114 protein-coding genes and 1 pseudogene (2 of these 115 running past the window's edge) are annotated in these 110,888 nt (G+C 61.0%); 39 read left to right on the top strand and 76 right to left on the bottom strand.

Features of this window, described 5'->3' with window-relative positions; all coding sequences use genetic code 11:
- Together ACP7E0_RS05275 and ACP7E0_RS05280 are read right to left on the bottom strand one after the other, a co-directional pair.
- Positions 1–283: the start of a L,D-transpeptidase gene (locus ACP7E0_RS05275; protein WP_426123409.1), read on the bottom strand. 335 nt of this gene lie to the left of the window's left edge; only the first 283 of its 618 coding nucleotides appear in the window; its start codon is at positions 281–283; its stop codon lies off the left edge, out of view.
- 373 nt (positions 284–656) lie between these two features.
- A complete protein-coding gene (locus ACP7E0_RS05280) occupies positions 657–2,321 on the bottom strand; it encodes an electron transfer flavoprotein-ubiquinone oxidoreductase (RefSeq protein WP_426123410.1) in 1,665 nt (554 codons plus the stop codon).
- 379 nt (positions 2,322–2,700) lie between these two features.
- Between ACP7E0_RS05280 and ACP7E0_RS05285 the strand changes: the two genes are divergently transcribed.
- From ACP7E0_RS05285 to ACP7E0_RS05305, 5 genes are all read left to right on the top strand, one after another.
- Positions 2,701–3,999: an Hsp70 family protein gene (locus ACP7E0_RS05285; protein WP_426123411.1), complete on the top strand. Its 1,299-nt coding sequence runs from the start codon at positions 2,701–2,703 to the stop codon at positions 3,997–3,999.
- A 46-nt stretch (positions 4,000–4,045) separates the two neighbouring features.
- Positions 4,046–4,933, top strand: coding sequence for a uracil-DNA glycosylase (locus ACP7E0_RS05290; protein WP_426123413.1), 888 nt, complete (start codon positions 4,046–4,048; stop codon positions 4,931–4,933).
- Positions 4,934–5,086: 153 nt separating this feature from the next.
- The gene (locus ACP7E0_RS05295) at positions 5,087–5,263 is read left to right on the top strand and encodes a hypothetical protein (RefSeq protein ID WP_113549007.1); all 177 of its coding nucleotides are present in this window, start codon (positions 5,087–5,089) and stop codon (positions 5,261–5,263) included.
- Between the two features lie 83 nt (positions 5,264–5,346).
- A complete protein-coding gene (locus ACP7E0_RS05300; protein ID WP_426123415.1) occupies positions 5,347–5,493 on the top strand; it encodes a hypothetical protein in 147 nt (48 codons plus the stop codon).
- Positions 5,494–5,718: 225 nt separating this feature from the next.
- Positions 5,719–6,999 (top strand): MFS transporter, encoded by a 1,281-nt coding sequence (locus tag ACP7E0_RS05305; protein ID WP_426123417.1) that lies wholly within the window; start codon positions 5,719–5,721, stop codon positions 6,997–6,999.
- 32 nt (positions 7,000–7,031) lie between these two features.
- Here the strand turns inward: ACP7E0_RS05305 and ACP7E0_RS05310 are convergent, their stop codons facing one another.
- Complete coding sequence (locus tag ACP7E0_RS05310) at positions 7,032–7,970, bottom strand: DMT family transporter (RefSeq protein WP_426123419.1); 939 nt, start codon at positions 7,968–7,970, stop codon at positions 7,032–7,034.
- Between the two features lie 519 nt (positions 7,971–8,489).
- Here ACP7E0_RS05310 and pepN point away from each other — a divergent pair.
- Positions 8,490–11,138, top strand: coding sequence for an aminopeptidase N (gene pepN / locus ACP7E0_RS05315; protein WP_426123421.1), 2,649 nt, complete (start codon positions 8,490–8,492; stop codon positions 11,136–11,138).
- A gap of 204 nt (positions 11,139–11,342) precedes the next feature.
- On the top strand, positions 11,343–13,682 hold the full coding sequence (locus ACP7E0_RS05320; RefSeq protein ID WP_426123422.1) for a PAS domain-containing sensor histidine kinase: 2,340 nt from the start codon (positions 11,343–11,345) through the stop codon (positions 13,680–13,682).
- A gap of 37 nt (positions 13,683–13,719) precedes the next feature.
- On the opposite strand, the gene ACP7E0_RS05325 is transcribed toward ACP7E0_RS05320, so the two are convergent.
- From ACP7E0_RS05325 to ACP7E0_RS05480, 32 genes and pseudogenes are all read right to left on the bottom strand, one after another.
- Positions 13,720–16,674 (bottom strand): bifunctional [glutamine synthetase] adenylyltransferase/[glutamine synthetase]-adenylyl-L-tyrosine phosphorylase, encoded by a 2,955-nt coding sequence (locus ACP7E0_RS05325; RefSeq protein WP_426123424.1) that lies wholly within the window; start codon positions 16,672–16,674, stop codon positions 13,720–13,722.
- Positions 16,675–16,719: 45 nt separating this feature from the next.
- On the bottom strand, positions 16,720–18,129 hold the full coding sequence (locus ACP7E0_RS05330; protein ID WP_426123425.1) for a sensor histidine kinase: 1,410 nt from the start codon (positions 18,127–18,129) through the stop codon (positions 16,720–16,722).
- Positions 18,126–18,827 (bottom strand): response regulator transcription factor, encoded by a 702-nt coding sequence (locus ACP7E0_RS05335; RefSeq protein WP_060503644.1) that lies wholly within the window; start codon positions 18,825–18,827, stop codon positions 18,126–18,128. The genes ACP7E0_RS05330 and ACP7E0_RS05335 overlap by 4 nt, the downstream gene beginning before the upstream one ends.
- Positions 18,828–18,982: 155 nt before the next feature.
- Positions 18,983–20,551 carry a Do family serine endopeptidase gene (locus ACP7E0_RS05340; RefSeq protein ID WP_426123427.1) on the bottom strand — a complete coding sequence of 523 codons (1,569 nt, stop codon included), beginning with the start codon at positions 20,549–20,551 and terminating at the stop codon, positions 18,983–18,985.
- 210 nt (positions 20,552–20,761) lie between these two features.
- Positions 20,762–21,217, bottom strand: a complete 456-nt coding sequence (locus ACP7E0_RS05345) for a cytochrome c-type biogenesis protein (RefSeq protein WP_426123429.1) — start codon at positions 21,215–21,217, stop codon at positions 20,762–20,764.
- Positions 21,214–23,202 carry a heme lyase CcmF/NrfE family subunit gene (locus ACP7E0_RS05350; RefSeq protein WP_426123430.1) on the bottom strand — a complete coding sequence of 663 codons (1,989 nt, stop codon included), beginning with the start codon at positions 23,200–23,202 and terminating at the stop codon, positions 21,214–21,216. The genes ACP7E0_RS05345 and ACP7E0_RS05350 overlap by 4 nt, the downstream gene beginning before the upstream one ends.
- Positions 23,199–23,651, bottom strand: a complete 453-nt coding sequence (gene ccmE, locus ACP7E0_RS05355) for a cytochrome c maturation protein CcmE (protein WP_426123432.1) — start codon at positions 23,649–23,651, stop codon at positions 23,199–23,201. Before ccmE ends, ACP7E0_RS05350 begins: the two co-directional genes overlap by 4 nt.
- The gene (gene ccmI, locus ACP7E0_RS05360) at positions 23,648–24,799 is read right to left on the bottom strand and encodes a c-type cytochrome biogenesis protein CcmI (RefSeq protein ID WP_426123433.1); all 1,152 of its coding nucleotides are present in this window, start codon (positions 24,797–24,799) and stop codon (positions 23,648–23,650) included. Before ccmI ends, ccmE begins: the two co-directional genes overlap by 4 nt.
- 96 nt (positions 24,800–24,895) lie before the next feature.
- Positions 24,896–25,345: a hypothetical protein gene (locus ACP7E0_RS05365; protein ID WP_426123435.1), complete on the bottom strand. Its 450-nt coding sequence runs from the start codon at positions 25,343–25,345 to the stop codon at positions 24,896–24,898.
- 192 nt (positions 25,346–25,537) lie between these two features.
- Positions 25,538–26,932 carry an ATP-binding protein gene (locus tag ACP7E0_RS05370; RefSeq protein WP_426123436.1) on the bottom strand — a complete coding sequence of 465 codons (1,395 nt, stop codon included), beginning with the start codon at positions 26,930–26,932 and terminating at the stop codon, positions 25,538–25,540.
- A gap of 94 nt (positions 26,933–27,026) precedes the next feature.
- Positions 27,027–27,713, bottom strand: a complete 687-nt coding sequence (locus ACP7E0_RS05375; RefSeq protein ID WP_426123438.1) for a response regulator transcription factor — start codon at positions 27,711–27,713, stop codon at positions 27,027–27,029.
- Between the two features lie 181 nt (positions 27,714–27,894).
- Positions 27,895–28,146 carry a hypothetical protein gene (locus ACP7E0_RS05380; RefSeq protein WP_426123440.1) on the bottom strand — a complete coding sequence of 84 codons (252 nt, stop codon included), beginning with the start codon at positions 28,144–28,146 and terminating at the stop codon, positions 27,895–27,897.
- Positions 28,147–28,266: 120 nt separating this feature from the next.
- Complete coding sequence (locus ACP7E0_RS05385) at positions 28,267–28,425, bottom strand: hypothetical protein (protein ID WP_426123441.1); 159 nt, start codon at positions 28,423–28,425, stop codon at positions 28,267–28,269.
- A gap of 159 nt (positions 28,426–28,584) precedes the next feature.
- The gene (locus ACP7E0_RS05390) at positions 28,585–32,409 is read right to left on the bottom strand and encodes a baseplate multidomain protein megatron (protein WP_426123442.1); all 3,825 of its coding nucleotides are present in this window, start codon (positions 32,407–32,409) and stop codon (positions 28,585–28,587) included.
- Positions 32,410–32,414: 5 nt separating this feature from the next.
- On the bottom strand, positions 32,415–32,927 hold the full coding sequence (locus ACP7E0_RS05395) for an NlpC/P60 family protein (protein WP_426123444.1): 513 nt from the start codon (positions 32,925–32,927) through the stop codon (positions 32,415–32,417).
- Positions 32,920–33,810: a DUF2163 domain-containing protein gene (locus ACP7E0_RS05400; RefSeq protein WP_426123445.1), complete on the bottom strand. Its 891-nt coding sequence runs from the start codon at positions 33,808–33,810 to the stop codon at positions 32,920–32,922. Before ACP7E0_RS05400 ends, ACP7E0_RS05395 begins: the two co-directional genes overlap by 8 nt.
- The gene (locus tag ACP7E0_RS05405) at positions 33,807–34,448 is read right to left on the bottom strand and encodes a phage distal tail protein, Rcc01695 family (RefSeq protein ID WP_426123446.1); all 642 of its coding nucleotides are present in this window, start codon (positions 34,446–34,448) and stop codon (positions 33,807–33,809) included. Before ACP7E0_RS05405 ends, ACP7E0_RS05400 begins: the two co-directional genes overlap by 4 nt.
- A gap of 605 nt (positions 34,449–35,053) precedes the next feature.
- Positions 35,054–35,635, bottom strand: coding sequence for a phage tail tape measure protein (locus ACP7E0_RS05410; protein ID WP_426123619.1), 582 nt, complete (start codon positions 35,633–35,635; stop codon positions 35,054–35,056).
- Positions 35,636–35,665: 30 nt separating this feature from the next.
- Entirely contained in the window at positions 35,666–35,854 is a 189-nt protein-coding gene (locus ACP7E0_RS05415; protein ID WP_426123448.1) for a rcc01693 family protein, read from the bottom strand.
- Between the two features lie 26 nt (positions 35,855–35,880).
- Positions 35,881–36,219 carry a gene transfer agent family protein gene (locus tag ACP7E0_RS05420; protein ID WP_426123449.1) on the bottom strand — a complete coding sequence of 113 codons (339 nt, stop codon included), beginning with the start codon at positions 36,217–36,219 and terminating at the stop codon, positions 35,881–35,883.
- 20 nt (positions 36,220–36,239) lie between these two features.
- Entirely contained in the window at positions 36,240–36,647 is a 408-nt protein-coding gene (locus ACP7E0_RS05425; protein ID WP_426123450.1) for a phage major tail protein, TP901-1 family, read from the bottom strand.
- Positions 36,648–36,720: 73 nt separating this feature from the next.
- Positions 36,721–37,119 carry a DUF3168 domain-containing protein gene (locus ACP7E0_RS05430; RefSeq protein ID WP_426123452.1) on the bottom strand — a complete coding sequence of 133 codons (399 nt, stop codon included), beginning with the start codon at positions 37,117–37,119 and terminating at the stop codon, positions 36,721–36,723.
- Positions 37,116–37,451: a phage head closure protein gene (locus ACP7E0_RS05435; protein WP_426123454.1), complete on the bottom strand. Its 336-nt coding sequence runs from the start codon at positions 37,449–37,451 to the stop codon at positions 37,116–37,118. Before ACP7E0_RS05435 ends, ACP7E0_RS05430 begins: the two co-directional genes overlap by 4 nt.
- 2 nt (positions 37,452–37,453) lie before the next feature.
- Positions 37,454–38,023 (bottom strand): head-tail connector protein, encoded by a 570-nt coding sequence (locus tag ACP7E0_RS05440; protein ID WP_426123455.1) that lies wholly within the window; start codon positions 38,021–38,023, stop codon positions 37,454–37,456.
- Between the two features lie 146 nt (positions 38,024–38,169).
- Positions 38,170–39,438: a phage major capsid protein gene (locus tag ACP7E0_RS05445; protein ID WP_426123457.1), complete on the bottom strand. Its 1,269-nt coding sequence runs from the start codon at positions 39,436–39,438 to the stop codon at positions 38,170–38,172.
- Positions 39,435–40,008 (bottom strand): annotated as a pseudogene (locus ACP7E0_RS05450) (HK97 family phage prohead protease). The gene ACP7E0_RS05445 and the pseudogene ACP7E0_RS05450 overlap by 4 nt, the downstream one beginning before the upstream one ends.
- Positions 40,009–40,256: 248 nt before the next feature.
- On the bottom strand, positions 40,257–40,574 hold the full coding sequence (locus ACP7E0_RS05455; protein ID WP_426123458.1) for a DUF6107 family protein: 318 nt from the start codon (positions 40,572–40,574) through the stop codon (positions 40,257–40,259).
- A 221-nt stretch (positions 40,575–40,795) separates the two neighbouring features.
- Positions 40,796–40,924 carry a hypothetical protein gene (locus ACP7E0_RS05460; protein ID WP_426123460.1) on the bottom strand — a complete coding sequence of 43 codons (129 nt, stop codon included), beginning with the start codon at positions 40,922–40,924 and terminating at the stop codon, positions 40,796–40,798.
- 41 nt (positions 40,925–40,965) lie between these two features.
- Positions 40,966–41,106: a hypothetical protein gene (locus ACP7E0_RS05465; RefSeq protein WP_426123462.1), complete on the bottom strand. Its 141-nt coding sequence runs from the start codon at positions 41,104–41,106 to the stop codon at positions 40,966–40,968.
- The gene (locus tag ACP7E0_RS05470; RefSeq protein WP_426123463.1) at positions 41,106–41,369 is read right to left on the bottom strand and encodes a CopG family ribbon-helix-helix protein; all 264 of its coding nucleotides are present in this window, start codon (positions 41,367–41,369) and stop codon (positions 41,106–41,108) included. The genes ACP7E0_RS05465 and ACP7E0_RS05470 overlap by 1 nt, the downstream gene beginning before the upstream one ends.
- 63 nt (positions 41,370–41,432) lie before the next feature.
- Complete coding sequence (locus ACP7E0_RS05475; RefSeq protein ID WP_426123465.1) at positions 41,433–42,584, bottom strand: phage portal protein; 1,152 nt, start codon at positions 42,582–42,584, stop codon at positions 41,433–41,435.
- Positions 42,585–42,646: 62 nt separating this feature from the next.
- Entirely contained in the window at positions 42,647–43,264 is a 618-nt protein-coding gene (locus ACP7E0_RS05480) for a hypothetical protein (protein ID WP_426123466.1), read from the bottom strand.
- Positions 43,265–43,429: 165 nt separating this feature from the next.
- Here ACP7E0_RS05480 and ACP7E0_RS05485 point away from each other — a divergent pair, with 165 nt between their 5' ends.
- Positions 43,430–43,579, top strand: a complete 150-nt coding sequence (locus ACP7E0_RS05485) for a hypothetical protein (protein WP_426123467.1) — start codon at positions 43,430–43,432, stop codon at positions 43,577–43,579.
- 339 nt (positions 43,580–43,918) lie between these two features.
- Here the strand turns inward: ACP7E0_RS05485 and ACP7E0_RS05490 are convergent, their stop codons facing one another.
- Positions 43,919–45,502, bottom strand: coding sequence for a DNA-packaging protein (locus ACP7E0_RS05490; protein ID WP_426123468.1), 1,584 nt, complete (start codon positions 45,500–45,502; stop codon positions 43,919–43,921).
- A gap of 19 nt (positions 45,503–45,521) precedes the next feature.
- Positions 45,522–46,112 (bottom strand): hypothetical protein, encoded by a 591-nt coding sequence (locus ACP7E0_RS05495; RefSeq protein ID WP_426123469.1) that lies wholly within the window; start codon positions 46,110–46,112, stop codon positions 45,522–45,524.
- Between the two features lie 374 nt (positions 46,113–46,486).
- Here ACP7E0_RS05495 and ACP7E0_RS05500 point away from each other — a divergent pair, with 374 nt between their 5' ends.
- Positions 46,487–46,828, top strand: coding sequence for an MmcQ/YjbR family DNA-binding protein (locus ACP7E0_RS05500; RefSeq protein WP_426123470.1), 342 nt, complete (start codon positions 46,487–46,489; stop codon positions 46,826–46,828).
- Positions 46,829–46,856: 28 nt separating this feature from the next.
- On the opposite strand, the gene ACP7E0_RS05505 is transcribed toward ACP7E0_RS05500, so the two are convergent.
- On the bottom strand, positions 46,857–47,480 hold the full coding sequence (locus tag ACP7E0_RS05505; protein WP_426123471.1) for a LysE family translocator: 624 nt from the start codon (positions 47,478–47,480) through the stop codon (positions 46,857–46,859).
- A gap of 79 nt (positions 47,481–47,559) precedes the next feature.
- Positions 47,560–48,027, bottom strand: coding sequence for a YcgN family cysteine cluster protein (locus tag ACP7E0_RS05510; protein ID WP_426123472.1), 468 nt, complete (start codon positions 48,025–48,027; stop codon positions 47,560–47,562).
- Positions 48,028–48,274: 247 nt separating this feature from the next.
- Here ACP7E0_RS05510 and ACP7E0_RS05515 point away from each other — a divergent pair, with 247 nt between their 5' ends.
- Positions 48,275–50,473 carry a transglycosylase domain-containing protein gene (locus tag ACP7E0_RS05515; protein ID WP_426123473.1) on the top strand — a complete coding sequence of 733 codons (2,199 nt, stop codon included), beginning with the start codon at positions 48,275–48,277 and terminating at the stop codon, positions 50,471–50,473.
- Positions 50,474–50,489: 16 nt separating this feature from the next.
- On the opposite strand, the gene ACP7E0_RS05520 is transcribed toward ACP7E0_RS05515, so the two are convergent.
- On the bottom strand, positions 50,490–50,960 hold the full coding sequence (locus ACP7E0_RS05520; RefSeq protein WP_426123475.1) for a hypothetical protein: 471 nt from the start codon (positions 50,958–50,960) through the stop codon (positions 50,490–50,492).
- A gap of 251 nt (positions 50,961–51,211) precedes the next feature.
- On the opposite strand from ACP7E0_RS05520, the gene ACP7E0_RS05525 reads away from it, so the two are divergent.
- From ACP7E0_RS05525 to ACP7E0_RS05540, 4 genes are all read left to right on the top strand, one after another.
- The gene (locus tag ACP7E0_RS05525) at positions 51,212–52,084 is read left to right on the top strand and encodes an N-acetylmuramoyl-L-alanine amidase (protein WP_426123476.1); all 873 of its coding nucleotides are present in this window, start codon (positions 51,212–51,214) and stop codon (positions 52,082–52,084) included.
- A 61-nt stretch (positions 52,085–52,145) separates the two neighbouring features.
- Positions 52,146–52,835, top strand: a complete 690-nt coding sequence (locus ACP7E0_RS05530; RefSeq protein ID WP_426123477.1) for a glycoside hydrolase family 19 protein — start codon at positions 52,146–52,148, stop codon at positions 52,833–52,835.
- Positions 52,836–52,949: 114 nt separating this feature from the next.
- Complete coding sequence (locus ACP7E0_RS05535) at positions 52,950–53,537, top strand: DUF1214 domain-containing protein (protein WP_426123478.1); 588 nt, start codon at positions 52,950–52,952, stop codon at positions 53,535–53,537.
- Positions 53,530–54,075 (top strand): DUF1254 domain-containing protein, encoded by a 546-nt coding sequence (locus tag ACP7E0_RS05540; RefSeq protein ID WP_426123479.1) that lies wholly within the window; start codon positions 53,530–53,532, stop codon positions 54,073–54,075. The genes ACP7E0_RS05535 and ACP7E0_RS05540 overlap by 8 nt, the downstream gene beginning before the upstream one ends.
- 88 nt (positions 54,076–54,163) lie before the next feature.
- Here the strand turns inward: ACP7E0_RS05540 and ACP7E0_RS05545 are convergent, their stop codons facing one another.
- A complete protein-coding gene (locus tag ACP7E0_RS05545; protein WP_426123481.1) occupies positions 54,164–54,346 on the bottom strand; it encodes a hypothetical protein in 183 nt (60 codons plus the stop codon).
- Positions 54,347–54,787: 441 nt separating this feature from the next.
- Positions 54,788–55,072, bottom strand: coding sequence for a hypothetical protein (locus tag ACP7E0_RS05550; protein WP_426123482.1), 285 nt, complete (start codon positions 55,070–55,072; stop codon positions 54,788–54,790).
- A gap of 265 nt (positions 55,073–55,337) precedes the next feature.
- Here ACP7E0_RS05550 and ACP7E0_RS05555 point away from each other — a divergent pair, with 265 nt between their 5' ends.
- The 3 genes from ACP7E0_RS05555 to ACP7E0_RS05565 all read left to right on the top strand — a co-directional run bounded on the left by ACP7E0_RS05555 (position 55,338) and on the right by ACP7E0_RS05565 (position 57,880).
- Complete coding sequence (locus ACP7E0_RS05555; protein WP_426123484.1) at positions 55,338–56,168, top strand: SH3 domain-containing protein; 831 nt, start codon at positions 55,338–55,340, stop codon at positions 56,166–56,168.
- 129 nt (positions 56,169–56,297) lie between these two features.
- A complete protein-coding gene (locus ACP7E0_RS05560; protein ID WP_426123485.1) occupies positions 56,298–56,558 on the top strand; it encodes a hypothetical protein in 261 nt (86 codons plus the stop codon).
- Between the two features lie 239 nt (positions 56,559–56,797).
- Complete coding sequence (locus tag ACP7E0_RS05565; protein ID WP_426123486.1) at positions 56,798–57,880, top strand: DUF2336 domain-containing protein; 1,083 nt, start codon at positions 56,798–56,800, stop codon at positions 57,878–57,880.
- Between the two features lie 12 nt (positions 57,881–57,892).
- Here the strand turns inward: ACP7E0_RS05565 and ACP7E0_RS05570 are convergent, their stop codons facing one another.
- The 4 genes from ACP7E0_RS05570 to ACP7E0_RS05585 all read right to left on the bottom strand — a co-directional run bounded on the left by ACP7E0_RS05570 (position 57,893) and on the right by ACP7E0_RS05585 (position 62,306).
- Positions 57,893–58,240 carry a DUF1491 family protein gene (locus ACP7E0_RS05570; RefSeq protein ID WP_426123488.1) on the bottom strand — a complete coding sequence of 116 codons (348 nt, stop codon included), beginning with the start codon at positions 58,238–58,240 and terminating at the stop codon, positions 57,893–57,895.
- 80 nt (positions 58,241–58,320) lie between these two features.
- Positions 58,321–59,703, bottom strand: a complete 1,383-nt coding sequence (locus ACP7E0_RS05575; RefSeq protein ID WP_426123489.1) for a methyl-accepting chemotaxis protein — start codon at positions 59,701–59,703, stop codon at positions 58,321–58,323.
- A gap of 94 nt (positions 59,704–59,797) precedes the next feature.
- On the bottom strand, positions 59,798–60,760 hold the full coding sequence (locus tag ACP7E0_RS05580; RefSeq protein ID WP_426123491.1) for a peptidoglycan-binding domain-containing protein: 963 nt from the start codon (positions 60,758–60,760) through the stop codon (positions 59,798–59,800).
- Complete coding sequence (locus ACP7E0_RS05585; protein WP_426123620.1) at positions 60,732–62,306, bottom strand: sensor histidine kinase; 1,575 nt, start codon at positions 62,304–62,306, stop codon at positions 60,732–60,734. The genes ACP7E0_RS05580 and ACP7E0_RS05585 overlap by 29 nt, the downstream gene beginning before the upstream one ends.
- A gap of 582 nt (positions 62,307–62,888) precedes the next feature.
- Between ACP7E0_RS05585 and ACP7E0_RS05590 the strand changes: the two genes are divergently transcribed.
- Both ACP7E0_RS05590 and ACP7E0_RS05595 read left to right on the top strand, forming a co-directional pair.
- Complete coding sequence (locus ACP7E0_RS05590) at positions 62,889–63,350, top strand: DUF5330 domain-containing protein (RefSeq protein ID WP_426123492.1); 462 nt, start codon at positions 62,889–62,891, stop codon at positions 63,348–63,350.
- A gap of 162 nt (positions 63,351–63,512) precedes the next feature.
- Entirely contained in the window at positions 63,513–63,935 is a 423-nt protein-coding gene (locus ACP7E0_RS05595) for a SufE family protein (protein WP_426123621.1), read from the top strand.
- Here ACP7E0_RS05595 and ACP7E0_RS05600 read toward each other — a convergent pair.
- The 10 genes from ACP7E0_RS05600 to ACP7E0_RS05645 all read right to left on the bottom strand — a co-directional run bounded on the left by ACP7E0_RS05600 (position 63,932) and on the right by ACP7E0_RS05645 (position 72,514).
- The gene (locus ACP7E0_RS05600) at positions 63,932–64,774 is read right to left on the bottom strand and encodes a DUF6456 domain-containing protein (RefSeq protein WP_426123494.1); all 843 of its coding nucleotides are present in this window, start codon (positions 64,772–64,774) and stop codon (positions 63,932–63,934) included. The two genes, ACP7E0_RS05595 and ACP7E0_RS05600, sit on opposite strands and share 4 nt — an antisense overlap.
- Positions 64,767–65,162, bottom strand: a complete 396-nt coding sequence (locus tag ACP7E0_RS05605; protein ID WP_426123496.1) for a helix-turn-helix domain-containing protein — start codon at positions 65,160–65,162, stop codon at positions 64,767–64,769. Before ACP7E0_RS05605 ends, ACP7E0_RS05600 begins: the two co-directional genes overlap by 8 nt.
- A gap of 305 nt (positions 65,163–65,467) precedes the next feature.
- Complete coding sequence (locus ACP7E0_RS05610) at positions 65,468–65,899, bottom strand: MucR family transcriptional regulator (protein WP_113242894.1); 432 nt, start codon at positions 65,897–65,899, stop codon at positions 65,468–65,470.
- Positions 65,900–66,589: 690 nt separating this feature from the next.
- Positions 66,590–66,934 carry a monovalent cation/H(+) antiporter subunit G gene (mnhG, locus tag ACP7E0_RS05615; protein ID WP_426123623.1) on the bottom strand — a complete coding sequence of 115 codons (345 nt, stop codon included), beginning with the start codon at positions 66,932–66,934 and terminating at the stop codon, positions 66,590–66,592.
- Positions 66,935–66,951: 17 nt separating this feature from the next.
- Positions 66,952–67,326 carry a cation:proton antiporter gene (locus tag ACP7E0_RS05620; protein WP_426123499.1) on the bottom strand — a complete coding sequence of 125 codons (375 nt, stop codon included), beginning with the start codon at positions 67,324–67,326 and terminating at the stop codon, positions 66,952–66,954.
- On the bottom strand, positions 67,323–67,799 hold the full coding sequence (locus ACP7E0_RS05625) for a Na+/H+ antiporter subunit E (protein ID WP_426123500.1): 477 nt from the start codon (positions 67,797–67,799) through the stop codon (positions 67,323–67,325). Before ACP7E0_RS05625 ends, ACP7E0_RS05620 begins: the two co-directional genes overlap by 4 nt.
- Entirely contained in the window at positions 67,796–69,355 is a 1,560-nt protein-coding gene (locus ACP7E0_RS05630) for a Na+/H+ antiporter subunit D (RefSeq protein ID WP_426123501.1), read from the bottom strand. Before ACP7E0_RS05630 ends, ACP7E0_RS05625 begins: the two co-directional genes overlap by 4 nt.
- A gap of 5 nt (positions 69,356–69,360) precedes the next feature.
- On the bottom strand, positions 69,361–69,738 hold the full coding sequence (locus ACP7E0_RS05635) for a Na+/H+ antiporter subunit C (RefSeq protein ID WP_426123502.1): 378 nt from the start codon (positions 69,736–69,738) through the stop codon (positions 69,361–69,363).
- Positions 69,738–70,157, bottom strand: coding sequence for a Na(+)/H(+) antiporter subunit B (locus ACP7E0_RS05640; protein ID WP_426123504.1), 420 nt, complete (start codon positions 70,155–70,157; stop codon positions 69,738–69,740). Before ACP7E0_RS05640 ends, ACP7E0_RS05635 begins: the two co-directional genes overlap by 1 nt.
- Positions 70,154–72,514 carry a putative monovalent cation/H+ antiporter subunit A gene (locus tag ACP7E0_RS05645; protein WP_426123505.1) on the bottom strand — a complete coding sequence of 787 codons (2,361 nt, stop codon included), beginning with the start codon at positions 72,512–72,514 and terminating at the stop codon, positions 70,154–70,156. Before ACP7E0_RS05645 ends, ACP7E0_RS05640 begins: the two co-directional genes overlap by 4 nt.
- Before the next feature lie 260 nt (positions 72,515–72,774).
- Here ACP7E0_RS05645 and msrB point away from each other — a divergent pair, with 260 nt between their 5' ends.
- The 4 genes from msrB (at position 72,775) to ACP7E0_RS05665 (ending at position 74,993) form a co-directional block, all read left to right on the top strand.
- Complete coding sequence (gene msrB / locus ACP7E0_RS05650; protein ID WP_426123506.1) at positions 72,775–73,182, top strand: peptide-methionine (R)-S-oxide reductase MsrB; 408 nt, start codon at positions 72,775–72,777, stop codon at positions 73,180–73,182.
- Positions 73,183–73,324: 142 nt separating this feature from the next.
- A complete protein-coding gene (locus tag ACP7E0_RS05655; RefSeq protein ID WP_426123507.1) occupies positions 73,325–73,840 on the top strand; it encodes a hypothetical protein in 516 nt (171 codons plus the stop codon).
- Positions 73,841–73,870: 30 nt separating this feature from the next.
- Positions 73,871–74,416, top strand: coding sequence for an AAA family ATPase (locus ACP7E0_RS05660; protein ID WP_426123509.1), 546 nt, complete (start codon positions 73,871–73,873; stop codon positions 74,414–74,416).
- 217 nt (positions 74,417–74,633) lie between these two features.
- A complete protein-coding gene (locus tag ACP7E0_RS05665) occupies positions 74,634–74,993 on the top strand; it encodes a DUF4118 domain-containing protein (RefSeq protein WP_426123510.1) in 360 nt (119 codons plus the stop codon).
- A 438-nt stretch (positions 74,994–75,431) separates the two neighbouring features.
- Here the strand turns inward: ACP7E0_RS05665 and trhA are convergent, their stop codons facing one another.
- Together trhA and ACP7E0_RS05675 are read right to left on the bottom strand one after the other, a co-directional pair.
- Positions 75,432–76,091 carry a PAQR family membrane homeostasis protein TrhA gene (gene trhA, locus ACP7E0_RS05670; RefSeq protein WP_426123511.1) on the bottom strand — a complete coding sequence of 220 codons (660 nt, stop codon included), beginning with the start codon at positions 76,089–76,091 and terminating at the stop codon, positions 75,432–75,434.
- A gap of 195 nt (positions 76,092–76,286) precedes the next feature.
- Entirely contained in the window at positions 76,287–77,180 is an 894-nt protein-coding gene (locus ACP7E0_RS05675) for a LysR family transcriptional regulator (RefSeq protein WP_426123513.1), read from the bottom strand.
- Between the two features lie 121 nt (positions 77,181–77,301).
- Between ACP7E0_RS05675 and ACP7E0_RS05680 the strand changes: the two genes are divergently transcribed.
- Both ACP7E0_RS05680 and ACP7E0_RS05685 read left to right on the top strand, forming a co-directional pair.
- Complete coding sequence (locus tag ACP7E0_RS05680; protein WP_426123515.1) at positions 77,302–77,697, top strand: (R)-mandelonitrile lyase; 396 nt, start codon at positions 77,302–77,304, stop codon at positions 77,695–77,697.
- A gap of 15 nt (positions 77,698–77,712) precedes the next feature.
- Complete coding sequence (locus ACP7E0_RS05685) at positions 77,713–78,702, top strand: aldo/keto reductase (protein WP_426123517.1); 990 nt, start codon at positions 77,713–77,715, stop codon at positions 78,700–78,702.
- A gap of 65 nt (positions 78,703–78,767) precedes the next feature.
- Here ACP7E0_RS05685 and ACP7E0_RS05690 read toward each other — a convergent pair whose 3' ends face one another.
- The gene (locus ACP7E0_RS05690) at positions 78,768–79,193 is read right to left on the bottom strand and encodes a universal stress protein (protein WP_426123518.1); all 426 of its coding nucleotides are present in this window, start codon (positions 79,191–79,193) and stop codon (positions 78,768–78,770) included.
- 337 nt (positions 79,194–79,530) lie between these two features.
- Between ACP7E0_RS05690 and ACP7E0_RS05695 the strand changes: the two genes are divergently transcribed.
- Positions 79,531–80,394, top strand: a complete 864-nt coding sequence (locus tag ACP7E0_RS05695; protein WP_426123519.1) for a VOC family protein — start codon at positions 79,531–79,533, stop codon at positions 80,392–80,394.
- 171 nt (positions 80,395–80,565) lie between these two features.
- On the top strand, positions 80,566–82,734 hold the full coding sequence (locus ACP7E0_RS05700) for a right-handed parallel beta-helix repeat-containing protein (protein ID WP_426123520.1): 2,169 nt from the start codon (positions 80,566–80,568) through the stop codon (positions 82,732–82,734).
- A gap of 101 nt (positions 82,735–82,835) precedes the next feature.
- Here the strand turns inward: ACP7E0_RS05700 and aztD are convergent, their stop codons facing one another.
- A complete protein-coding gene (gene aztD, locus ACP7E0_RS05705; protein ID WP_426123521.1) occupies positions 82,836–84,065 on the bottom strand; it encodes a zinc metallochaperone AztD in 1,230 nt (409 codons plus the stop codon).
- Positions 84,066–84,247: 182 nt separating this feature from the next.
- On the bottom strand, positions 84,248–84,607 hold the full coding sequence (locus ACP7E0_RS05710) for an ArsR/SmtB family transcription factor (RefSeq protein ID WP_426123523.1): 360 nt from the start codon (positions 84,605–84,607) through the stop codon (positions 84,248–84,250).
- A 367-nt stretch (positions 84,608–84,974) separates the two neighbouring features.
- On the opposite strand from ACP7E0_RS05710, the gene ACP7E0_RS05715 reads away from it, so the two are divergent.
- Both ACP7E0_RS05715 and ACP7E0_RS05720 read left to right on the top strand, forming a co-directional pair.
- A complete protein-coding gene (locus ACP7E0_RS05715) occupies positions 84,975–86,012 on the top strand; it encodes a glycosyltransferase family A protein (RefSeq protein ID WP_426123524.1) in 1,038 nt (345 codons plus the stop codon).
- 101 nt (positions 86,013–86,113) lie between these two features.
- On the top strand, positions 86,114–86,764 hold the full coding sequence (locus ACP7E0_RS05720) for a sugar transferase (protein WP_426123525.1): 651 nt from the start codon (positions 86,114–86,116) through the stop codon (positions 86,762–86,764).
- 58 nt (positions 86,765–86,822) lie between these two features.
- On the opposite strand, the gene ACP7E0_RS05725 is transcribed toward ACP7E0_RS05720, so the two are convergent.
- Together ACP7E0_RS05725 and ACP7E0_RS05730 are read right to left on the bottom strand one after the other, a co-directional pair.
- Positions 86,823–87,647, bottom strand: a complete 825-nt coding sequence (locus ACP7E0_RS05725; protein WP_426123527.1) for a nickel-binding protein — start codon at positions 87,645–87,647, stop codon at positions 86,823–86,825.
- 151 nt (positions 87,648–87,798) lie between these two features.
- The gene (locus ACP7E0_RS05730) at positions 87,799–89,712 is read right to left on the bottom strand and encodes a methyl-accepting chemotaxis protein (protein WP_426123528.1); all 1,914 of its coding nucleotides are present in this window, start codon (positions 89,710–89,712) and stop codon (positions 87,799–87,801) included.
- 358 nt (positions 89,713–90,070) lie between these two features.
- Between ACP7E0_RS05730 and ACP7E0_RS05735 the strand changes: the two genes are divergently transcribed.
- Complete coding sequence (locus ACP7E0_RS05735) at positions 90,071–92,167, top strand: S9 family peptidase (protein WP_426123529.1); 2,097 nt, start codon at positions 90,071–90,073, stop codon at positions 92,165–92,167.
- Here the strand turns inward: ACP7E0_RS05735 and ACP7E0_RS05740 are convergent.
- Together ACP7E0_RS05740 and ACP7E0_RS05745 are read right to left on the bottom strand one after the other, a co-directional pair.
- A complete protein-coding gene (locus ACP7E0_RS05740; RefSeq protein ID WP_426123531.1) occupies positions 92,142–92,471 on the bottom strand; it encodes a type II toxin-antitoxin system RelE/ParE family toxin in 330 nt (109 codons plus the stop codon). The genes ACP7E0_RS05735 and ACP7E0_RS05740 overlap by 26 nt on opposite strands.
- Positions 92,471–92,734, bottom strand: a complete 264-nt coding sequence (locus tag ACP7E0_RS05745; protein ID WP_426123532.1) for a ribbon-helix-helix domain-containing protein — start codon at positions 92,732–92,734, stop codon at positions 92,471–92,473. Before ACP7E0_RS05745 ends, ACP7E0_RS05740 begins: the two co-directional genes overlap by 1 nt.
- Before the next feature lie 162 nt (positions 92,735–92,896).
- Here ACP7E0_RS05745 and ACP7E0_RS05750 point away from each other — a divergent pair, with 162 nt between their 5' ends.
- Positions 92,897–93,364: a hypothetical protein gene (locus ACP7E0_RS05750; RefSeq protein ID WP_426123533.1), complete on the top strand. Its 468-nt coding sequence runs from the start codon at positions 92,897–92,899 to the stop codon at positions 93,362–93,364.
- A 96-nt stretch (positions 93,365–93,460) separates the two neighbouring features.
- Complete coding sequence (locus ACP7E0_RS05755) at positions 93,461–93,988, top strand: DUF1697 domain-containing protein (protein ID WP_426123534.1); 528 nt, start codon at positions 93,461–93,463, stop codon at positions 93,986–93,988.
- A gap of 5 nt (positions 93,989–93,993) precedes the next feature.
- On the opposite strand, the gene ACP7E0_RS05760 is transcribed toward ACP7E0_RS05755, so the two are convergent.
- Positions 93,994–94,614: a TetR/AcrR family transcriptional regulator gene (locus ACP7E0_RS05760; protein WP_426123536.1), complete on the bottom strand. Its 621-nt coding sequence runs from the start codon at positions 94,612–94,614 to the stop codon at positions 93,994–93,996.
- A 228-nt stretch (positions 94,615–94,842) separates the two neighbouring features.
- Here ACP7E0_RS05760 and ACP7E0_RS05765 point away from each other — a divergent pair, with 228 nt between their 5' ends.
- The 3 genes from ACP7E0_RS05765 (at position 94,843) to ACP7E0_RS05775 (ending at position 97,706) form a co-directional block, all read left to right on the top strand.
- Positions 94,843–95,799 (top strand): homocysteine S-methyltransferase family protein, encoded by a 957-nt coding sequence (locus tag ACP7E0_RS05765; protein WP_426123537.1) that lies wholly within the window; start codon positions 94,843–94,845, stop codon positions 95,797–95,799.
- A 27-nt stretch (positions 95,800–95,826) separates the two neighbouring features.
- Complete coding sequence (locus ACP7E0_RS05770) at positions 95,827–96,036, top strand: hypothetical protein (RefSeq protein ID WP_113316778.1); 210 nt, start codon at positions 95,827–95,829, stop codon at positions 96,034–96,036.
- 158 nt (positions 96,037–96,194) lie between these two features.
- The gene (locus tag ACP7E0_RS05775; RefSeq protein WP_426123539.1) at positions 96,195–97,706 is read left to right on the top strand and encodes a protein adenylyltransferase SelO; all 1,512 of its coding nucleotides are present in this window, start codon (positions 96,195–96,197) and stop codon (positions 97,704–97,706) included.
- Between the two features lie 292 nt (positions 97,707–97,998).
- Here the strand turns inward: ACP7E0_RS05775 and ACP7E0_RS05780 are convergent, their stop codons facing one another.
- The gene (locus ACP7E0_RS05780) at positions 97,999–98,238 is read right to left on the bottom strand and encodes a hypothetical protein (protein WP_426123540.1); all 240 of its coding nucleotides are present in this window, start codon (positions 98,236–98,238) and stop codon (positions 97,999–98,001) included.
- Positions 98,239–98,593: 355 nt separating this feature from the next.
- Here ACP7E0_RS05780 and ACP7E0_RS05785 point away from each other — a divergent pair, with 355 nt between their 5' ends.
- Both ACP7E0_RS05785 and ACP7E0_RS05790 read left to right on the top strand, forming a co-directional pair.
- Positions 98,594–100,936, top strand: a complete 2,343-nt coding sequence (locus ACP7E0_RS05785) for a glucose/quinate/shikimate family membrane-bound PQQ-dependent dehydrogenase (protein WP_426123542.1) — start codon at positions 98,594–98,596, stop codon at positions 100,934–100,936.
- A gap of 287 nt (positions 100,937–101,223) precedes the next feature.
- Positions 101,224–103,203 (top strand): GTP-binding protein, encoded by a 1,980-nt coding sequence (locus ACP7E0_RS05790; RefSeq protein ID WP_426123544.1) that lies wholly within the window; start codon positions 101,224–101,226, stop codon positions 103,201–103,203.
- Between the two features lie 113 nt (positions 103,204–103,316).
- Here the strand turns inward: ACP7E0_RS05790 and dmeF are convergent, their stop codons facing one another.
- The 3 genes from dmeF to bla form a co-directional block, all read right to left on the bottom strand.
- On the bottom strand, positions 103,317–104,366 hold the full coding sequence (gene dmeF / locus ACP7E0_RS05795) for a CDF family Co(II)/Ni(II) efflux transporter DmeF (protein ID WP_426123545.1): 1,050 nt from the start codon (positions 104,364–104,366) through the stop codon (positions 103,317–103,319).
- A gap of 35 nt (positions 104,367–104,401) precedes the next feature.
- Positions 104,402–104,674 carry a Ni(II)/Co(II)-sensing transcriptional repressor DmeR gene (dmeR, locus tag ACP7E0_RS05800; RefSeq protein WP_113242928.1) on the bottom strand — a complete coding sequence of 91 codons (273 nt, stop codon included), beginning with the start codon at positions 104,672–104,674 and terminating at the stop codon, positions 104,402–104,404.
- A 474-nt stretch (positions 104,675–105,148) separates the two neighbouring features.
- Positions 105,149–106,033 carry a class A beta-lactamase gene (bla, locus tag ACP7E0_RS05805; RefSeq protein WP_426123546.1) on the bottom strand — a complete coding sequence of 295 codons (885 nt, stop codon included), beginning with the start codon at positions 106,031–106,033 and terminating at the stop codon, positions 105,149–105,151.
- Between the two features lie 378 nt (positions 106,034–106,411).
- Here bla and ACP7E0_RS05810 point away from each other — a divergent pair, with 378 nt between their 5' ends.
- Positions 106,412–106,915: a GNAT family N-acetyltransferase gene (locus ACP7E0_RS05810; protein WP_426123547.1), complete on the top strand. Its 504-nt coding sequence runs from the start codon at positions 106,412–106,414 to the stop codon at positions 106,913–106,915.
- Positions 106,916–107,004: 89 nt separating this feature from the next.
- Here the strand turns inward: ACP7E0_RS05810 and ACP7E0_RS05815 are convergent, their stop codons facing one another.
- The 5 genes from ACP7E0_RS05815 to ACP7E0_RS05835 all read right to left on the bottom strand — a co-directional run bounded on the left by ACP7E0_RS05815 (position 107,005) and on the right by ACP7E0_RS05835 (position 109,908).
- Positions 107,005–107,346: a type II toxin-antitoxin system HicB family antitoxin gene (locus tag ACP7E0_RS05815; protein WP_426123548.1), complete on the bottom strand. Its 342-nt coding sequence runs from the start codon at positions 107,344–107,346 to the stop codon at positions 107,005–107,007.
- On the bottom strand, positions 107,343–107,597 hold the full coding sequence (locus ACP7E0_RS05820) for a type II toxin-antitoxin system HicA family toxin (protein WP_426123549.1): 255 nt from the start codon (positions 107,595–107,597) through the stop codon (positions 107,343–107,345). The genes ACP7E0_RS05815 and ACP7E0_RS05820 overlap by 4 nt, the downstream gene beginning before the upstream one ends.
- A gap of 40 nt (positions 107,598–107,637) precedes the next feature.
- A complete protein-coding gene (locus ACP7E0_RS05825; RefSeq protein ID WP_426123550.1) occupies positions 107,638–108,555 on the bottom strand; it encodes a c-type cytochrome in 918 nt (305 codons plus the stop codon).
- A 93-nt stretch (positions 108,556–108,648) separates the two neighbouring features.
- Entirely contained in the window at positions 108,649–109,086 is a 438-nt protein-coding gene (locus tag ACP7E0_RS05830; protein WP_426123551.1) for a c-type cytochrome, read from the bottom strand.
- A 183-nt stretch (positions 109,087–109,269) separates the two neighbouring features.
- Positions 109,270–109,908: a LysE family translocator gene (locus tag ACP7E0_RS05835; protein ID WP_426123553.1), complete on the bottom strand. Its 639-nt coding sequence runs from the start codon at positions 109,906–109,908 to the stop codon at positions 109,270–109,272.
- Positions 109,909–110,045: 137 nt separating this feature from the next.
- Here ACP7E0_RS05835 and ACP7E0_RS05840 point away from each other — a divergent pair, with 137 nt between their 5' ends.
- Positions 110,046–110,762 (top strand): helix-turn-helix transcriptional regulator, encoded by a 717-nt coding sequence (locus ACP7E0_RS05840; RefSeq protein ID WP_426123555.1) that lies wholly within the window; start codon positions 110,046–110,048, stop codon positions 110,760–110,762.
- Positions 110,763–110,780: 18 nt separating this feature from the next.
- Here ACP7E0_RS05840 and ACP7E0_RS05845 read toward each other — a convergent pair whose 3' ends face one another.
- Positions 110,781–110,888 carry the end of a hypothetical protein gene (locus ACP7E0_RS05845; RefSeq protein WP_426123556.1) on the bottom strand. 123 nt of this gene lie beyond the right edge of the window, so the window shows 108 of its 231 coding nt (coding positions 124–231); the start codon falls outside the window, past its right edge; the stop codon is at positions 110,781–110,783.

The raw sequence follows: 110,888 nt of genomic DNA on the forward strand, positions 1-110,888 counted from the left end.
GGCCGACACCGATGCCGTAGCGCAACGCCTGCCCGTCGCCGAGAATGTAATAGAGCCGCCTTGCCGGCGTATCGACGACAATCGTGCCCGCATCGTGCTTTGTCGAATAGGCCACCTGTTGGCGGCGCAACTCCGGCTTAATCTTTTCCAGCGGCATGGCCGGCATCGGAAATTTTTCGTCCGGTTTTGCAGCATAATTGGCTGCATGGTTCGGTCCGTTGGTGGCGCAACCGGCAAGAAGGGCAGACAAGCCGAGCAGCAGGCCACGGCGGGAGATCGACATCGTGAGTTTCCTTAAGATCCGGTTGATGCAACCGAAAATAGGGAAAACATGGTTAATGCCCGGTTAAGCCCGTTGAAATTGTGGGCAATGGAAAGGGGTGGCGAGCTTTTCTCCGCCTCCTGCCTAACACCGAAGTGGCCTTGATTGTGTTGGGGCGTCAAAACTCTCCTCCGTCATTCCTGTGCCTGTCACAGGAATCCAGCCACGGCGCGTCTGCGTCGTGAAAAGAGTCTATTGCGTTCAAGGACTTGAACGCGCTGGATCCCGGAACAAGTCAGGGATGACGGAGGAATGAGGTGCGTCAAAAACAACAGAAGCCGGCTGAAAGCGATGAGCAATCTCCAGCAGCCCTCTTCAACCCCGTCGGCACGCATCACATATTGGGATAGACTGGCCCTTCGCCGCCCTGCGGCGGGACCCAATTGATGTTCTGGTTGGGGTCCTTGATGTCGCAGGTTTTGCAGTGGACGCAGTTCTGGGCGTTGATGACGAAGACGTCCTCGCCATCCTTCTCCACCCATTCGTAGACGCCGGCCGGACAGTAGCGGGTCGACGGGCCGGCGTAGATATCGTGTTCGGACGATTTCTGCAGGGCCATATCCTTGACCTTCAGGTGCACCGGCTCGTTTTCCTCGTGATTGGTGTTCGACAGGAACACCGAGGAGAGACGGTCGAAGGTCAAGACGCCGTCCGGGCGCGGATAGGCGATCGGCTTGTGCATGGACGCGGGCTCGAGCGCCTGCGCGTCGGTCTTGCCGTGTTTCAGCGTGCCGAAGAAGGAGAAGCCGAACAGCGTATTGGTCCACATGTCGAGACCGCCGAGTGCGACGCCGGCTGCCGTGCCGAGCTTCGACCAGAGCGGCTTGACGTTGCGCACCCGCTTCAGGTCCTGGCCGATGGCGCTGTCACGCCAGCCGTTCTCGATCTCGATGACCTCGTCATTGGCCCGGCCCGAAGCGATCGCATCGGCAAGCTTTTCGGCGGCGAGAATGCCCGACAGCACCGCATTGTGGCTGCCCTTGATGCGCGGCACGTTGACGAAACCGGCCGAACAGCCGATCAGCGCGCCGCCCGGAAAGGTCAGCTTCGGCACCGACTGGTAGCCGCCCTCGGTGATGGCGCGGGCGCCATAGGTCAGCCGCTTGCCGCCTTCGAAGGTGCCACGGATCGAGGGATGCGTCTTGAAGCGCTGGAACTCCTCGAACGGGTAGAGATAGGGGTTCTTGTAGTTGAGATGAACGACGAAGCCGACGGCAACCAGATTGTCTTCCAGATGATAGAGGAACGAGCCGCCGCCGGTCTTCATGCCGAGCGGCCAGCCGAACGAGTGCTGCACCAGGCCCTGTTTGTAGTTCTCAGGCTTGACCTGCCAGAGCTCCTTGATGCCGAGGCCGAACTTTTGCGGCTCACGATCCTTCGACAGGTCGAATTTCGAAATCAGCTGCTTGGCGAGCGAGCCGCGCACGCCCTCGCCGATCAGCGTGTATTTGCCGATGAGTTCCATGCCGCGGGCAAAGTTGGGGCCGGGCTCGCCATTCTTCTCGACGCCCATATCGCCGGTGGCGACACCGATGACGGCGCCGTCGTCATTGTAAAGCACTTCGGTCGCGGCAAAGCCAGGATAGATCTCGACACCGAGCGCCTCGGCCTTTTCGGCCAGCCACCGACAGACGAGGCCGAGCGAGACGATGTAATTGCCATGATTGTTCATCAGCGGCGGCATCAAAAAATTCGGCAGACGGATCGAGCCGGCGGGACCGAGCAGCAGGAACTGGTCGTCCGTCACCTTGGTCTTGAAGGGATGCCCCTCCTCCTCGCGCCAGCCCGGCAAGAGCCGATCGATGCCGATCGGATCGACCACGGCGCCCGAAAGGATATGCGCACCGACCTCGGCACCCTTTTCCAGGACGACGACGGAAAGCTCCGGATTGACCTGCTTCAGGCGAATGGCGGCAGACAGACCGGCCGGCCCCGCCCCGACGATCACCACGTCGAATTCCATGCTTTCACGCTCGGGCAGTTCCTGTGGCTCGCTCATCTTATCGTCTCCAGTCGCACCCGGCTATTTTGCGCGGTTTTGTTCCCAATTCTTGACCTCCGTCATGGCAAATACGGCAGGACTTGTCGAGCCAGTCTGCGACGGCAGCCAAGCGCATTTGCGCATGAGGTCATGCGGCAGGATACAAATATATGACGTGCACGTAAACGTCAAAAATAGGAAATGCGCGGCAGGCAACTCATCTCCACGATCCTGCCTTGCTTTGGCCTTCGACCCATGCGAAGAGGCGCCCTCCAAATAAGCCAAGCCCTCCGCCATCAAACGCATTCCGGCTGCCGCAAGGCATTCCGAGGCTGCGCGTGCGCCGGCGAGACGACATCTGCCGCCCTGCCGGTGGACACCTAAGACGGAGACTTTCATGGCCAAGGCACTCGGCTTCGATTTCGGCACGACCAATTCGGTGCTCGCCGCCTCTAAGGGCGATACGACGCAGTCACTGAGCTTTTCAAGCACGGCCGGCACCACCGATTCGATGCGAACGGCGCTGTCCTTCATGAAGCATGCAAAGCTCGGTGCTGCCGCCGTGTCCATCGAGGCAGGCCAGGCGGCGATCCAGCAGTTCATCGACAATCCCGGCGAAGCGCGCTTTCTCCAGTCGATCAAGACGTTTGCCGCAAGCCCGCTGTTCCAGGGCACGCTGATCTTTGCCCGGCGCAACAGTTTTGAAGACCTGATGCGCGCCTTCCTCACCCGGATTGCCGACTATGCCGGCGATGGCTGGCACCAGGATTACAAGCGCATTGTCGTCGGCCGGCCGGTTCGTTTCGCCGGATCAAGCCCGGATGAAAACCTGGCGCTGGAGCGTTACGACCGGGCGCTGTCGTCCTTCGACTTTCCCGAAGTCCACTATGTCTATGAACCAGTGGCGGCGGCCTTTTACTTTGCCCAGAACCTCAAGAAGGACGCGACCGTGCTGGTCGCCGATTTCGGCGGCGGCACCACCGACTATTCGATCATCCGCTTTGAAAGCCATGCCGGCAAGCTGACAGCAGTCCCGGTCGGCCATTCCGGCGTCGGCGTCGCCGGCGATCATTTCGACTTCCGCATCATCGACACGGTGGTTTCGCCGCTGATCGGCAAGGGCAGCCAGTTCAAGAGTTTCGACAAGCTGCTCGACGTGCCCTCCAGCTACTATGCGAATTTCGGCCGCTGGAACCAGCTGTCGATCTTCAAGACGCTGAAGGACTTTACCGACCTCAAGCAGCTGGTGCGCTCCGCTGTCGAGCCGGAAAAGCTCGAGGCCTTCGTCGATCTGGTCGATCACGACGAGGGTTACCCGCTCTATCAGGCCATTTCGGCCACCAAGATGCGGCTATCGCATGAGGAAGAGACCGAATTCTTCTTCAAGCCACTGGGCGAGAAGAGCAGGCAGACCGTGCGCCGCAGCGACTTCGAAAGCTGGATCGCACCGGATCTCGCCCGCATCGAGGAAGCGCTGGACGAAGTTCTGGTCACCACCAACACATTGCCAGAGGGTATCGACAAGGTCTTCCTCACCGGCGGCACCTCGTTCGTGCCGGCCATCCGCCGCATCTTCGAAGACCGTTTTGCCAGCGACCGCATCGAAAGCGGCGGCGAACTTCTTTCGATCGCCCATGGACTGGCGCTGATCGGCGAGCGGGACGATATCGAACGCTGGACGGCAATGGCGGCATAGGCCGAAGAGGCTTCCCTGCCCGCCCTCACTTCTGTACAAGCAGACCATGATCTCCAGCGACACCATGAGCCCGGCCGAACTTGCCGCCCTTCTGCATTTTCATGCGGAAGCCGGGATCGAGTGGCTGCTGGAAGACGAGCCTGTCGATCGCTTTGCGGAATTTGCTGAGGCGAAGGCTACGCGCGGCAATAGTGCGTCGCAACCCATGCAGCGGACGCAGGTCTCCGAGCGTGGTGATGCCCCCAGCGCGCCGGTCGCGCGTGAAAACGGCAATCGGTCCACCAACAAGCCGCAGGCGGCACCGGCAGTTGTCCCGCAAATGGCCATTCCCGACGAGCAGGCCATCGCTGAGGCCCGGTTTGCGGCCGAGTCTGCCCGCTCCCTTGACGAACTCAAGAGCGCCATGGAGGCCTTTTCAGGCTGCAACCTCAGAAACAGCGCCCGCAACATGGTGTTTGCCGACGGCAATCCCTCCTCCGGTATCCTGGTGATCGGCCCGGTGCCGAACGGCGACGACGATCGCGAAGGGGTTCCTTTTTCGGGCAAGCAAGGCCAGATGCTTGAACGCATGCTGGCAGCCATCGGGCTTGACCGGACATCCGTGCTCTTGACCAATGTCATCCCGTGGCGGCCGCCGGGAAACCGCCCGCCCTCGCCGCGTGAAACCGACATCTGCCGTCCGTTCATCGAACGCCAGATCGCGCTGAGCGAGCCGCGCCACCTGCTGATCCTCGGCAATTTCGCCGCCCGTTTCTTCTTCGGTGGCAACGAAATGATCCATCACATGCGCGGCGAATGGCGTGACATTAAGGTAGGCGGAGCCACGGTGCCCGCCCTTGCCACCCTGCACCCGCAGGACCTGACCTCGGCACCGGCCAGCAAGCGGCTCGCCTGGCAGGATCTTCTGGCCTTTCGCGCCCGGATTCGTGGTTAAGACCGCCTGAATCCTCCACTTGCCTGATTTGTGAACAAACGATGAAAAAAGCCATGCGGATTGCGCATACCAGCAACGCGAACGCGTCCGTTGCGGAATCGATGTTGCAGTGCAATATAGAACGACGGGAGGACTGGAATAAGGAATTGAACCATGACGACCCGTTTTCGCCCTCTGCATTCGAGTTTTGAAACGCTCCGCCACGCCGGCTCGGCGCTCCGCACGCCCTTCAACAGCTTCGGCTCGGCTGCGAACGAACAGATGACCGCTGCAGGCTATGGCCACAAGACACGCCCGGCTCAGATTTTTGCGGAATTCGTTCAGCGTTGATTTTTAGGCCCGCACAATCGGGCGCACCCTTGTCTGACTATCAAATTAAGATGAACACAGGCAAAGATGAAAGGTATCCGAATATGACAGCACCTATCCGCTCGCTCCGGGTCCTCCTTGCCGATATCGGCACCGCCGTGCGCGCCTCTGGCGAATATAGCCGCCTCAGCAAGGAAGCCCCGGCTGCCAATGCCGACCGTCATGCGGTCAGCGCCTTCCTGCCGAAGTAAATCGACGGCTTCTGGCTGCACCGCGGCCACATCTCTCTTCTGCGCCAAGCCTTGTCGCAATCGACAGCGTCAGCAAAACTGGATAGAGCGACACTCGTTCTTTGATTCCAACAGCGGCGTGTCGGGCACCGGTTTTCAAGCACGCAATCCGCTTCAACATTTTTGAGCGCTTTTCCTGAGCCGTGTGCGTCACAGGCAATGGATAAATCCGCATCCGGAGCCTTCATGCTGGCCAGCCTCAGATCCGTATTCAGCCTGATGCTTTCGACCCTTCTGATGATGGTTGGCTTCGGGCTGGCGAGCTATGTTATGCCGGTGCGTTCCGTTGCCGAGGGATGGTCGACACTGACTATCTCGCTAATAGCCACCGGCTATACGTTGGGTTTTACGATCTCCTGCATCATCACCCCGAAATTCGTGCTGCGCGTCGGCCATGTGCGGGTATTTTCCGCCTTGATCACCCTGCTCAGCATCGCCATCCTAATGTGCGGGCTGGTGGTCGATTGGCGGGCGTGGATCTTCTTTCGCGCCATTTCCGGCTTTGCGATTTCCGGCAGCTACCTGGTCATCGAGAGCTGGCTGAACGAGCGGGTCACCAACGAAAACCGCGGCATGCTGTTTTCGCTCTATCTGATCACCACCATGGTCGGTACGATCGGCGGCCAGTATTTGGTGCCCTTGGGCGATCCGACCAATTCGTCGCTGTTCATCCTGTGCGGTGTGCTGTTTTCACTGGCGCTTTTGCCAACGGCGCTGTCTTCGTCGGCAATGCCCGCCCCGCCGGCCCAGGCCAATTTCGACGTGCCGGGACTGTTCCGCCGCTCGCCCGTCGCCGTCGTCGGCGCGTTTCTGGCCGGTGCCATGTCCGGCGCCTGGCTCAATCTTGGCGGTGTCTTCACCCAGAAGATCGGCCTTTCCACGGCGGAAGGGGCAACGCTGCTGGCGGCCCTTCTGACGGGCAGCGCCATTTCGCAAATCCCGATTGGGCGGACATCCGACCGGATCGACCGGCGCATCGTCATGGTCGGCTGCGGCATCGTTGGCGTTGTCTCCTGCCTGGCCATGGTCGCTTTCGTCGGTTCCAGCCCGCTAGTGCTCTATGTCATAGCCGCCTTCGTCGGCTCCGTGCTGTTTCCGATCTATGCGCTGAACGTCGCCCACGCCAACGACCTTGCCGAACCGAACGAATATGTCGAGGTCTCCTCCGGCATGATGATCACCTATGGCATCGGCACGATTTCCGGCCCGCTGATGGTTGGTCCGGTAATGGACCGTTTCGGTCCGCCGTCGCTGTTTGTACTTCTGGCCGTCTATTTTGCGCTCTACGCCGCCTACGCTGCCTGGCGCATCGCCCAGCGCGGCCACACCGATGGGCTTGTTTCCAAGACCGATTTCCAGGCCAATACCGTGCCAACACCGGGGACGGAGGCCGTCAACGCCATGAACCAGGCAGTACGGCCTTCCGATCTGATCGAAGACGACACGGCTCCGACACAATCCCCCTAACCAATCCGGCCCCCTGACCAATCAGACTTTGATCATCCCTGCGGCGTGATGTGCTTGCGCGCACCTCGGCGCTCAAGACCAAGCTGATGTTCGCGAAAGATGATGAAGATGCCGGCGCCGACGACGATCGCCGTGCCGATCAGCATGACGCCCGTCGGCACCTCGTCGAACAGGAAATAGCCGATCAGCAGCCCGAGCAGGATCGAGGTATATTCGAACGGCGCAATCGTCGACATGTCGGCATAGCGGTAGCTCTGCGTCAGAAGGATCTGGGCGACGCCGCCGCAAAATCCTGCCCCCATCAACAGCAGAAAGGAAGTCATCGGCAGCGGTTCCCAGCCGAACGGTAGTGACAACAGCGAGAAGCACGCCGCCGAAAGCGAGAAATAGAGCACGATCGTATGCGTCTTTTCCTTGGCGATCAGCTTGCGGACCAGCACCATGGCGACGGCGCCGAGTGCCGCCGACAAGAGCACGGCCAGTGCGCCAAGTGCTTCCTGCGAGCCAAACCCGCCGTCTCTCAGCAATGTCACACGCGGCCAGGTGATGATCATCACCCCGACCAGCCCGATCAGCACTGCCGACCAGCGATAGATCCGAACCGTTTCCTTGAGAAACACCGCAGCAAAGACGACAGCGAGCAGCGGCATGGCATAACCGATCGCGATCGCTTCCGGCAGCGGCAGGTGCACCAGACCGTAGAATCCGAAACTCATGGCCAGGATGCCGATGAACCCGCGTGCCAGATGGCCGAAAATATCCTTGGTGTGGAAGGCGGTGCGCAAATGGCCCTTGAAGGCGAGATAGCCGAGGATCGGCACCATGGCGAAGGCCGAGCGGTAGAAGGTGATCTGGCCGGTGGCAATCTCAGTGCCTGCCGCCTTGATCAGAGTTGCCATGCAAACGAAAACCAGTACGGACATGACCTTGAGGGTAATGCCCTTCATCGGGTGGGGGAATTCGGAATCCATTGCGGGTCGCACTCATCGGACGAGGGCAGCGGGCCGGAAATCATCGGAAACGACAGGCTGCGGGGGAAGTAGGCGATCGGAGAATCCGTCGCCGGGATCCTTTCACCTTAATGCGCGATATTTGAAGGAGGGATCAATTTTCGTGATGAGTGGCGGAAATATTTGATGCACCTGCCCCTCGCGCTTACACTCGGACGAAACAGCCAATTGGCCATCCACCAAGCAATCTGGCGGGCGAAAACTGCGGCCTTGAGATAAACGCTGACAATTGGCTGTAAAATTACGTAACCTGTGCCAAAAATACACGACTGATTTAAATATTGTTAGGGCGAATTTCGTAAGTCTCTGAACAAGCAAAGAACGGGACAGGTCGGGCATGCCGGAAAAATGGCACATGTCCGCGAAAAGACCGCCTTGCGATCACACCGGAAGCTTCGCATCTTCAGCGCAGCCTCTTCACAGAGACCAAGCCTCACCACCGGCGTCGTGACGCAGCGGATGATGCAAGCGGGACAAACAATGCGGACAGATACGGGCGAGATCATTCATCTGGAAGACTACCGGCCGACGGATTTCGTTCTTGAGAGGGTGGACCTCACCTTCGAACTCGATCCGACTGAAACCAAGGTCGAAGCCCGGCTGATATTCCATCGCCGTGAAGGAGTGAGCGCGGATGCGCCGCTGGTGCTTGACGGTGACGAACTGAAGATGACGGGCCTGCTGCTCGACCAGGAAGAGATCGCGACTGCGCACTACGATGCGGCGGAACACACGCTGACGATCCGCAACCTGCCGGCAACAGCACCCTTCGAAGTGACGATCACGACCGAGATCAATCCCGAGGCCAACACCACGCTGATGGGCCTCTATCGCACCAGCAATGTCTATTGCACGCAGTGCGAGGCCGAGGGCTTCCGCCGCATCACCTATTTCCCGGATCGTCCGGATGTGCTCGCCGTGTACACGGTCAACATCATCGCCGACAAGGCGACCGCACCGCTGCTGCTCTCCAATGGCAACTACCTTGGCGGCGCCGGCATGGGCGACGGCCGGCACTTTGCTGCCTGGTACGATCCGCATCCGAAACCGAGCTATCTCTTCGCGTTGGTCGCTGGTGATCTTGGCGTTGTCGAAGACACGTTCACCACCATGTCCGGCCGCGAGGTCGTGCTGAAAATCTATGTCGAGCACGGCAAGGAGCCCCGCGCCGCCTACGCCATGGACGCGCTGAAGCGCTCGATGCAGTGGGACGAGGAGCGGTTTGGCCGCGAATACGATCTCGACATCTTCATGATCGTGGCGGTATCCGACTTCAACATGGGCGCCATGGAGAACAAGGGGCTGAACGTCTTCAATGACAAGTATGTTCTGGCCGACCCGGAAACCGCGACCGATGCTGACTACGCCAATATCGAGGCGATCATCGCGCATGAATATTTCCACAACTGGACCGGAAACCGCATCACCTGCCGCGACTGGTTCCAGCTCTGCCTGAAGGAAGGCCTGACGGTCTACCGCGATCACGAATTCTCGGCCGACCAGCGCTCGCGCACCGTCAAGCGCATCGCCGAAGTCAGGCATCTGAAAGCTGAGCAGTTTCCGGAGGATGCCGGTCCGCTTGCGCATCCGGTCCGTCCGACAAAATTCCGCGAGATCAATAACTTCTACACGACGACCGTCTATGAAAAGGGCTCCGAAGTTACCCGGATGATCGCCACCCTGCTCGGCGCCGATCTCTTCAAGCAGGGTATGGATCTCTATTTCGACCGCCATGACGGACAGGCCGTGACGATCGAGGATTTCGTCGACTGCTTCGCTGAGGTGAGCAAGCGGGACTTCACCCAGTTTTCGCTCTGGTATCACCAGGCGGGTACGCCGCTGGTCAGTGCCTCGACGGCCTATGACTCCGGAAAGCAGACATTGACGCTGTCGCTCGAGCAGATGGTGCCGCCAACGCCCGGCCAGAGCGCCAGGGAGCCGATGTATATTCCGCTGCGTATCGGCCTTCTGCTGGAGGATGGTTCGGAAGCTACGATTAGCTCCGTGACCGGTGCGGAAATGACCGGCGACGTGCTGCACCTCGTCGAGCGCACGCAGACCGTCGTCTTTAACGGCATCACCTCGCGCCCGGTCCTGTCCTTGAACCGCGGCTTCTCGACGCCGATCAACCTGCATTTCGAGCAGACGGCCGCCGATCGTGCGCACATTGCCAAGCATGAGAGCGACCTGTTTGCCCGCTGGCAGGCCTTGAACGATCTCGCCTTGCCCAACCTCGTCGCCGCCGCTGCCAGCGCGAAGGCCGGCGAGCCCGTGCAGTGCGACACGTCCCTGATCGACGCCTTGCTCGCGGCAGCCGCTGACGGCGATCTTGAGCCTGCGTTCAGAGCCCAGGCCCTGGCACTGCCCAGCGAAGCCGATATCGCCCGCGAAATCGGTGGCAACAACGACCCGGACGCGATCCATGCGGGGCGAAAGCAGATCATGGCGGCGATTGCCAGAGCCGGCCAAGCCATTTTCGAGAAACTGGCCGACGAGATGGTCGTCCCGGGTCCGTTCAGCCCCGACGCTGCAAGTGCCGGACGCCGGGCACTTCGCAACACCGCCCTCTCCTATCTCGTCTATGCGGAAAACGAGCCGGCCCGGGCCGTGGCTGCGTTCAAATCCTCCAACAACATGACCGATCTCAGCCTGGCCCTGACGATCCTTGCACACCGGTTTCCGGATGCAGCCGAAACGACGGATGCCCTTGCAACCTTCAAGACTCGTTTTGCCGACAATGCTCTGGTGATCGACAAGTGGTTTACCATCCAGGCCACCATTCCAGGTTCTGAAGCGCTTGCCCGCGTCACAGCCTTGATGGCAGATCCGCTGTTCAACGGCTCCAACCCGAACCGGGTACGCGCGCTCGTCGGCACATTCGCCTTTTCGAACCCGACGGGATTCAACCGCGCCGACGGCGAAGGTTACCGGTTCCTGGCACGCCAGATTCTCGACATCGATCCGCGCAATCCGCAGCTGGCTGCGCGTATTCTCACCTCGATGCGATCCTGGCGCTCGCTGGAAACCGGCCGTGCCTCACACGCCCGCAATGCCTTGCGCGAAATCGCCGCAGCACCCAAGCTATCCGCCGATGTCAGCGACATCGTCGAGCGCATGCTTAAAGGATAGAGACATTCACCGGACCTGATGAAAACCCCGCGGCTGCGGGGTTTTTCGTTTCTGCAGCCGCAGCAGCGACAATAGTGCAATTTTCCCATGACGATAAATGGTTAACGAAGTTTTACTTTTCCCTCTGGACAAGGCGAATCACAATTGATTCATTGGGTCAGGTTCGAGCGAGCGGCGCTTCGAATCACATGAGGGTTTACAGATTTGACGAAGATGGCGGAAGCGCAGCGGGGACGCGCAGCCGGTGAGCGGTTGCGTCCCAGATTTCCAGGCTTTTCGAGGCTGGAACGGGACGTTATCCAGCACGCACGGATTTTTACCGAGCCGGCGGTGCGCCGTCTTGCGGGTGCTGAGCCGTTGCTCAAGCGCTCCATCCCGATCCTGATCACCGCGTTTCTTCTCGTCGTTGCCATTTCGCGCATCAGCGGCATCATGGTCGAATATGCGCGCATGGAGGCAAGTGCGCGCCAAGTCACCATCCTTGCTGCAGCGACCGCCAGTGCCGCTCTTCAGGAAAACGGCGTGGCCCTGTTCGACAAAGCGCAAAAATGGGATGTCGAGCAGCGGCTGAACGCCGTCCTCTCCCCTGACATGCTTGAACCGGGCGCCTTCGTGCTCACGGTGCGCAATGACGGCCGGATTTTCGCAAGCTCTCCAGACGGTGCCGTCTATACGGGCCGCACCCTCAACGCCGTGGCACCGGAAGTTGCAGCCTTCCAGTATTTCGGCGAACGTTCGACTGTGATGAAGACTTTCATCGGCGGCACGGAACACATCGTCGCGTTGATGCAAGTTCCGGGCGGCGCGGGAACGTTGCTTGTGGCCACTCCTCTGGCCGGCATCCAAAAACTGTGGCGCGACGAGGTTTCGCTGAACGTCACCCTCTTCGCCGGCATTTCGGCGATCCTGCTGATCGTACTTTATGCCTATTACATCCAGGCCAAGCGTGCCCGTGACGCCGACCAGATCTTTGCCGAATCCAACCTGCGCGTCGAAACCGCCTTGTCACGCGGACGCTGCGGCCTTTGGGATTTCGATATGCCGAACCGCCGGCTTTTCTGGTCGCGCTCGATGTACGAGATGCTTGGCATGCCGCCGCAGAGCAATGTGCTGTCCTTCGGCGACGCCGCACGGCTGATGCACCCGGATGACGGAAGCATCTACAAGGTCGCCCGCACCATCGCCAAAGGCGATGCCCGCCAGATCGATCAGATCTTCCGGATGCGCCATGCCGATGGCCACTATGTCTGGATGAGGGCGCGTGCGCAGGTCATCCGCACTGCTTCAGGTCGGGTGCACCTGATCGGCATCGCCATGGATGTCACCGAGCAGCACCGCCTGGCACAGCGTTATGCCGAAGCCGACCAGCGGTTGGCAGACGCAATCGAATGTACGTCCGAGGCCTTCGTGCTCTGGGACAAGAACGACCGGCTGGTGATGTGCAACACGCACTATCAGCAGGCCTACAAGCTGCCCGACCGGGTGCTGGTTGCCGGCACGGAACGCTCAGTGGTCAACTCTGCCGCCGCCCGCCCTATCATCGAACGGCGCATTGCCGATCCGGACCGGTCCAATCAGTCACAGACCTCAGAGGTACAGCTGTCGGATCAGCGCTGGCTGCAGATCAACGACAGGCGCACCCGCGACGGCGGCCTGGTGTCCGTCGGTACCGACATCACACTTTTGAAGCGGCACCAGGTGCGACTGCGCGAATCCGAGCGCCGCCTGATGGCAACCATCGGCGACCTGTCGACCTCGCGCATCACACTGGAACGCCAGAAGGCCGAACTCTCGGTGGCCAATGCCAATTACCAGGCCGAAAAAGAGCGTGCGGAAGCGGCCAACCGGGCCAAGTCGGAATTCCTTGCCAACATGTCACATGAATTGCGGACCCCGCTGAATGCCATTCTTGGCTTCTCGGAAATCCTACAGAACCAGATGTTCGGCCCGCTCGGCTCGGAAAAATACGACGAGTATTCGCACGATATCCATGACAGCGGCAAACATCTGCTCAACGTCATCAACGACATCCTCGACATGTCGAAGATCGAGGCCGGCCAGATGAAGCTCAACCGGGAAACCATCGATCTCGCGCCGCTGATCATGGAAACACTGCGCTTCACCACGATCCCGGCGCAGCAGAAGAACATCTGCGTCGATCAGCAGATCTCGTCCGGCTTGACGATCACTGCCGATCGCCGCGCCATGAAACAGGTGCTGCTCAACCTGTTGTCGAACGCGGTCAAATTCACCAATGAAGGCGGCAAGATTTCGCTGCGTGCCCGCAAGGTCGCCGGTGCGGTGACGTTGACCATTGCCGATACCGGCATCGGCATCCCGCGCCTTGCACTGGACAAGATCGGCCAGCCTTTCGAACAGGTCCAAAGCCAATATGCCAAGAGCAAGGGCGGATCCGGTTTGGGTCTTGCCATATCCCGGTCGCTGACCAACCTGCATGGTGGCGCGATGAAGATCCATTCTCAGGAAAATGTCGGCACGATCATTTCGCTGCGCATACCCGATACGTCGCCTCGCATGATATAGAAGGCCAAGGCCAATCTGGCCTGAGCCATCGCCCATCTCAAGGCTTGACCGTCGCTTGAAATATCCGGCGCACGGCCTTCGACAGCCGCCGGATATCAGACTCCAATACCTTGATATCCGGCGCATCGCCAGCCCGGCACAGAAGCTCGACCAGTCCGGCCGGCGCATCCTTCAGCTCCAGATCCCCCTCGATGCACAATCGCACGATCTGCGAGAGGTCGGTGAACAGTGTCAGCGCCTCCTGCACGGTATCGAGGTCGGCCGGCGCAATCAGAGCCGGTCCAAGCAGCCGCAAGACATCGGCTGTCGAAGTGCCGCTCGGTGGAGCGGCGACACCCCGCGCCGGCGCGATCAGGGCAAGATATTGTGCAATGAATTCGATATCGACCAGCCCACCTGGGATGAGCTTGAAATCCCAGACATCGCTCGGTGGCTTTTCCTTGTCGATCAACCCGCGCATCTCGGCGACATCCGCGGTGACCTTTGCAACATCGCGGCTCTGGCCAAGCACTTCGCGGAAAATCATGTCAACCTCCGCGATCAGGCTTTCCTCGCCGCAGAGAGCGCGGGCACGCGTCAGCGCCATATGCTCCCAGGTCCAGGCTTCCTCGCGCTGGTACTTTGCAAAGGCGTTGATCCGGGTGGCGACAGGCCCTTTGTTGCCGGAGGGACGAAGGCGCATGTCAACCTCGTAGAGGACACCTTCGGCAGTCGGCGCCGAGAGGGCAGAGATCAACCTTTGCGTGACACGGGTGAAATAGCGGATGGAATCGAGCGGCTTGGCGCCGTCGGATTCACTCCCCTCGTCATCATAGTCGTAGAGCAGGATGATATCGACATCGGACCCGGCAGTCAGTTCATGGCTGCCCAGCTTGCCCATGCCGATAACCGCGACGCGGCCGCCCGGAAATTTGCCATGCGCCGTCTCGACCTCGTGTAGCACCGCATCCAAAGCGGCAGTTAGGATCAGGTCGGCCAGATCGGTAAACGCGTGTCCCGCCTGTACACCGGTGATGACGCCGGTCAACAGCCTGATCCCGATCAGGAACCGCTGCTCGGAGGCGGTGATCCGCAGCCGGTCGAGAATGTCCTCATAGTGCCGTGCCGTGGCCAGAAAGCCTTTGATCCGCTCGGCAAGATAGTCCCGGGTTGGCAGTTCGGCGAGAAGCCGGGGATCGAGCATGCCATCGAAGACATGCGGCTTGCTGGCGATGATATCCGCCAGCCGGGGCGCGGATGACATGATGTTGACGATCAGCGACAGCAGGCCGGGATTGTTGCCAAGCAAAGAGAACAGCTGGATGCCGGATGGTAGACCCGCGATAAACTGGTCGAAGCGCAACAGGGCGTCATCGGCGCGCTTGTTCTGGCCAAACACGCGCAAAAGTTCTGGCGTCAGCTCCGTCAACCGCTCCCGCGCCTCCACCGATTGCGTCGCCCGGTATCGGCCATAGTGCCAGGTGCGGATGGTTCGGGAAATGTCCTGCGGACGCTCGAACCCGAGCTTCCTTAGTGTCTCCAGCGTATCCGGGTCATCTCCCTGCCCGGTAAAGACCAGATTTCCGGTCTCGCTCGAGAGTTTTGCTTCCTGCTCGAACAGCTGGGCATACCGCCGTTCCACGGTCTTCAGCACGCGCGACAATTCCAACGAAAACGCAGGCACATCGGCAAAGCCCATCATGTAGGCGATGCGTTTCAATTCAGCGTCGGTAGTGGGCAAAATATGTGTCTGCTCATCGCGCACCATCTGCACCCGGTGTTCGACATTGCGCAGGAACCAGTAGGCGGAAATCAGTTCTTCGGCGGTTTCCACATCGATCCAGTTTGCCCGTGCCAGGCCGTGGAGCATGGGCTCGGTGGCGCGCAATCGCAGTTCCTGCATCCGTCCGCCGGCGATCAGCTGCTGCGTCTGGACGAAGAATTCGATTTCGCGGATGCCGCCACGGCCAAGCTTGATATTGTGGCCTTTGACAGCGATCTCGCCATGTCCCTTGTGGGCATGGATCTGCCGCTTGATCGAGTGGATATCGGCAATTGCCGCATAGTCGAGATATTTGCGGAACATGAACGGGGTGAGTTCCCGCAGGAAAGCCTCGCCTGCCTTGATATCCCCCGCTACCGGACGCGCCTTGATAAACGCCGCCCTCTCCCAGTTCTGACCCCGGCTTTCGTAATAGAGCATCGCCGCCTCGACCGGGATGGCAAGCGGCGTCGCGCCGGGATCCGGGCGCAGGCGCAGGTCGGTGCGGAAGACATAGCCATCACCGCTGCGCTCCTGCAGGATGCGGATCAGCCGGCGCAGCAGACGCGCAAACGTCTCCGGCGCGTCGTCCGGAACAGTGATCAGCGGAGCGTGCGGCTCATAAAACACCACCAGATCGATATCCGAGGAGTAATTCAGCTCGAAGGCGCCCAGCTTGCCCATGCCGAGAACAACGACGCCCGACTTTTCGCTCGGATGCGCGAGATCGACGACATTCAGCTTGCCTGCGTCATGTGCGCTCAAAAGCAGATGGTCGATGGCAGCAGACACCGCGGCACCTGCGAAATCGCTCAGCCACCGCGTTGTCTCATGCGCATCGAAAAGACGCGAAAGGTCTGCAAGCGCGATTGCAAAGGCGATATCGCGCTTGGCCTGCCGCAGGCGCGTCATGATCTCGGCATCGGTTAGCGGCTTGCCGGCGTCAGCGCTTTTCCACGCGTCCCGGGCTCTCTCGATGCAGGCTTGCAGATAGGGGATCAGAGGTTGGCCAAGAGCCTGTACAAGCACCGGTGGATGGGAAACAGCCGTATCCCGCAGATAAGGCGAGAGCGACAACGCTGCAACGACAAATTCCTTGAGTGGCGTTTCGGAAGCCAGCAGATCGGCAATGTCCGGCTGGCTCTTTGCCATATCCTTGAGGCTGGAGAGCACGGACTTGGCGTCCGTCTGGCTCATCGGCCGCAGCGCACATGTGCCGATATCCGATAACCGCCGCGTATCCACTTGCATATTGATCTCTCCCAGCCGCTCCCGATTTCGGCTGCCCTATGCCTATCAGCCGGAGCGCAATGGGAAAACCATGCTGGCGGTCAAACCACGATTGTTTTCAACGTCGGGAACCGTATCGCTCAGTTCGAGAGAACCCTGATGCATCTCCATCACCGCCTCGACCAGCGATAGGCCCAGCCCTGTTCCCGGCTTGCTGCGGCTTTCGTCCAGCCGCACGAAACGCTCCACCACGTCCTCCCGTTTATCGGCGGGTACACCCGGGCCGTGATCCGCCACGGACAGCACGATCGCCCCATCCCGCCTGGCGAGACTGACCTTGATAAACGGATTTGCGCCGCCGTCGGAATATTTGATGGCATTGTCGATCAGGTTGCCAAGTGCCTGCCCGATCAGTTCCCGATTGCCGGAGACATGAATATCGGCCGGCACATCGGCCTCAAGCTTCAACGCCTGCTCGTCAGCCACCGGCTCATAAAGTTCAACGCAGTCGGCCACACTTTGCGAAAGGTTGACATCGCTCATCTCTGCCGCTGCAGCACCGGCCTCGACACGGGAGATCATCAGCAGCGCATTGAACGTGCGGATCAACTGGTCGGATTCGCCGATGATCTCTTCCAGCGAGGCGCGATAGCCGGAATTGGTCGCCTTGTGCGCCAATGCAGCCTCGGCCTTGTTGCGCAGACGGGTCAGCGGCGTTTTCAAGTCGTGGGCGATGTTGTCGGAGACCTGCCGCAGGCCCTCGTTCAGCTTCTCGATCCTTCCAAGCATGGCATTGAGCGATTCCGACAACCGGTCGAATTCGTCGCCGGATCCGCTCATCGGCAATCGCTGCGAGAGGTCACCGGCCATGATCCGCGTGCTGGCGTCCGACATCCGGTCGATCCGCTTCAACGCGTTGCGGCCGATCGCGAACCAAATGATCAGCGCGCCAATGCCCATGATGCCAAGCGCCACCATTAGGGCCTGCCGCACCAGCACACGAAACTTCTCGGGCTCCTGCAAGTCGCGGCCAACCAGAATGCGCAGGCCGTTGTCGAGCACCAGCACATGCGCCAGTGCCACATGCTCTTCCTTGCGGCTTTCGTCGGTATAGCGCTGATAGCGGAAAGACTCGCCCGTCCAGCCTTCCTTATCCAGAAGCCCGGGCTGCAACGAAGCGACATTGCCTGCCAGGATCTCGCCGGTCGGCCCTGCGATGACGTAGAGATTGGCACCAGGTTGCCGCGCGCGCCGCTCCAGCGTTCGCAGCAATCCGTTGACGCCGCCGCGGCTGTAAATCTGCTCGATCTGCGATACTTCCGCCGTCACCGCGTCCCTCGTCTGCTGCTCCAGCAGCCGCTGCGACATGGCGGTAACGTAGAACACCAGAAAGGCCGCACACAAGGAGAAGAGCAGGAGATAAAGCGCTGACAGGCGAACGGCCGTGGTGCGGAAGAGGACACTCAACCTGTTCATGCGTCCGTGCGTCCGTCTTCCTTGATCATGTAGCCGGCGCCGCGCACGGTGCGCAGCAACGGCTGATCGAAATCCTTTTCGATCTTGGCGCGCAGCCGCGACACGTGCACATCGATGACATTGGTCTGCGGATCGAAATGATAATCCCAGACATTTTCCAGAAGCATGGTGCGCGTCACCACCTGCCCCGCATTCTTCATCAGATATTCAAGCAATCGGAATTCGCGTGGCTGCAGCAAGAGCTCGCGGCCTTGCCGGCGCACCGTATGCGACAGCCGGTCCAGCTCGAGATCGCCGACACGGTAGACCATGTCCTGTTCGGGAGCCCCTTTGCGGCGGCCGAGCACTTCGACACGCGCCAAAAGCTCGTTGAAGGCATAGGGTTTGGGCAGATAATCGTCGCCACCGGCGCGCAATCCCGTGACCCGGTCGTCGACCTGGCCGAGTGCGGAAAGAATGAGCACCGGAGTGTGAACGCCCTTGCGGCGCAGTTCCGAGATCACCGATAGCCCATCGCGGCGCGGCAGCATGCGGTCGATGACCAGCACGTCATAGCTGTTCTCGCTCGCCATGAACAAGCCGCTCTCGCCGTCGCTGGCATGGTCGGAGACGATGCCAGCCTCGCGAAAGGCCTTGGCCAGATAAGCGGCCGCTTCGAGGTCATCTTCGATAATCAGAATCTTCATACGCGTGACCATAGTCCCTGACCCGTCTCTTCCACAACCGGTTTGCCATGAGGAACCCACACCCGCCTGCCCGGTTGCACAGATAGGCCGTCCCCTGAAACGCCAGACGCCGCGAAACCCTGGTGAAGGTCCGCGGCGCCCGGCAGCTGGATCTGCGTCAGCCCTCGTCAGCCCTGGTTGATGGGAAGCGCCACGAAGCGGCTGGCATTGTCCGCTTCAATCTGGAACAGCGCCTTTGTACGCCCGTCCTTTTTGGCAGCTTCGATCACCTTGAGGACGTCGTCAGCCGACTTGACCTCCTGGTTGTTGACCGAGACGATCTTCTGGCCTTCCTTCAGGCCGCGGTCACTGGCATCGGAGTCCGGATCAACCGAAGAGATCGTCACGCCCTTGCCGTCCTCGGAGGGCGTCACGGTAACACCGAGATCCGCCAGTGCCTTTTCGCTCGCAGGCTGCTGTTCTTCCTGCTGCTGCTGCTCGGTACCGGCAGAAGCATCCTTGGTATCGGCAGGCAGGGTTCCGACTTCGAGCTTGACGCTCTCTGCCTTGCCATCACGCCACAAGGCGACATCGACGCTGGTGCCCGGACGCATCAGGGCGATCTTGCGAGCCAGTTCGCGCGGGCCCTTGATCGTGTCGCCATTGACGGCGGTGATCACATCACCCTTCTTGATACCGGCCTTTTCGCCGGGAGAACCGGCCTGCGGTTCGACGACAAGCGCGCCGCTTGCCTCGGCAAGACCGAGCGATTCAGCGACATCCTTGTCGACCGGCTGGATCTGCACACCGAGCCAGCCACGGGACACTTCGCCGTCCTTCATCAGATCGGTGACGACGTCCTTGGCAACCGATGCCGGAATGGCAAAGGCGATGCCGACATTGCCGCCCGATGGCGAGAAGATTGCGGTGTTGATACCGACGACTTCGCCATTGAGGTTGAACGTCGGACCGCCGGAGTTGCCACGGTTCACCGCCGCGTCAACCTGCAGGTAGTCGTCATAGGGGCCGGAGCCGATATCGCGGCCACGCGCCGAGATGATGCCGGCAGTCACTGTACCGCCGAGCCCGAACGGGTTGCCGACAGCAACGACCCAGTCACCAACCCGGACCTTGCTGTCGTCGGCAAAGCCGACATAGGCAAACTTGCGCTTGTCATCGACCTTCAGTACGGCGAGGTCGGTGCGGCTGTCCTTACCGATCAGCTTGGCGTCCAGTTCCGTGCCGTCGTTGAGAATGACGGTAAAGGCCGAGCCGTCGGAGACGACGTGATTGTTGGTGACGAGGTAGCCGTCTTCGGAGATGAAGAAGCCTGACCCTTGCGAGGTCGGACGCAGACGGCCCGGCTTGCCGTCGCGCGGTCCATGGTCGCGCTCGGCGCGCTTGTCGCCGTTCGGGCCACCGAATTCCTTGAAGAAGCGCTTCAACGGGTGATCGTCGGGGAGTTCATCCAGACCACGGCCGCCGAAATCGAAGCTGAAGCCGTTGCCGCTACCGGCATCATCGGAAACAGGATTGGCGCGCGACTGAACGCGCACGGATACCACCGCCGGAGAAACCGCATCGACGACATCAGCAAAACTTGGAACCTGCGGCGCCTCGATCTTGACGGCGGCGGCAAAGGACTGGGTGATGGTAGCGGGGATACCGGTCGACAGCATGACGGCCGCCAAACCAGCAACGGTCGTTGTCTTCAAGACGGTCTTGAGGGAGGGACGCAGTGCGTTTGTTTGAAACATCCGGTTTGCCTTTTCTCTTCATTTGCATTTGGCTGACTGGAGGAACAGCCGATGAAGAAGAAATAGACGAACGCACCTTACTGACTTGTGTCCGGAAAATGAACTTTTGGTAATGTTGGGACATAAACGCGATGTGTCGCGACTGGAAAGCATGCCTAAGAAAAGCGGCGATAGCGGAAAATCCATCCCTTCCGAAAAAACGGAAAGAAATCAATCCTTCAAGACAGCATCCAGCCGCGCCTGCTCGTCCGCAGACAATGCCGTTCCCGTCACCTTGCCGGTCCTGCGGCGAGCAGCAACAAGCATTGCTGCACCCCCGGCGAGAAGCAGCACCACCGGCGCGCCCCACAGGATCAACGTCTTTGTCTCAAAACGCGGATTGAGCAGCACGAACTCGCCGTAGCGCGAAACGACATAGGCAATGACGGCTTCGTCGCTATCGCCGTTGGTGATCCGCTCGCGCACCAAAAGCCGCAGATCCTTGGCAAGCTCGGCATTCGAATCGTCAATCGACTGGTTCTGGCAGACCATGCAGCGCAACTGCGCCGATAGTCCGCGTGCACGTGCTTCCAGCGCCGGATCGGCCAGCACCTCGTCGGGATTGACGGCAAAGGCCGGCCACACCGACAGCAATAGGAAGGCGATGACGAGCAACCGGCGGATCATTGCGCGGGCTCCAGAACCGGTTTCTTCTGTTTCTTGGCGCGTGCCGGGGCGCCGACCCTGAGGCGTCTGTCGCTCAGCGAAACGGCACCGCCAGCCATCATGAATACCGTGCCCAACCAGATGCAGAGGATCATCGGCTTCCACCAGACCCGAACGACGATACCGCCGTCTTTCATGTCATCTCCGAGCGAAACATAGAGCTGGCTCAAACCGAACGTGCGGATACCCGCCTCGGTGGTCGGCATCTGTCGTGCCGTATAAAACCGCTTCGACGACCAGACCTCAGCCACTTCGATACCGGCCTGGCTGATGGTGAAATGCCCAGATTCTTCGCTATAGTTCGGCCCGTTGCCGTTGCGCAGCCCATCGAAACGCAGTGTATAACCGCCGGCCTCCGTCGTCATGCCCGGCTTCATCTCGACGATATGTTCCGTCTCGAATGCCGTGACCGCGACAATGCCGATCAGCGTCACGCCGAGCCCGATATGGGCGAGCGCCGTGCCGAAAACCGAACGCGGCAGACCGGACACACGCCGCAAGGCGACAGCGCCCGTCACTTTGCCAAGACCCGACCGCAGGAAAATCTCCGTCAGCGAACCGGCAATCATGTAGGCACCGAGTGCGATGCCGAACAGCGCCATGATCGGGCCGCCATTCTGCGCGTAGTAGATGGCGCTCCCGACAACCAGACCGAACGCCACAGCTGCAAACAGGCGTTGCCCGGCGCCAAGCAGATCGCCACGCTTCCAGGCGAGCAGCGGGCCGAACGGCACGGCCAGCATAAGCGGCAGCATCAGCAGTCCGAATGTCATATTGAAAAAGGGCGGACCGACGGAGATTTTCGCACCGGTCACCGCTTCCAGCGCCAGCGGATAGAGCGTGCCGATCAAAACGGTCGCAGCCGCCGTCGTCAGGATCAGATTGTTGAGGACCAGCGCGCCCTCACGCGAAATCGGCGCGAACAGACCGCCCGCCTTCAGATGTGCGGCCCGAAAAGCAAACAGCGACAGCGCGCCGCCGATGAAAAGAATGAGGATCATCAGGATGAAGACGCCGCGCGTCGGGTCGGTGGCAAAAGCGTGGACCGAGGTCAGAACGCCGGAGCGGACGAGGAAGGTGCCGAGCAGCGACATCGAGAATGTCATGATCGCCAGAAGCACGGTCCAGATCTTCAGCGCCTCACGCTTTTCCATCACCAGCGCCGAATGCAACAGCGCCGTTCCGGCCAGCCACGGAATGAAGGATGCGTTTTCGACCGGATCCCAGAACCACCAGCCGCCCCAGCCGAGTTCGTAATAGGCCCAGTAGGAGCCCATCGAGATACCGGCCGTCAGGCAGGTCCAGGCGGCCAGCGTCCAGGGCCGCACCCAGCGCGCCCAGGCCGCATCGATGCGGCCTTCGATCAGCGCGGCGATGGCAAACGAGAAACAGACCGAAAAGCCGACATAGCCGAGATAGAGGAGCGGCGGATGGATGGCGAGGCCGATATCCTGCAGCACCGGATTGAGGTCCCGCCCCTCGCCCGGCGCATCCAGCAGCCGGTTGAAAGGATTGGACGTCAACAGAATGAACAGCGAGAACGACACCGCGATCCAGGCCTGGACGGCCAGCACATTGGCTTTCAGCGTCTCGGGCAGATTGTTGCCGAACACCGCGACCAGCGCCGAGAAAAACGTCAGGATCAACACCCAGAGCAGCATCGAGCCTTCGTGATTGCCCCAGACGCCGGAGAACTTGTAGATCAGCGGGATCTGCGAATGCGAATTCTCCCAGACGTTCTGCACGGAGAAATCGGATGTCACATGGGCGTAGGTGAGAACCCCGAACGACACCGCCATCAGCAGGAACGTCGCCTTGGCTGCCACGGTGCCGATTTCCATCAGCGCCTGGTCGTTTCGCAGCGCCCCGATAATCGGCAGCACGGCCTGCAACAGCGACGTGGCAAGCGCCAGAACCAGCGCATAGTGGCCAAGCTCGATGATCATTGGATGTTTTCCTTGCCGCCGAGATTGACGCCCTGCGCCTTCAACCGGTCCGCCACGTCCTTTGGCATATAGGTCTCGTCATGCTTGGCAAGCACGGTATCGGCAACGAAAACTGGGCTTCCCTCCTTGAAACTGCCTTCGGCGACAACGCCTTGGCCCTCGCGGAACAGGTCCGGCAGAATTCCGGTATAAATCACCGGCACCTTGTCCAGCGTGTCGGTGACGCTGAAGGTGATGGTCATGCCCTCGCCGCGCTTGAGCGAGCCATTCTCGACCAGACCACCGAGCCGGATGCGCGTGCCCGGGGCAAGATCAGCCTTCATGAGGTCACCAGGGACGTAGAAATAGGCAATCGCCTGGCTGAACGCGACCATCACCAGCAGCACCGCTGCAACGATGAACGTCACACCGCCACCAATGATCACAAGGCGCTTCTGTTTGCGGGTCATTCCACGCCTCCGTCAGCCTTCAACCCAAGTTCGCCTGCCAGCGCAAGCAGTTGCTTGCCTTCGCTACCATCCGCCGGGAAGATGGCAAGCCCCTGCTTCAGAGCGTCGGCTGCCTTATCCTTCTGACCAAGCACGGAGTAGGACCTGATGATCCGCATCCAGCCCTCGAAGTTCTTCGGGTCAGTCTTCAGTTTTTCAGCGAGACTGCCGACCATGCCCTCGATCATCGCCGTGCGATCACCCGTGCTCATGTCCTGCGCTGCCACGATATCCTCACCGGTCGGGTTCCCCAGCGGTGTTGCGGTCTGCTGAGCCGCAGCCGGGGTATCGCCATTCAGGCCGGCAATATGCTCGTTGACCAGCGGTAGCCAGGGCGCACCGGCCGGCGACGTGCTGACGATCCGCTCGAAGGCAGCAAGCGCCTCCGGCACCTTGCCTTCCTGTTTCAAGCCAAGCGCCAGGTAGAACTGCGCACGTGGATCACCGGGTTCGATCGCCAAGAGTTTCTGCAACGCGTCCCGCGCCTCGTTGGTCACCAGCCCGCCGGAAAGCGCGATCAGGCTTTCGGCATAGCCGCCCAGCCGAACAGGGGTTGCCCCGAGTATGCGTAGCGCGTTGCGGAATGCCACGGCGGCTTCTTCGACCCTGCCGCTGCGATAATAGATCGGCGCCAGTACGTCCCATCCGGCACCATCTTCAGGATTGGCAACCAGTTGCTGTTCGGCCCGTGCGATCAGGATGTTCATATCGTCGCCGGGATTTGCTAGGCGCGCGGCCAGCGGCGCATCCGGCACATCCGGATTGCCGATCCGCAAGTAAAGACAGAGCCCAACAGCCGGCAGGATGAGGATGATGGCAAGCTGCGCCAGCCGGTTGCTGCGCTTCACCGGTTGAACAGGCGTAACCGCCTTCACCGCATCGGTCGCGGCCAGCAGGCGGCGAGCAACCTCGGCGCGCGCGAAATTCGCGTCGTCGCCAGAAATCAGCCCGTTCTTCTCGTCGCGCTTCAGCTCTTCCAGCTGATCGCGATAAACCTCGACATCATGGGATTGCGGGGCCTCGGCGCTTGCGGCGGCGCGCAGCAGCGGAAGCAGCAGAACAGCGGCAACGGCCGCCGTCAGGGTGGCAACTAGGATCCAGAACAGCATGTGCGCTCAATTACTATGGGGAGCACGCCATTCCAATCGGAAAACCGGAAATGACGGAAATTTGAGGCGTTTCGCCGCAACTGTCGAATGCGAAGATCAGCCCAGTGGCGTCCACGTGCCATCGGCATTGCGGCAAGCGGCGCCGCGGGTGACACTATCCTGCCCCTTGACCGTAACCGTATGGCTGTATTGGCGGCAGTTCTGCGAACCGACCTGATAGGGTGCCGCTGCAACGACGGAGCCACTAATGCCCGATCCCTGCCAGACCACCGGTTGTCCACCGCGGGATCCTTCCAGGGCCCGGTATTCCGCCTCCAGCGCCCGCTGACGGTCAGCCTTGCTGATGGAAAGCCCCGCTTGACGCCCGATCACACCACCGCCAAGGGCTGCGATATAGGAAGCCGATGTGTTCGAGGTGACGCCGCTCCCCGGCTTGCCGGCGTCGCGCGATGCGGTACCGCAGCCGGCGATCAGCAGCGACGAGGCAATCAGGCACGCGGCCGGCGAAGCGGAAAGGATGGTCGGGAAACGGGCTTGGTTCTTCATCGTATCGGACAGCTCTTACGGTTTCCGGTGCATCGGCAGATCATGGCTCGGCTTCAGGCCGATTCATGGCTCACTATCTTTTTACATTCCCCGCCGGAGCAGGCAACAACCCAGCGATCAAAGCTGTTGCATTGCGGAATTTTACCCGCAATCCTGTCAAAAAAGTCACGCGACGGCTTAAAACACGTCTCATCATGACACAGCAGGCAGCACGATCAGTGCTTTCAGCCCGCCGCGCTCGCCGCGCGACAACCCGAGAGTGCCCTGATATTCGCCGGCGATCTCGCTGACGATCGACAATCCCAAGCCGGTGCCCGGCTTGCTTTCGTCCAGCCTCTTGCCGCGCTTGATGGCAATGCCGATCTGCTCCGGTTCCAGACCCGGACCGTCATCATCCACCTCGATGGTAATCCAGTTGCGCCGCCCCGGGTCCTTGCCCTGCACGCCCTCGGGCGCAATCTGCGCCAGAATGTGAACCTGGTCGTTGGCGTAGCGGGCAGCATTGTCCAACAGGTTGCCGACCGTTTCCTCGACATCCTGCTGTTCCATCGCCAGGATCAGCCCAGGCGGCGATACCGTCAGCAGAAAGGTCTTTTCCGGGTGCAGCCGGCGCATGACGCGCACCAGCCGTTCAAGCACCGGTTCCACCTCGGTGCGCGCCAGAACCGATTCCCGCTGTGCGGCGATCCGCGCCCGGTTGAGATAGGACTGCACCTGCATCTGCATCGCATCCGCCTGCGCCTTGACGAGGTCGCCGTGCGGCGGCTCAAGCACCCGCGCTTCATTGATCAAAACGGCAAGCGGCGTCTTCAGCGAATGGGCGAGATTGCCGACCTGCATGCGGGCACGTTCGATGATGCGCCGGTTGCTGTCGATCAGGGCGTTGACTTCGCTTGCCAAGGGTTGGATTTCGCGCGGAAACTCTCCGTCCAGCCGCTCGCTTTCGCCACCACGGATCTTTTCCAGCGACCGCCGTGCCTGGTCGAGGGGCCTCAGCCCGAAGAGAATGGCCAGCGCATTCATGCCGAGGCCGCCGAAACCAAAGATAGCCAGCGCCAGGTAGAGATTGCGATTGAAGTCGTTGATATCGGCTTCCAACACATCGCGGTTGCCCGCAACCCGGAAACGGGCCGTATGCCCCTGAATATCCAGAACGACTTCCGTCTCCGCCACTTCGACGTCGTTGTTGAAGGAATCGACGGTGGTATAGAAACGCTCGTAGCGAATATCGAAGGGAACTTCATCGACGCTGGCGATCGGCAACTTGCCAGAACCCAGCGAGGTCGAAATCAGCGGCGGCGTATTGAATTCGCCGATCGGCTCGACGATCCAGTACCAGCCCGTCTGCGGCTGGGAGAAGCGCAGGTCGCCCAGTTGCGGACTGCCGGCCAGTACCGACTTGTCGTTGACGACGATCGAATTGATGACGTTGTAGAGTTGCGCGCGCAAAAGGTCCTGAAAGCCGCGCTCCGAACCTTGCCGGTAGAGCGTCGAGATCACCACGCCGATCACCACCAGCGCCACCACCGCCCAGATGGTGGAAACCAGAAGAACGCGTGCGGTCAGTGATTGCGGACGTAGCATCATGGCTGCCGCCGAATGGTTTGACGGGACAACACTATCAGGCCTTGTCCCTCGTGCGCAGACGCCCGGTATTTCCGGTAGATGATCGTGATCCCGCTCAGGATTTCGCTTCCTTGCTGGCCATGCCGGGTGCCTGCATCCGGTAGCCAAGGCCGCGCACGGTTTCGATCAGGTCATTGCCGATCTTCTTGCGAAGCCGGCCGACGAAAACCTCGATCGTATTGGAATCGCGGTCGAAATCCTGGTCGTACATGTGCTCGACCAGCTCCGTGCGCGACACCACTTGCCCCATGTGGTGCATCAGATAGGACAACAGCCGGAATTCGTGCGACGTCAGCTTCAGCGCCACGCCGTTGACCAGCGCCTTGGAGCCCTTGGTATCCAGCCGGACCGGGCCGCAAACAATTTCGGAGCTTGCGTGTCCGGCAGCGCGCCGGATCAGCGCCCGGATACGGGCCAGCACTTCTTCGACATGGAATGGCTTGGTGACATAGTCGTCGGCGCCGGCATCGATACCGGCAACCTTGTCGCTCCAGCGGTCGCGTGCGGTGAGAATCAGCACCGGCATTACCTTTCCGGCACCGCGCCATTTTTCCAGCACGGTAATGCCGTCCATTTCCGGCAGGCCGATATCGAGGATGACGGCGTCATAGGGTTCGCCCTCACCGAGATAATGGCCTTCCTCGCCGTCGAAGGCCTGGTCGACGACATATCCGGCTTCCTTCAGGGTGTCCGTCAATTGACGGTTGAGGTTGACGTCGTCTTCGACCACCAGAATGCGCATGAACAGACTTTCTTCCCTTGCGCGCCAGCATCTCCGAAAGATCTGCTGTCGCGTTGCAACACGAGACTTCTATCAAGGTTCGATTATAGGAACTTCGTAGGCTCCCATCATCGAACCTTGGTACTACTGCTTACCTCATTTCATCCGTTTCGAGAATGTTTTGAAGGCAGGCATCCTGCGGCTACATCGGCACCCGCATCGTCACCTTTTTCGGACGGCCGCCATTGCCGGGGATCAGCACGGTAACGACGCATTTGCCGTCGCTGGTCGGCTGCGCCGAGAGGAGTTCACCACCGGTCTCAGCCACCACTTCGGCCGCCGCCTGACCGCAATCGCCGTCCACGGCGACAACCATCGATGGCACATCAATCGCCGGCGGTGCGAATCCGGAAAGGCCCGCTGCAAGCGTTGCTATGATCAAGGGTGAGGACATGAACGCACTTTCGGATTGAAAACAATATTGGCGACTTGGGAAGCATCGTTGCAGTTTTAATAACCGATACAGTCTGAATGGCAAATGAATGTCCCGGTAACAGCCCGTTTTGCGCAATGGCTAGCGCAATCGCGAGCGAGCGGAAATCCGGCCCCAGATGGCAAGCAGTCCGCCTGCCGCCGCGGCAAGAGCCGTCAGCCCGTCGACAAGGCCGCTTCGATCTTCATGGGTGATATCCAAGCCGAGGAAATTGGCACAGAAGGCCGCTTCGATCTTCATGGGTGATATCCAAGCCGAGGAAATTGGCACAGGAAGCTAGAATCGCAACCACACCACCCCAGACGGTCTTCGACATGTACCAAATCTTCCAGTCGCTCATGGGAAACTCCTCGTTTGAATTGGGATTGCTCCCTTGGAATGAAAACATGCAGGTGATTTCTACAGGCTGAGGAGCGCCTGCGCCGGTAGGCCGAAGGCAATCTTTTCTCCCCGCTGCCGCACACGCACCGAAAGAGCCGTCTGCGGCCCGCCGAAGTCCTCGATCTCAAGCTCCGGCGCATAGTCGAACACCGGTTCGGACACATCGGCGGATCGTTTGACGGCCCCGCCGTCGAGAATGTCGACACGGTATCGTTCCTGCGGCTCGTCGAGCGCGATATCGCCGTCAAACCATGGGTCCGCATCTCGGCGGCCGCAACGGATCCAGCCAATACGAATCGCCCCCGTCCCGACGCGCCTTGCCCGCAGATGCACCGGCGCAACTGGCGTTTGTGCCCGCAAGCCGCCGGTGAAGCTGAAAGGTCCAGCAGGCGCGGCCGTCTGTCCGCCAGCCTCGCCGATCCAGTTGATGGCGCGCCCCGCCTCGTCGGCGCTCAGCCCCAACGGCTTCACCGCCGTATTGAGCACGACCAGCGGAGCACCGGCAGCTGCCCCTGCCAGCATTGCGTCGGTGGTTCCGGCGAGCCCCCGCAAGAGTTTCGAAAGCCGCCAGCGCCCGGCAGAGATTTCCTCCGCGCTCTGGAACCCGATGATTTCCCACACGCCGTTTCCGGCAAGGATGGCAATGCGGTTCTGCCCGTTGAGCACCGCAAGGCGGCTTGCCGAGGACAAGCCGCCAAAATGCAGATCGAGTAGGATAAACTGCGCGGTATCGAACCGGCCGGTGACGCCTGAACCGAGCGTCCCTGCCAAAATGCCTGTCTGTGCGGGCTGGTCGACGCGCCCCCGCGCCTGATAGCCTTCCGTCGTTGCCGAGGAAGACAGAAGGACAGTACGCCACGGCCGGGCAAAAACGGCTGCGCGCGCGAACGTATTTGCCTCGCCAGTCTCGTATTGCGGCAGGTCCATCAGATGCACGACCGGCGAAAATCCGTCCGAGGCTGAGCGCGGCGGATTGGCTGTCCGCGAGGGACGCACCGGGCCACCACCACCCGCAGGCACCGAACGTACCGCCCCGTCCTCGATCCGGCTGACAATAAAATTGCCCGCCGGCCCATCCTCCAGGGCGACGACATCCCCCGGTTCGAATGCCAGCGCCGCCGGCGACAGCGAAAAGCGCGCACTGCGCCGCGACACCTGATGATCGCGCAACGCATCCTCGACAGCGCTTGCTGCCGCTCCGTCATGCATCACACCCGGCAGCGAAAGCCGCAGCACCCGGTCATTGGCCGGCGACACCCGGCGCGACCGCGCCGTCGTCCGCTCATAGGCATTTTCCGGATCGAACCGGTCGAGGATGGCCTCGCTGCCAAAATCGCTATCGTGCCCGCGCGTCTCCTCAAACAGCGCCTGCTCGTCGATGTCCGCCAGCACCGAAATAACCTTTGGCTGCAACCCCTGTTTCATCCGCGACCGGAACCGCAGCGTCCCACCGTCCTCGACGGCGTCGATCTGCAGCGCCGCCATCAGCGGCTCCAGCACATCGCGCGCCGAAGCCTGCTCCGACTGCACGTAACCACCGAGATCGCCGCTGACGCGGGCCACATCGCCGCTTTGAAACCCGTGATCCGCAAGCACCGCCGCGATCACATCCGCCGCTGTCGCAGCGCCAAGCCGGCCGTTCAGCCAATGCCCGGTCTGCCAGTTGACGCCATCGGACCAAAGTCCCGTATTTTCCGGAAAGGCCGGCGCCGGCCGGGCATCCCAGGTCCAGACGAACATATGGCCAGGATCGACGCATGCGGGCGCCTCCGGCCCCTGCCAAAACCGGTGCTGCGCCTCCAGAAACCGGCGATGCATGGCATCGCAGCGCGCGCCGCTTGAAAAATACGGAACCGCCGTCTCCGACGATTTCGGATCGGTAAAGACATTCGGCTGGTTCGCTCCCTTATCGATCGCCGGGCAACCCAGTTCGGTAAACCAGACGGGCTTGGCGCCCGCAACCCAGGCCGTCGGCACCGCCTGCTCGACACCACCGATCCGGTTGCGATGCGCCTGCCCCCACCAGCTGGCAATATCCTTGTAGCGGTAGACCCAGGGTTTTCCCGCTAGCCCGTCGGTAACCGGCGTACGGATACGGTCGCGGCGATCATCAGCGCTGGCATAGTACCAGTCATACCCCTCGCCGGCCGCGATCATCGCTTGCACCGCCTCGGCATCTTCCGCAAGACGGAAACCATCGGGATTGCCAAGCGACAGGTCGCCGTCGCGCCAGTCGGACAGCGGCATGTAGTTATCTATCCCGACCGCATCGATATCGGCGGACGCCCAGAGCGGATCGAGATTATAAAGCACCTCGCCCGACCCATCCGCCGGGTGGTAGCCAAAATATTCGCTCCAGTCCGCAGCGTAGGTCAGCTTGGTGCCCGCCCCGGAAATGGCCCGGACATCGGCCGCAAGAGCCATCAGCGCCTCAACAAACGGGAAGGCGCCGGCCACATCGCGCAACTGCGTCAGCCCGCGCAATTCGGAACCGATGATGAGGCCGTCTACCCCGCCCGCCGCCTTTGCCAGCAGCGCGTAATGAAGCACCAGCCGGCGATACCCCTCGTCTGCGGCCATCGACGTCACCGATGGTCCTGAAACGGAAAAATTTGCCGCCGTGGCAGTTCCGCAAAACGCTTCCACCTGCGTGCGCGCCGCCATTGTCTTGTCCGCACTCCCCACCAGACCTGGCGCCGGATGCGCGGTAATCCGCCCCCTCCAAGGATAAGCGGGCTGCCCCGTGCCGCCATAGGGATTGGACAGCGTGTTACCGGCGGCAATATCCATCATCACGAAGGGATAGAGATAGACTTTCAGCCCGCGCGCTTTGAGATCGGCGATCGCCGCCGCCACGCTTGCATCGCTCGGCGTGCCGCCATAGGCCGGGTCGCCATTGTTGCGGCTGACCAGCCACGCACCGTCGCGCTGAATACCCGATACGGACCATGGCCGGCTTTCGCCATCGCGCGCGGAGGTCTCCACGCCGGGAACGATCCGGCAATGACCTGCCCGCAAATCCGTCCCGAACCACGACACCACCAGCGCCACTCTATCAAGGTTCGGACACAGCGCCTGCAACTCGTCGATCGACGCTTGCCAGTCGGAGCTTGCATGAAAGACGTTGCGATTGATCAGCCGGCTTGCGCCTGCCCCCGTCTTCTCGCTGACCACAGCGGGATCGTAACCATGCTCGCTGGAGCCCGGAATGATCGTCACCGCCCGGATCTGCCTTTCCAGAGTGCCGGCCGGCCGCAAGACCTCGAACTGAATCACTGGGATACGGTTGCCGTAATTATGCAACGGAAGGCGCTCGAACACGGCATAGGCAAGTCCGCGATAGGCCGGCACTTTCCCCACGCCCTGTTTTGCCTCGATCAACGGATCGGGCAATTGATCGCCTGTCCCGCGATAAAGCCGCATCTCGACCCCGGTCAGGTCGAGTTCCCTCCCGTCCGCCCAAACCCTGCGGACGCAGGCGATCTCGCCTTCGCAGATCCCAAGGGCAAAATTGGCATAGTAGCGAAACGTCTCGACCCGCGGCCCGCTTGCCTTGCCGCCCTGCCGCTCGACCCGCACTTCCTCCTCGAACCGTGTCGCCCAAATCAGCGTGCCGCCGATACGCACCGTGCCATAGGCGCGGGTGATGGCCGTGCCGTCCTCGGCACCGGGTATGCGCGCATCCCCCAGCCGCGCGCCAGAAACCGTCGTCGTGCCGTTGATGATCGAACGGTCGATCACCGATCCGGCCAGCGCTCCAACTGCGCGGCCAAGCACCGCACCAACCGGCCCGAACACGCTGCCAAGCGCTGCACCGGCCGCCTGCAGAAGAATGGTTGCCATGATCGTCAGACCTTTTCGGGAAAACGAAACACACCGGCGATCCGCCGCCGCCAGGAAGGTACAAGTGCGGACTCGATTACTGCTGCCTGCTCATAGGCGTGAATGAACCGGTCTCCGGTCGAGAAAATCCCGGCATGTTTGGCCGGCAGATCCGGCCTCCAGCAAAACAAGAGCAAATCGCCCGGCCGCATCTCCACCACCGAAAGTTCCACCCCAAAATGCCGCCGCGCTGCCGCGCGCAACCGGTCCTCGCCACTACGCTCTGCCCAATCCGGCTGATAGGCCGGCGGCAATTCCGGTTCCAGACCATAAATCTCGCGCCAGACGCCCCGCACCAGCCCCAGACAATCGCAGCCGACATCCTTCCGGCTCGCCTGATGCCGATATGGCGTCCCGATCCAGCTTCGGCCTGCAGCGACGATCCGCTCTGCGAATGCGGCTCCGTTACCCTCCCCTTGAGGGGGAGGGTCGGCGCAAAGCGCCGGGGTGGGGTGACCTTTCCGGATAACCTCACTCATACAATGCCCGCCCATCATGCACCGCATCGCCATCCGCATAACCAAAGGCAAAATCCGTTCCGGGCATATGTGGAAAGCCCTGAAAATTAAGCCGGTTGGCAAACTTCTCCCCACAGCTGCCAAAACTCTTGTCGCACCCCGCCGTCACGGTAAATGCATCCCCTGCGGCAAGCGGCAGAGGTGGCGGCATCCACAGCGATAGCACCACCGCATTCCCGTCCCGGCGATGATCCTCGATATCGCCCGCATGCCCGGCATTCGCACCACCAACGAACCGAAACATGCCATACCGGTAAAACCCCGCCACCGCCGCATCGAGCCCGGTCACCCGTATCCGCGCCTCGCCCAGAACAGCCGCGATCGTGCCACTGCCCCGGTAGGCCGGATTGCTCAGGTTAACCTTGCACCGCTGATCGCCGAGCACCGCATCACAACGCCGCCCGTAAATCCGCCCCTGGACCTGATCCAGCCGATGCGTCAAGCGCCGCAGCTCCGCGCGAAAGGCGCCGCCCGCGCGGACGACATCGCCGATCTCCTGCACGCGCAGCAGAATGCGCTGGTCCGACGCCTGCCAGTTCACCTGGAACACCTCGACCCTGGCGCCGTCATAGCGTCCGGCAATGACATCCGCCTCGCTGATCGCAACGCTGGAAAACCCACCTGCAACCTCGCCCGCCTCGACCGAAAGCCCGCTTGCCGCCTCGCTGTCGGCCGTCTGGAAACCGCTGGCCGCCCGGAAATCGGTGCCGTCGAAGCTCAGATCATGATCATGCTCGGTAAAGCCGAGCACGACCCCATCGCGCCGCGTCACCCGCCAGCAATGGCACATGGTTGTCGCATCACCGTCCAGATGTTCAGCAAGCGCTGCCGAAAGCGTTCTCATGGCTTGATCTCCACCAGAGGAATGGACGGAATGCGCCCGGCCTGAAACTGCCCGAGATCGACATCGATCCGGTCCGTATCGAAGCGTACCGGCACATCGAACTCGAAGCCTGCTTTCACGGCAGCGCCACTTGCCGGAACTTTCGAGGACAGAAACGTCACCCGCCCCGTCGCCGCATCGAGCGTAAAATCGGCCGGCACCACCGCAACACCACCAACCGAAATCACCACGGTGCCCAAAACCGGCTTGGCAATCTCGCGCACGCTTGCGCCACCCGCATCGCCATAGGTCTTCACCAACTGGAACACAGCCGTCACGCCATCGCCCGTTCCAACGAGCTGATCAATGGCGCTCACCGCCCCGCCAGGAGCACCGGATTTGAAATCGACGGGATCGCGAAACCGGAAACCGTACAGCTGCCCCGCCCGCGCCTCGAAAAACTCCAGCACCGCATAGAGATCGCCGATCGACTTGATCCCGGATCCGGCATCGTAATGCCGCCGCGCATCGCGCCAACGCCGGTTGCGGTTTTCCCGCCCATTCGAAAGACTGACAATATCCGTCCGCCTGACCGGCCCCCCACTCGTCCCTAGAGCCAAGCGAAGGGGAAACCGGACTTCGTGAAATCCTGTTGGCATGATGTTTTCCGTTGTGTGTTGAATCGGTTGGTGGGGAGTCTTCGGGGACTGCTGCAGGAGTGGCGGCGTTTGTCTCTCGCTCCCTCGCGTGGGATGTGGGGGCGTTGGATGTTGGTAAGCTGACAGGGTGCAGTTTCTGATAAGCGTGGCGGGTGTAGTCCACGCCAGGTTGTAAAGCTCGATTTGCTGTGTACTGGTAACTATCGACACCAAGAAGGAGGCTGCGGATGTCTCGAGCGAAGCTCACAATTATTGTTGCAAGCATCCTAAGCGCTTCTTCCAGCTGCGCTCGAGTGCCGCCCGTATTTTCAGATGACGGAGCCCAGATAGTGTTCAAAGGCAACAGGTTCACATACCGCCAACCTAATAGAGCTGACACTGCTTGCCAATTTGACGCCGCGCGCAAACTTGCCCTGTGTGAAGATGGGACTGCATCTGAACTGACTGTAGCAGGGCTCCCTTTCCACGGCGTTGTCTTCGTGGAGTTTGACGCGCGCACGTTTGCACCAAGCCGAGTTGATGCCGAACGATAAATTGTAAAAGAAGATGAACCCGGCGATTGATCTTAGGGTGATGGGAGCGGCGACGAAAATGCAGCAACACCGTCAAAGCCCCCTTCTTCCACGCCCCACCGTGCGCGTCAGCATCGCCGCAATCTGCCCCTCCGACTTTCGAAAACTCTGCGCATCCGATGCCGTCACATTGAAGACGACATTCATCGCGGCACCTCCGCCGGAAGACGCCACGCCCAGCGACCCATCGGAACCGCGCTTCAGCGGCAGGATCGCCTCCGATCCGGCCTCGCCCATCAGCCCCATCTGTCCGTCCATCGGAAAATAGGTCGGCGTTGAAACGACACCTCCGGCGGCAAACGGCGTCACCCTGCCCGGCATGCCGCCATCGGCAAAAGCGGCCGCCCCGCTGAGGCTTCCGGCAAGCCCGGAGATCGCCGATCCGAGCAGCCCTTCCAGCGGCTTCAACCCCGCCGAAAGCGCAATTTCCGTCAGCCGCAATCCGGCGCCACGCAGCACATCCTCAAGCCCCTTGCCGCCGCGCGTCGCCGAGGCCAAAGCGCCTGTCAGCGCCGAGCCGAACGAGCGCGAGCGCCGCTCCAGATCGTCAAGGACATCCTTCAAGGCGTCCGCATCATCGGCCGCTGCCGAAAACCCGATCTCGTCGCGTTCCATCATTGCCTCCTTCAAAGAATACCCGCCGTCTCAGTCTGGAAACGCCGCCATCAGCGTTTCCATGCCGAAGCGATCTGGAACCGCACCACCAGCAGGCCGCAACCCGCCGAATGCAGCTTGCATCTCGCGCGGCGTCATCGACCAGAAATCCCGTGCTGGAAGCCGCAGCAAGCAAAGCCCGGCATGCATCACCGGCCCCCAAGGAAACGGGGCCGGCAAGCCACCATCCTTGCCCGCTGCGGCTCTCAAGGGTTTGCGCCGTCCTCCGCTGCGCCAAAAGTCGCCGCCAGCAGCTCGCTGGTCAGCCGCGCCAGGCCGGCAATACCGCCATCGATGCTCATGACCGCCACATCTTCGTCGGACACCAGATTGCCGCCGCCCCGCAGACCGGCACTGAGTATCCGGATCATGTCTTCCGCCTTCAGCCGCCCGGCTGAAAACCGCGCTGCCAGCTCCATCAGATTGTCAGCCGCAAAAGCGGTCTCCAGTTCGGCGAGGCTGCCGAGCGTGAGGCAGAGAATCCGTCGCTCGCCGCCGATGACAGCCTCCACCTCACCGCGATGCCGGTTGGCCCGACCAGCCATCCCAGTGTTCCGCCCGACCATCACAGCGCCGCAAAGGTCAGGGCACCGGCCGATTCCAGCGCCGTTTCAAACAGGATTTCGCCATTGTACTGACCCGAATATTCCAGCGCCGTCACCTGGAACGGCCCGGTCAGCGTGCCGAAATCCGGGATGATAATTTGCCAGTTGAGAATAGCGCCATTGAAGAACGCCGCGCGCACCAGCGCATCCGAGCTCTGATCCTTGAAGATACCGGCGCCCGACACGGACGCGCGCTGCACGCCTGCCCCGCCCAGAAGCTCCCGCCACCGTCCCGCCGATTCCGCATCCGTCGCGTCCACCGTTTCGGCGTTGAACGCCAGCCGTTTTGAGCGCAACCCCGCCACCGTCAGGTAAGAGCCGCCATTGTCGATCTTCAAAAGAAGATCCTTCCCCTTCTGCGCCACCATGTCTTCATCCTTCTCAGAAACGAAAAAGGCGCCCGGGGGCGCCAACAAACTCACACCTCAAGTACGCAAAGCTTCACTCCGTCACCGCCCGAAAGACCATTTCCGCCACATGCCCCTTGGCCTTGGCATCCCGGCCAATCCTGGTGCGCCGATGTAAAATACTGACCAACGCAAATCCGGCCAGGACGAGAGGCACGTCGTTCAGGAGGCTGCGTACCAGCGCGGCAATCTCCTGCGCTATCCGGCTTCCACCTTCGCCGGTCAGCACCTCAAGCGTGACCAGATGCTCTTCCCCCACTTCGCTCGCCGTCGATGCATCCCGGCTGTCGATCCCGGCAATGAAAATGCATGGCCGGTGCGATCGTGGCTGCAGGTGATCGTGAACCCCATCGGCCCCGATCAGCACCGTCAGCGCCGCGTCACCGGCAAGCCTTCCGAAAACCGCCTTCTGCAAGGCGCCTGCAGCGCTCATCGCCCATCCTCCGTGCAACGGCAAACCAAATATCGCCTTGTCTCGTCCGGGTCATGAAATGCCCGAACAGCAAAAACCCGCGTCCCCTTGCGAAACCGCATGCCCGCCGCGATATCCTCGCGGAAGCGGATCCAGATGCGGTGTGTCACAATGAACACCTCCGCATCCGCCCACTCCTCTTCGGTGACGGCGACAGGCTCGATCCGCGCCCAGAGCGAGGTCACCAGCGCGAAACCCGGCACGATGCCGCCCTGGCCATCGCCGGCATCACTGCGCATCTCCAGGTCGAGCCGCGCCGATAGCTGTCCGGGATCGAAAGTGACGGCACCCATCGTCACAGCCCCCGGCGGCAAAAGGGTGCGATCAGCCGGTCGTAACCGGCAGGCACCGCGGCCGGCTGGTTGTCGATTGAGACCGCGCCGCGAAATTCGTAGAGCAGCGCCGCATGCAACAGCAGCGCCCGTTTCAGCGTGTCAGGCACATCCGCGCCGGTCACCCCGAAACCGGCCGTAAAATCGATCTCGATACCGTTGATCGGCCGTCCCGGCTGCGGTTGCTGTGGCAGGATCAGCCGCGCCGGGCGCGTCTGTCCGTCCAGCACGAAACCGGCGGCATTAACGGGAGCCGGCATGCCATCCGCATCATAAACCGTAACCGCGTCAATCGTTTGCACCGGCCCCATGCCAATCTGAATCACACGCGACAGCGGCCAGTCGTCGAGATAGAGCCGGAAGGTTCGCATCAAAAGCGAAAGTCCGGTCTGCCGCTCCAGATGGTCGCGCACGGTGCGGATCAGCCCGGTGATCAGCGCATCGTCGGCGCTTATCTCGACGCGCAGATGCGCCTTCGTCTCGGCAAGCGTCAGCGGCTCGCCGAGCGGCGGCGCCAGTTCGGTGATGGTCATGGATCTCTCCGTCAATGAGGCGGTGGGGCGATTGGAATGGGTGGACGCAGCGGGAGGGGAGCTGCGTCCACCCTCGCGCACTGCGGCAGGGAAGACCGCCGGCGCGAATGGTTGCCACCTGTGAGAAAGGGTGGCCTTACGCTTATTCAAGATGCCGCGAATTTAATCAGCTTGATAGCCTCAAAATTTTGCACTCCACCACCGACGCGTTTGGTGGTGTAAAACAGCACATAGGGTTTTGCCGAATAGGGATCGCGCAGCACCCGCACCCCTGTGCGGTCAACGACCAGATAACCGGCGGCAAAGTTGCCAAACGCGATTGACGTGCTGCTCGCGCCGATATCCGGCATGTCCTCGGCCTCGGCAATCGGGAACCCCATCAGCGAGGCCTGTTGTCCGGCCACTGCCGGCGGACGCCAGAGATAGTTGCCGTCAGCATCCTTGAACTTGCGGATCTCGGCCTGGGTCTTGCGGTTCATCACGAAGGTGGCGTTCTGCCGGTGCCCGGCCTTCAGTGCATAGATCGTATCGATCAGCGTGTCGGACGGGCCACTCGCCTTGAAGGCACCAGCAGCACCCGTGGCAATATAGCCGATGTTGCCCCAGCTCCAGCTCGCCTCAGCCACATTGGTATAGCTCAAGAAGCCCTTCGGCTTGTTGGTACCGTCGCCGGAAACGAAGGCCGTGCCTTCCTGCTCGCCAAAGGCGATATCGACTTCGGAGGCAATCCAGTTCTCGATATCCACGGCCGCATCGTCGAGAAGAGCCGCTGTCGCGGCCGGCATGGCGTAAAGTTCCATGGTCGGGAAAGAAAGTTCGGCCAGCTGCGGCGTGCCGGTTTGTGGCCGCGCGGCCGTCTCCGCCACCCACCCGGTCGCCATGCCTGAGAGCGCAAACGGTTTCTTCAGCACCGCGCCTGAGACCTGTCGCACCGTCGCCATCGAGCGGATCGGCGAGACCACCGAAAGCCGGCGGCCGATCTCGGGATCCGTTTCGTTCGGCACCAGGTAGCCGCCGTCGCTGGCCGAACCGATCGAAAATGCCTTGGCTTCCAGCTCGCGCAGCGCCTGCTCGTCGCCCCGGCGGATATAGCTTTCAAACGCCGCCTTGTGCTCCATCGTCTCCAGGCTGGCTTCGCCGCTGCGGCCCAGCGCCGGCCGCGCCTTCTTCAGCATCATCTGGTCGATGACGCGCTTCTGCTCGTCCATGCTGCGCGAGATGCGGTCCATCTTGTCGCGGGTGACGACGTCGGCCGTCAGCTTGCTTTCCAGCTCGCCCAGCCGCCGGTCATTGGTTTCCTTGAATGCCTCGAAGGCCCCCATGAAATCCTCGAATGCCGCCGTCATCGTTTCCGGCGCCGTCTTGATTTCCGGGGCAACCCGGCCTTGTGGCGCCACATTGCTCTGCTCGTTCATTGGCCTGTCCTTCTGTCAGAGAGCTTCATCATCCGGGCCGCCCGCCGCATCGTGCGCACGAGCTCCGTTTCCTTGTCGCGGAAGAACCGCGCATTCTTGACGTTCGAAACCCGTGCCGATGGCAGCATCGGAAAGGTGACGATCGAGATTTCCCAGAGATCGGCTTCAAGGATGCGGCGCACGCCGGTCTTGCCGTCGGTCCTTGCCTTGACGGAAGCCGATCGACAGCCCGTCGAGCGCGCCGGCCTTCATCAGCATGTGCACTTCTTGCGCCCGTGCGACCCCAGGCGACAAAAGCCCTTCGACATAAAGGCCGCGCGCATCCTCGCGGATGGTCTTCCAGGTGCCCAGCGGCTCGCCGGGATCATGCTGAAACAGCATGCGCACGCAACTTGCGCCGCGCCGCGCCAGCGATTGCTGAAAAGCGCCCGGCGCAATCGCATCCTTGCCAAGATCCACCTCGCCAAAAATGCTGGCATAGCCGGAAAACCGTCCCTCCCCGGTCACGCCGGAAAGCGTCAGATTGGCAAACTTCTGCGTTCGCCAGACAGGCATCCTGTCGGTCGTCATGGGTCTCTCTCCGACGGTTAAAAATGCAGTGGACGGGAAAGCCGGCCGCCAGGCGTCACCGCCTTGCCAGCAAAATTATTCAAAGCCCGGGCTTGATCGCTGGCGGTCCCGGTCTATCTCGACCCGGGTCGTCTTCGAGGGACGGCCGTGGACTGACGCAGGATGCGATGCGGCAGCGACACACCCGGGCGGAAACATTTGATCCGCCCGGGATGACAGCCGGCAAATGCGCCTGCGGCACTGCCAACCTAATCCGGCCGCGTCCCAAACCGTTCCGCCACGCGCACGGCCGCTCCCATCACCCACCAGGCAATAAGGCTGGATGCCGCGGATCCGGTCAACATCACCTCGGCGCCTGAAAGGCTGCCGGCGATATCGAGCTTGGTGACGATCCACAGTCCCGCCGGTCCGCCGAAAATCAGCCCGCAGGAAAGGCCGGTGAAAAAGCGCGAGGCAGCCTCGCGCTTGCCCTTCGGCAACATATAGATCAGCGACACCGCAGCGCCGGCCGCAGCACCGATACCCTTGGCGGCCCAAAGGCCCGGGTCATTGCCAAAATCAGCCATTTGTTAAGCCCTTGATGCTATTATTGGAATTGCGTCATCCTCACCCTGCTGCAGCGAACTGCCGCGGGGTGATGCGCAGCGTGACGGTGCGTCAGCTGGAGCATTTTCTGAATCTTATGAATCGGTTGCGGCGTGGTGTTGAAAGGTTGAATCAGCCGCTTCACACAGTGATTCAACTGACGCAGGATTCGAGCCCTAAGTCTTTGATCGGACTGTATCGTTTAAGTCTCGAACTGGTCGAGCTCGTCGTTCGCATCCGGAACACGCGGATTTTGCCGCCCGTGCCGAATGGCCAAGACAACGATGGCACCGCCGGTTTCAATATAGTCGATGACGTAGGGCGCGGACACGTATCGTCTGACGCCCGGGATCATCGCGACGGCCTGCCGGCCTATGGATGTTCGGCCAGGATTTCGGCGGCCTTCCGTATCTGCCGCGCCGTCGCTCTGGCCGCCCGCTTGTCGAAACGGCCAAGATAGGCTTGCTCCGCCTTGAGATAGGCCAGAGCCCGTTCGGAGAACCGGACTTTCATCAGGCGGCGTCGTCTTCAGCCTGCCGGTCGAGCTCGCTGAGAACAGTGTCCAGATCGTGAACCTTGCCATCCTTGACGTCCTGCATCCCTTGCGCAATCTCAAGAATGTCTGCACCCTCATTGAGAAGATAATACCGCATCGCCCGAACCATCACCCAGCTGCGGGAGCGCTCACTCGTTGCGGCGATCGTCTCGATATCCTTGAGCACATCCACCGGCAGACGCAGCGCGATCGGATCGGACAGAACGGGTTTGGCCATCATCGCCTCCATTTGTTATACGGCGTATAACAAAATACCAAGACACCCATCTCTCAAGTGTCGCCCTCAATACCCCACCGCCTGCCGCTTCTCCTCGTCGCTCAAGAAATCCGCGTCCTTCATCCGCCCCCAGACCTCGCTGCGCTCACCCGTCAGCCCGGTCACCTGGTCGAGATCCGGCACCAGTTTCAGTGTCTCGCCCAACCGCCCGGAAAGCCACCCCGACAGCGCTGCCGCCGTACGATAAATCATCGGCAAAACGGTCAGCCGATAGAGCGCCCGGTTGGCCTCCTGATAGTTGGAATAGGTGTTGTCGCCGGGAATGCCGAGCAGCATCGGCGGCACCCCGAAGGCAAGCGCGATATCGCGCGCTGCCCCATTCTTCGCCTCGACGAAATCCATGTCCTTCGGCGAAAGCCCCATCGCCTTCCAGTCCAGTCCGCCTTCCAAGAGCAGCGGCCGCCCGGCGCGGATCGGACCGGAATAGCCCTCGTCCAGCTCGCTCTTCAACCGGTCGTACTGGTCGGCCGAAAGATTGCCGCCCTCCTTCGGTTGGTAGACCAGCGCGCCCGAAGGCCTGGCCGAATTGTCGAGCAGCGCCTTGTTCCATGTCGCCGCCGCATTGGAAAGGTCGAGCGCCATCTGTGCCGCCGCCAGCGGCGGAAAGCCAAGGTGATCGTCGAGCGGATGAAACAGCCTCAGATGCAGCAACCCGTCGTCCCCGGCCGAAATCCGCCGCACCAGGCTGCCAACCCGGTATTCGTAAGCCTCCGGCCAGCCGTCCCGCCCTTCGAGAATGCGCACCCGGTCCGGCCGCAGCAGATGCAGTTCGCGCACCACGCCGCCGATCTCGGCCGCATCGACATAGGCATTGCCGGACAGCAACAGATGGCCATAGAGCGTCTCGAGGAAATCATGTCCCCCCATCCGCCCATTCGGCCGTGCCAAAAGCGCCAGCACCGGATGCTCGCTTCGCTCCTGCGTTCCCTCGTAGACCAGCAACGGCACGTTGGCCGTAGCCTCCGAAATCAGCCTGACTGCCCGGTGCGCCACCGGATTGCGCATGAACCCTTCGCGGGCCAATGCCGCATAGGACCGCCCGGTCCAGTGCGCCCGTCCTTCCTGCGCAATCGCAATGAAACTTGAGGCCGCCTTGGTTTCGCGTGAAGGGTCGCTTTCCACCGGGCGGCGCCACGGCAGACGGAATGGATTTTTCATGATCTCGCTATCCTTGAGTGCCGCCCAAGCGCGGCCTGAAATCGGGATGAAAACTGACGCCTCTATTCCACCCGCGCCTGCCGGATCGCGGCGAGATATCGCCTGCCGTATCCCGCCACCAGTTCCGCCCGGTCGCGGCCATTGATGATCCGCCGCGCGCCGGTCCAGTCTTCGTGGTCTGCGGAGAAGTATTGCCCCAGCCTGCGGCCGGTAAACGCGCCGGTCTGCATGCCGATGAACAGGATGTCGGCGGCAACGGCCATTTCCATCGCCCGCTCCGGCCGGGACACCAGGTCGATCCCGGTTGCGAGCGTCATGTTTTCGTAATTCACCCTGTGCGTCAGCTGCACCAGCCCACGCCCCAGCCAGCTCTTCCCCTCGGCATCCCGCCGCCAGTAAGGCACGGACACAGAGGGCAGCCGGCCGTTGTCAAATGCGCTGTCAAGAAGAGCAATCGCCCGCGCGTCGCTTTTGGCAAAGGTTTCGCGCACCGGCTGCATGGTCCGGCCGGTCTCGTGATGCGCAGTCGCCAGCATATAGGCGAGCCAGCGATCGTCGATCCCTGCTGCAACCCCGACGCGATCGAGAATCGCCGTCAACCCGATCACTTGGCGCCGTTTCAGCACGCCATCGAACAGGGAAACACGCACTGCCTCGAAGAAAGTTTTTCGCGCCAACATCCTCCACCCTCCACTTCCGGTCAAAAGGCTTGAAAAATATCGTGACTCTAAATCGATTTAATCAATTTAAATCGTTTAAACTGTTTAATGCCCTGATTTACTTTGGCTTTGGGATGTGAAATCTGGATTTAGCAATATGATATTGCCTTGATCGAGGAGGATCGAATGAACGCTCAGAGCAAGATACAGGCCGACACCACCCGCTCGACGGTACCGCAGCACATCCTCGACCGGTTCGAAAATGCCTGGCAGCAGATGCGTGCAAACGCCACCGCCGAGCCGAAATCATACGCGACCGAAGACGACAAGCGCTGATCGCCTCTCCGGAATTTCCGATCGCCCGCGCACAACCGAAGCGGAACCTTCCGTCTCGGCCTGCGTTGTCGGTCGTTGCAGAAAGAACGAAAGGATCGCCCATGCCGACCCAGCAAATCTCCCAGGCCCAGTTCGAACGCCTCGAAAACGAGTGGCGCCAGATCCGCGAAACCGCATCGACGGCACCCAAGCCCGCTGCCACGGCATCGGCTAAGTAATTTCGCAGTTCTGCCGCACGACACCCTCCCCTTGAGGGGGAGGGTCGGAGCAAAGCTCCGGGGTGGGGTGACCGCCAAGTGCTCGCAACATCGATCCATCGGCACCCGCTTTCCAAGCCCATCAAATCCCCCTGACCCGCGGCTCGCCGCCGCCGTCCAGCATCAGCGCTGTCAGCGCCCAGACCAGCGCATCCAGCCGGTCGGGCGAGCGGCCCGACGACAATCCGTCCGGCCCGAAATCGCACATCTGGTCTTCCAGTGCCGGAAACGATCCGGCATGCACCACCCGGCCCTGTTCGTAGAGTGCTGCCACCGGTTCCGCCCGCAGCCATTTTCCACGCGATGCCCTGACTGATGTCACCGGTAGCGGCGCATCAATGCCGCGCAGTACGGCAGACACCATGTCGCCACCCTGGTTGACCTCGGCAACGATCCGGTCGGCGTCAAAACGCTTGTACGCGCGAACCACCGCACCCGCCCATCCGGCCGGGCTTGCGCCCTCGACCGAACAATCGGCCAGCACCACGCCGCGCCCGGTGCGATCGAGCCCCGCCACGATGATACCGCAACAGGATTCCCGCCCCATGCCAGCCGGGGGATCGACCGCGACGACGATGCGGCCAAGTGGCCCGGTATCGCGCAGTTTCAACGCCTCGATCCCGGCGCGCGACCAGAGCGCAGCCTCGCGATCCTCGATCATCTCGCCGTCGAGTTCCTGCCTCCCCAGCCGCGTGCCGCCGTAGCGCCCGGCCATGGCTGAGAGAAATCCCGGTGCCAGATTGGCGGTATTGTCGCTGGTCCGGATCCGGCATGTCGTGGTGCCGGGGTCGGCGATCAGCGCCTTCAGCACAGGCACCGGTCGCGGCGTCGTCGTCACCAAAGCGCGCGGATGATTGCCCAACCGCAGGGCAAACTGCAGCATGTCCCAGGTCTCCTGCCCGTGTTTCCATTTGCCGAGCTCGTCGCACCAGGCATAGTCGAACTGCGGCCCGCGCAGGCTTTCGGGGTCTTCCGAGGAAAAGATCTGCGCCACCGTGCCGTTCGGCCAGACCAGCCGCCGCCGCGAGGCCTCGAAGTCCGGCCGGTTGTTGCGCGCAATCCGGCAAATGCCGGAAACGCCGTCGATCATCACCTCGCGCGCATCGCCCAGCGTCTCGGCCACCAGCGCGATCCGCAATCCCGGCCGCGCCGCCTTGCCGGCCGCCAGCTCCTGCACCCATTCGGCGCCCGCCCGCGTCTTTCCCGACCCGCGCCCGCCCATCAAAAGCCAGACGCGCCAGTCACCTTCGGGCGGTTTTTGTTCGGAACGGCCGGTATTATTCCAAGCACTGAGCACACGCTGGATTTTTGCAGAGTCGGCGATCGTAAAAGCTCTTGCCGCTTCCGCATGTCCCGCTGGTGAGCTTGCCTCGTGGGGAAGATTTCTGCTGGTCGGGACCGTATCGCCGATACCGATGGCCAATCCTTTTGCGTTGCCATCGTGATAGGCCACTGTGCCGCTCACCGGCTCGTCGATTGCGCTATCGGGTGCCGCATCGCGACAGTTTTCTCCGACACTCTCTACGGCAGGAAACGGCTCCTGATCACCCCGCAGCAGGTTACCCGTCAGCCGTTCCAGCAAGCGCTCGGTCTTGATGTGCGCATCGAGCATCCAGCCCACTTCCGTACTGTAAAATGCACCGACCTCGTCCTTCTTTCCAGTCAATGTCTTTGCCCGGCTCCGCTTACGACGGTCCACTGGACCGGGCGTCGCCGATGGCTTGCTCGGCAAGCGAACGCTCCACCTCAATGAATTCAGCTGCAGCTTCTCTCGCTCGTTGTTGTTCGCGTTCACGGGCAATATCCTGTGCTCGGCTTTCAACCCGGGCTTCGAACTCGGCCTGAAGCTTTTCAAAACCCGCCTGGTCGAAGTCCTGCTCAGCCATCACCTGCCGGTCATGTGCAATTGTCCTTTGCAGGCTGTCGATCTTTTCCAGCGTCCGCACGATCACCGACATCGCCTCGATGCTCGCCTTGGCGTCGGCCTGGATCAGCTTGCGGTCGATCTCCTCGCCCGCCGCCTCCGCTTTGTCATCGGAGAGACGCCGCAGCCGCTGGAACTGCTGCATCTGCTCGCGCAATTCCTTGGTCATGCCGTTCAGCATGTCCTGCAGGTCATCGAGCGGTGACACGGCTTCCGCCTTGGTCTCGAGGATCACCCGGCGGGCAACATCCTCAAGCGCGGCATCCGCCTCTTGCGGCCACGCCCCGCCATACACCGGCGCCTTCGGCCACAGGCCAAACAGCTCCGGATCGAAATCCAGATCAGACGTCATGACAATGTCCTAGAAACTTAACCCTCCCCTTGAGGGGGAGGGTCGGAGCGCAGCTCCGGGGTGGGGTGACCACTATGGAAATCAAAGCTCATCGCCGAAACAGCGAAAACAGCCGCTTGCACCCTCTTCTCCCCGGCGGGGAGAAGGTGGCCCACAGGGCCGGATGAGGGGGCCGCGATCTCAAATGATAAGGAAACCCGGCGTCTCGCGCCGGTAATATCAGCGCCGCAAGAGCGGCGAAGCATCCGCCTCACCCACTTTTCCGACTGTGCCATAAACCTATCAAACGACCGTCACGCGGTCAAGGATTATTTTCCTATTAGGATTATTTTCTTGAATTTGCGCAATTCGGGATGCGTGTTACACTTTTGCCCATGAGAACCGAGGACCTGGAAAAGCGGGCTTTGGGCCTGCCGGGCGCGGTTGAAAGCGCCCATTTCGGCAAACGCGACTTTCGCGTTGGCAACCGCATCTTCATGTCCCTGCCGGAAGCCGGCCGCGCCGTCGTCAAGTTCACCCCAGGCCAGCAGAAACTGTTCCTCGAAACCGAGCCCGGCGTCTGCGCTGCGGTTCCCGGCGGCTGGGGCCTGAAGGGCTGGACATCCGTCTATTTCACCGACGCCGAAGACGACATTATCGCCCATGTGATGGATACCGCCTGGCGCAACGTCGCGCCGAAAGGTCTGTTAAATGGTCACAAGACCTCCGCTGCTTGAGCCGTCCCAGCAAGATTGGACACCGCCACTACAGCGCCGTCGTCAGCGCAAACCAAACGGCAACCAGCGCCAGAAGAGCCGATAGCCCGCGCCGGGCCAATCGTTCGCGGCGCGGGTCGTTGAGCACCGGCTCAAGACGCGCTGCCATCAGGGCAATCAAGGCATGAATGATGGTGGCCACCGCGACATAGGCTGCGGTCAATGTCAAAGTCTGGTGGATGACCGGCTGTTCCGGCACCACGAAAGACGGCAGCACCGCGATATAGAACAACAGAGCCTTGGGATTGAGCAGGTTCGTCAGCAACCCGCGCAGGAAATAGCCGCGATAGCTGCCCGTCTGCGTTTCCTGCGGCCTGCTTGCAGAAAACCACCCTTCCGCGGCGAGATAAAACAGAAAGGCGACCCCTGCCCATCGCAGGGTCTCGTAGAGCGCGGGTGAGGACTGGACGAGTGCTGCCATCCCCAGAGCGCTGGCCACACCGATGACGGAAAGCCCCAATGCAATACCGGCGACAGCGGCAAACCCCGCCCGGCGTCCGTCCAGTGCCGAAATGACCGCAAGCCAGGTCATATTCGGCCCCGGAGTGATCTCGATCACCACGGCTGTCAGGATGAAAGGCAGCAGATTGACGGGGGACACAGGCTCGATCATTCCCGACTATAGGGCTGAAGACACCGGAGCCAAACGGTTTCTCCTCGCTTACAGCGCAATTCCACAACGCACCCGGCACTTACCGTGCGCTTTGCTCGCCCACTGTCAGCGGCCATTCCACCAGATAGTCTTCCAGCTCCTCGACATCGATATCATCTTCGGAAACCGTGCGGCCACGCACCGAGATGCCCGCCTGATGTACCGTGTCCGGATCGCCTGAGATCAACGGATGCCACCAGTAGAGATCGATCCCGTCGCGCACCAGCCGGTAGCCGCAGGTCGGCGGCAGCCAGGTCAGCGTCTCCACCTCTTCCGGCGTCAGCTGGATACAGTCCGGCACCGTCGCCTGCCTGTTCGGATAGTCCTTGCACCGGCAGCTTTCCCCGTCGAGCAGCGTGCAGCCGACATTGGTCCAGGCGATCTCGCCCGTATCCCAGTCCTCCAGCTTGTTGAGACAACAGAGCCCGCAGCCGTCGCAGAGACTTTCCCACTCGACATTGCTCATCTCGGCCAGCGATTTGGTCTTCCAGAAGGGCTGTTCGCCCATGCGCTTTATTCTTCCATCTGTTGGATTTCAGCGACAATCTTACAAAAGATTGCCGGATTTTTAAGGCTCATTACCGATATTGACGTAGAATAGAAACCCGGCCCATGCAAATATCGGCCCTGCATAATTCCTTAAACCGAAATCGGTTTAAGGAATTATGCAGCAGGTATAGAACGCTACAGCGAACCTTAGTGCGTCGTATGACGCACGGCGCTGTAGAACTTGAAGCCATCAGGATGCGACCGCGTTGCAGGATCCAAGCCAAGACGACAGCCCGAACCCGGAAAACGGCGTCCTGAAGGACGACCGTCCAAGGAAGCGCCATATCCTGCTGCGCATCGATTCGTGGATCGATTCGACCGTCTGGAATGCCGGCTTCCGGCTTGGCGTCTGGTGGGAAGACATTACCATCTTCTTCCGCCGTTTTCGCATGCGCGGCTGGAAGAAGGCGCTGTTCGAGGTGCTCGGCGAAGGCATGACCTGGGGCACGGCCGGCGCCGTGCTGATGCTGGCCTTGGCGCTTCCGGCTTTTGAGGACACCAAGGGCAACTGGCGGGCACAAAGCGATTTCGCCGTCACCTTCCTTGATCGCTATGGCAACGAGATCGGCCATCGCGGCATTATCCACGAGGATTCCGTGCCGATCGACGAGTTGCCGGATACGCTGGTCAAGGCGGTTCTCGCCACCGAAGACCGCCGTTTCTTCGACCATTACGGCATCGATTTCCTCGGCCTTGCCCGCGCCATGACCATCAATGCCCGAGCCGGCGGCGTCGTCCAGGGCGGCTCGACGCTCACCCAGCAGCTGGCCAAGAACCTCTTCCTGTCGAACGAGCGCACCATCGAGCGCAAGATCAAGGAAGCCTTCCTCGCCGTCTGGCTGGAATGCAACCTGTCGAAAAAGGAAATCCTGCGGCTTTATCTCGACCGCGCCTATATGGGCGGCGGCACGTTCGGGGCGGCAGCCGCGTCGCAATTCTATTTCGGCAAGAACATCACCGATATCAACCTGGCCGAAAGCGCCATGCTCGCCGGCCTGTTCAAGGCCCCTGCCCGCTATGCGCCGCATGTCAACCTGCCGGCTGCCCGCGCCCGTGCCAACGAGGTCCTGACCAATCTCGTCCAGGGCGGGCTGATGACCGAGGGCCAGGTGATTGCCGCGCGCCTCAACCCGGCAAAGGTCATCGACCGCGCCGAGGTCACAGCCCCGGATTTCTTCCTCGACTGGGCCTTCGACGAGGCCAAGCGCATCGCCACGCCGTTTGCCCAGCATTCGCTGGTCGTCCGCACCACCATCGACATGGGCCTGCAGCAGGCGGCGGAAGAATCGGTCGAATCCAGTCTTCGGCAATATGGCGAGACCTACAAGGTCAAACAGGGCGCCATGGTGATGATCGAGAATGGCGGCCCGGTGCGCGCCATGGTCGGCGGCCGGGATTATGGCGAAAGCCAGTTCAACCGCGCCACCAAGGCACTGCGCCAGCCGGGCTCGTCCTTCAAGGTCTATACCTATACGGCCGCCATGGAAAAAGGCCTGAAGCCGGAATCGACCATCAGCGATGCGCCGATCACCTGGCGCGGCTGGTCGCCGCAAAACTATTCCAAGGGCAGCTATTCCGGCCGCGTCACCCTGTTGACCGCCATCGCCAAGTCGATCAACACGGTGCCGGTGCGGCTTGCCAAGGATACGCTGGGCACCGAGATCATCGCCGAAACCGCAAAGAAAATGGGCATCGAAACGCCTGTTCGTACCGACAAGACAATGCCGCTCGGCACATCGGAAGTCACGGTGATGGATCAGGCGACGGCCTATGCGGTCTTCCCGGCCGGCGGTCTGCAATCGCGCCGCCACGGCATCAGCCAGATCCTCAATTATGACGGCGATATCCTCTACGATTTCGGCCGCGACGAACCGCCCGCCCAGCGCGTCGTCAGCGAACAGGCCAATGCCTCGATGAACTACATGCTGACCCAGATCCCGATCATCGGCACCGCCCGCAAGGCAGCCCTAGACAACGGCATCGTCGCTGGCGGCAAGACCGGCACGACGCAGGCTTACCGCGATGCCTGGTTCGTCGGCTTCACCGGCGATTACACCACCGCCGTCTGGTTCGGAAACGACGACTATACCTCGACCAACAACATGACCGGCGGCTCGCTGCCTGCCATGACCTTCAAGCGGTTGATGGACTATGCCGAACAGGGCATCGAACACCGGGCGATTCCCGGCATCGACAATCCGCTACCGGGGCCGGATGCGACGAAGAAGCAAACCGAGACTGCAGCCGCAAAACCGGCCGACGAAAATGCCCTGCCGCCGCTGGTGCGCCCCCGTTCGCTGTCTTCCGAGGTCACCCGGCTGTTGAAATCAATCGGCGAAAAGTTTGATACCGCCCCGGCCCTGAAAGCCCCGGCCGGTCCGCCCGGCACAGTCGCCGGACTTTAGAACCGCCAAACCGCGTTCATTTGGGATTGTAGGGAAACAGCTGGATCTGCGTCTGCGTCGGGATAGCTCCGATTGCAACGACAAAATTGCCGTCGAGCTTCAGCGGCGTATAAGTATTCTCGGTATAGCCGGCGATATCGCAAATGATGGAATTGAACGGGAAGCTCCGGCGATCGCCGATGCTGATGGTCAATTGCGTATGGTGGTTCGCCGGATGGCCGAGATTGAGCTCGTATTCGGTTTTGCCGTTGTCGACCACGCCCATAAAACCGTCCCTGCCGCAGGTTACCGAGCCATCCGCTCCGCCCGAAGACGCCATTAGGCTGTAACCGGCCGATCCCTCGGCTTGGCCGGGAACGATTTCGAGGCGCAGGTGAACAGCCTTTCCATCGGCATTGGCCAGCGTTGAAAACAGAGTTTCAGCCGCCCTTACGTCCGGCTTGGCGTAGTCCAATGCGGCAACCACGGATACCGGCGGTTCCGCCATGGCGGGAGCTACCCAGCAAAAACCGGCAGCCGCGGATAAACAATACAAGACCCTCATGGACTTCCTCCCCATTTGGCAGCCTTTTCCTGAAAGACTTCTAACAAGAGTTGCATCGAAGTTCCATCTTCGGCACACCTTCAATCATCATACAATCAACCGGGACATGCAATTTCAGGCGAAAACCCTTGACTCCAAAGAAATCGTTAATATTTTACTAAACCCTTGGATGTGTCACAGGGGGGCATTGCCAAATGGCGTTCAAATACAACAATAGCGCGATTATTCCACTCAAACCGGGCCATTCCGTAAGCAAGGGATGGACGAGCGTCACCGGCAACAAGCCGATGGGCGTTACGTGGCATTGGACGGCGATCGAAAGCCTGTCGGTCACGCGCAGCGTGCTTGGCGGGCCAAGCGCCACCAGCAAGGGCATAGCCTCGGCACATTATGGGATCGGCAGAACATTTGCCGAGGGCGTGGACCGCTATGTCAGCCTCGAAAACCGCTCGTGGCATGCCGGCAAGAATCAGGTCATGCGATGGGACGGCAAAAAATCGTTGAAGACGGAAAGCGGCGCACGTGCCTGCATCGGCATTGAAACCTGCAATCTCGGCTATGAACGGCCCGGAGTACCCGCCAAAGCCGATTGGATCAAGGCTGTCAACACCGACAGCAAATGGCTGATGAAGATGCAGCCGTGGACCGACGAGCAGTTCGAGATGATGGTTGCGGTCGGCAAGGAAATCCTTGCCCGATGGCAGCATATCGAGGTCCGCCACCACCATGGCCACCACGATATCTGCCCCGGCTACAAGCAGGATGTCGCCGGCTTCTCCTTCGCTAAGCTGCTGCGGCGTATCTATGACGACGACGACATCCCCGACGTCTGGGCAGACCTTTGGTCAACCCAGGCACGGCAAAAGATCCTTGTCTTTCTCGGCTACGACCTCGGCCCATGGGGCGCTGATGGCCATTGGGGAGAGTTCAGCCAGAGGGCGCTCGACGATTTCCAGAAACAGTGCAAGGCGGTCCGGGTTCCGCATTGGACGACTTTCACCTGCTGGGACGTGCATGATGCACTCGCTACCCGGGGAACGACGATCGCGGCAGTCACGGCTGGCTGATCCGCCGTCTCACATCAGAAATGCACGACAGTTTGGGGTTTTTGTTACCGGAGTGAATATCATGTCTGAGCCCATCATCGACCGCGCCCATTTCGAAGCCAAATTTCCGAGCGCCAAGCTCTACGGCAAGACCCTGACCGCTGACCGCAAGCAGGGGTTCAACGCCATCTTCGACAGCTGGGATGCGGTCGAAAGTTACGATTCGCTGGAATGGCTGGCCTATGAGCTGGCGACGGCCTGGCACGAGACCGGCGGCCGGATGCAGCCCGTCCGCGAAGGTTTTGCCACCAGCGACGCCGGGGCCTACACGGCCGTGACGAAATACTGCAAGGCCCAAGGCATCTACAATTACGCGGCGCGGCACACCAACGGCAATTCCTATTACGGCCGCGGTTATGTGCAGCTGACACACGCCGTCAATTACAAGAAGATGGGCAAACACTTCGGTCTCGGCGACACGCTTTATGCCAATCCGGACAAGGTGCTTGATCCGCATACGGGTGCAAAAATCCTCATCCACGGCATGATGGACGGCCTGTTCCGGCCCTCCAAGGGCACGCTTGTCGATTATTTCAACGGCGCCAGCCAAAGGTGGTTCGAAGCCCGCGATCTTATCAACGGCGACAAGGACAAGAAGCCCGCCTGGACCGGCGAAAGAAGATCGGAACGCTCATCGCCGATTACGGCAAGGCATTTGTTTCCGTGCTTCGCTACAAGTGAATGCCGCCGGCGAGATGCGACGATACGGTAGATGGTTCAAAACAATGATCGATTTCAGACCAGAATCGTGCGACGGTCGAGGCGACGTAGAAACGCCTTTTCGAAGGCAGGGCTGCATTGTCTCGACGCCAAACGGTAGAATATCTTGTTCCGTATCCCCTTTCTCGTTGCCCTTGCCCTCATCGTCGCCTTCGGCGTCGGCATCATCTCGACCGTTTCGGCGCTGAAGGCGACGGTCGGATTTGGCGCGATCGCGCTCGGCCCATGGGTTGCCTTTCCCGATGCGCAGACCGAAAATACCGACCCTTACGCCAAGGCGCACCGGGCGCGAGCCGGCAAGCTGCTCTATGGCGGGGCGGAAGGCCTGGAGTTCACCGCCGCCATGGACAGCACCGGCGAAAAGCTGTCCTCCGGCTGTTCCTATGATATTATCGGCACCACCCCGCCCGCCCGGTTCTGGACGCTTTATACGGCCAATGCCAGCGATCAGCCGGCCAAAACCGATCCGGCCTTGCCGTCCGCGATCAACGCCTGGACCGTACTGCGCGAACCCGACAGCACCTTTGTCATCCATGTTTCACCGGCCGCCCAGCCCGATAACTGGCTGGCGATCCGCCGTATCGGCCCCTTCAAGCTGGTGCTGACGCTGCTCGACACACCGACCGCCGGTTCCTCCGGTCTGATTGATCTCGCCATGCCGGCGATCGTCAAGACAGGATGCCCCGATGCGTAGCATTGTCTTTGCCATCCTCGTCGGTCTTGTCGGAGCAGCCCTGCTCCACATCGTCATCGTTCTGGCCCTGCCGCGGTTTACCGGCAAGGACGCCTATAGCCGGGTCCTCGGGCTCTACGAGATGGACAGCTTCTTTTCGCTGAGCGCTGAACCGGGACCAACGGGCCTTGCCAATGACGATCCGTACCTGCGTACCGCCGTTTGCGGATTTTCGGTGGATGGGGGGCCTGCCCGCTTCGTTGCCAAGGGTGCAGTACCCTTCTGGTCTCTGTCGATCTATGATGCCAATTCCAACGAGATTTTCAGCATGAACGACCACACGGCGGTCAACGGCAATTTGGACCTGGTCATGGCGACGCCGATCCAGCTGGTTGACCTAAGAAAGGCGCCACCGGAAAACCTTGCCCAATCGATCCTGGTGGAAATGCCGGATGAAGAGGGCTACGCCGTGTTGCGTGCACTGGCGCCCATGGATAGTTTTGAAGAGACAGCCCGCGATTTTCTGGCAGAATCAAGCTGCGAACCATTCCGCAGGTGATCGGGAAGCGGTCACGGCAAAGAGCATTGGGAATGCCACGAACCACGCATTCGCCAGCACACTGCAGCGAGACTCAAAAACCAATGGATCAGTGCTTGTTGGCTTTGCCTGCGGGCGGCTTTGCCGATGCTCCGGCGGGGTGGCCGTCAAGGCGTTCGTAGCGAATGCCGGTAAACAACAGGATCTCGGCTTTTTGCGGCACGATCGGACCCATTGAGGGTTTGGGTGGTGCCCGTACAAGACGGTCCTCTAATCTGATAACCTCTGCCATGCTCGTCTCCAAAAATGGTTGAGACGGATGAACGATTGACCGATTTCACCCTGCCCGTTTTCGGGCTGACGCATTCCGGCTTGCTGCCCGGACAATCTGCGTCTTTCTCGTCTGCTCCTTCTTCCGGGAAGATCCGGATATCATGCCAGTCATGCAAGCGTGCCATTTTAGGCCTGAATTGCAGGCTATCGCCTGATTTGCGCTGCCGCCCGATTGAGCCATACGATCGTTAACAGTTTCTTAACGGCCAAACCCAGTCTTCGCTATGCTCTGCCATAACCATGAAAATCATTGTGGGCAAAGATGTGGCCCTATCAAAAGATGTCCGGCACCGGAGCGCCGGACATGATTAAAAGCTTGCATGAACAGAATAGAGGAGAGACTATCTACCGGCTGTTCCAAAGGGAACAACACAGGCCCCTTCCGCTCTGGCGCCGCGGTTTAGCGCCGCGCCAGAAGGCCGATCACGAAGGAAACCCCGGCAATCGCCAGCAATGTGGAAACGGGTTCTTCGCGGATGCGCTCGCGCAGGCGCTCGGTCAGCACTTCGGCTTCGGATGTCACCACGGCCTTAGCACCGCTACCGATGGCGGAAACGGATTCCGTCAGACGCGCAATCTCGGCGCGCAGTTCCGCAATCTGGTTGTCGAGATCGACCCGCGCCGCGCTGGCTTCGATTTCTGCGACGGCTTCGTTCGGCACGGCTGAGAATTTCTTTTCGACCATAGTTGGGCTCCTTTTGCGATCCCACCATAACGCGCCAGCCTGCCTTTGGTTCCCTGTTTCCGCTACGCGGCAAAAGCTCTTTTCATTTCGCCTGCGGGCCTCAGCCGATCTGCGGAACAAAGCGGACAAGCTTTGCGTTTATCCTGTCGGCAACGTGCACATCAAAACAGCGTCATCTCAAAAAAGACATAAAAACAAAGGTGTTTGCGCTGAACGGCTCGGACTCGACTGCGAAGCGGTGCCGGATTGATAGGATGAGCAACTCATGACGACACAAAGACCATTTTCATTGAAGTCCACGCTGCTGGCGGTCGCTGCGACGGCAGCGTTTCTGTTGCCGGTAGCCGCGCAGGCGGCAGAAGGCTATGCCACCACCAATGTCAACATGCGATCCGGCCCGAGCACACGCTATCCGGCCGTCACGAGCATTCGGGCTGGTACACCCGTTCAGATTCACGGATGCCTTGCCGACACCCCATGGTGCGACGTATCCTTTTACAAGGGCAGGGGCTGGGTTGCCGGCCGGTATATCCAGGCGGAGTACCAGCGGCGGCGCATTTACGTGGAGCCGGACTACTACGACAATCTCGGCATTCCGCTGATCACCTTCGAAATTGGAAACTACTGGGACCGCAACTATCGCAATCGCGATTTCTACCCGGACCGGAATTCCTACCGCCGCGACAGGGACCGGGACCGTTATGATCCGGATCGCCGCCCACGCCGCGATTACAACACGTTCGACCGGCCGCGCCGCAGCGATGATGACGGCCTTACGCTGGATCGCCCCCGGCGCGACCCGGACCAGGAACGGATCGACCGCCGCCGCGACGACAACGACCGGCAGTTCCGCGAAGAGCAGAACAATCGGCTCGACCGGGATCGTGAACGCATCGAACGCCGCAACCGTGATGCCGAGCAGCAGCAACGGCAACAAAGAGATGCCGACCAGCAACAGCGCCGCAACGATCAGCAGCGAGACTTTGGCGGTCAGGATGACGCCAACAACAATGGTGGCCGCGACGGCTCTAACAATAACGGACATCGCGATGACATGCCCGGACGTTGCAGAATAGGCGATGTGAACTGCAACTAACTCCAGCTCACAAATGCTTGAGAAACGGGCGGCGCAATGCCGCCCGTTTCCCTTGGCAGGCTGCTCATCGTTGACGCGACGGAACAATATCATCGCGCATGGGTTGTCCCTTCATGACGGGAGAACAGCATGTTTCCAAGCCCTTTACCCCGGTGGACCGGAGAAGACCGCCGCCGGCAATGTCTTCGCAATGTCTATCCTGCAATCCTCTTGCTTGTCGAAAGGGCGCATCTCGCTGGCTGGAGCCGTGAAGAAATCCTGATCGCCATTGCCGACGCCGCCGATAGCCAGCTCTGCGATATGACCGAGGCGGGGGCATTGATTGATAACGAGGATCCGTTCGAAGAGCCGCGAAGAACCTGTGCAAAAGTGATCTCTCTGCCGAAGTAATACCACTTTGACGCTGCGGTAAACGCAATGTTAACCACGTCGCCCTACTCTGACACCATCATTCAGCCATGAACGGCAGGGTCGGCATTGCCTTAGTCGGCACCAATGTTTTCAGCGCCTTAGCGTCGATTGCACTGGCAGCAGCCACGGCGTCCGACGATGTCTCCTGCGGGTCGGTCTGAATTTCGGCACCCTTTCGGATGAGCGGCGGAACCCGTCTGTCCGAATTCGGGACGGTGATGTTTTGCGTACGAATGGGTGTGTCCGTGACGGATCGGTTTCGTGAGTTGGAAAGACCGCAGACAGGGCGGCTGAAGGACGTGGTCCTGATGGCAACCGTGACCGGTTTCGAAGGCCTTCGCCATCCCCGCAGAACAGACCTCAAGCAATTCTCCGAGCTATTCGAGCCGCTGTTTTCCGCCTCCAGCGATGAAGCCCGCCGTCAGGCGGCCGCCGCCCTGTCCCAATGTCAGCATGTGCCGCAGTCGGTCGCGCTGCAGATCGGCAATGCGCCGGTATCGATCGCCGCGATTTTCCTCACCCGATCGACCTCGGTTACCGACGCAACACTGATGCAGATCATTCGTGCTCAGGGACCGGCCCACGCCACGGCAATTGCCCGCCGTGATAATCTCTCCGTTCAGCTGGTCGATGCGCTGGTTGAACGGCGCCAGACATCCGCAGCGCCGGCAAAGCCTGCCACTGCGGCCCCGCCAACCCTGGCGGCCGAACAGCGCCAGCCGGAAGTGACCGCGCGGGAAATGACCACTGCGAAACTTCTGCGCGAGGAAAAGCTGCGCGGTGATATCCGCTCGCTTGCTCGTGTCACCCGGCCGGCACATCCGGCGATCGAGCCGTTGAGCCCGCTGCACGAGGCACTGCTGGTTCGTTTTGCCCGCTCCGGCGAGGCCAATCTGTTCGCCGCCAGCCTTGCCAGCGCCCTGTCGTCAAGCCGGGATCTCGGCGAGCGCATCCTGCTCGACATTTCCGGCCAACAGCTCGCCACGGCGCTTGTCGCTCTGGATATGTCTGCTGCGGACAGCCTTTTCGTGCTTTCGGCGTTTTATCCCGACCTTGCGGAGCGCTTTGGCGCTGCGACACGCGGCGATGCCTTGCTCGCCTCCCTGCACATCACGGCAAGTCGCGCCCGCGTTCAAGGGTGGCTGCAAACCGAACGCGAGGATACCAAAAGCGCGCCGGGACATCAGCCCTATCTCGCACTGGACCGGGGTGCCGACCCGCGCCAGGCCGCCGCCCGGCAGGATACGGCCCGCACGGCCCAGACCGGCCAGCCGAAGCGGTCTTTCGGCCGCACGCACTAAACGTCCAACAGATCAGCTGTCTTTTCCGGCCGTGACATCAAACAGGTCGCCACGTGTATCGACTTCGATTTCCACCACCCAGCAATCGGGATCGAACCGGATTTCCCGGGCAACCGCCTCGTCCACCGTCCCGCCATCGACAGCCTCCAGCCGGATTTCAAACAACCGTCCGGGTGATGGATCGTCGAAAAAACTCTGCGGTGCCGGGGCATAGAACGTTTCCGTTCCGAGGCGCGAGCGCTGCCGGATAAAGATCGCCCCCGCCTCCTCCGCGCCCTTGCGCAGAACGGCTGCGTAGCCGCCAAGACCGAAGACCCGGCGAACGAGGGCAGACACGAATATATCGGATTTCAGGCGCATGAACCGCTGATACACCGGGCAAAGCCGTGGCGCAAATATCCCTTTTTTCGCTTGCCTTGTCCCGCTCGCGGCGCCTCAGACTAAACCCGGATCGCCAGCCGCAACCCGCCCCAGTGGCGGCCGTTGACGAAGATCGGCGCGGAAATATCCTTCATCAGCACGAAATTCCCGGCCCCCATGTCGCGCCGGTAGGTCTGCACCAAAAAAGGCTCGATGCTGCGGCCCGCGGCAAGGCCGACGCGATCGTTGAACATGCGGCGATTGCGGCAATTGGCAGTATTCCAGTCGGTGTCGCCGGGCCGCTGCGGATGGGAAAATTTGCGATTGTGGGTCGGCAGATAGCCATTCTCGTCGATCGGCGCACAGAAGGCGATGCGTTCGTCGGACGTGGCGACCGGCTCCACGATGGCTGGCAGAACACGATCGGTAAACTCGGTAAAACGGGTGGTCATCTGCGCCGGGTTGCTTCCGGCGATCTGCCGGTACTGCCGGTCGAACAGGGCATCCATACTGATACTGCCGGACGCGACATGGCGCTCGAAGACCCCGGAAATCGTCGCAGCGACAGCGCATACTGTGCGGATATAGGGGCTATCAGGCGTTTCAAGCCCGGCGCTCGCCGTCACCTGGATGATCTTTTCCGAAACCGCGACGACGGCGTCGACCCGGGCGGAAGCCGTCTGCAGCGCGCCGCTGGATGTGTGCATCTCGGCAGCGATACCGGTTAGTTGCTCGGCAAAGGCCGCATATTGCCGGTCGACGGCATCGGTTGTGCCGGTGACAGACGATGCGCTGTCGAGGATCGCCGACATCACCTGTTCCATGCTGGCAAAGGAGCCCTGAATCCCGCCGGCCTTTTCCTTGACGCCTTCTGCCGAAGCCGAAGCCTGCTCTCCGGCAGACGTCAACCGCACGATGCGGCTACGCAATTCGCCGAGCGTCTTCTGGATCGAGGCAGTGGTCTGCGATGTCTGCAGCGCAAGCGCCCGCACTTCGGTTGCGACCACGGCAAAGCTCTTGCCGGCATCGCCTGCCCGTGCCGCCTCGATCGCGGCGTTCAGCGCCAAAAGGTTGGCCTGGCGGGCGATGGTGCCGATTTCGCGCGTGGTTGAAACCATGTGGTCGATTTCGAGCAGCGAGCCCTGCAGCCGCTTGCCCTGCTCGCCCAGCACCGTACGGGCGCTGGTGGCCGACGCATCGGTTTCGCGCAACGAGCGGGCAACCTCGCCATTGGCGGCGGCAATCGAGCGGGCGGTGGCTGTGACACTGGAAAAGATGTCGACATGGCGGGCAGACAGCGCCGCCGCATCCTGGATGGCGCCGGCAATATCGACAAGGTCGATGCCAAGACCGGCTGCTTCACGCGCCAGATCGGCGATGACGCGTCCGAGGCCACCTGAGCCCGCATCGCTATCGTCGTCACCCGGCTCAATTCCGGGTATGCGCAAGGCCGTCGTTACCATCCCAATTTTCTCCTCAACCCCGATACAACCTGTGCGAACAGGGTTAACGAAGCAAAAGCGGGAATTTTGGAGACCTGCAACGAGCGCGGGAAACTCAGAGTGCTCCGATTTCCTTCATCTTTTTCAGCACCTTGTCACTCGGCTGGCCGGTTTCGGGCAGACGGTAGTGCTTTTCGAAATGGCGGATGGCCGAGCGGGTCTGCTCACCGGCGACACCGTCGATCGACACGTCGCTATAGGCAAGATTGGTCAGCCCTTTCTGGATATTCATCACCAGTTCGCTAGAGGCGGGAATATCGGCCTTGGGGATATATTGCGGATCGACATCCGCATTGCGGATCGCCGCTGCCACGGGGTCGAGATCTCCCTTGCCTGCCTTGACATTTTCATAGGGCCGCTGGGCGGGTTTTGCCGTGGCAAGCGCCTTCGGCCGCGTTTGCTGCGTACCGGCCGTGCCCTGCAGGGCCGCCAGCAGCGTATCGCTTGCGGATCCTGTCTCCGGACGGCCCGCCTGTTTTTCGAAGCGCAGGATCGCCGCCGATGTTTTCGGGCCGGTCTTGCCGTCGGCAGGACCGTCATAGAAGCCGCGGCGCGCCAGTTCCTTCTGGATGCCGGCCACAAGTGCCGCGTCGGTCGCAGGCGTCGCTGCGGGCGCGGACTGGATGACCTGTGAAATGGTTTCCGTCTCCGGCTTCGGCTGTTCGATGCTGGCGGTCTGCTGCTCTTCATCTTCGCGCTGGATGACGAATGTCGTCACCTTGCGCGGGGCAAGGCTGTCGTCCTCAGCGCCGATCTTAGTCGATTGCGGATCGCTCAGCGGGATACGCGTGCGCATGAACGGCGACGGATGTGCGCCCGGCTGGTACCACATGGCATTGGCGGCGACGAAGCTGAAAGCGATGGCAAACGCCAGAGAGCCACCGAAGACGCGCGGATTGCGCGCCGCCTGGCGGCCGGCAAAAGTCAACCCACGCATCGCAAAACCAGCCGCTACAAGGGCCGGGCCGCGTTGCGCCTTCTTCTTTTTCTCAGGCTGTTTTCGCTTGCGAGCCGTCATGACCTGCGCCCCCGTTCAATTCCCGGGCATCCGTCCGGCTCGTCTCCGGATGTGCCCGACCGTTTGTGCTCTCCCGTCTATGCTCCTTCAAGCGCGGTGGAAATTCCACCATCGTCTGTTCCACAGATTCCTGTTCGTCGCTGGCACGGATGCCCGAGCCGTCGAGCGCGATCGTCACCGTGACGACGGTTCCCTCACCTGCCCGGCTGCGCATGTCGAACCGGCCGCCATGCAGCGCCACCAATCCCTTGACCAGCGACAGGCCAAGGCCGGTGCCTTCGTATTTGCGCGTATAGTCGTTCTGGATCTGCACGAATGGCTGTCCGAGCATTGCCAGCTTGTTTTCGGCGATGCCGATGCCGGTATCGCTGACCACAAGATTGAGATCGGTGCCCACAACTTCGGCATCTATCGTGACGAGACCGCCGCGATCGGTGAACTTGATGGCATTACCGACCAGATTGATCAGGATCTGCTGGATGGCACGCTGGTCGGCATTCACCTCTGCGACATTCCGCATGATCCGGCTGGTCAGCTGCACGCCCTTTTCGCGCGCCTGCAGGCCAAGCATTGCTTCGCAGGCGTTGACCACATCGGCTACCCGGAACGGCTCAGGGATCAGCTCGTAGCGGCCGGCCTCGATCTTGCTCATGTCGAGCATGGTGTTGACCACCGACAAAAGATGGGAGCCCGACTGGTTGATCAGCGAGACATATTCGCGCTGACGGTCGTTTTGGAGCTTGCCGAAATATTCACCCGACAGAATGTCGGAAAAGCCGAGAATGGCATTGAGCGGTGTGCGCAGCTCGTGGCTGACGGCAGCCAGGAACCGGGTCTTGGCATCGTTGGCGGATTCGGCCAGCAGCGTCTTATGTGCGGCTTCCGAGCGCAGGCGCGCCTCTTCGGAAACGTCGCGCGACTGGACGAGAATGGAGAGTTCGCCGTCGATTTCACCCAGCGCCGTCATTTCGCAGCGCATGTGCACAAACTGCTCGCCTTCGGCAAAGACGTTGGGCCGTTCCAGGCGGATATCGATGGTTGCCAGGTGGCCGCCCTGCCGCAAAAGATCGATCGCCTGAAGAAAGACGATGCGATCGGACACGTGGATCTGCTCGATGAAGCCGCGGCCTGAAGGATTGCGCATCCAGGCCAGATAGGCCTCGGCATCACGGCCGTGGACGGATGTGACGGAGCCGCGGGCGTCATGGATAGTCACCAAGCCGGCAAAACAATCATAATGCCGGGCGCCATTACCGGCAGGCTCAAACGGCTGTTCGGCGGCAGGAAAATCCGCTTTCCGGTTGCGTGCATAGGCAATACCACCGGCTGCGGCAACAAGCGCGGCGGCTCCGACAAGGGCTGCGCCAACTGGCAGCGCAAGCGACACCGGCAAGGCGGCGGAAAGTGCGAGAGGAACGGTCGGGAATGCGATGAGAGCAGCGGCGGCGACGGCGCGAACAACGGCAAACTCGCGGACAGCCACCGGCTCTCCCGCCACCGGCCGGGGTAGCCAAAGGCGCGCGGCGTCGTCCACACGGGACGCCATCCTGCCAGCAATGTTACGCAATACGCTCAACGTTTAACCCTGTACGCTCGTTCTTTTCCGGACCCCGTCATGGTTCCGTCCTTTATAGGGAAGCTATCTTCCTGCGGCCAACGCGGCCGTTTTGAAGGATGACTTCACGCCTTCGAATTTCGCACCGGCGGCTTAATGAAAGGATAAATCAAATTGCGACAAATCCCGTCAAACCGCCCGAAAATCCCATTCCGGGACAAATCGCCAGGGCTTTGTCTTTTGTGGTTAATGGGGTGTAAGCGACGGATTTCAGGTGGTTTTCGCCGCCGTATTAACCTCTGTGGCAGCACTACCCAGCCGCGAATCCCGCATTTACCGCCTTGGCCAGCCCGCCGCCGCCTTGAACCTTAATGGCGGCCGTTAAAGTTCGATGCAAATGCCATTCAAATGCCGATAATTCGCATTTTATGAAAAGACAGTGCAAATGCCACCGGTTTTGGCAAAGGCATGTTCCGAATCCCCGCCTAAGGTGTGATGACAAGGCGCCAAGGGAGCGAACCCGGCAGAGACCGGACGCAGGTTTGAGTGCCTTACCAAAGGATGGGCAAGACAATGTGGTTTCTGATCAAAGGAACATTCTGGTTTTCGCTGGTGCTGGTGCTCCTGCCGTTTCTCGATCCGGCCAGCACCTCGACGCTTGAGCGAGGCCCGAAAGTCGATGTCGGCGATACGGTCTCGGCAGCGACGGAGGCCTTCGGCTATATCAGCGCCATCTGCGTCGAAAAACCGGATGTCTGTGTGAAGGGCACCGAGACGTTCGTTGCGCTCGGCCACCGGGCCCGTGAAGGCGCCAAGATCGCCTATCAGTTTCTCGACCAGCAATTTGCCGAACCGAGCGATGCCGTGACGACCGGAACGGTTGCTGCCGCCAAGCAGCCTGCCATCGACGTCCCGGCCGATGTCCCTGCCGATGTCGCAACCGCGGAACAGGCCACCGCACAGCCAGAACCCATCTTCAACAGAATCCCCGTCCCGGAAAAGCGCATCGAGCCGAAGGCATCGGTGGTGCGCTAACGCATGCCGACTTGCTGCCACATTTTTTAGAGCCTGCCTGAACTGCCGATTTTACGGCCGCGGTGAGGAACGCCTCCATCCCTCACGGCTTTTCTTTTTGTAGTTCTCATTTCGCGGCCCATCGCCTATATCAACGGCATGGACCAGACGAATACATCGCCGATCACCCCGCTTGCCGAGATCATCGACAATTGCGCCTATCTGGACGATTGGCAGGACCGGATGAGCTATGTCATCGAACTCGGCCGCAAGCTGCCGGAAATGCCGGAAGACAAGCGCACATCCGAGAACAAGGTGCAGGGCTGCGCCAGCCAGGTCTGGCTGGTCACCCATGCCAGCCCTGCGGCAAGCGATCCGATCCTGACCTTCGAGGGCGAATCGGATGCGCATATCGTGCGCGGTCTTGTCGCCATCGTGCTGTCGATCTTTTCCGGGCAGCACGCCTCCGATATCATCAAGACCGATGCCATCGACCTGTTCGGCCGTATGGGCCTGATCGAATACCTGACGGCGCAACGCGCCAACGGATTGCGGTCGATGATCAAGCGCATCAAGGACGAGGCTGCCCGCCAGCTTATCGCCTAAAGGCCCAGATCGCCAGCCTCCGGCCGGTAACCCTCCGCACCCCAGGCATGGCTCCTGCGCGCATCCGCGGGTGGTGGCGCGTAATGGCGGGCGAGCGCCATCAAGGCGGTGCGCAGCATCAGCTTGGCCGAACGCGCCGGCCATTGCCGCTCCCGCTCGACGATTTCCAGCCCCTTCTGGAAGCAGCAGACATCCAGCGCCACACCGCAGAGTTCCGGCCCGATCGCCTCCATCGCCTTGCCGACGCGAAACCGTGCAGACATGGCCGAATCGCTGATATCCGCAGCGCCGCCGGCGGCCCCCTTGGTCTTCGTCGACAAGCGTGGCTCGTAGGACATGGTCAACCGTGGCTGCAGATGCGCCCGGGCGAAATCGGCATGCAGCCTCTCCCCCGCCGCGATCGCCTCCTCAGGCAGGAAAGACTGGCCGGATTTTTCCTTCAGCCGGGCGGCGGCGCCCAGCGGTGATTCCAGGTGATTGACCCGAACGGCCTGACGGACGCCCTCGACGGCAACGGTTGCGGTTTCGATGTCGCGGTGCTGTTCCTGATACGCGTCCGGGGCGCCGACAAGGGCGCGGCGCAGGAAAGGCAGCGCCTGTGCCGTTGGCCGGATGACAGAGCCGTCAAGGCGCAGCAGTCCGAGGGAAAGCGCCTGCCTGACCGTCGATCCCGCGACCGGGCGCGGCGGCTTGCCTGCCTGCGGCCCCTTGCCGTGCAGAACGAGCGTGTCTGCCGCCGCGCCGGGCTCCAGCCTCACCGGAGCATGCGTGACGACGGCACGGACGAAACGGACGAGGTTTTTTTGCGCCGTGCGGGCGCAGGGTGCTGCCTCACGCATGGTCCCGCCCTCCCGGCGCACCGAAGAAGCAGGTGACGACACGCTCCAGCGCGGCGATGAAATCGTCGAAGGCCTGATCGTCGCGCCGGTCCTCGACGACATTGCAGGCATGGCTGACGGTCGTGCGATCACGCCCGAAGGAATAGCCGATATCGGTCAGCGAAATCTGCAGCACGACATGGCAGACATACATGGAAATCTGCCGGACATGGCAACTGGTGCGGCGACGGTCGCGGCGCAGCGGCACGCGCTCGCCGACCAGCATAACCATCTCCGCTGTCACCTGCCGCACAAGGCGGCATCTGTGGTGGGCGGCAACAGCTAGGACCGGCCCCCATGGATCGGCTAGCGTCCCGGTCCCCGGCGGCAAGATGGCATGCCGGCCCATTCCCCCCCTCCCGCCGAGCACCGGCAGGGACTGTTTCTGAGACGGGGGCGGATAAGGTGAATTGCTCAGGTGCATGGCTTACTCCCTTAGATAGGAATTAATTCATACACCCTAGTGCAATTGCGGGGATGAAAGAAAGCAACTGCCTGCAACCATCCGTTGTTTTCTTAACGATTCTCAGGTTTTTTCGAGGAAAATATAGGTATATTTTCCTCGTTCAGTTTTTCTGTGTTTGCCCCAAGTACAAATAAGCCGGTCTGTGGGAGCCAGACCGGCTTGGAAGTCTCGTCGCATAAGCGTGCAGATTACTTGACGCGGCGCTTGCGGCGCTGGCCGAGGCCCATTTCCTTGGCGAGGCGTGAGCGCGCTTCGGCATAGGCCGGTGCGACCATCGGATAGTCCGACGGCAGATCCCACTTCTCGCGATACTCTTCCGGCGACAGCGTGTGATGGGTCATCAGGTGGCGCTTCAGCGACTTGAACGTGCCGCCGCATTCCAAACAGGTGATCTGGTCGTCCTGAACCGACTTGCGCACCGAAACGGCAGGCTTCGGCTTTTCGATCACAACGGCGACCGGTGCCGGGCTGCTCGTATTGTTCAGCGCAGCATGGACATCACCGATCAGCGTTGAAAGTTCGGCGACCGGGACGACATGATTGCTGACATAGGCAGCGACGATCTCGGCGGTCAATTCAACCAGTAGATCGTGGCCCGAGCCAAGCGGTAGATCCGTCATTTTTTCTTTCTCCTATCGGAATCACTTCAAACATGCCCGCGACGGGTTTATCCCGGGCACAGCTAAACCATCTTGAGAAAGTGCCCAAAATCACGATTTCCCACCGGGCCAGATGCGTTTTGCGCCTGGCAACGACAGAAAACCACGACAAACCTCATAATACTCCCAATTCCCAGGGATTGGAATCCGTCACCAAAGCGCCGGGACAACCCTGCGCCTCAAAGCAACAACCAATAATCACAACCCATGCTGGAATTTCAGAACGAAGTAATATGGAAATGGACACTTTGCCTTTACTCGATTAACACTGATCGAGCAAAAGTCCAATCATAATTTATGCGAGAATTAGCCTATTGATCTTCAAATGCGCTGCACAGTGGCGCATATACGGAAACATTACGATACATTTTGCCGCAGAGCCGCGCCGCTCTGGAAGTAAAGACGGGTTTACTTGCCGTTAACCACATTGTCTTCACCAGTAAGAATGCCAAGCCGTGATCGTCTTGTGCTCTACTCAGCAGTTCAGGCGGCCCAGGCGATAAAGCGGGCATCGCTTGACGCGATTCGCCCGGCCGCATGCTTTGCGTCAGAATGCGTTCGATTAAAGGCGGCAGCCTGCAAAGCGCACCACAATCCCGCGGTTCTGCTCCACGCACCTTATTCAGAGAACCTGCCCGGCTTTCGGCAGGTTTAAATGTTGCCGGATTTTGGACCGGCCTGCGGCATCTGGTCGGTCACGGACAGATTGGTCAGCCGGTACCCGGCCTGATGCGCGGCCTTGGCCAACAGGTGGGCAGAAAGCGGCGCCGTCAGCACGAAGAAGGCAAATCCGGCAAGGGCGCGCAACAGGATGGCGATATCCATCGCGTGGATACCGGCGGCGAGCAGCAGCAGGCCGGAGCCGATCGTGCCGGCCTTGGAAGCTGCATGCATGCGCGTATAGAGATCGGGGAAGCGCAGCAGCCCAAGGGCCGCCAGCACGCTGAACAGCGAGCCGATCACCAGCAGCGCACTGACAGCGAGCGCGGTCAGCATGTTGGGATCACTTGCCATTACCGGGCTCCCTTCTTAGTGCGGCGTACAGGCTTGCCGCGCTTGACCTTCTGCGCTGCAGGCTGCGGGCGCCCTGCCCCCTTGTCCTTTTCCGGCGACAGGCCACGCGCCAGGATGAACCGGGCAAAGGCGACGGTTGCCAGGAATCCGACGAGGCTCAGCGCAATGGCGATGTCGATATAGAGATTGAAGCCGCTCTTGATGGCAAGGACGGCGATGAGGCCGATGGCGATCGCCACCAGCATGTCGAGGCCGAGGACCCGGTCAGGCAAGGTCGGCCCGCGCAGGATCCGCACCACCGTCAGCAACAGGCCGAGCGACAGGGCAGCCAGCGCGAAATAGATAGAAGTGGACAGGATGGCGGCGGCGCTCATAGCGGAAAGGCCTCCCGGATGCGGCGCTCGAAGCCGTTGGAAATTGCCCGCTTTTCCGCCGCCGGATCATGGCAATCGAGCGCGTGGACATAAAGCGTCCTGCGGTCTTCGGAAACATCGACCGACAGGGTGCCCGGCGTCAGCGTAATCAGATTGGCCAGCAGGGTGATTTCGAAATCCCGGGTCAGCGACAGCGGAAAGGCAAAAATGCCCGGCCGCAACCGCATGTTCGGCCGAACCACCAGGATCGCCACCTTGATGGCCGACAGCGACAGTTCCTTGAAGAACAGCGCGACAAGCAACAGCAGTTTGACGGGGCGGACACGGTGGCGTGCCACGGCAAACTGTTCGCGCACCAGCCAGATCGATAGCGCGCCGACGGCAAAGCCGAGCAGCAGGTTGTGAACGGTAAAACTGCCGGACACGGCCGTCCAGGTCAGCATCAATAGCAGGTTGACGGCGAGGAATGTCATGGCGCACCTCCCGCCGGGAAGACGGATTGGAGATAGGCGGACGGCTCGTTGAGCGTCGAAGCGGCCTGCTGGACGAGGTTCAGCAGAGTTTCGGGAAACAGCCCGATGAGAACGCTTGATACCGTCAGGACCAGGATCGGCAGCAGGGCGGTTATCGCCAGAGGCTGCGATATTGCCGCCGGCTGGGCATCCGCCGGGCGCCAATAGGCCAGAAGGAAGACCCGGCCGGTGGCGATCATGGTGAGGAAGCCGGACAAGAGCAGGATGCCCGCCAACCAGGAAACACCGCCGTCGATGGCGGCCTTGACCAGCATGACCTTCGGCCAGAAGCCGGAAAATGGCGGCAAGCCGGACACCGAGAAAAACAGCATCAACGACAGCGCCGTGAACAGCAGGTGGCGACGATAGAGCCCACCAGCGGCAGTCAGCGAAAACCCGCCACTCAACCGGGCTGCGACACCGACGGCCAGATAGAGCGCCGTCATCACCAGCATCGAATGCACCGCATAGAAGATCACCCCGCCGATCGCGTCTGCCCCGCCGATGGCGATACCGGCAAGCATGGCGCCGATGCCGGAGATGACGAGGTAACCGAGCAGGCGGCGGGTGTCGCTCTGCGCCAGAGCGCCGAGCGAACCGGTCAGCATCGTCAGCGCCGCAACAATTGCCAGCACAAGGCTTAGCTGCTCACGCTCTGCCGGAAACAGCATGATGCAGATGCGAATCAGGGCATAGATGCCGACCTTAGTCAGCAGGCCGGCAAACAGCGCCGACACGACGATACGCGGCGTGTGATAGGAGGCGGGCAGCCAGAAATTCACCGGGAATGCCGCCGCCTTCATCGCGAAGGCGAGGATGAAGAGCGCCGTCAGCGTCACCAGCGGCGCCGTCATCTGCAGGCCGGGCGCCTTGGCCGCGATATCGGCCATGTTGAGCGTGCCGAAGATGCCGTAGAGATACCCGGTGGTGATCAGGAAGAGCGTGGTGGCGACGAGATTGAGGAAGCCGTATTTCACCGCCCCGTCGATCTGCTCGCGTTCGGATCCCAGCACCAAAAGGCCGAAGGACGAGATCAACAGCACCTCGAACCAGACATAGAGGTTGAAGACGTCGCCGGTCAGAAACGCGCCGCTGACGCCCGCCATCAACAGCATCAGGAAGGGATAGAAGCCGTAGCGCCTGCCGCTGGCATTGATGTCGTCGATGGCGGCGACCGCGCCAATCAGCGCCACCACGGCTGATGTCAGCGCAAACAGCGCCCCGGTGAGATCGACCGTGAACGCGATGCCGAACGGCGGCAGCCAGCGGCCCATGACCATCGTCACCGGTCCGCTTTGGGCGACATGCCAGAGAAGCGTCGCGTCGAGCCCGACGAGAACTGCAAGCCCCGAAACCGCGACCAACGGCTGCGCCAAACTCTTGTGGCGGATCATCAGCAGAATAGCGCCGATGGCAAGGCACCAGGCGACCGGCAGGATCACCAGCCAGTCGAGCGCCGCCACCGGCTGAAGAACCAGGGCTGCGGAGAGATCGGCGGGAGACGTGGAAGCGGCCATATCTGTCAGTATCCAAGCGGTGGCGGCTGGACGTCGTCCGGCTCAGCCACGCGCATAGCATCGGTGTTGTCCGTTCCCAGAACGCTATAGGCGCGCCAGGACAGCACCAAAAGGAAGGCGAAGAACGAGAAGGAAATGACGATCGCCGTCAGGATCAGCGCCTGCGGCAACGGATTGGCGGTCGCACCGGCGGGTACATCGAGCCCTGCCCCGATCACTGGGGGCACCTCGCGCATGATGCGGCCGCTGGTGAAGATCAGCAGGTTGACTGCATTGCCGAGGATGGCGACGCCGAGCAGCATGCGGATGATGAGTTTCGACAACAGCAAGTAGACGGCCACAGTGAGGAAGATGCCGGTCAGAACGGCAAAAACGGGTTCCATCAGTCTTCTCCCCTTTCCTCAAGCGACAGGGCAATGGAGGTGACCGCGCCGACGACGACCAGATAGACGCCGATATCGAAGGTCATGACGCTCGACAGCGGGATCTCCTGCCCGAAAACCACGGGATAGACCCAGAGCCCGGTCATGAACGGCACGTGGAAGACCACCGACAACAGGCCGGACAGCGTCGCCAAAAGCAGCCCGGCACCGGCGACCGACAATGGGTGAAAGACGATGGCCCGCCGAACCGTCTCGACGCCGAAGGCAATGCCGTAGATCGACAGGGCGGCAACGGCGATCAGGCCGCCGATGAAGCCGCCGCCCGGCTCGTTATGGCCGCGCAACAGTACGAAGATCGAAAACAGCACCATGACGCTGACGATCACCGGGGCGATGGTGCGGAAGATCAGCGATTTCATCGGCCACCTTCCTCCGCATCCGGATCGTTATCGGCGATGCGGCGCATCGCGCCTGCCCGCAGGCGCACCAGCGACAGGACGGCCAGCCCGGCAATCATCACCACGGCAATCTCGCCCAGCGTATCGGTGCCGCGGAAGTCGACGATGATGACGTTGACGATATTGGCACCGTGGGCGACGGTTTTCGAATATCGGGCGAAGAAATCCGAAAGCGCCGTATCGAACGGCACTTGCGTCACCTTGAGTAACAGCAGCCCGGCACCCAGCCCACAGGCAATGGCGATTGCCGCATCCGGCAGGGTTTCGCGGAACGGCCGGTGATCGGTCGGCGACAGCCTGAGCCGCGTCATCACCAGCGCCAGGATGACCACCGCCAGCGTTTCGATCATGAACTGAGTGAAGGCCAGATCCGGCGCGCCGTAGAGCAGGAAGATGACCGCGACGGAAAAGCCCTGGATGCCGAGCGACGCGATTGCCGTCAGCCGGTCCTTGGCCAGAACCACGGCAAACAGGCCGATCATGGCAATGATCATGATAGCCAGTTCGTGCAGCGGAATGGACGGAAATACCGGTGCCAGCGCCAGTTCGCCGAACAGGAACGGCGGCACGAGAAGGACGATCGCCACCATCACGAAGGTCGCCGTCATATAGGTATCCAGCCTGCCATTCTGCAGCCGCCGGGTCACAGTAGAGGACAGGCCGATCAGACCGCGGATGGCCTGATCGAAGCCGCGGTCCGGCCCCCAGCCGATCCAGGCGAGACATGAGGCAACGCCCGCCCTCACCTGCGCAAGGCCGATGTAAAGGGCAATACCAATGACGACAGTGCATGCCGACAAGGCAAGCGGTACGCCGATATGCGGCTCGAGAGACATGGTGACGGTGCGTGCTTCGCCGGCGATGGCCGATGCCATCGGCGACGAGATCAACGCATGGACAGTGCCGGACAGGAACGCGGCTGCAAGTCCTGCAAGCGCCAGTATGCCGGGCCCGAGCCACAGCACAAGCGGCGCTTCATGGGCATGCTTCGGGGTTGCGACCCGCTTTCCGGCGAATGGCTTCAGCGCAACGGCAAAAGCGACGGCGAACATCAGCGCGTTGCCGATAATCACGAGCGCCGCAAAGGTGATCGACCGGGGGCCGAAGGCCGAGAGGGCCGCATAGACCTCCTCCTTGGCCAGAAAACCGAAGAATGGCGGCAGGCCGCCCATCGAGATGGCAGCAGCGAGCGCAATCGCAAAGGTCAGCGGCATTGCCGAACGCAGCCCGCCAAGCCGGGTGACGTCGCGCGTGCCGGCCTCATGATCGATGATACCCGCCACCATGAACAGCGCGCCCTTGAACAGCGAATGCGCAACGAGATAGAGCACCGCCGCCTCTATCGCATAGGGCGCACCGAAACCGGTGAGCATCACCAGAAGGCCGAGCGACGACATCGTCGTATAGGCGAGCATCAGCTTGAGGTCGGTCTGGCGCACGGCGAGAAGCGCGCCGATGAGGAGCGTGGCGGCACCGAATACCGGCAGGATGAGCTGCCATTCCGGCGTGCCGCCCAGCACCGGATTGAGCCGCATCAACAGATAGACGCCCGCCTTAACCATGGTGGCCGAATGCAGATAGGCCGAGACCGGGGTCGGCGCTTCCATCGCGTTCGGCAGCCAGAAATGGAACGGAAACTGCGCCGACTTGGTGAAGGCACCGCCCAGCACCAGCACGAGCGCCGCCAGATAAAGCGGGCTCGCCTTGACCAACGGACCAAGCGACGACAAAGCCGAGAACTGGGTGACGCCGGAAATCTGCCACAAAACGATCAGGCCGGCGAGCAGGAACAGCCCGCCGCCGCCGGTGACGACCAGCGCCTGAAACGCGGCACGGCGCGCGGCCTCGCGGTGATGATCAAAGCCGATCAGGAGGAACGAGGTGATCGAGGTCAGTTCCCAAAAGACGAACAGCATCAGGAAGCTGTCGGAGGCGACCAGGCCCAGCATCGATCCCATGAACATCAACAGGAACGAAAAGAATCGGCCCTGATGCGGATGGCCCTTGAGGTATCCACCGGCATAGAGCACGATCAGCGCACCAATGCCCGAGATCAGCAGGATGAAGCTCAGCGACAGGCCGTCGATCAGCCAGGAAAACCGCACGTTGAAGGACGGGACCCACGTGTAGCCGCCGGTGACGGCTGTGCCCTGGGCGATCTCAGCCGCAAAACCAGCAAAATGAACGAAGATCGCCGCCGGTATGAGGGCCAGCACCCAGGCGGCATTGTGGCCAAGCATTCGTGTCAGCAAGGGTGCGACGAGCGCGCCCAGGAAAGGAAGGCAGAGGGCCAGAAATGTCAGGTCGGTGACATTCATGGGTCAACAGGTTCCTTTCGTAAATGGGGGGCCGAAAAGCGGGAACGGCGGCGGAAAATGCCGCAGTCTCTACCGTCGGGAATAAGGCAAGCGAGGGATAAACTCAAGGTTACGGCGGGATATACAGGCCCTCTTCCCCAGTTGCGGCCGGCAAAACGCCAACAACATCCCGACGCCAATTTTATCGTCAGTCCCGTGACAGCAATTGCCGCAGCCGCAGTTCGTCCTATCTCCTGTGCCATAATGTCACGGAGAGGCCCATGAACGCGAAAAACACCCTGATAGTCGAAAAGACCGACGCGGAATGGCGGGAACTGCTGACCCCGGATCAATACCGGATCACCCGTGAGCACGGCACCGAGCGCGCCTTTTCAAGCCCGGATTTCGAACTGGGCAAGACAGGCATCTACCACTGCGTCTGCTGCAACCGGCCGCTCTATCGTTCGCAGACGAAATTTGATTCCGGAACGGGGTGGCCGAGTTTTTTCGAGCCAATCTCCATGGACGCGGTGACGGAGCATCACGACGTTTCCTATGGCCTGAGCCGGACGGAAATTCGCTGCGCCGACTGCGACGCCCATCTCGGCCATGTCTTTCCCGATGGCCCGCCGCCGACTGGCTTGCGGTATTGCATGAACGGTGTTGCGTTGACGTTTGAGCCGGGATGAGTTTGTCGTCAGCAGATATCGCGCATCAGAACGACAGAACCGGCGACTCGCACCGTCCCATAAGACGCCGCGAATATAAGCGAGGTCTGCTACGTTCCGCTTTAAGGTTTACAGCGTTTATGCTGCGGATGGGGAGACAGTCTTGAAATACACACTCTTGCTGATCACAAGCCTTTTCACCGCAATCCCCGTTTGGGCGTCGGACGGCTGGACCAGCTATGCAAACCCGCGCTTCGACTATAGCGCCGAAGTGCCGCCCGGATTCAAGCTGACGCAGGAAAGCGACAATGGCGACGGCGCAACGTTTGAATCAAAGGACGGCACCAGGCTGTTGATTTTCGGCGCTTTTGTCGAGGACGGCGCCTTTGCCGCCGATATCCGCCAGCGCATCGTCTGGGACAATCAAAAAGGCTGGCAGATCACCTATGAGAAAGTAACGCCGGGATGGGCAAGCTATTCCGGCGCAAGGGGGGCCGATATTCTCTATTCCCGCGCCGTCGCTTTGTGCGACGGAAGCGCTGCCTATTTTCAGCTGATATATCCGCGCAAAGCGCTGAAGGCTTACAACGGCCTCGTCGGCCGCATGGTGAAGTCCCTGCGCCCCGCGACGGGACGCTATCAGGCGCCGACATCAGCACCAGCCGCTGCGCCGAACTAAAAGGACGCGGTCCGCAACAGAGAGAATTTTATGAGCCGTTTCGTGGTGATTTCAGGCTGCTCAGGCGGCGGCAAGTCAACCTTGCTTGCAGCGCTTTCCGATCGTGGATATGCCGTTGTCGAGGAGCCGGGCCGGCGCATTGTCAAAGACGAGACGAAGGGCAATGGATCTGCCCTGCCCTGGATCGACATGACCGCCTTTGCCCGCCGCGCCGTCGCGATGGCGCTTCAGGATCGGGATGATGCCGGCAGATACGAGGGCTGGGTGTTCTTCGACAGAGGGCTGGTCGATGCCGCCGCAGCGCTGGAACACGTTACCGGTGAACCGGCATTGGCAAAGTTCTGTCAGGCGCATCGTTATCACAAACGGCTTTTCCTTGTGCCGCCATGGCCGGAGATTTATGTAACCGATCCTCAGCGGCGGCACGGCCTTGATGCGGCGGTGGCGGAATATGACCGGCTTCTGGAAGCCTACAGCCTGCTAGGCTATGACATCTGCATTCTCCCGAAGACCGGCGTCGCCGAACGGGCGGATTTTGTCTTGCAGACGCTCGCGGGTGACGAACCGGCGCTGTAGGATATTGCCGCCAGATCCTTAACTCTGGCGGAATTCACCTCACGTTTCACTCACCCCCGAATTGCACTGTGTGTATAATCGTTGCGTCTATCGCAGCTGCGTCCGCCGCTCTGGCGGCAGGACCGCATAACATTGGCGGGAGTTGAACAATGGCAAGATCACACCCCTCCGGGCTGACGATTCGTTTCTGGTAGAGACCCCATCGCAAGCCCCGGCCTTGACGGGCTATTTTGCGTCGGTCCTCATGACTGCCGCCGCAACGGTCGTCGCAATCGGTATCGATAGCGGCATGAGCATCCCGAACGTCTCGCTCGTTTTCGTCATACCGGTGATTATCGCCGGCGTTTCCGGGCTGGGCGCCTCCGTCTGCTCGGCAATCCTGGGCGCGCTCGCCTACAACTTCTTCCTGACCGAGCCGCGCTACTCGCTGGCCGTCAATGATCCGGCCAATATCTGGGCAATCGGGCTACTCTTTTTCGTCGGACTGATCGTCAGCACGATTGCCTACACCTCGCGGCGCAGGGGCGACGGACGCGGCACTCCCGATGAAACAGGTCACCCTGTTGCAAGACTATAGCCGTGATATCGGGGCGGCCGGCGACACGAAAGCTGCCGTTTCCATTGCCTCCAGGACACTTGGGGCACTGTTCGACGTCCCCGCTGTGGTGATCCTATGAACGGGAATGACGTTGTCTCGGTCAACAACACCGGCGGGCTGGAACTTCAGCCGGCCGATCTTGACGCAGCGCGTTCTTCGCTTGTGATGGGATCTGTGGCGCGTGCGGGGATCTACCCGGCTGTGGCCTCACGGTTTGATTTCTGGCCTGTGACGACTGCGGCGGGCGAAGATGCCCGTCATCGGGATCGCATTTGCGCCCGACCGGCGGCCTTTGTCCCCTGATACGTCTGTCGATATCATAGAGCGTATTTTGGGCCTGGCGCTCGATAACCGGCATCTGCGGGCCGCGCGCAGCGCTCCACAAGTGGGTTAGGCAGGCCGCAAACTGCAGAGCTATCAGCTCGAAGCGCTGCTGATGCAGGTGAGAACCGCCGAATAATGCACGGCAGCGGCGGTGACGACGAAGCCGTGCCAGATGGCGTTCTGGAAGCGCAGCTTTTCCCAGACGTGAAAAATCACCCCCAGGGAATAGATGACGCCGCCGGCCAGGATGAGAATCATCGTCGTTTCCGTCAGCTGCGACAACAGCGGGCCGGCGGCAAAAACGCCGCTCCATCCCATGGCGAGGTAAAGCAGGATCGCCACCTTGTCGAAGCGGCCGGGAAAGACGCATTTGATCAAGACGCCGACAAGGGCGATCGACCAGATGCCGATCAGCATGCCGAACAGATACGGATCGTCCCAGCCGCGCTGCAGGAAGGGCGTATAGGTGGCGGCGATCAGGATGTAGATCGACGAGTGATCGAAACGGCGCAGGAACCACTTGGTCTGCGACACCGGATAGAGATTGTAGAGGAAGGAAATCGACAACGTCGCCACCAGCCCGGCGCCATAGATCCAGGCGGCAACCAGCTGGCCGGACGTGCTCCAGACGCTGGCGTAGAAGATCATCGCGGTGACGCCGATCAGCGCGAAGGCAAGTCCGACACCGTGGACAACGCCATCGGCGATCAGCTCGGAGCGATCGTAGTTCCACTTGATGCCCTTGATTTCCACGTCAGCCTCTCAACATTCATTTCGGTCCGGCGCCTTGCAGCGACGGCCCCTGCCCTTACGCAAACCGCCATCGCAGTTTGCCGTCAACCGGGGCGTCCGGCAAGCCCGGCAGCTGCAACAATCTGACACAGGGTTTCGGGCCGAAACAGCGCGAAAGGATCAAAAATTGCGACGGGGGGACATTTTGCCCGGCCATCACGGGCGATAACGAAGCGCGTTTACCAACAGGGCAAACGCCGCCGACGACTGTTTGCGGCTGGGATAATACAGATGATAGCCGGAAAACGGCAGGCAACAGTCATCGAGAACCCGGATCAACCGGCCGTCGGCAATGTGCGCCTGGACCACGTCTTCCGGCAGATAGGTCAGTCCAAGCCCTTCGAGCCCCGCATTCACCCGAAGCGCGATATTGTTAAAGACCAGCCGCCCCTCGACCCGCACCCGCAGCTCATGCCCATCCTTTTCGAACTCCCAGACATATATACCGCCATAGGTCGGCAGGCGCATGTTAATGCAGGAATGCTCTGTCAGGTCATGCGGCACCATTGGCCTTGGACGATGTTCGAAATACGCCGGAGAGCCGACCACCGCCATGCGCATGTCGGGGGCGATCCGGACCGCGATCATGTCTTTTGCCACCTGCTCGCCCAACCGGACGCCGGCATCATAACGCTTGGCAACGATATCCGTCAGGCCATAGTCGACGATGACCTCGGCATTGATGTCGGGATAATCCGGCAGCAGTTTTGCAAGCGCTGGCCACAGTACCGCTTCAGCCGCATGTTCGCCTGCGGTGATGCGGATGGTGCCGGCCGGCTTGTCGCGGAATTCGCTGAGCGCCGCCAACTCGCTTTCGATCTCGTCCATGCGCGGGCCGACCGTATCGAGCAGCTGGGCACCGGCCGGCGTCGGCGAGACGCTGCGGGTATTGCGGCTGAGCAGGCGCAGGCCGAGCCGCTTTTCCAGCCCGGTGATCGTGTGGCTGAGCGCCGATTGCGAAACGCCGAGCCTAGCGGCCGCCTTGGTAAAGCTCTGTTCGCGGGCCACCGCGATGAAGGCGGCGAGATCATGGATGGGCTGGCGCGGCATTCATGAATTCTCCTCATGAGGCTCAGCGCGTCTTAACACCTAATCGCGGGTAATCGCACGCGCTAAATACTGGATCATCACCAGCCACACGATTGGCCGGCCTGTTCGGAAAGGACATCTGATGAACATCAAGCGCAACGGCTCGGCCCCCTCCGCCAAGGGACCCGCAGACTATTTCACCGGAACAGTTCGCATCGACGCGCCGTTTCAGGGGACGGCACCCGCCCGCATCGGTGGCGCGACCGTGACGTTCGAGCCGGGCGCCCGCACCGCATGGCATACCCATCCGCTCGGCCAGACGCTGCTTGTCCTCTCCGGTTTTGGCCGCGTCCAGCGCCTTGGCGGCCCGATCGAGGAGATTCGGCCGGGCGATATCATCTGGTTCGAACCGGGCGAAAAACACTGGCACGGCGCATCACCGGCCACCGCCATGACCCATGTCGCCATTGCCGAAGCGCTGGATGGCAAGGTCGTCGACTGGATGGAACACGTCACCGACGAACAGTATCAGGCATAATCAGGAGCGATCACAATGCAGAAACGCACACTTGGAAACAGCGGCCTTGAAGTCTCGGCCATCGGTCTCGGCTGCATGGGCTTGAGCTTCGGCTACGGCCCGGCCACCGAAAAGCAGCAGGCCATCACGCTGATCCGCACCGCATTCGAGTGCGGCGTCACCTTCTTCGACAGCGCCGAAGCCTATGGTCCCTACAAGAACGAGGAGCTGCTTGGCGAGGCGCTGGCCCCCTTCCGCGACAAGGTTGTCATCGCCACGAAGTTCGGCTTCGACTTCAATGCTGAAGGCGGGCAGAGCGGCATGAACAGCCGGCCGCAGCATATCCGTGCTGTTGCCGAGGCGGCACTGAAGCGGCTGAACACCGATGTCATCGACCTGTTCTACCAGCATCGCGTCGATCCCGCCGTGCCGATCGAGGACGTCGCCGGAACGGTCAAGGACCTGATTGCCGAAGGCAAGGTCAAGCATTTCGGCCTGTCCGAGGCAGGCGCCCAGACCATCCGCCGCGCCCATGCGGTTCAGCCGGTGGCGGCGTTGCAGAGCGAGTATTCGCTGTGGTGGCGTGAGCCGGAGAGCGACATTCTACCGGTGCTGGAAGAACTGGGCATCGGATTCGTGCCCTTCAGCCCGCTCGGCAAGGGGTTCCTCACCGGTGCGATCAACGCGCAGACCACGTTCGACGATAAAGACTTCCGCAACACCGTGCCGCGCTTCTCCACCGAAGCGCGCAAGGCCAATCAGGTGCTGGTCGACCTGCTGGGCGAGATCGCGACAGCCAAGCAAGTGACCCCGGCGCAAATCGCGCTCGCCTGGCTGCTCGCACAAAAGCCCTGGATCGTGCCGATCCCCGGCACCACCAAGCTGAACCGGCTAGAGGAAAACATCGGCGCTGCCGCTGTCATCCTGTCGGCAGACGATCTCGCTGCCATCGAGAAGGCGGTCTCGACGGTGGCGATTCAAGGTGCTCGCTATTCGGCCGAGCATCAGGCGCGGATCAACCGCTAAAAGGAGACCACAGGCGGCAGTCCGGCAAGGCTGCCGCCGCTACTTCGGGACCGAGAGCGGGCCACCTAGCGGTCGATCAGCACCGCACATTTGCAATGGCTGGCGACGCGGCTGGCGGTCGAGCCGATGAAATAATCGATCAGGCCCGGCCGGTGCGAGGCGATGATCACCAGGTCGCCTTCCGCTTCCTCGGCAAAATTGTTGATGACGCCGGCGGCACCGCCGATGCGGATTTCGACGCGGCCGTTCGTCACCCCATGTTTTTCCATAAGGCCGGTCAGCGTCTTCTTGGCATGGTCACGCGACGCCTCGATCAGTTCCAGCGGGAAATCGACGATCATATAGCCCTGGGCATAGGCGTTCAGATCCTCGACGACGTTGAGAAGGATGATCTCGCCGCCCTCGTCGACCAGCGACTTGGCGCGCTCCACAACCTTCTCGCCGTGCTCCAGATGATCCATGGCGATCGGCACGATAATTCTCGAATACATGACTGTCTCCTCGGGTTCGCCGCAGCGAGCGCAGCGCGTGATGGCCGCTGACGGCCAACCTTTGCGTCGCATTGCGCGGATGGATTCAATATAGGTGTGCTGCGGCAAAAGTCACAACCCGCCATACGGTCGCAGGCGATTGTCAACAGGGTGAGAACAGTACATCCTCAACTCAGCATCTTCCGTGAACGCCGCGCGCGCGTCATATAGTCCAGCAACACGATCAGACGGGACAGGACCAGTGGCCAGCTTCGACAGACGCACGTTCATGAAGTTTTCGGCCACGGCCCTGGTCACCGGAGGCACCGTCCCCACAGCCAAGGCAGGAAGCACGTCCATGACCGTTCAAGCCGAAGACCACGCCGTCCGCATGCCCGCCTATGTCGATCATTCGCATCTTATCGTGCGCGACCTGCCGATGGTGTCTGCCTGGTACCAGACGATCATGGGGCTTTCGCCGATCGAAAAGACCGCGAGCGGCGAAACGCTCGGCGTTGCCGGCCGCCCGCTTCTGACCTTGACGACGCAGGGAAATGCTGCAATCGCGCCGCAGAATGCGCCGGGCCTGTTCCACACCGCTTTCCTCGTGCCCGGCCGTACCGAGCTTGGCCGCTGGCTTGCCCATATCGCCCAGAACAACGTGCCGCTTCAGGGCGCTTCCGACCATCTGGTCTCGGAGGCCATCTATCTCGGCGACCCTGAAGGCAACGGCATCGAGGTCTATCGCGACCGGCCGCGCGAGGAATGGAACTATCTGCAGGACGGCATGGTGAAGATGGCGACGCTGCCGCTCGACCTGCAGGCGCTCTATGATGAAGCCCCGAAGGACAAGTGGAATGGCATGGCCGGCGGCACGGCGATCGGCCATATCCATCTGCAGGTTTCCGATATCCCGCAGGCCAATGCCTTCTTCGGCGATGTGCTCGGGCTTGATCTGATGGCCAGCTATCCCGGCGCCAGCTTCTTTGCCTCGGGCAAGTACCACCACCATGTCGGCGCCAACATGTGGAATTCGCGCGGCGCGCCAAAGCGGCAGGCCAACATGACCGGCCTGTCGGACTACACCGTGCACTTCAACGATCCGGCCAAGCTGCAGAACGCCGTCGCCAAGCTCGACGAACTGGAGATCCCGGTGACGCGCAATGGCGACACCGTCTCGCTGATCGACCCCTGGGGGATCGGCCTGAAACTGGTAGGTTAAAGTGCCTTGCGCGCTGCCAAAAAGGCCGCGCGCATGACCCCTCTATCGAGTTTTCAACAGGCTGCCTGCGGCGCTTTGTACCACTTCGCCGCTTAAAGTTGACTATTTATATCCACTATTCTAATGCCCGGATGTTCCGCTTCAAGCGAACGAAGTCTAGGGGTTAGTATTTTGAAAAATAAGAGAATTCTTGTATATGCACTGGCCGTTACCAGCCTTGCGCCGCAAGCCGTGCGCGCCGCCGAATGGCGCCCGTTTGCCGAAATCGACGGTACATGGCGCAGTGATGATTCGAGCGCCGGCGCCGGCTTCTTCCTGCCCATCCTGCTTGATTCGGGCAGTGCGATCTTCATCGATACACAAGGGTCGTTCATCCAGGGCGGCGTCCAGCGCGGCTCGATCGGCGCAGGCTATCGCGTCCGCCAGGACAATGGCTGGGTTCTCGGTGCCTATGGCTATTACGACTACCTGAACAGCTCGCTCGACAATTCATTCCACCAGCTTTCCCTCGGTGCCGAAGCGCTGGGGCCGGTCTTCGAGACCCGGGCGAACTTCTATCTGCCGCTTGGCAACGGCAAGGAGATCGACGGGGCCGGACGCGGCGAGATCGACGGCGGCAAGCTGATGTTCCGCGAGGGTATGGAACGCACCCGCACCGGCGCCGACATCGAAGCCGGCGTGCGGGTGCCTTTGGGTGCTGCCGACGACAAAATGCAGCTTAAGGTGTTTGCCGGCAGCTACTGGTACGGCGGCAAGAACATCGACGAGATGTTTGGCGCAAAATTGCGGGCCGAACTCTCCTTTGCCGACCTGCCCGGCCTTCCCGGCGGCTCGACGGTGACGATCGGTGCCTCCGGCACCTATGACAATCAGGATCGCCTCAAGGGTGCGGCGATGGCGCGGTTGCGCATTCCGCTCGGCGCCCCCTCCTCCGGCACCGCGGCCGATCCGTTTGATCCGCTGATCCAGCGCGTCGAGCGCAACGGCGTGATCAAGACCCATCAGGGCGCCACAGGCGACCTCGAAGAGGCGGTGCTCGAATTCAACGGCGAAACCGCCGGCAAGGTTGTGAATATTTCCGCGGCGAGCGGCAATGCAGCCGCAATCAACTCGTTGCTGACGGCCGCCGGCGATAACGCCGTCATCCTTGCCGACGGAACGATCGGTCTCGACAGCTCGCTGATGCTCGGCAAGGGCCAGGCTCTGCTCGGCGGCGGCACCGTCATCGGCGTGCGCGGTGCGTCCAGCGGCGGCACAGGCCTGTTCCGCAATCAGGGTGCGGCCACCACGCTGACCGGTTACAACCCGGCACAGGACGTGCTGACCATGGCGTCCAACAGCAGCGTATCGAATCTCATCATCACCGGCGGTCTCGCCGGCATCGGCAGCACCGGCGCGAGCAATCTCTTCATCGACAATGTCGACATTTCCGGCACCAGCCATGACGGCATTCGCCTGAGCAATGTCGATGGCGCATGGATCCAGAACAGCAGCATTCACGATCTCTACATCTGCGAAAACAGCACGAAATGCGAGTTCTCGGTGTTCGACCCGAACCGTGCCCCCTATGCCGCCATCAGCGCGCACGGTACCAGCAACCTTACCATTGCCGACACGCATATCGACAATGTGACCTACGGCCTGTTCTCCGGCAGCGAGATCGACGAAAGCGGCTGGCCACCGGTTATCACCCATGCGGCCAGCAATATCGTACTCGACAATGTCACCATTTCGCGCACACGGCGTGAAGGGCTGCTTTTCGTGGCGGCAAACGACGTGAACTTGAACAATGTGACCATCGACAATTCGGCGCAGGATCGAGACATGGACCTCGTCGTGTTGCAAGGCACATCAGACGTGAACATTACCGACATGACGCTGAAGGGCGGCATCAACGGCCTGATGATGGTGACGTCGAGCAGCATGCCGGACGATTCCAAGACAACGAACGTCAATGTCAACGGCTTGATGATTGATGGAACCCGCAATGCCGGCATCTTCCTAAATCCGGTCTCGGGCATCACCTTCAACAATGTCTCGATCACCAATGCCGGAACCTATGGTGCCTATGTTTATGGCAGCGACTTCGAGTTCCTCGGCGGACCTGTCAGCGACATTGCGTTCAACAATGTCACGGTCGACAAGGCGGGCAAGGCCGGGTTCTACTTCTCCGGCCCATCGCTCGACGTCACCGGCAATGTCACCGTCACCAACACGCCGAGCAATTGCAAGGTCGACACCGGGTGGAGCGGCGGATCGCTGACGCAGGCGCCCGGCAAGGTTCTGACGTTCAATGGCGGTGTTCTCGACCAGACGAACTTTGCCAGCCGCTGCAAATAATCGGCAGGGGTAACGACGGCCCGCACCTCCAAGGAGTGTGCGGGCCGTTTTCATGTCAGGCACCGGGCTTCCCAGTGCCGCCGTTTTCAATCTGCCGCCAATTAGTGCGTCGCACCCGAGCCGCCCACGGCGACAATTGCGTAGGGCATGCCCTCGACCGGAATGGTCGCGGTTTCCTTGAGGGTTTCGCTGTCGATCATCCGCACCAGGCTGTGACGCGGATCGGTGATGGCGATGCGATCACCGGCAACCGCCAGCCGCGGCCGCGGATCGCGCCAATGACCGTCCTTGCTGTAGGGCTCGGTGACGCCGGCAGACCGGACGATCTCGCCGCTGACGACATCCAGCACATGCAGCTTGCCATCTTCCGTCAGGATATAGGCGTTACGCACATTGGCGGGATCGAGGATGAAATCGACACGGCGGGTGGGAAGCTCGACAAGGCGATAAGGTGCTGCAGCGTCGGGATCGATCAGCACCACCTTGTCCTCCCCGTAATTGCCGAGAAAGAACTGCATCGACCGGCCGCCCAGCAGGGTCGAGACCTTGCCCTCTGGCAGATCGCTGCCATAGGCGACCATCTCGAGCTTCGGACCGTCGAGCCCATCCGGCCGGGCAACGAGAACGCCTTCCGCGCAACCGAAGGCCACCAGACGCGCCGATGACGCTTCGCCATGCAGGCCCGTGCATGTGGCGGTATCGCCGATCTGCTTGCCTGCCCGGTCGACGATGCGCAGGCCAAGCCGTGGCGGCAGCTCGTCCGGCTTTACCTCAGCCTGCATGTTCGGCACGGAGACAAGGATATGCTTGCCCATCGGCACCGCCACGCCATGATGCGGCGCGGTCGTATCGATGCTCACCGCCTCCCCCTTGCCGTCGATCAAGGCGCCTTCCTGAAAGAGATCGGTCTTGCCACCCCGGTCGTAGAAAACAGCCACATCGTCACCATGGGTGACCACATGGCCCGGCTTCTTTCCTGTAATGGTACCGGCAAGCAGTTTTGGGTCGGAAACCTCGATGTCGCGATGCTCGCCGTGATCGGAAAGCGCGATACCTGTCGATATGATCTGCACCGCATCCTTGTCTCCCTGCACGGCAAAAACCGTCTTGCCGCTATCGCTGAGCGACAACGCGGCATAGCCGCTAAGATCGAAGCGGCCAAGTTCGTTGCCGCTGGCTGCATCCAGCGCCCGGACGACCGGCTGGGTGTGATCGGCAACAAACAGCCGCCACGTTTCCTTGTGGTCATCGGCGAACACCGGAAGGGGGGACAGCGCCGTCAGCGCCAGCGCGACAGCAGCCTGCATCGGCTTGCCAAGATGGATCGGCATGGGTTCTCCTTGCAATTGTTTTGTAATAACGTTACAATTAATTTGTTATAAAGTTACATCCTCCTTGTCCAGCAGGAAAATGCAGGGCCGGATATTCAAGGGGAACAAAGGGGGGCGGCGGCACCGCGGGCGTTCGCGCTGAACGGGCGTCAACCCGGACGAAGGGCAAGCGCTCCAGGATCTCAGCTTGCCGTTTCCATGACGTCCATGCTGGGGAGATGGCCTGCTGCGGCCTCTGCGGATGGCTCCTGCACGGGAAGCTCGATGATCGGAAACAGTTCCAGGATGACCCGCAGGATGGCGAGCGCCGCCTTGGACCGGCACGCATAAAAGACACTCTGCGACCGGCGGCGCGATGTCAGCAATCCAGCCTTCTTCAAGATGCGCAGGTGCTGGGAGGTGGCGGACTGGCTCAGGCCGAGGATCAGAGCGACCTGGCCGACCGATTGCTCCTCCCGCGACAGCGCGTCCAGCGCAATCAGCCGCATGGCGTTGGACATCGCATCCAGCACCGCGCCGCCATTTTCAATATGGGAGGGCATCGGCAAAGGGGACGCTCTCTTTCGGAGCCGTCCTTTCTCCTGGTTTGCGCGCTTCACCTCAATCCTCTGTGTTCTCATCAGCCTCATGTAGTAAGTGAAAGAAGCACGCTCGCATTCGAGTCAACTACTATTGCTCATCCACAACAACTGGTGTATTCACAGAATAATAAGATTAAAACCGCGTTACTAATGGGCTAGACGACAAAATTTCATCATTTTGTCACAAAATTGACATGATGCTTGCTTCAAATTTAGGCAAATGCACAACAAAGTTGTTTAATTTCAACTCATTGTCCAATGTAATATTTAAAATAAACGCAACAACTCCCAGTAGTAGTCTAATAGTAAATAGAGTGTGGGGCTTGAAATGACGACCAATATCGCTGTCATAATTCCTTTTTATCAGGCGGAAGACGGAATCCTGCGCAGGGCGCTCGAATCTGTAGAGACACAGCAGCTGCCCGCTGGCGTAACCTTGAAGGTGGTCGTCGTCGATGATGCTTCGCCGCATCCTGCAAGCAAGGAGCTTGATGGCTTTGCCTTCAAGGGCGCCCGTTCGCTGACGATTATCACGCAGACCAATTCGGGGCCTGCAGGAGCCCGCAACACCGGCCTCAACAGCCTTACCGGAGAGGAGATCGATTTTGTCTCTTTCCTTGACTCAGACGACATATGGAATCCCTTGCATATCCAACGGGCGCTTTCCGCCCTCCGAAAGAGCGATTTCTTCTTCTGCAATCACGTCAGAAGCAAACATTACGGCGATTACTTCCGCTGTCTGCCCGAGACATGGCAGGCTCTCACCCAGAACCGGGGAACCGGACAGTCGGAAATGGTGAAGGTGTTTGCAGCCGGCGAACTGACGCGGACGATGATCCGCGAGTGCCCGCCGCAAACCTCCACGGTCGTGTATAACTTCCGCAAGAACCCGGATCTTCGCTTCAACGCGTCCCTGAGAAGTGCAGGAGAGGATCACATCTTCTGGATCGAACTATCGATCGACAATGCGACGTCGGTAGATGTCCGGGTGAATGTCAGCTGTGGCGAAGGCCTCAACCTTTATTGGTCGAATGTATCCTGGGAAAGCCCGAAATCGATCAGTATCCAGGGCTGCCTTGCCATCCAGTACAACTACATGCGCAACAACAACCGCATCTATTCCATGGATATCGAAACGATCGCCTTCAGGCAGAGACTGTATGAAGGCGCCTATGTCTACGCGATCCTGCGCGGGGCGGCCAAACGGTTCCTTCCGGACCCCAAGGTCTTCACGAAACTGGTATCGCATTACCCCGCCTTCCTCCTGCGCAGCCCTGCCAATCTTGCCTTCTTCGTGATGAACAGGAAGGTGATGACGGATGTTACTTCGGTAAAAAACGTCCCTAGCGCAGACCTGGCCGCCTAGGCATCTGCGCGTTTTGCCGGCGCCATGCCGTGTCTTTTCGGGCTCCCTTCCCGGAAAGACAAAAGGAACCCTATGGAACTCCAGAGAATTTCGAGTTCGTCATGATATCATCCGCGGTAAGAAACGCTAAGTATTCGTTTATACATCTCGTCAATCTGCAGTACCGGCCAACCGGCGGGTTTACGAAAAGGCTCATTGATATCTTCCTTTCTCTTTCGATCATACTGATCTTCCTTCCCCTTATTCTGATGATCGCTGCACTGGTGAAGCTATCAACGACCGGATCGATTTTTTATAACCACGCAGATATTGGATATGATGGTGTATCCTTGGTGCGCCTGACGTTTCGCGCCGCCTCCGCCTCGGGCGGACAGGATTTTGCCCAGTACCTGACGATGACCGCGCAAACCGGATCGACGCCCCGGCATCAACAGGACATCTCGCTTCCGCCGTTCGGCGCCGTTCTCCAGCAACTGGGCCTCGACCGGCTGCCCCAGCTTTTCAACGTGCTGCGCGGCGACATGAGCATCGTCGGCCCCTCGCCGCTGACGATGAGCGAGATCGAGCGCTACGGATCCAATACATCCTATTACATCAAGACACGTCCGGGCCTGATCGGCTACCGGCTGGATGGCGGCACCGACGCCCACTATTTCCGCCGCCTGCAACTCGACAGGAAGTATGCGGAAAACTGGACGCTCGCGGCAGATGTCAGGGAAATCTGGCAATTCTTCACCGCTGTTCGGCATTAACGGCCGCTCACAAACGAGCAGCCCGGCATCGGCCTTGGCGCACAATCCGCTTGCGAGATTACGCGCCGGCGCCAGCCCATTCACATCGGAACGCCAGGATGGGCCTTGAAAACCCTTTCAGCCGGCGGCGCTTTGCTTGGGTAAAGAGGTCGGCCGCGCCGTACTCCCGAAAAATGTTCTCAGACACCAGGATCTGATCGCTGGAGGCCGCATCGCACAGGCGGGCAGCCAGCTGCACGGTGGAACCGAACAGATCGTTGCTATCCTCGACAGGTTCGCCGCAATCCAGGCCGATGCGGATATGAAGGGGCTCGGCATTGCCGCGATTGTAGCGCTCAAACCCCTGCTGGATCGCCCTGGCGCAATCGACGGCTGCGGCTATGGAGGCAAAGGTCGCCATGACGCCGTCGCCTGTGTGCTTCACCTCGCGGCCGGAGAATTGGCCGAGACACCTGCGTACCACCGCGTCGTGCGCCCTTACCAGTTCGGTCGCCATCCGATCGCCAAGGCGCGCCGTCATCGCGGTTGAGCCGACAATATCGGTGAACAGGATAGCCCTGTGGCCGGAATCCATTTCGGCCGAGGATTGTCCCGGCGCCGGCTCGGGGTCGTATATCCGGCCAAGAAACGCCTCGACCGCCGACAGGGCAACTTCGACGACCTCGCCGGAAACGAAGCCGTGCGCCTCGCGGTGAACGCATTGGGCTGTTTCAGCGTCGGGCGCGTCCATGAGGCAAAATACGGTTCCGCGCCGCTGGTCGAACCAGTAGGTCAGGAACTTGACGCCGTACTGATCCTGAATCGCAATATCCTTGCGATGTGCCTCGGCAGCGTCTGCGGCCGTGATTCCCGTAAGCTCATGCCGGTCGATGAAGATAGGCATCGGAACGCTCCTTCCCCGGGGTCCTGCACCTGCTGGAAGGTTTCATTCTACGTCCTGGAGGCAGCTCCGTCCACCTTTAGTACCTCCTAAAATGCAAAGGGAGGACATCGCTGCCCTCCCCTTCATTATGATACCTATGTAAAACCCGAACTCAGGCCGCGTAACGGGTGCGCTGCTGCATCGGCTGCGAACGGCTGGTTTCTTCCAGCTTGAAGCGGGCAAGCAGGGTCTGCAGCTGGCGGCTTTCCTCGGCCAGCGTCTCGCTGGCAGCCGTGGTCTCCTCGACCATGGCGGCGTTCTTCTGGGTCATCTGGTCCATGTGGTTAACCGAGGTGTTGATTTCGGCCAATGCCGTCGACTGTTCACGCGCTGCGGTGGCGATGCTCTCGACGTGGTCGTTGACGCGCAGCACCAGCTTTTCGATTTCCACAAGCGCATCGCCCGTTGCCCGCACCAGCGAGACACCGCCTTCGACCTCGCAGGCCGAAGCGCTGATTAGCGTCTTGATCTCCTTGGCGGCATTGGCCGAGCGCTGGGCCAGTTCACGCACTTCCTGGGCAACGACGGCAAAACCGCGTCCCGCGTCCCCTGCCCGCGCCGCTTCGACGCCGGCATTCAGCGCCAAAAGATTGGTCTGGAAGGCGATCTCGTCGATGACGCCGATGATCTGGCTGATCCGGCTCGATGAGCCTTCGATCCGGCTCATGGCGGTGACGGCATTGCGGACGATCTCGCCGGATTTTCCGGCACTTTCCTTGGTCTCGCGCACCATATCGCGGGCCTCAACGGCACGTGCTGAAGAGGTGCGCACGGTCGCCGTGATCTCATCAAGGGCTGCGGCGGTTTCCTCAAGCGCTGCCGCCTGCTGCTCGGTGCGTTTTGACAGGTCGTTGGCAGCGGAGCTCAGTTCGGCCGAGCTGTCCTTGATGGTGCCGGCGGCACCGCGCACATTGTTCATGGTCGAGCGCAGCGTCACCATCGTCGCGTTGACGTTCTGCTGCAGTTCGGCGAACGCGCCCTGGAAATGACCTTCCATGCTTTCCGACAGATCGGCATCGGCAAGCGCGGCAATGACGCGGCGGACTTCAGTCACCGCAAGATCGATGCTGCCGACCAGTTCGTTAACGCTGCCGGCAAAACGGTTGAGGTCGTCGTTCTGGTAGTCCTTGCCGATACGGCCGGTGAAATCGCCGGCGACCGCAGCGGCAACGACGGCGCTGATGCTCGACTGCAAATCGCTGCTCAGCGCATGAAGGGCTGCTTCCTGCGCCTTCATGTCGCGCATCGCCAATGCGTTGCGGCGGAAGACCTCGACGGCGCGGGCCATTTCGCCGATCTCGTCCTTGCGGGTGGCGTCGGTGCCGGTGCTGTCGAGATTGCCTTCGGCAAGACGGCTCATCGCGGCAGTGAGATCACGAACCGGCGTGGAAATGCCACGACGGGCAACCAGGAGACTGACGACTGCACCGATGACGATACAGCCGGCAGCGGCAAAGACGGCGATGGCGAGCGCCACCGAGGAGGACTGCAAGGCATCGGCGCGGGCTGTCGCAAGCGCCTCGCCCGAATAGGTGCTGTAGACCTTGACGGTGCTGGTGACGATCTTTTGCGCGTCGAGCGCCTTGTCGAGACCGGCCTTGATGGCGGCCGCATCCTGCGGGCTGGCCTCGGCAATGGCGACCATGGCGCGGATTTCGCCGAAATAGGTTTCAAGCGTCGTGCGGATGGCCTTCAGCTGCTTGAGTTCCGTTTCGTCGGCAGCGGCCTCGATCTTCGGCAGACGCCCGAGCATTTCCGTGGAGCGCTTCTCGGTCTCGGCGCGGAAGTCCACCGCCTTCTCCGGCTGCGCGGCCAGCTGATAGGTCATGCGGCTGATGGCGATGATATCGACGCGCAGGTCCATGGCTTCGCGGGCGACTTCTTCCCGGGCGCCGACCGAGACGATGGCCGTTTCCAATGCCGAAATACCGCGCGCGCCGACGGATGCGATGACCAGGCAAGACAACCCCATGACGAAAACGACAAGGCTGATCTTCTGGAGAATGGAAAGATTGCGAAAATTCATGTCGGAACTCCGGCTGGGCAAATGACCGCGCGCTGAACGAAAAATGGGAAAGCGAGGCATGATGCCTCTGGCAGAGCGCAGCAAGGACAAGGACATCGCGCCGAGGCGCAAGGACATCGCGCCGGAGCGCAATCTGAGGTAATTGCGCTAACACCAAGTTAAGATTGCGCTAACACTAAAGTTCAAGCTGGCAATCAAGACCTCGAGGCGGCTCATCAAATACAAAAAAACGTATCGAAATGGCTCTCCGCCACTTCAAGTTGCCGATTGCGCAGATGATCAGAAGACTTTCAGCTTGAACCTTGCCCCCCCGGTCTCTATCTCGGGAGTAGACCCCTCGCATTCCCCGGAGACTTCCTTGTCCATCTTCAAGAACCTGCCGCCCGCTCCCGCCGCTCCGAAAAAGCCGGTCACGGATACCCGCCATGGCATCACACGGACGGACGACTATGCCTGGCTGCGCGCCGACAATTGGCAGGCGATGTTCAAGGATCCGACGATCCTGGACCCGGAAATCCGTAAGCACCTGGAGGCCGAGAACGCCTATATGAAGGCGGCTATGGCCGATACCGAAACGCTGCAGAAGACGCTGTTTGCCGAAATGAAGGGCCGTATCAAGGAGGACGACTCATCCGTTCCGGTCAAGGACGGTCCGTTTGCCTACGGCACATTCTACGTCACCGGTGGCGAGCAACCCTCCTTCTTCCGCACCCCGCGCGATGGCGGCGAACGCTCCGTGCTCCTAGACGGCGACAAGGAAGCCGAAGGCAAGGCCTATTTCCGGCTGGGCGGCGTCGATCATTCGACCGATCATAGCCGGGGTCTCTGGAGCTATGACGACAAGGGCTCGGAATATTACACGCTGCGCGTTCGCGATCTCGCGACCGGCGAGGACCTTGCCGATGTCATCGAGAGCACCGGCGGCGGCGGCGCCTGGGCGCCGGATGGCAAGAGCTTCTTCTACACCGTGCTCGACGACAACCATCGTCCCTCGAAGATCTTCCACCATATCATCGGCACGCCGCAGAGCGATGACCGGCTGGTGTACGAGGAAGAGGACCCGGGCTTCTTCATGGGCGTCGGCGGCTCGATGCTCGACGACTTCATCTACATCGACATCCACGACCACGAGACCAGCGAATACTGGCTGCTGCCGACGTCGGACCTCACCGGTAAACCGCAGCTGGTGGCTGCGCGCGAAACCGGGCTCGAATATTCGCTGTCGGAGGGCGGCGATGTCTTCTACATCCTGACCAACGCCGATGGCGCCAAGGATTTCAAGATCATGCAGGCGCCGGTTGATAATCCGAATCGAGAGAATTGGACCGACGTGGTGCCGCACACTGCCGGGCGGCTGATCATCTCGCACGGCGCCTATGCCCGCCACCTCGTCTGGCTGGAGCGCGAGGCCGGCCTGCCGCAGATCAAGATCCGCGACCGGCGCACCGGCGAGGACCATTCGATCGCCTTTGCCGAAGAGGCATTCTCGCTCGGCCTTCAGGGCGCTGCCGAATACGACACCGACGTCATCCGCTTCTCCTATTCCTCGATGACGACGCCGAGCCAGCTCTACGACTACAACATGGTGACGCGCGAGCGCATGCTGTTGAAGACGCAGGAAGTGCCGTCCGGCCACAATCCCGATGACTACGTCACCCGTCGCGTCATGGCACCGGCCTGGGATGGCGCCGAGGTGCCGGTCACCCTGCTCTACCGCAAGGATACCCCGCTCGATGGTTCCGCTCCCTGCCTGCTCTATGGTTACGGCGCCTATGGCATCGCCATTCCGGCCTCGTTCAACACCAATTGCCTGTCGCTTGCCGACCGCGGTTTCGTCTATGCTATCGCCCATATCCGCGGCGGTAAGGACAAGGGTTTTGCGTGGTACGAAGACGGCAAGATGGAGAAGAAGACCAATACCTTCAAGGACTTCATTGCGGCGGCTGACTATCTGAATCAACAGAAGTTCACGTCCTACGCCAACATTATCGCCGAGGGCGGATCGGCTGGTGGCATGCTGATGGGGGCGATTGCCAACATGGCGCCTGAAAAATTCAAGGGCGTGATTGCCGCTGTCCCCTTCGTCGATGTGCTCAACACCATGCTCGACGACACGCTGCCGCTGACGCCACCGGAGTGGCCGGAATGGGGCAACCCGATTGACTCTAAGGAAGCCTATGAACGCATGGCAGCCTATTCCCCATACGACAACGTCTCGGAAAAGCCCTACCCGGCAATCCTGGCGCTCGGCGGCCTGACCGACCCGCGCGTCACCTATTGGGAACCGGCCAAATGGGTCGCCAAGCTGCGCGAAAAGACCACCGGCTCCGAGCCGATCCTGATGAAGACCAACATGGACGCCGGCCATGGCGGCGCATCCGGCCGCTTCCAGCGCCTGGAGGAAATCGCCTTCGAATATGCGTTTGCGATCAAGGTGGCAGGGAAGATCTCGTAGTCCGTATCAAGGCCTCATAGTCCCGGCTTCCCGACAGAATGTTCGTGATGCGGATGGTCTCTTTTTCGACGACGTAGAGGATGACGATACGACGCTCGAAGACAGCCATCCGCAGTCCCGGCCAAATGTCGGGACGCTCCACATGGGCAAGGGGCGCGATACCAATCTCTTCGCATTTCCGCTGAATGCGTCGCAGGTAGTTCAGCGCGGTGTCACTACTGCCGCTTTTCCCCAAGACATATGAAAAGATCGCGCGCAAATCCGCCTGGGCGGCCTTTCTGAAAACCACCTTGTGCGGCTTCATCAATGGCGATTTTCTTCAGCCAGTTTCTCCAGCCAATCATCCATCTCGTCCATGCTGATATCAGCAGAGCCATCGCCCAGTGACCCGGCAACTCTCGACCGGATCGATGTCAGCCTGAGCTCATCGTCGCTTTCACGTTGAAGCAACAATTCCACGGCCTCCTGCAGCACGTCACTGGGGGAAGAATAGTTGCCAGCCTTCACGCGGCTCTCGATGGCGTCCACCATCTCGGACGGCAGCGATATTTTCAAAATCTCGTTCATGGCCGATCTCCAACCTCGACAGCTAAAGTAAGGCGAGCGGGGCATGTTGGCAATTCGCCAGCAACAACTTCGCGAACGTTGCAACAGCCGGCGAGCAGGGTTGCAAGCCCCACGCATGTCTCACGGGCTAATTCTCCCTGCAACCTCGCAGGGAGAATCGCGATGAAGATCGGTGACAGCATCAGCAACTATTATCGCCCGCAAAACGGCAACCAGGCCGCCGGTGCAGCCTCTTCCGGCCTCGCACTCAACATCGACGGCGGCGGTGGCCAGCGCACGCAGGGGCCGACCGTGTCGATCAGCTCTTCTGCCCCCTCCTCCTCGCTGTCTTCCGCGCTGTGGCTATCGATGGCCGACAAGCTGGAGGGCGATACCGGCTCGATGACCGAAGCGCCGAAGGACAGTCCGGCCGACGAACTGATGAAATGGTCGAAGATGTCGGTTGCCGAAAAGATCCGGGCGCAGATCCTCGCCTCCAAGGACATGACGGAAGACGATCTCGCAGCCATGGAGGCCGACGCCCGCGCGGCCATCGAGGCGGAAATCAAGGAAGCGATCAAGCGCCAGCTGGAAATCCCGCAGGATGGCGGCACGGCGCAGGCCGAGGCGGCGTCCAACGCAACGGTCTGAGAGCCCAAAAAGCGCGTCTCGGCGGGCCATGCTTGATTGGCATAGTCGCCTCTTTCCCCGTAATCTGCAGCCGGTATGGCAAGGGAAATAGATCCTATGGCTGTCCATATAGCCCTGCTTCGCGCCGTCAATGTCGGCGGAACCGGCAAGCTCTCCATGGGCGATCTCAGATCGCTCTGCGAGAAAGCCGGGTTCATTGATGTGCAAACCTATATCCAGAGCGGCAACGTGCTGTTCCGCTCAGAACTCTCCGCCGAAGACGCGGGCAAGATTCTGGATGAGGCGCTCGCCAAGCTGATGGGCAAGGCGCCTGGTGTGATGGTGCGTAGCCGCAGGCAACTGGAATCAATCGCGCAAAACAATCCCTTTGCCGATGCCAAACCGAACTACCTGATGGTCTACTTCTTGCCGGAGAACGCACCTGATGATGCGCTCGACAGGCTCGTGGCGCCGGATGGTGAAGAGGTGCATGTGGCAGGTCGCGAAATCTACGTGCATTACCCGAATGGTTCCGGCCGCTCGAAACTGAAACTGCCGACGCTGAAACAGGCGACATCGCGCAATCTCAACACGGTGCTCAAGCTGGCGGAGCTTGCAGCGGAGATGGAAAAGGCAGGCAACTAAGCCTTTCAGGCGTGTTGCAAAGGCTGAAAAAGCATTTTTATGAAATTGCGAAACACCAGTATCTGCTCTGGCAGGCTTTGCGGCTCCTTCAGCGCCTTCGACAATACGATGCCACCCTCGATCACCGTCGAAACCATGTCGGCCAGTTGGTCCACGTCGAACGGTTCGCGCGGCGTATAGACAGCCATGATCTCCTCGAACATGCCCCGGAAGCGTCGCCGCCATGCCAACGCGGCCTGACGGTTGGTTTCCTGGATCTCGCGGTCGAAAAGCCGCTCGTAATAACAGATGGTCGCCACCAGGCAGCCCGGATGACCGTTCGGCAGATCGGAAAGCAGTTCTGAGAGAAGTTTAAGGCCGAGCAGGAACGATTGCAGCGGATCGTCCATCAGATCGCGTGCCCGGCTGAAAATCTCGTCGTAGATCCGCTCGTCGTTTTCGATGTAGCGGTTGAGCAATGCCTTGGCGAGTTCGTTCTTGTCGCGGAAATGATAGAAGAAACCGCTCTTGGTGATGCCGGTCTCGGCGATGAGCTCCTCGATCGAGGTGCCGCCAAAACCCTTCTGCAACACGGCTGTTTCCGCCACATCGAGAATGCGGGTCCTCGTCTCCTCGCCCTTGCGCATGCCCCGCTCCTGTACCGCCGGTAGAGTTTTCAACGGAAATGGACTGAACGACTGCGCTCAACGATCGTTAGTATCGCTGATAACGCACTGATTTTACGGACATTTCCAGATAATCAACCAATAGTATACCGCAAACCCTCTATTTTAGCATGTGGTAAAGCGTACAAATATCCCGACCTTGCAACGCCCTTTCACTGGTGATGCGAAGGGTAACGGAGGGTGGAGACCGTGAGCAAATACAGACATGACCTGCCACACCTGAAGGGTGGAATATTCCTGGCCGACGGCGGCATGGAAACGACGCTGATCTTCAATGAGGGCGCAGAGCTGCCGCATTTCGCCGCTTTCGTACTCCTGGCCGACCGGGATGGACGACAGAAACTGAAGGATTACTATGCCCGCTACCTCGCAATCTCGCCAGGAGGACGGTCCGGCTTCGTGCTCGACACCGCGACTTGGCGGGCCAATGCGGACTGGGGCGACAAGCTCGGCTACAGCGCCGAGGCCCTCAAGGCTGCAAATGAAGATGCGGTCGAGCTTCTGAGCGAGCTTCGCGCCGAACGTGAACGCCCCGGCGCACCGATCGTCATCAACGGCGCAATCGGTCCGCGCGGCGACGGCTACAAGGCCGGCAAGATGAATGCCGACGAGGCAGAGGCCTATCACGCAACGCAAATCGAGACATTCGCCGGCGCCGACGCCGACATGGTGACCGCGCTGACGCTGACCAGCATCGATGAGGCAATCGGCATCGCGCGGGCCGCAAGGCGCGCGAAAATGCCCTGCGTGATCTCCTTTACGGTGGAGACCGACGGCAATCTCGTCACCGGGCGGACGCTGAGGCAAGCAATCGAGGCGGTGGATGCCGCGACCGGCTCCTATCCGCTCTACTACATGATCAACTGTGCCCATCCGAGCCATTTCGACACGGTGGTTTCGGGCAACGAGGCGTGGCTGAAACGACTGGGTGGCATCCGCGCCAATGCCTCAAAGATGAGCCATCAGGAGCTCGACGAGAGCGAGACGCTGGATGCGGGCGATCCCGCCGATCTCGGCTGGCGCTACCGTCAGCTGACGCGCCGGATGCCGCAGCTCCGGGTTCTCGGCGGCTGCTGCGGCACCGACCACCGGCATGTGGCGGCAATCTGCGAAGCCTGCGTTCCGGAGGAGAAACTAAGCGCATGACAAGGATACCAACAGGAGGATATCACCATGACGACGATCCGCCCCTACGGACGCAGAGGACTGCTGCGGCTGCTCGACCGGTGGCTTGGCCCCAAGCAGCCGGTCTTCGAAGAGATTGACCGGGCCGAACTGGAGGGCTTCGACGACTACCTGATGCGCGACATCGGTCTTTCGCTGTACAATGACGACTATCCGCGCCGTGATATCCACGGCAATGACCGCGCCGGCTTGCAATAAGGCGGCCCGATCACGATATCCGCATCGGCCGTCGGGCGATCAACCCTGACGGCCGATGATGGGTTCAGCGCTGCGCATTCCGGCCGAAACCTGGCGGTCAAGACGATGTGCATCCGTTGTGGTTGACCGGGCGTTGTTCCCGGGGGAAACTGGAAGGCATGAACAATCTCTTTGCATCGCCGGCTTCACGAGCCGCAGCCTCCCCGATCCCCTTCGACAACAGCTATACCCGGCTGCCGGCACATTTTCACGCCGCCGCCATTCCGACTGCCGTTTCCGAGCCGTGGTTGATCAAGTTCAACCGCCCGCTGGCGCTGGAGCTTGGCCTCGATGCCGACGCTCTGGAGCGGGATGGGGCGGCGATATTTTCCGGAAATACAATCCCTGAAGGTGCCCAGCCGCTCGGCATGGCCTATGCCGGGCATCAGTTCGGACAGTTCGTGCCGCTGCTGGGCGACGGGCGGGCGATCCTGCTTGGTGAAGTCATCGATATCCATGGCAGGCGCCGCGATATCCAGCTGAAGGGTGCCGGCAAGACGCCCTATTCGCGGCGCGGCGACGGGCGGGCAGCCCTTGGGCCGGTGCTGCGCGAATATATCGTCAGCGAGGCGATGTTTGCGCTCGGCATTCCAACGACGCGGGCCTTGGCGGCCGTGGTCACCGGCGAGCCGGTCTACCGCGAACGGGTCCTGCCCGGCGGCGTCATCACCCGGGTGGCGGCCAGCCATATCCGCGTCGGCACGTTCCAGTTCCTCTCAGCGCGCGGCGATACCGAGGGCCTGAAGGTTCTGGCTGATCATGTCATCGACCGGCATTATCCCGAAATCAAGGACCAAGAGCGTCCCTATCTGGCGCTGCTTCACGCCGTGATCGAGCGGCAGGCGTCGCTGATCGCCCGCTGGCTGTGCGTCGGCTTCATCCATGGGGTGATGAACACCGACAATTGCGCCATCTCCGGCGAAACCATCGATTTCGGCCCCTGCGCCTTTCTCGATGCCTACGATCCGGCCAAGGTGTTTTCATCGATCGACCGGGGTGGACGCTATGCCTATGCCAGCCAGCCGGCAATCGGCCAGTGGAACATGGCGCGGCTTGCCGAAACCCTGTTGCCACTGCTTGATCCGGAGGCTTCCGAGGCCGTCAATCTCGCCAATGATGCAATCGGCGGCTATGGCGCGCTGTTCCAGACCCACTGGCTTGCCGGCATGAAGGCAAAGATCGGCCTTTACGCGGAAGAAGACGGCGATCTCGATCTTGTGCAGGGACTACTCAGCGCCATGCACCGCAACGAGGCAGACTTCACCCTAACGTTCCGCCGATTGTGCGATGCGGCCGAAAGCAGCGCCCATGACGGACCGCTACGCGATCTCTTCGCCAAACCCGCCGATATCGATGCCTGGCTCCTCGCCTGGCGCGAACGGACGGGGCGCGAAAGCCTTTCCGATGCGCAGACGGCAGCGGCGATGCGCGCCGTCAATCCCGCCTTCATTCCGCGCAACCACCGCATCGAGCAGGCAATCCGTGCCGCGGAAGACGATGGCGATTTCTCGTTGTTCGAGGCCTTGAACGATGTGTTGGCAAAGCCCTATGAGGACCAGCCGAAGTTCACAGCCTATGCCGTGCCGCCGGCGCCTTCGGAAGAAGTGTTCAAGACCTTCTGCGGGACGTGAGGAAGAGCCTCGTGCGAGGCGCTCAGATTGTTGACGAAGTCATTTTCTCACCATGTGATGGCCGCTTGGGAAATTGTGCGATGTCAAATCCTCCGTCATCTCTGTGCTTGTCACAGAGATCCAGCCAGCCCAAGTCCTTGGGCTGAAAGAGTCTTTTGACCCGACAGACGTCGGGTCGCTGGATCCCCGCCACGAGGTCGAGGATGACGGAGAGTGGGGTCCCGCTTTCGTCAAATAATCGGCGCGTCAGGCTTTGTCAGCAGTCCGAAAGCCTCGTACGAGGCTCTTCCGGTTACTCCCAGCCGGTTCCGCCGATAGCAGCGCACCCATAAGGCGGCAGGCGGTTTTCGAAATTGGTTTTCAGCTGGGCGCAGCCCCATTGGCGCAAGGGTTCCGGCATCCGGCTGTTGAGCTCGATGCCGACTTCGTCGAGCGGATCGTTGGTATTGGTGACGTAGAGCAGCCAGCGCCCGCCGATCACGCCAACGACAGCCACGACCGCAACCAGCAGAACCGTCAGCAATTTCTTCATCTCGAACCTCGTTGTGGTGAACGTTGCCGTTGACCTATCCTATTTCTCAGCGCGACCGAAATCCTTTCGCAAACCTTCGGCGGGCTGTGCGTTAAACGCTTGTCTGCCATGCCGAATTTTGATGGCTGGGCCGAAATGTGGCCATTGAAAGGCGGCGGCCTTGCGGTATGTTCGGTGATGTTGCGCGGCCGTTCAACGTCTGCGCGCGTCAAATACCAGGGTTCACCGCGCACAGACCCATCCCGCGCGATGGCCAGCCCCAAGACCGGACTGCCTTTGCCTGAGGCGTTGGACCCAATGCCCACCGCAAGCGAGACGAACCGCGCGGCGCGGCTTTCCATAACGGGAGATATTCATGTTGATTTTGTTGACGGCCATCGTCTTCGCATTGATCGGGCTGGGGCTCGGCGGTGGCGGGCTCTGGCTCATCGTGCTCGGCGGCAGCTGGTATTATGCCGTTGCCGGCCTCGGTTTTCTCATAACCGCCTTCCTTCTGTTTGCGCGGCGCGGTGCGGCGCTGACCGTCTATGCGCTTTTGATCATCGGCACGCTAGCCTGGGCCATCTGGGAAGTCGGCTTCGACTGGTGGCAGCTTGGGCCGCGTGGCGGCGTCATCATCCTGCTCGGCCTCTGGCTGCTTTTGCCCGCCATTCGCCGCGGCCTTGGCTTTGCAAGCCCGACCGGCCAAGTCTACAAGGCCAGCGCCCTGCCGCTGGGACTGGCCGTTCTCGCCTCGATCGTGGTTGCCGGTTATTCGATGACGCAGGACCCGCTCGATCTGGCCGGCGAACTGCCGGTCGGAACCGCGACCGCTGCCGTCGATCTCGGTGGCAACGTGCCGGACAGCGAATGGCACCAGTATGGCCGCACGCCCTATGGCCAGCGCTATTCGCCGCTCTCTCAGATCACCCCGGAGAATGTCGGCACGCTGCAAGTCGCCTGGCAATATCAGACCGGCGACGTGAAGCGGCCGGACGATGTCGGCGAAACCACCTATCAGGTGACACCGCTGAAAATCCGCGACACGCTCTACATGTGCACGCCGCACAATCTGGCCATCGCGCTGGATGCGGCGACCGGCAAGGAAAAGTGGAAGTTCGATGCCAATTCCGGCATGAACCCGGACCGGCAGCACCAGACCTGCCGCGGCGTCACCTACTATGCCGATCCGGCCGCCGTGGCCGGCAGCCCCTGCGCCGAACGGGTCTATCTGCCGACCGCCGATGCGCGGCTGATCGCGCTCGATGCCGCCACTGGCCAGGTCTGCGAGAGCTTTGCCGACAAGGGCACGCTGCATCTCGAAACCGGCATGAAATACAACCCGGCCGGCTATTATTATTCGACCTCGCCGCCGGTGATCACCGCCGGCAAGATCATCGTCGGCGGTGCCGTCAACGACAATTACTCGACGCAGGAGCAATCCGGTGTCATCCGCGCCTTCGACGTCAATACCGGCGCGCTGGTCTGGAACTGGGACAGTGGCAATCCGGACGTGACGACGCCGCTGCCCGAAGGCCAGACCTACACGACCAACTCGCCCAACAGCTGGTCGGTGTTCAGCTATGACGACAAGCTGAACCTCGTCTATATCCCGCTCGGCAACCAGGTGCCCGACCAGCTCGGCATGGGCCGTAGCGAGCATGTCGAGAATTATTCCTCGTCGATCGTGGCGCTCGACATCACCACAGGCGCGGTCCGCTGGGTGCGCCAGACCGTGCATCACGACCTCTGGGACATGGACGTTCCAGCCCAGCCGGTGCTGCTCGACATTACCGGCAAGGACGGCCAGCCGGTTCCAGCGCTTGTCGGGCCGACCAAGCAGGGCGATATCTATGTGCTTGACCGGCGCACCGGCGAGCCGATCATCCCGGTCAAGGAAATCCCGGCACCGACCGGCGCCATCGCCGAGGATTTTACCGCTCCAACCCAGCCGATCTCCGACCTTACCTTCTCGCCGCCTCCGTTGACGGACAAGAACATGTGGGGTGTGACGATGTTCGACCAGCTCGCCTGCCGGATCGACTTCAAGCGGCTGAAATACGAAGGCCGTTATACGCCGCCATCGCTGGAAGGCAGCCTGATCTATCCCGGCAATTTCGGCACCTTCAACTGGGGTTCCGTCGCGGTCGATCCGGAACGGCAGGTGATGTTTGGCATGCCGACCTATCTCGCCTTCACTTCGAGGCTGGTACCGCGCGACCAGATCCCGCCCAAGGGCCAGGACGAAAAGGGCTCCGAACAGGGCCTCAACCGCAATGACGGCGCGCCCTACGGCGTCTTCATGGGGCCGTTCCTCGGACCGCTCGGCATTCCCTGCCAGGCGCCGCCATGGGGCTATGTCGCCGGCGCGGACTTGAAGACCGGCAAGATCGCTTACAAGCACAGGAACGGGACCGTGCGTGACATGACGCCGCTGCCCCTGCCCTTCAAGGTCGGCGTACCCGGCATCGGCGGCCCGATGATCACCAAGGGCGGCGTCGCCTTCCTGGGTGCGGCGGTCGACAACTATATCCGCGCCTATGAGCTGACCACCGGCAAGGTGCTGTGGGAAGGCCGTCTTCCGGCCGGCGGCCAGTCGACACCCATGAGCTATGCCACCGACGACGGCACCCAGTTCGTGCTGATCGTCGCCGGCGGCCATGGCTCGGTCGGCACCAAGCCGGGGGATTATGTGATCGCCTACAAGCTGGCGAAGTAACCGCTCAAAATATCCGAAAGCCGGCGGGGCGACCTGCCTGCTTTTTTTTGACGCAGATTGCAGAGCAATCATGCCACTTATGACCAGCCGTTGTGGTTGGTCTTTGCCCCCAAAGCTGCGACATCGCCCGGCTTGACATGCCTTCGGAAACGCCTGTAGGCTTGCTCTCATTGGTGCAAAATCAGACGGTTACGCACCGAACCAAGATTGCCAGCACGGAGAACTCCCAATGCGCCGACTCATTTCTCAAGAAAATCACATTCGAAATTCTGAGAAATTGAGGGTACATGCGTACTTTGAATCTGGGTATCCTGGCCCATGTGGATGCAGGCAAGACTAGTCTTACAGAACGGCTGCTTTTCGACGCCGGGGTGATCGACAAACTCGGGAACGTCGATGCCGGCAACACACAGACCGACAGTCTCGAACTCGAACGGCAACGTGGCATCACCATCAGGGCCGCCGTGGTGTCGTTCACCATCGGCGACACGACCGTCAATCTCATCGATACGCCCGGTCACCCCGATTTCATCGCCGAAGTCGACCGGGTGCTCGGCCTGCTCGACGCAGCGGTGGTCGTCGTTTCGGCGGTCGAGGGCGTGCAGGCTCAGACGCGCGTGCTGGTACGCGCGTTGCAACGTCTAACCGTCCCGTTCGTCTTCTTCATCAACAAGGTCGATCGAGCGGGCGCTCGCTATGACGAGCTGCTGGATGTTCTTGGCAGCCAGCTGCCGGTTCGGCCCATTGCCATGTCGGGCGTCCAGGATGCGGGCAGCAAGCTTGCCCGGATCGAAGCATATGATCTGTGGAGCGAACCACTGTTCACAGGTCTCTGTGAAACGCTGGCGGAAAACGACGACGTTCTGCTCGGCGATTATGTCCTCGCGCCCGATTGCCTGAGCCGCGAAACGCTGGCTCGGTCTCTGGCTGATCAGGTTGCCAAAGGCCTGGTGCACCCGGTGTTTGGTGGTGCTGCGACGACCGGCGTTGGCGTACCGGCCCTGATGTCGGCGATCGCGACGATGCTGCCTTCCCGCAGGCCGGACCCGGATGGCCCGGTCATCGGCACGATCTTCAAGATCGAGCGGGGATGGGGCGGCGAAAAGCAGTGCTTTGTCTCCCTGACATCGGGCACGGTCAAAGCCCGGCACTATCTGGACCTGCCCGAGGGCCAGGCACGGGTGACAGGAATTCATCTGTTCGAGGCCGGCCGGGTTCACACCGTTACCAGCTTCCGGGCCGGACAGATCGCCCGTGTCAGCGGCCTCAACGGCGCCCGCATCGGCGATATCGTCGGCACGGATCCGTCCTCGGCCAGTCGCGCTCACTTTGCCCCGCCGACCCTTGAAACCCGTGTGCTGGCGCAGCGCGCGTCCGACAATGCGGCGCTCTGGCTGGCCCTCAACCAGCTGGCCGAACAGGATCCACTGATCAATCTTCGCAGGAATGACGATGCGAACGACGTCTACGTGTCCCTCTACGGCGAGGTGCAAAAGCAGGTCATCCAATCGACCTTGTTGACGGATTTCGATCTTGAGGCCACGTTCGAGGAAAGCACGGTCATCTGCGTCGAGAGGCTGCTGGGGAAAGGCGCTGGTCTTCAGACCATCTTCAAGGAGCCCAACCCTTTTCTCGCGACCGTCGGGCTGCGCATCGAACCACGTCCGGAGGGTGCCGGCAACAGCTTTGCCCTGGAAGTCGACGTCGGCCAGATGCCGGCAAGTTTTTACCGGGCGGTCGAGGACACCGTGCTGGAAACGCTGAAACAGGGTGTCTTTGGCTGGCAGGTCATCGATTGCCACGTGGCGATGACGGCGGCCCGGCACAGTTCGCCATCGAGCACCGCCGCCGACTTTCGCCAGTTGACGCCATTGGTGCTGGCTGAGGCTCTATCGGCGGCTCAAACCGTCATCTGCGAACCGGTCGATCACATCGACATCGAAGCGCCCGTCGGCGCCTTGAACGGCCTGCTTACCCTGCTTGCGAAGGCCGGTGCATCGATGACGGATACCGTGATCACCAACGGCGTGGTGCGGCTGGAAGGCACGGTCGCGTCCGCCAAAACCCAGAGCCTTCAACAGCAACTGCCGGGGCTGACAAGCGGCATGGGAACGATGGTCGCCACCTTTGACCATTATGCCCCGATCGCCGGTCTCCAGCGTTTGCGCCCGCGCTCAGGTCCCGATCCGTTCAACATGACGGAATATCTACTGCGCATGCGCCGGAACTCACTGGACCGAACCCCGGGGACAGAGAAAGGAAGCTGACGCCCGAGCAGTCACACCTGTCCACACTCGTTGTCCGCTCAGTGCAAGGTTTGTCGCGAAAACTTCAAGTTTCGCGACAAACCGATCAACTCTGAAAAGCCGAACTGTTCCCGTCACGCCGCGACTGGCGTCACTTCGACGGTGAGATGCGACAGCCCGGTGAGCTTGGCGAGCTTTTCCTTGTAGAAAGCCGGCGGGTGCGGGTTTTGCGTGGCGATGGCGACGATGGCTGCGTTGTGCCCCGGGCCGACCTGCCAGACATGCAGATCGGTGATCGTCTCCTGCGGCGTTTCGATCCGCTGGCGGATTTCCGACTGCAGGCCGGTGACCTCGTCAGTCGCATCGATCAGGATCAGGCCGGTCTGGCGGATCAGGCCATAGGACCAACGGGCGATGACCAACGCGCCCACGACACCCATGGCCGGATCGAGCCACAGCCAGCCGTAGATGCTGCCTGCCAGAAGCGCGAGAATGGCGAGAACCGAAGTCAGCGCATCGGCCATCACATGCAGATAGGCGGAACGCAGGTTGTTGTCGGTGCCGGGCTTGTGCGTTGCGTGGCCGTGATCCCCGTGGCTGTGGCCGGCATGATCGTGGTGATCGTGGCCGCCCGCAGGCTGGGCCTCGGCACCGTGCGAATGGGTACTATGCGAGTGAGACGCATGAGAGTGACCAGCATGCGAATGCCCGCCGTGGGAATGGCCAAGATGCTGGTGATCGTCTTTGAGCAGGAAGGCGGAGATGAGATTGACGGCAAGGCCGGCGACCGCCACGGCAATGGCCTGCGAAAAGCTGATCTGAACCGGATTGGCGAACCGCAACAGGCTTTCCCAGCCGATCAGCAGCGCGATCAGGGCGAGAACGATGGCGCTGGCGAAACCGGCGAGATCACCAAGCTTGCCGGTACCGAAGGTGAAGCGCGGATTGCGCGCCTGGCGCCGCGCATAGAGATAGGCGAGCGCCGTGATCAGCATCGCACCGGCATGGGTGGACATGTGCCAGCCATCGGCGACCAGCGCCATCGAGCCGTAGATATTGCCGGCGACAATCTCTCCGACCATCATCGTTGCGGTCAGCGCGATGACCAGCCAGACACGGCGCTCGTTACGCCGGTGGCCTGCGCCGAGGAAGACATGTTCGTGGACCAGATTTTCTGTCGGCATGGAGCCATCCTCTCAAGATCGGCGTATCAGGATTTTTAGCGTACGTACGTCCGCAACACGGCGGACAGTTCATCGACGGCCCGCAGACGCTCCGCGTCGCTTTCGGCGAGCAGCACATGTTCGCGCAGGTGATCTTCCATCACCTCGCCGGTCAGCCCGTTCAGTGCACCGCGAATGGACGAGAGCAGCTGCAGAATATCGCCGCAGGGCGTTTCCACCTCCAGCGCCCGCTCGACAGCTTCGAGCTGCCCCTTCAGGCGGCGCACCCGCGCCAGCAGTTTTGTCTTTTCGCGAACGGTATGGGACATCGGCAACCTCTCTATAGCATAGGGGGGTATACTATATTGATGGGTTTGGAAAGGCCCTCCGGGCGACGCCGCACGCCTGAGCGAGGCATGGCCGATCCGAATGCTGATGTCACGGGCACCCGGGATCGTGGCCTGCGATGTGGAGAAGGCGATCGACGCCGGTTGTTTTGTGGCTCTCACCGGCGCGATGCAAGGGCTTGAAAAGGCGGCGGCCTAAACAGGGACGGCACTCATTGCTACCCCTGAAAAGGCCTGTTTGGCGAACCCGCACCCCACTCCCCCGTCATCCTCGCCCTCGTGGCGGGGATCCAGTGACCCGACGTCCGTCGGGTCAAAAGGCCCTTCAGCCCAAAGAGTTGGGCTGGTTGGATCTTAGTAACGAGCACAGAGATCACGGAGGTTAGGGTATCGCCTGGGTTCCCCAAAAGCCCCCCCTAAACGGCCACGCGCAACTCTGCCAAGGCCGCCAAGTGCTTAAGCCACCATCCCCGCAATCAGCTTGCCGACCTCGCCGAATACCGGCTCGAGCTCCTTGGTCGGCTTCTTGCCCTCGGCAATATAGACGGATGCCAGGATCGTATGGCCTTCGGCCGGGCGCATGAAGCCGATGTCGCCGGCCTCGCCGCGGCCGCTGGTGCCGGTCTTTTCACCGATGGTCCAGCCCTTCGGAAGTCCTGCCCGAAGGCGCCGGTCGCCGGTGGTGTTGGCGACGAGCCAGGCGGAGAACTGATCGCGCGACGCAGGCGACAGAACATCTTCCAGCAGCAGCTTGCCGAGTGTCTCCGTCATCGCCTTCGGCGTCGTCGTGTCGCGCGGGTCGCCGATCTTCGCCTCGTTCAATTCCGGCTCGATGCGGTCGAGACGGGTCGTCGCGTCGCCGATCGAGCGCAGCCACTCCGTCAACCCCTTCGGACCACCAAAGCTCGCCAAGAGCAGGTTGCCAGCAGCATTGTCGCTGTAGCGTACCGTTGCATCGCAGAGTTCGCGCACCGTCATGCCGCCGCCGACATGTTTTTCGACCACGGGCGAATAGGATAGAAGGTGTTTCTTCGAAATCGGAATCCGCCGGTCGAGCTTTTCCTCGCCCTTGTCGGCACGGGCCAGCGCAAAGGCGGCGGCCAGTGCCTTGAAAGTCGAGCACATCGCAAAGCGTTCTTCCGGCCGGTGGGCGAAGGACAGCTTGGTTTTCGTATCGAGAACATAGACGCCGAGCCGGCCGCCGATTTGCTTTTCCAGCGCAGCCAGCTTCTCTTCAATGTCCTTTTCGGCGGCAAAGACCATTTTCGGGCCCAGACCGATGCTCGGCAGGAGCAGGCCGGAGCCGATGATGAACGACCGGCGATTGAACGTGAACGACATATGATGGGTTCTCCATGGATAACTGTGCTGATGGCAACAACGCCTTGATCGCAAAGGCTAATATTAGCCATTTCTCAACCAGCTATTGCGCCACTGGAGACGATCCGTAGAGCGCGATTGTGGCCGGTCTTGGCCGGAAAAGCGGCATCCCAAAATCTTCTTTTGGCCGCAAAAATGAACGGGCACGCGATTTCCCGTTGACAATTTTCCGGAAAAGGCGACATTGCCCGCCATGATCAGAACCGCAAACATCGCCCGTTGGTATTTTACGCTGCTCCCATAGGTGCGGCTGTCTGATCTCGTTCAAACAAGCCGCCATCAGGCGGCTTTTGTTTTTGGACAGCACCTGATGGCGGGAAAGCCATAAGGAGCCATACAATGCTGCAGATTGCCATCCCGACATTACCTCCTCTTCTCGCCACGCGCGCGCCGATGGTCACCATCCGCACTGCCAAGCAGCGCGACTTGGCCGAGCTCCGCGAACTGATCGCCGAGCTTGCCGCCCATCACGGCGATGCCGCTGCGGTGACCCCAGAAAATCTCGAGCGCGACCTGTTCGGCCGTTTGCCCTGGATTACCGCACTGGTGGCCGAGGCCGCAGGCGAGCTGATCGGCTACGCAATCCTGGTGCCGCTCTACCGCGCCCAGCAGGGTGCGCGCGGCATGGAACTGCATCATCTCTACGTCCGCCCCGCCCATCGCGGCACCGGCATCGGCCGCCATCTGGTCGCCAAGGCCCGCGAACAGGCCCGCATGGCCGGCGCCACCTATCTCTCCGTCAGCGCCGCCACCGGCAATTTCCAGGCGCACCGCTTCTACGAATCGGAAAACTTCACGCCCGGTCCCGTGACCGGCATGCGGTATTTGCAGACCCTCGCCTAAGCCGGGCGGTTTTCAAGGCAGCAGCATTATGGCGATGGGCGCGTTCGTAAGGGCGCGCCTTGGCTTTCTGCAAAGCATGGCAACGCCCTTCAGGCCGCCTTTGCGGCCGCCGCTTTTGCCAGCACTTCGGCTGCCCATTGATTGAGGCTCTTTCCCGACAGTTCAGCCGCCTTCGCAGCCTGGGCATGTACATCCGGATCGACGCGAAACATCATCTTGCCCGAATAGGATTTTTGCGGGTCCTTGCCGATCTTCGCGCAAGTTTCGAGATAATCATCGACGGCCTCATGGAATGCCGCTTTCAAATCCGCGACGGTATTGGCGTGAAAACCGATGCCATCGGTAATGCCTGCAATCCGGCCGAAAAAGATCTCGTCTTCCGCGTCATAGTCGATCCGGGCTGCATAGCCCTTGTAGGACATGATGTTCATGGTGTTACTCCTATACGCAGCAGGAATCCCCGCGCCGCTCGCACCTGATAGCGCTTCGCCTCGTTCTCAGGATGAGGCCGATGGAAGCTTTCCACCTCATTTGAGAAAGTAAACCTCACGCGCGATCCACTACCCTCGATGAGGGTGCACCCTGCAGCCACGAGCAGGCTTTCGATGTCGGCCCAATCGATCGTTCCGGACGCAGGCTCCTTGAAGATCGCGGCAAGCGTTTTCCTCTGCTTGCTATTCATGCAAGCATCCTACCGATTGATAGCACTTATTGCAAGCACCCTACTCGACCGCAGGCACCGCCTTCAGATAGGCCGCGATCGCCTCGCGGTCGGATGCGGGCAGCTTGGCCATGTTCTGCTGGACCTCGACCATCGAGCCACCAGCCGAGTCGAATTCAGGCGTAAAGCCGGTTTGGAGGTAGTTGACGATGTCGCCCTCGCTCCATGAACCCATGCTTTTCGAGCCCGGGGTGATGTTGGGGATGCGGCCTTCGCCTTCCGGATTGGGGGCACCTGCCAGCCACTCCGCGGTCTCGAAACCGCCGAGCGCATTGCGCGGCGTGTGGCATTCGCCGCAATGGCCGGGGCCTTCGACGAGGTATTGGCCGCGGGCGATCTTCGTGTTGCTGGTATCGACCGTGACACGCGGCTTGTCAGTGAAAAACAAAAGCTTCCAGCCACCGAGTGACAGGCGGATATTGTACGGGAACGGCAGGTCGTGCGGTGGCGCCACATTGGCGCTTTTCGGCAGGGTTTTCAGGAAACCCCAGAGGTCGTTGATATCCTTTGGCGTCAGCCGGGCGTAGGAGCCATAGGGGAAGGACGGGTAGAGATGTTCGCCCTGTTTACCGACGCCGCGCGTCATCGCGTTGCCGAATTCGGCCAGCGTCCAACTGCCGATGCCGGCGGTTTCATCCGGGGAGATGTTGGGGACGTGAAACGTGCCGAACGGGCTTTTCAGCGGCAATCCTCCGGCCAGAACCAGCTTGGCATCGCCTTCGGATTTCGCCGCCGCATGACAACTGGTGCAGCCGCCCGCCCAGAACATCTGTTCGCCATTGGCCAGATCCGGTTCGCCGAGCCCATCCCAATGCGATGCAGGCCATCGTTCTGGCTTGGTCAGGAACCATGCGGCGCTTCCGGCGACCACGCCGAACAAGACCACCGCCGTGACCAGTTTTCGAACGCGCGCACCCATCGGCCTGTTCCTTCTGCCTTATCCGGAAAACACATTTGGCGCGCCGGGACGGGCGCGCCAAAAATCATCGTTTTGGGGACAAGGCCCGCCCGGTCATTTCTTGACGCGGTAAGCCTGATGACAGTCGCCGCAATTCTTGCCGATAATGCCAAGCGCAGCACCAACGCCTGCCTGGTCTGCCGGAAGCTGGGCAAGCGCCACGTCGGCGTCTGCGCCAAGCTTGGCCGCCTTGGCTTTGAAGTCGTCCATGGCTTCCCAGATTTTCGGGCTGGCTTCGGAATTGGCCTCGGAGCCTGCCGGGAACTGATCCGGGAATGCCTTCACATTGGTGCTGATCGTCGTAAGCGACGCCTTGACGATCTCGGCGTCATAGGGCTTTTCGCCCTTGGCGATCCCGGCAAGCGCGCCCATCGATCCGCCGATCTGCTTCATCAGTCCTTCGCGGACCTTGACCGGATCATCCGCAGCGATGACGGCGCTTACGCCACAGCCTGCAATTACACATGCCGTCAGTATCATTTTCAGCTTCATCCAAATCTCCAGCTCTGGCGAGACGCCGCCCCGGACTGGCGAAGCGGGCTCTCTCAATCGATGCGCGGGCATGATTGCATGTTGCGATCACGAAGGAAGTAACATTTTTTTGAAATCGAGTTTATCGCATCTGTCACAAGGGCTTGAATTAACAGGAGTATTTTAGTCATGTTATCCGCATGGTCAAACTTGTGATACCCAGCCGTGCCAGGCCGTCAGCGCCGCCACCGCGATCAATACGACGCCGACTGCCTTGCCGACAACGGCTGTGGCGCGCGGGCTTGAGACGATGACATCGCGACTGCGGCCAGCGGCCAGCGCTAGGCTGCCATAGACGGCAAGCTGGGTGAGAGAGATCATGATCGCCATGATCAGTGCCTGCGACCACAGCGGCCCGAACTCAGGCTTGAGAAACTGCGGATAGACGGCGAGCATGAACAGATAGGCCTTGGGATTGAGGATACTGGTCAAGGCTCCGCGGCGAAAGCTCGTCCAGCGCGACAGCCGGGCGCCGGGCTCGACCGAGGCGATCGCAATGCTGCTGCGGGCAAGCGACAGGCCAATCCAGGCGATATAGGCAGCACCGGCGAGCAGCAGCACGTTAAAAAGCTCCGGCACCAGGTGCAACAGGAAGCCGACGCCGAGTGCCGCATAGAGCGTGTGAAAGACGCCGCCCGCCATAATACCTGCCGTTGCGGTCAGGCCGGACGCCCGGCCGCCAGTCAACGCATTGGCCATGACGAACACCATGTCCATGCCGGGCACGATGATGATGCCGAAGAGAAGGGTGAAGAATAGCCAGAGGTTTTCCGCGTAGGTCATGTCAGTTGTCCGTTTATCCAGAAGAGGAGTGTGATGAGCACAGCGCTTGTTTTTCAAGCGCTTGCCAGCATGCTATACCCTCCCCCAACTGACAGGGTTCTGTCAGGAGCGTTTCGCTTGACGAGGAAAATTGGCCCATGCGCAAGGCATCGCGACTGTTCGAGATCATCCAGATCCTGCGGCTGGCCACCCGTCCGGTGACGGCAGCACAGATCGCCGAAACGCTCGAAGTCACGGTGCGCTCGATCTACCGGGATATCGCAGCGCTTCAGGCGATGCGGGTGCCGATCGAGGGCGGGCGCGGCATCGGCTATATCATGCGCCCCGGCTTCGACCTGCCGCCGCTGATGTTTTCGATCGAGGAAACCGAGGCGATCGTGCTGGCGCTGGCGCTGCTCGAGCGCACCGGCGACGATGAATTGAAGGAGGCGGCAAGGCGGGTCAACCAGAAGATCGCCGGCGCGATACCGGTGCCGTTGCGCCAGACATTGCACGCAAGGGCGCTGCATGCCTGGGGTACCATCGCTCCCGCACCGTCCGGGCTTGATCTCGCCCTGGTGCGCCGGGCGATCCGCGACGAACGGAAACTCGCGCTCGATTACCGCGACGAATCCGGCCGTGCCAGCCAACGCACGGTCCGCCCGCTGGCGCTGATCTATTACTCCGCCACCGCCGTCGTCGTCGCCTGGTGCGAACTGCGCCAGGCCATCCGCAATTTCCGCGCCGACCGGGTGGAAAATTGCGCGATGACGGACGAATATTTTCGTGGCGAAGGTGATGGGTTGCGGGATTTGTGGATCAAGGGGTGGCGAACCGGCCCGCAATCCAGTTCGCCGCTCCCATCAATTGGCTGAAATTGGCTGAGAAAACGATTATTTCGTCGCGCCGTGCGCGGGTCCCTCTTCCTTGACGGAGCGCGGTGTTGGCGCGGTGATCACGCCGTGGTTCGGATCTTTGACATCCTGCCCCTTCGAGCCATC

The sequence above is a fragment of the Pararhizobium sp. PWRC1-1 genome (assembly GCF_049897905.1).
Classification (GTDB): domain Bacteria; phylum Pseudomonadota; class Alphaproteobacteria; order Rhizobiales; family Rhizobiaceae; genus Pararhizobium.

What these genes read in the sequence shown, in the direction of transcription:
- ACP7E0_RS05280 (WP_426123410.1), bottom strand. Translation starts at nt 2,321, where the DNA reads ATGAGCGAGCCACAGGAACTGCCCGAGCGTGAAAGCATGGAATTCGAC.
- ACP7E0_RS05285 (WP_426123411.1), top strand. Translation starts at nt 2,701, where the DNA reads ATGGCCAAGGCACTCGGCTTCGATTTCGGCACGACCAATTCGGTGCTC.
- ACP7E0_RS05290 (WP_426123413.1), top strand. Translation starts at nt 4,046, where the DNA reads ATGATCTCCAGCGACACCATGAGCCCGGCCGAACTTGCCGCCCTTCTG.
- ACP7E0_RS05295 (WP_113549007.1), top strand. Translation starts at nt 5,087, where the DNA reads ATGACGACCCGTTTTCGCCCTCTGCATTCGAGTTTTGAAACGCTCCGC.
- ACP7E0_RS05300 (WP_426123415.1), top strand. Translation starts at nt 5,347, where the DNA reads ATGACAGCACCTATCCGCTCGCTCCGGGTCCTCCTTGCCGATATCGGC.
- ACP7E0_RS05305 (WP_426123417.1), top strand. Translation starts at nt 5,719, where the DNA reads ATGCTGGCCAGCCTCAGATCCGTATTCAGCCTGATGCTTTCGACCCTT.
- ACP7E0_RS05310 (WP_426123419.1), bottom strand. Translation starts at nt 7,970, where the DNA reads ATGGATTCCGAATTCCCCCACCCGATGAAGGGCATTACCCTCAAGGTC.
- pepN (WP_426123421.1), top strand. Translation starts at nt 8,490, where the DNA reads ATGCGGACAGATACGGGCGAGATCATTCATCTGGAAGACTACCGGCCG.
- ACP7E0_RS05325 (WP_426123424.1), bottom strand. Translation starts at nt 16,674, where the DNA reads ATGCAAGTGGATACGCGGCGGTTATCGGATATCGGCACATGTGCGCTG.
- ACP7E0_RS05330 (WP_426123425.1), bottom strand. Translation starts at nt 18,129, where the DNA reads ATGAACAGGTTGAGTGTCCTCTTCCGCACCACGGCCGTTCGCCTGTCA.
- ACP7E0_RS05335 (WP_060503644.1), bottom strand. Translation starts at nt 18,827, where the DNA reads ATGGTCACGCGTATGAAGATTCTGATTATCGAAGATGACCTCGAAGCG.
- ACP7E0_RS05340 (WP_426123427.1), bottom strand. Translation starts at nt 20,551, where the DNA reads ATGTTTCAAACAAACGCACTGCGTCCCTCCCTCAAGACCGTCTTGAAG.
- ACP7E0_RS05345 (WP_426123429.1), bottom strand. Translation starts at nt 21,217, where the DNA reads ATGATCCGCCGGTTGCTCGTCATCGCCTTCCTATTGCTGTCGGTGTGG.
- ACP7E0_RS05350 (WP_426123430.1), bottom strand. Translation starts at nt 23,202, where the DNA reads ATGATCATCGAGCTTGGCCACTATGCGCTGGTTCTGGCGCTTGCCACG.
- ccmE (WP_426123432.1), bottom strand. Translation starts at nt 23,651, where the DNA reads ATGACCCGCAAACAGAAGCGCCTTGTGATCATTGGTGGCGGTGTGACG.
- ccmI (WP_426123433.1), bottom strand. Translation starts at nt 24,799, where the DNA reads ATGCTGTTCTGGATCCTAGTTGCCACCCTGACGGCGGCCGTTGCCGCT.
- ACP7E0_RS05365 (WP_426123435.1), bottom strand. Translation starts at nt 25,345, where the DNA reads ATGAAGAACCAAGCCCGTTTCCCGACCATCCTTTCCGCTTCGCCGGCC.
- ACP7E0_RS05370 (WP_426123436.1), bottom strand. Translation starts at nt 26,932, where the DNA reads ATGATGCTACGTCCGCAATCACTGACCGCACGCGTTCTTCTGGTTTCC.
- ACP7E0_RS05375 (WP_426123438.1), bottom strand. Translation starts at nt 27,713, where the DNA reads ATGCGCATTCTGGTGGTCGAAGACGACGTCAACCTCAACCGTCAATTG.
- ACP7E0_RS05380 (WP_426123440.1), bottom strand. Translation starts at nt 28,146, where the DNA reads ATGTCCTCACCCTTGATCATAGCAACGCTTGCAGCGGGCCTTTCCGGA.
- ACP7E0_RS05385 (WP_426123441.1), bottom strand. Translation starts at nt 28,425, where the DNA reads ATGAAGATCGAAGCGGCCTTCTGTGCCAATTTCCTCGGCTTGGATATC.
- ACP7E0_RS05390 (WP_426123442.1), bottom strand. Translation starts at nt 32,409, where the DNA reads ATGGCAACCATTCTTCTGCAGGCGGCCGGTGCAGCGCTTGGCAGCGTG.
- ACP7E0_RS05395 (WP_426123444.1), bottom strand. Translation starts at nt 32,927, where the DNA reads ATGAGTGAGGTTATCCGGAAAGGTCACCCCACCCCGGCGCTTTGCGCC.
- ACP7E0_RS05400 (WP_426123445.1), bottom strand. Translation starts at nt 33,810, where the DNA reads ATGAGAACGCTTTCGGCAGCGCTTGCTGAACATCTGGACGGTGATGCG.
- ACP7E0_RS05405 (WP_426123446.1), bottom strand. Translation starts at nt 34,448, where the DNA reads ATGCCAACAGGATTTCACGAAGTCCGGTTTCCCCTTCGCTTGGCTCTA.
- ACP7E0_RS05410 (WP_426123619.1), bottom strand. Translation starts at nt 35,635, where the DNA reads ATGGAACGCGACGAGATCGGGTTTTCGGCAGCGGCCGATGATGCGGAC.
- ACP7E0_RS05420 (WP_426123449.1), bottom strand. Translation starts at nt 36,219, where the DNA reads ATGGCTGGTCGGGCCAACCGGCATCGCGGTGAGGTGGAGGCTGTCATC.
- ACP7E0_RS05425 (WP_426123450.1), bottom strand. Translation starts at nt 36,647, where the DNA reads ATGGTGGCGCAGAAGGGGAAGGATCTTCTTTTGAAGATCGACAATGGC.
- ACP7E0_RS05430 (WP_426123452.1), bottom strand. Translation starts at nt 37,119, where the DNA reads ATGAGCGCTGCAGGCGCCTTGCAGAAGGCGGTTTTCGGAAGGCTTGCC.
- ACP7E0_RS05435 (WP_426123454.1), bottom strand. Translation starts at nt 37,451, where the DNA reads ATGGGTGCCGTCACTTTCGATCCCGGACAGCTATCGGCGCGGCTCGAC.
- ACP7E0_RS05440 (WP_426123455.1), bottom strand. Translation starts at nt 38,023, where the DNA reads ATGACCATCACCGAACTGGCGCCGCCGCTCGGCGAGCCGCTGACGCTT.
- ACP7E0_RS05445 (WP_426123457.1), bottom strand. Translation starts at nt 39,438, where the DNA reads ATGAACGAGCAGAGCAATGTGGCGCCACAAGGCCGGGTTGCCCCGGAA.
- ACP7E0_RS05455 (WP_426123458.1), bottom strand. Translation starts at nt 40,574, where the DNA reads ATGGCTGATTTTGGCAATGACCCGGGCCTTTGGGCCGCCAAGGGTATC.
- ACP7E0_RS05465 (WP_426123462.1), bottom strand. Translation starts at nt 41,106, where the DNA reads ATGAAAGTCCGGTTCTCCGAACGGGCTCTGGCCTATCTCAAGGCGGAG.
- ACP7E0_RS05470 (WP_426123463.1), bottom strand. Translation starts at nt 41,369, where the DNA reads ATGATGGCCAAACCCGTTCTGTCCGATCCGATCGCGCTGCGTCTGCCG.
- ACP7E0_RS05475 (WP_426123465.1), bottom strand. Translation starts at nt 42,584, where the DNA reads ATGAAAAATCCATTCCGTCTGCCGTGGCGCCGCCCGGTGGAAAGCGAC.
- ACP7E0_RS05480 (WP_426123466.1), bottom strand. Translation starts at nt 43,264, where the DNA reads ATGTTGGCGCGAAAAACTTTCTTCGAGGCAGTGCGTGTTTCCCTGTTC.
- ACP7E0_RS05485 (WP_426123467.1), top strand. Translation starts at nt 43,430, where the DNA reads ATGAACGCTCAGAGCAAGATACAGGCCGACACCACCCGCTCGACGGTA.
- ACP7E0_RS05495 (WP_426123469.1), bottom strand. Translation starts at nt 46,112, where the DNA reads ATGACGTCTGATCTGGATTTCGATCCGGAGCTGTTTGGCCTGTGGCCG.
- ACP7E0_RS05500 (WP_426123470.1), top strand. Translation starts at nt 46,487, where the DNA reads ATGAGAACCGAGGACCTGGAAAAGCGGGCTTTGGGCCTGCCGGGCGCG.
- ACP7E0_RS05505 (WP_426123471.1), bottom strand. Translation starts at nt 47,480, where the DNA reads ATGATCGAGCCTGTGTCCCCCGTCAATCTGCTGCCTTTCATCCTGACA.
- ACP7E0_RS05510 (WP_426123472.1), bottom strand. Translation starts at nt 48,027, where the DNA reads ATGGGCGAACAGCCCTTCTGGAAGACCAAATCGCTGGCCGAGATGAGC.
- ACP7E0_RS05520 (WP_426123475.1), bottom strand. Translation starts at nt 50,960, where the DNA reads ATGGCGGAACCGCCGGTATCCGTGGTTGCCGCATTGGACTACGCCAAG.
- ACP7E0_RS05525 (WP_426123476.1), top strand. Translation starts at nt 51,212, where the DNA reads ATGGCGTTCAAATACAACAATAGCGCGATTATTCCACTCAAACCGGGC.
- ACP7E0_RS05530 (WP_426123477.1), top strand. Translation starts at nt 52,146, where the DNA reads ATGTCTGAGCCCATCATCGACCGCGCCCATTTCGAAGCCAAATTTCCG.
- ACP7E0_RS05540 (WP_426123479.1), top strand. Translation starts at nt 53,530, where the DNA reads ATGCGTAGCATTGTCTTTGCCATCCTCGTCGGTCTTGTCGGAGCAGCC.
- ACP7E0_RS05545 (WP_426123481.1), bottom strand. Translation starts at nt 54,346, where the DNA reads ATGGCAGAGGTTATCAGATTAGAGGACCGTCTTGTACGGGCACCACCC.
- ACP7E0_RS05550 (WP_426123482.1), bottom strand. Translation starts at nt 55,072, where the DNA reads ATGGTCGAAAAGAAATTCTCAGCCGTGCCGAACGAAGCCGTCGCAGAA.
- ACP7E0_RS05555 (WP_426123484.1), top strand. Translation starts at nt 55,338, where the DNA reads ATGACGACACAAAGACCATTTTCATTGAAGTCCACGCTGCTGGCGGTC.
- ACP7E0_RS05560 (WP_426123485.1), top strand. Translation starts at nt 56,298, where the DNA reads ATGTTTCCAAGCCCTTTACCCCGGTGGACCGGAGAAGACCGCCGCCGG.
- ACP7E0_RS05565 (WP_426123486.1), top strand. Translation starts at nt 56,798, where the DNA reads ATGTTTTGCGTACGAATGGGTGTGTCCGTGACGGATCGGTTTCGTGAG.
- ACP7E0_RS05570 (WP_426123488.1), bottom strand. Translation starts at nt 58,240, where the DNA reads ATGCGCCTGAAATCCGATATATTCGTGTCTGCCCTCGTTCGCCGGGTC.
- ACP7E0_RS05575 (WP_426123489.1), bottom strand. Translation starts at nt 59,703, where the DNA reads ATGGTAACGACGGCCTTGCGCATACCCGGAATTGAGCCGGGTGACGAC.
- ACP7E0_RS05580 (WP_426123491.1), bottom strand. Translation starts at nt 60,760, where the DNA reads ATGACGGCTCGCAAGCGAAAACAGCCTGAGAAAAAGAAGAAGGCGCAA.
- ACP7E0_RS05585 (WP_426123620.1), bottom strand. Translation starts at nt 62,306, where the DNA reads ATGGCGTCCCGTGTGGACGACGCCGCGCGCCTTTGGCTACCCCGGCCG.
- ACP7E0_RS05590 (WP_426123492.1), top strand. Translation starts at nt 62,889, where the DNA reads ATGTGGTTTCTGATCAAAGGAACATTCTGGTTTTCGCTGGTGCTGGTG.
- ACP7E0_RS05600 (WP_426123494.1), bottom strand. Translation starts at nt 64,774, where the DNA reads ATGCGTGAGGCAGCACCCTGCGCCCGCACGGCGCAAAAAAACCTCGTC.
- ACP7E0_RS05605 (WP_426123496.1), bottom strand. Translation starts at nt 65,162, where the DNA reads ATGGGCCGGCATGCCATCTTGCCGCCGGGGACCGGGACGCTAGCCGAT.
- ACP7E0_RS05610 (WP_113242894.1), bottom strand. Translation starts at nt 65,899, where the DNA reads ATGACGGATCTACCGCTTGGCTCGGGCCACGATCTACTGGTTGAATTG.
- mnhG (WP_426123623.1), bottom strand. Translation starts at nt 66,934, where the DNA reads ATGCTGACCGCGCTCGCTGTCAGTGCGCTGCTGGTGATCGGCTCGCTG.
- ACP7E0_RS05620 (WP_426123499.1), bottom strand. Translation starts at nt 67,326, where the DNA reads ATGAGCGCCGCCGCCATCCTGTCCACTTCTATCTATTTCGCGCTGGCT.
- ACP7E0_RS05625 (WP_426123500.1), bottom strand. Translation starts at nt 67,799, where the DNA reads ATGACATTCCTCGCCGTCAACCTGCTATTGATGCTGACCTGGACGGCC.
- ACP7E0_RS05630 (WP_426123501.1), bottom strand. Translation starts at nt 69,355, where the DNA reads ATGGCCGCTTCCACGTCTCCCGCCGATCTCTCCGCAGCCCTGGTTCTT.
- ACP7E0_RS05635 (WP_426123502.1), bottom strand. Translation starts at nt 69,738, where the DNA reads ATGGAACCCGTTTTTGCCGTTCTGACCGGCATCTTCCTCACTGTGGCC.
- ACP7E0_RS05640 (WP_426123504.1), bottom strand. Translation starts at nt 70,157, where the DNA reads ATGAAATCGCTGATCTTCCGCACCATCGCCCCGGTGATCGTCAGCGTC.
- ACP7E0_RS05645 (WP_426123505.1), bottom strand. Translation starts at nt 72,514, where the DNA reads ATGAATGTCACCGACCTGACATTTCTGGCCCTCTGCCTTCCTTTCCTG.
- msrB (WP_426123506.1), top strand. Translation starts at nt 72,775, where the DNA reads ATGAACGCGAAAAACACCCTGATAGTCGAAAAGACCGACGCGGAATGG.
- ACP7E0_RS05660 (WP_426123509.1), top strand. Translation starts at nt 73,871, where the DNA reads ATGAGCCGTTTCGTGGTGATTTCAGGCTGCTCAGGCGGCGGCAAGTCA.
- ACP7E0_RS05675 (WP_426123513.1), bottom strand. Translation starts at nt 77,180, where the DNA reads ATGCCGCGCCAGCCCATCCATGATCTCGCCGCCTTCATCGCGGTGGCC.
- ACP7E0_RS05680 (WP_426123515.1), top strand. Translation starts at nt 77,302, where the DNA reads ATGAACATCAAGCGCAACGGCTCGGCCCCCTCCGCCAAGGGACCCGCA.
- ACP7E0_RS05685 (WP_426123517.1), top strand. Translation starts at nt 77,713, where the DNA reads ATGCAGAAACGCACACTTGGAAACAGCGGCCTTGAAGTCTCGGCCATC.
- ACP7E0_RS05690 (WP_426123518.1), bottom strand. Translation starts at nt 79,193, where the DNA reads ATGTATTCGAGAATTATCGTGCCGATCGCCATGGATCATCTGGAGCAC.
- ACP7E0_RS05695 (WP_426123519.1), top strand. Translation starts at nt 79,531, where the DNA reads ATGACCGTTCAAGCCGAAGACCACGCCGTCCGCATGCCCGCCTATGTC.
- aztD (WP_426123521.1), bottom strand. Translation starts at nt 84,065, where the DNA reads ATGCCGATCCATCTTGGCAAGCCGATGCAGGCTGCTGTCGCGCTGGCG.
- ACP7E0_RS05710 (WP_426123523.1), bottom strand. Translation starts at nt 84,607, where the DNA reads ATGCCCTCCCATATTGAAAATGGCGGCGCGGTGCTGGATGCGATGTCC.
- ACP7E0_RS05715 (WP_426123524.1), top strand. Translation starts at nt 84,975, where the DNA reads ATGACGACCAATATCGCTGTCATAATTCCTTTTTATCAGGCGGAAGAC.
- ACP7E0_RS05720 (WP_426123525.1), top strand. Translation starts at nt 86,114, where the DNA reads ATGATATCATCCGCGGTAAGAAACGCTAAGTATTCGTTTATACATCTC.
- ACP7E0_RS05725 (WP_426123527.1), bottom strand. Translation starts at nt 87,647, where the DNA reads ATGCCTATCTTCATCGACCGGCATGAGCTTACGGGAATCACGGCCGCA.
- ACP7E0_RS05730 (WP_426123528.1), bottom strand. Translation starts at nt 89,712, where the DNA reads ATGAATTTTCGCAATCTTTCCATTCTCCAGAAGATCAGCCTTGTCGTT.
- ACP7E0_RS05740 (WP_426123531.1), bottom strand. Translation starts at nt 92,471, where the DNA reads ATGAAGCCGCACAAGGTGGTTTTCAGAAAGGCCGCCCAGGCGGATTTG.
- ACP7E0_RS05745 (WP_426123532.1), bottom strand. Translation starts at nt 92,734, where the DNA reads ATGAACGAGATTTTGAAAATATCGCTGCCGTCCGAGATGGTGGACGCC.
- ACP7E0_RS05750 (WP_426123533.1), top strand. Translation starts at nt 92,897, where the DNA reads ATGAAGATCGGTGACAGCATCAGCAACTATTATCGCCCGCAAAACGGC.
- ACP7E0_RS05755 (WP_426123534.1), top strand. Translation starts at nt 93,461, where the DNA reads ATGGCTGTCCATATAGCCCTGCTTCGCGCCGTCAATGTCGGCGGAACC.
- ACP7E0_RS05760 (WP_426123536.1), bottom strand. Translation starts at nt 94,614, where the DNA reads ATGCGCAAGGGCGAGGAGACGAGGACCCGCATTCTCGATGTGGCGGAA.
- ACP7E0_RS05770 (WP_113316778.1), top strand. Translation starts at nt 95,827, where the DNA reads ATGACGACGATCCGCCCCTACGGACGCAGAGGACTGCTGCGGCTGCTC.
- ACP7E0_RS05775 (WP_426123539.1), top strand. Translation starts at nt 96,195, where the DNA reads ATGAACAATCTCTTTGCATCGCCGGCTTCACGAGCCGCAGCCTCCCCG.
- ACP7E0_RS05780 (WP_426123540.1), bottom strand. Translation starts at nt 98,238, where the DNA reads ATGAAGAAATTGCTGACGGTTCTGCTGGTTGCGGTCGTGGCTGTCGTT.
- ACP7E0_RS05785 (WP_426123542.1), top strand. Translation starts at nt 98,594, where the DNA reads ATGTTGATTTTGTTGACGGCCATCGTCTTCGCATTGATCGGGCTGGGG.
- ACP7E0_RS05790 (WP_426123544.1), top strand. Translation starts at nt 101,224, where the DNA reads ATGCGTACTTTGAATCTGGGTATCCTGGCCCATGTGGATGCAGGCAAG.
- dmeF (WP_426123545.1), bottom strand. Translation starts at nt 104,366, where the DNA reads ATGCCGACAGAAAATCTGGTCCACGAACATGTCTTCCTCGGCGCAGGC.
- dmeR (WP_113242928.1), bottom strand. Translation starts at nt 104,674, where the DNA reads ATGTCCCATACCGTTCGCGAAAAGACAAAACTGCTGGCGCGGGTGCGC.
- bla (WP_426123546.1), bottom strand. Translation starts at nt 106,033, where the DNA reads ATGTCGTTCACGTTCAATCGCCGGTCGTTCATCATCGGCTCCGGCCTG.
- ACP7E0_RS05810 (WP_426123547.1), top strand. Translation starts at nt 106,412, where the DNA reads ATGCTGCAGATTGCCATCCCGACATTACCTCCTCTTCTCGCCACGCGC.
- ACP7E0_RS05815 (WP_426123548.1), bottom strand. Translation starts at nt 107,346, where the DNA reads ATGAACATCATGTCCTACAAGGGCTATGCAGCCCGGATCGACTATGAC.
- ACP7E0_RS05820 (WP_426123549.1), bottom strand. Translation starts at nt 107,597, where the DNA reads ATGAATAGCAAGCAGAGGAAAACGCTTGCCGCGATCTTCAAGGAGCCT.
- ACP7E0_RS05825 (WP_426123550.1), bottom strand. Translation starts at nt 108,555, where the DNA reads ATGGGTGCGCGCGTTCGAAAACTGGTCACGGCGGTGGTCTTGTTCGGC.
- ACP7E0_RS05830 (WP_426123551.1), bottom strand. Translation starts at nt 109,086, where the DNA reads ATGAAGCTGAAAATGATACTGACGGCATGTGTAATTGCAGGCTGTGGC.
- ACP7E0_RS05835 (WP_426123553.1), bottom strand. Translation starts at nt 109,908, where the DNA reads ATGACCTACGCGGAAAACCTCTGGCTATTCTTCACCCTTCTCTTCGGC.
- ACP7E0_RS05840 (WP_426123555.1), top strand. Translation starts at nt 110,046, where the DNA reads ATGCGCAAGGCATCGCGACTGTTCGAGATCATCCAGATCCTGCGGCTG.